Origin of the sequence: Chitinilyticum piscinae, assembly GCF_015223195.1 — a bacterium.
Lineage (GTDB): Bacteria > Pseudomonadota > Gammaproteobacteria > Burkholderiales > Chitinibacteraceae > Chitinilyticum > Chitinilyticum piscinae.
The window spans coordinates 743,899-830,622 of record NZ_JADFUA010000001.1; the positions used below are offsets into that span (position 1 = coordinate 743,899).

The window sequence follows — 86,724 nt, forward strand, 5'->3', positions numbered from 1 at the left end:
AAAGGTTGTACAGCGTCTTGCGTACGCGATAGCCGGGGTCGATGGCCCAGCTGGCGTGGTAGGCCGCCATGAAGCGCGGGCCGAAGCCGCCGAACAGCTCGGTCATTGCCAGATCACATTCGCGGTCGCCGAAATAGCAGGCCGGGTCAAAAATTACCGGCGTGCCGTCGGGCAGTCCGGCCGCATTGCCGCTCCAAAGATCGCCATGCAGCAGACTGGGCTGGGGCAAGTAGTCGTGGAAAAACACCGGCAATCGTTCCAGCAGCAGATCGGCATCCTTGCCGAAACGGCAGCCATTGCGGGCGGCCAGTGCGAACTGCGGCTCCAGCCGTTCCTCGCGCCAAAAGCTCACCCAGTCGTCGTGCCAGGTATTGGATTGCGGTGTGCTGCCGATGGTGTTGTCGATGTGCCAGCCGAATTGCGGTGTGGTGACGCGATGCACCCGAGCGAGAGCCTCGCCCATCGCCGCCGGCTCCGGGTTGTCGCCCATGTCCAGCCATTCCAGCACCAGCCAGGCCGTGTCACCGCTGACGCCGTCGGCAATTACTTCCGGTACGCGCATGCCGGCCGCCAGCGCACGAAGGCCTTCGGCTTCGGCAACAAACATATGATGCAATCGCGCGCGGTTGGTTTTCACGAAAAAGCGCTGCTCGCCATCGCCCAGCACAAAGGCCTCGTTGATGCAGCCGCCACCGACGCTGTGTTGTTGCCGGCTATGGAAGGGCTGGCCGGTGAGATGCGAAATTGCGTTTTCAAGATCGCGGATCAGGGTGCTCATGGCTACGGCTCGTTCGGCAATGGGTGGATGTCGCAGTGTAGGGTTTCGCCGTGACGTCCGGTTTGCGCTGCTGCAAGCCTGCTTACTGCGCAGGTTTCCCCGTGCACGGGGTGCCGTAGTCGATGCTCAGCTTCTGGCGTGTCTTGTCATAGGTCGCCTGGACCTGCACATAAGGCACGCCAGCCACGATGCTGGGGTGCGCACAGGTTTCGGCACTGGACGGATCGATCAGGGTCGAGGCATAGACCGACCAGCCGTCCGCGCTTGATTCCACCAGCGTGCCGGGTGGCCAGATGCTGTCGGCAATGGTCTGCCCGGACAGAGAGCAGTAGTCGAGCGTGATGACGCCATTGTTGTTGCTGACGTCGACATGCTGCTGCTCACTGCAGTTCCAGCCGTCAATCGTTTGTGGCGCAGGCAGGCTGAGTCGCAGATGGCGTTCATCCGGCGGGTCGGTCAGGCGGATGCCGGTGACTTGCAGCGTGCCAAATGCCAGCGGCTTGCGGGCTGTTGCGCCAACCAGTACGCGCCCAAACTGGCCATCCTGCTCGTATTCCAGCTTGCTGCCTGCCGGGAAAACGACGCCAGCCAGGGTGGCCGACGTGGGGGCGTCAGCCTTGGTTTCCGTGCGGCCCGGATATCCTTTCACCCAGTCCCAGCCGATGCTCCCGGCCAGCAGTATGGGCGGCAGCAGGAAAAACAGCAGCGTGATGCCGATACGCTTGCCGCGTTCCTGCGTGTGTAGCGAGCGGTAGACCAGCCAGCAGATGAAGCTCCAGATGACGATGCCAGCGCTGAGTGCCGCGCCGATCAGGTAGAGAATCCCCTCGCCCCAGCCGCCCGGGCCACCATAACCACGGCTGCTGGGTGCGAACACCATGGCAAACAGGAAAACGGTCAGTGCCGTGCCGGCCAGAAACAGCTTCTTCAGCAAGGGCGGCATGGCTGGCAGGGGCGGCGCTGGTGTTGTTGCCGCGGGGATGTCGGGAGGAATGAGTTTCACTGGCTGCTGGTCTCGCTGGCGGGAATAGGTTCAGAAAAGGGGGTAGAGGCAGTTTGCTGTGTGGCAGCGCAAGGCTCGGAAACGGACGAAACCTCCAGCAGTCGGCGCTGCGTGTCATAGCGGACTTCCAGCCGGCAATACGCGACACCCGCCATGATCGCCGGTCCGGATTCGCTGGTGGTGGAGACGGTAATCACGGGATTGTCTGGATTGTTGTCGCTCATCATGGCCATGCTGCCGGCAGGCCAGCGTATTCCGCCATTGTCAGCGATCAGGGTGCAGTGGCTGAGCCGGGGGCCGGCCGGCGTGAGGTCGAGCAGGGTTTCATCACGGCTGTTGCAAGTCCAGCCATCGATTTCCTGCGGCTTGGCCAGCAATACCCGGATGCGGTCCGGCTTGTCCGGATAACCCTCAAGGCTGATGGTCTCGGTAATGGCGATGATTGCCAGCGAGCCCAGTGTCAGCGGTCGTGGCGAACGCGCGGCGATCAGGCGTTTGCTGAACAAGCCCGTTTTCTCATAGGTCAATGTGCTGCCGGGTGGAAAGATCACGCCGGCAAGACTTGCACTCTTGCTGCTGGACGAGTCGACGGGCTTGCTTTCCATGATCGTCCGGTACATGGCTGGCAGGCTGATGAGAATGACTGGTAGCAGCAGGAAGACAAAGGTGCGCTGCCGTGCCTGTGGATGGTCTTTCAAGGCCAGGCTGCGGAAGACCTGCCAGCCAAGCCAGCTCCAGCCCAGCGTTGGCAGCAGGATGATCAGGCCGAACAGATAGGGGAGGGGCGACAGCAGCAGCTCGGTGCCGCTGGCGTCAGCGAAAAGGCGCTGCAGGCTGCCCCAGTCGCCCAACATCAGATACAGCAGGCTGAGTGCCGTCATGAGCAGACCGACCAGAAACCCGTCGATACCTTGAATGAAACTGAGCGCGAACAGCAGTAGCAGCAGCACTGCGCCGCACTGAAAGCTGGTGCGCAGCCAGGCGGGCATCGGGAGTGAGTCTGCAGGAGTGGCTGACATGGTAATGGACTGCGTATTTGCTGACGAATAATTGCAATGTTATCAGGTGCAATTTGTAAGCAATAGTGAGGCTGGCCACGCCGATGTGTTGCGGGGGGGAGCCCGGTCATCTGGGCTGGCTTTCTGGATACTAGGCTGCGTATGCTTTCCTGGCCCTCTATTAACAAGGCTGGCAAGAATATACATTTGGTATATGCCGGTGCCGTGCTAGCTGCCAGGGCGGAAGAAATCAATGAACGCCCGCAAAGGCCCGGACACATGCCGTGCGCGCGGGTAGTAGAGCTGGAAGTGCTCGCGTGGCGGGGTGCAATCCGGCAACACCCAGGCCAGCTCGCCGCTGGCGACCTTGGGTGCGAGCCAGTCGCGGTAGTGAAAGCAGATGCCGGCGCCGGCGCAAGCCGCGTCGAGCAGCAGGTCGAAGTCATCGAAGACCAGTTTGCCGCGCGTCTGCAGCAGCAGCTTCTGCCCGCCGTCGCGCAGCTCCCACGGGCAATGGCTGCCGCTGGGAAAGCGGAATTGCAGGCACTCATGCGCCAGCAGCTCGTCCGGTCGCTGCGGTGCGCCGTGCGCGGCGAGGTAGGCGGGTGCGGCGGCCAGCGCGAATTCGACCGGTGCGCCGACCGGCACGGCGACCATGTCGAGCGCCAGGCTTTCGCCAAAGCGCACGCCGGCATCGAAGCCCTCGGCCACGATGTCGACCAGTGCATCGCTGCAGACGATTTCCAGTGCAATGTCCGGATACGCCGCCAGCCATGCTGGCAGACGCGGGGCAATCAGCAGGCGACTGGCCGCACGCGGGATATTCAGGCGCAGCCGGCCCACCGGCTTGTCGCGCTGCGCGTTCAGGAGGTCGAAGGTCGCGGCGATTTGTGCCAGCGCCGGCTCCAGCCCGGCCAGCAGCTGTTCACCGGCTTCGGTGGCGCTGACGCTGCGGGTACTGCGCTGCAGCAGGCGGATGCCGAGCTGTTCTTCCAGCCGTGACAGCGTATGGCTGAGCGCCGACGGCGTGACGTGCAGCTGCTGCGCGGCCTTGCGAAAGCTGCGCAGCCGCGCCACACAGGCAAAGGCGTAGAGGTCGTTGAGATTCTGCTGCATTGGTGAATTTCATTCATCTGGCTTTGCATGATTATGCGGATTGTTTCAGCAAAATCCCAGCGGGATACTGAGCATCCCTTGAATCGCAGCAGGAAATCCCTCATGAACAACACGACCCAGCCGGCCCTGGCCGGCAAAACTGCCCTCGTTACCGGCGCTTCGTCCGGCATCGGCCTGGCCACAGCCCGCGCGCTGCTCACCGCCGGTGCCGCACGCGTTTACATCACCGGCCGCGATGCGGCACGACTGGCGGCGGCCGCCGCCGAGCTTGGCGAGCGTGCCGTGGCGCTGCGCACGGATTCAAGCCTGCCAGGCGATCTGGACGCGCTGCGCGGGGCGATTGCCGCCGCCGGTGACCGGCTCGATGTGCTGTTCGTCAACGCCGGGGTGGCGCATTACAACCAGCTGGGCGCGACCAGCGAAGCCGAGTACGCGCGCATTTTCGATACCAATGTGAAGGGCGTGTTCTTTACCGTGCAGGCGCTGCTGGGCGTGCTCGGCGATGGCGCGAGCATCGTGCTGAACGCTTCGGTGGCGTCGAGCAAGGGCATGGCCGGGCTGGCGCTGTACAACGCCTCGAAGGCCGCCGTGCGCTCGTTCGCCCGCACCTGGGCCAATGAGCTGAAAGATCGCCAGATCCGCGTCAACGCAATCAGCCCGGGCGTGACGCTCACCGGCATCCAGGCGGGTGGGCTGGGGCTGGATGAGGCGCAGATGGCCGGGCTGGAGGGCTTCGTGCGCGAGACTGTTCCCGCCGGCCGTATCGCCGCCGCCGCCGAAATCGCGCAGGCCGTGCTGTTCCTGGCTTCACCGGCTGCAAGTTACGTCAATGGCAGCGAGCTGGCCGTGGACGGCGGGCTGGCGCAGATCTGATTGCTGCGCTGCGCCGGGGCGGGCGAGTGGCTTCCGGCGAGACGATCAGTGTGTTGAAAAGTCGGGCTTCCGGTTGACATCAAGCACCGGGCAACGCCAGGCGCAAACCGCCAGCTGTAAAATCGACGACCAATTTTTCGGCTGGCATGCATTTTTCTCGGCTTCGCCGTGAAAACGAACCGCAGGCTGTTGAAAAACAGCCTGCTATGGCGCCGCGTGCGCGTCTTGCCCTGCCGAGCTGCCGCACTTGCGGAAAGGCTCTTCGGGACGGGCTTTCTCCACGCAGCCGGATTCGTACTTCGCCCCTTCCGGCAGCGTCTGCCCCGAGATCGCGCTGCTGCCGCTGCTGTAGGCGTGGAAATTTGCACCGGTTTTGAAGGTGTACGGCCCGGCTGCGACGGGATCACACAAGGTACCGCTGTAATCGCCCTTGTCGCTGTTTTGATCCGGCTGATAGTCCAGGGCACTGAAACGGTAACCCAGGGCGGAAATCGCTTGCTGGCAGCCCTCGGCTTGCTCGTCCCCGGCGGCGGGCCAGTTCAGGCGCATTCCCAATTCGCTGCTGCTATAGCGGGTGCCGGCTGGCCAGTCGATCTGCCCGGCATGACGCTTGCTGGCTAGCGTGCATTCGCGCAGTTGCCATTTTCCGTCTCGTAACAGCACGACGGGGAAGGCCGAGTCGCAATGCCAGCCGTCGATGGTTTGGGGCCGGGTCAGCGTGACGATGATTTCCTCATCGTAGTTGGGGTACGCCAGTTCGAGCGCGCTCAGTTGCAGATCGCCCAACTGGCCCGGCGCGCTGGCATGAATCGCAATGGCCTTTTTGCTGAATAAACCGCCCTGCACGTAGTGCACGGTTCCACCCTTGGGGAAAATCGCGCCGGCCAGTTTGAACTCGGTGCTGTGCTGTTCGTCAGGCAAGGGCTCTCCGATGCGGGAGCGCTGCTGGGTATAGGCGATGGCCAGTACGGTGAGGAGGGGGCAGGCGACGGCGAGGCTGATCAGCGTGCACTTGCGCTGGCGGGTGGGCAGGCCACGAATGATCGCGACATGGACGACCAGTAGTAGGCCCGCAACGCCACCGGCAGCGATGGCGCCGATCAGGTAGGCCAGCCCATCCCAGCCACGAGCGCCACCCATGGTGGCCAGCAGCAGGATCGCCAGCAGCACGAACAGTCCGATCAGCCAGCGCAGGACGATATCGAGGCGCGGTGTGCGGGGCTTTGCCACAGGCGGGGTGTGGGCTGATTCGTCAACGGGCATGGCAGGGGCAGCAAAGTGGGCTGGCTAGCGATTGTACGCAGCCTTTTCCGCCAGCGCCTCCTGGCGCCTGCGCGGGGTGAGCTAGATCACCAGCCGGCTGCGCAAGCCCTGCGGCAGGTGCTGCAGCAGCGGCTCGAAATCGGTCGCGTCCATCAGGTTTTTCAGCTGCAGCCCCAGTTCGGTGTCGCCGGCGATGGTTAGCCGGCGCTGGAAGAACAGCGTGTCCGGGTCCTCCTGGCGACGGGCGATGATCCAGTAATCGGCCAGGCTGGCACTGAACACCACATCGGCCGGCTGGCTGGCGAGCACGAAATGCCGGCCGTCGAAGGAAAAGGTGACACCACGACCGAGGTCGCTGATTTCCATGCGCACACGGCGACCGGTCAGCCAGGCAAAATCGTCTTCCGGCCACAGGCGGCGGCGCAGCAGATTCAATGCGGTGACTAGCAGCAGGGTCGGCGGTGCTTCGGGTAGTCGCGAGAGAACGGTGGCAAGCGGGCGGGGTAAGCTCATGGGTATATCCTTGTGTGCTTTATATTAGCTGACCTGCGTGGCAATACCTGCTTTGCCATGCCAGTAGCCATTCACCAGGCCCTGCGGATGCAGCGCAGCCAGATCGGTACTGGCGCTGGCATTGGCCAGCCGGGCGGCAAAGGCGTCGACTACCGCGCGGCAGTGCGTCGCCTGCGGACTGATGCGCAGGTAGCCAATGCCCGCAGCAGCCAACTGTGGCAGGTCGTCATACAGGCTGTGGCAGGCGGCGCTTTGGGTCTGGATGCCGTTGATGCGCAGGAAGTGCTGGCCTTCGCGCGTGTCGACCAGCATGCCGTCCGGGTGCTCGAGGCACTTGAACTGGCAGTCATCCTTTTTCAGGTTGTAATGCCGTGCGGCAAAGCAGCGCGCCGAGAAGGCCAGTGGCAGGTGGCCGTGGGCGAAAACCTCGGTATCGATCGTGCAGGTTTTCTCCGCCAGAATCGCCGCCACGGTTTCGCGGCTGGCTTCCAGTGGCGGTACCCAGCGGGTCGCGCCTTGTGCGGCAAACCAGTCCAGTGCCGGGCCGTTGTAGATGTTGAGCGTCGCGCCGGCGACAAAGCGCACGCCGGCCTTGCGGGCGATTTCGACCGCGCCGAGATCGTTGACTTCGATGAGCCCGCCGGCTTCGACCAGCCGTTTCAGCCCCATCAGGTCGCTGGCCGATTCCAGCAGCGCCTGGGTGCTGTAAATGACCCGCTTGCCGGCCTGTGCCAGATCCGTTCCCAGCGCCAGCCAGTCGGCGGTTTTGACTTCATGGCGGCGTGAACAGACGACTTCGCCGAGATAGACGTCGGCCACCGGCCAGCTGGCGACATCTGCATAAAAATCGAGCACCTGCTGGCGCGGCCAGAAATACAGGTTGGGTCCTAGGGTGAGTTGCATGGCTGCTTTCCTTCTTAGCGCCAGGGGCGCGAGTAGGCGCCCAGTGTCTGCTGGTGACCTTCGGATACCTTGGTCAGCGCGTCCTGCCAGGCCGGCTTGACCGAATAGTGGGCATCGCCGGCGGCATCAATGGCGGCGCGCAGGGTGGCGGTGACTTCGGCGGTGTAGGCGGGGCTGCGCTGGCGGCCTTCGACCTTGATGGCACTGACGCCGATCTTTATCAGCTCCGGCAGGATGGAGAGGGTATTGAGGCTGGTTGGTTCTTCCAGGGCGTAGTAGGTATCGCCTTCTACCTCAAAGCGACCCTTGCATAGCGTCGGATACCCTGCGGGTTCGCCGGCTTCGAACTGGTCGATCAGGATATCGTTCAACCGGGTTCGCATGCGCTGGCCCTCGGGCTCCCAGCGCACGAAGCCGGCCGGCGAGCACACGCCGTGGGTGTTCGGCGACTGGCCGGTGGCGTAGCTCGACAGGATGCAGCGCCCCTCGGCCATCACGCACAGGCTACCAAAGCCGAACACTTCGATTTCCACCGGGGTATTCTTGATGACGTACTCGACCTGCGGCAGCGTCAGCACGCGCGGCAGCACGGCACGGGAAACCCCGAAACACTCGTGGGCCATGTTGATCGCAGCGAAGTTGGTGGCCGAGCCCTGTACCGACAGATGGCGGCGCAATTGCGGATGGGTTTGATACGCGTAGCTCAGCAAGCCAAAATCGGCGAGAATAACGGCATCCGCACCGATTTCCGCGGCACGGTCGACCGATTTGCGCCATTCGGCCACGCGGCCGGCCTGTGCGTAGGTATTGATGGCGATGAGGATTTCGCGACCATGCCGGTGTGCGTAGGCGATGCCCTCCGCAAGCTGCTGGTCGGTGAAGTTCAGTCCGGCGAAGTTGCGGGCATTGGTGGCGTTCTTGAAGCCGACATACACGGCGTCGGCGCCGCGATCGACGGCGGCTTTCAGGGCCGGCAGGCTGCCTGCCGGACAGATCAGCTGGGGTTTGCGGGGCATGGGAATCCGGTACGGGTCGTGCGCAATGGGCAGAGCTTAGAGTGCACCCAATGCGGCGACTTTAATGCAGGTCAAACTGCGCCCAGTCGCCGCTGCTGCCGTTGGCACTAGTCCGCCTAGCCATGCAGGGTATTGACAGGGCACAATGCGGTCTGGGAAAGGAAAAGCGTGCCTCGCATGGCGAAGCACGCCAGATGCGGCCGGGCCCCTTGTTGCCTGCCGCGCAGCCGGGCTGGTGAAATCCGCCCCGTTTTTATGCAACCTGCTGCGTGATTGTTGACAAGCGTAAGCGCTCCGGCCGGATCGTGTTTTAATCCAGGTCAAGCAGGCGGCAGGGAATACTGCGGATAGACTGGATGGCCAGTCGGGACGCAAACGGGCATGCTGTTCAGCATGCCGCATGACGGTTATTTTTGAATGACGGGCACAACCCGCAAGTACGGAGATGAGTACACGATGAATATCGCAATGATCGGCCTGGGCAAGATGGGGGGCAATATGGCGCGCCGCCTGGCGCGTGGTGGTGCTACCGTGTTTGGCTTTGATGTGAGCGCGGCAACCCGCGACCAGCTCAGCGGCGAATTTGCCAACATCCGTACTTTTGCCTCGGTTGCTGAAACCATTGCCGCCATGCCCGCCCCGCGCGTGGTGTGGATGATGCTGCCGCATGGTCAAATCAGCGAAAATACCCTGACCGAACTGAAGGGCCTGCTGGGTGCCGGTGATGTGGTGGTGGACGGTGCCAACGCCTTGTACAAGGAAAGCCAGCGCCATGGCGCCGAACTGGCCGAGGCCGGTCTGGAATTTGTCGATGCCGGTGTTTCCGGTGGCGTATGGGGGCTGGCCAACGGCTACACCATCATGCTCGGCGGCAGCAAGGAGGCGATTGCCAAGGTGCAGCCCTTTGTCGAACTGCTGGCTCCGGCTGCCGATCGCGGCTGGCTGCATTGCGGCCCGGTGGGTGCTGGTCACTACACCAAGATGGTTCACAACGGTATCGAATACGGCATGATGCAGGCGTTCGCCGAAGGCTTTGCGCTGCTGAAAGCCAAGGAAGAGCTGGAGCTGGACGTAGCCGAAATCGCCGAAGTCTGGCGTCACGGTTCGGTGGTGCGCTCCTGGCTGCTGGATCTGACCGCTGATTCGCTGGCCAAGGACAAGGAACTGGGCGAGTTGCAGCCTTTCGTTCCGGATTCCGGGGAAGGCCGCTGGACCGTTCTGGAATCGGTCGAGCTGGGCGTTCCGACTCCGGTGATCGCTGGCGCGCTGTATGCGCGTTTCGCCAGCCGCGGCAATGACGATTACGGCATGAAGCTGCTGCAGATGATGCGCAATGCCTTCGGTGGCCACGCGCTGACCAAGAAGTAAGCTGCGTTCTCTGCCAAAACAAACCCCGCTACGGCGGGGTTTGTTTTTTACTTGAAGGTATGTTTCCAGGTGTCGCGAAAATAAACGTTATTCCTTGGATAGGCGGTTGGGTATTAGGCGCTTGCACTGGCGGGGGCTGGGTTAAGGCGTTCACCCAGGCTGGCCAGTGATTGCATGACTTCGTCCAGTGCCGCTTCGAATTCATCCAGATGGGTGTCCAGCTCTGCACTCTGGCTGGCGGCGGCGCGTTCCAGTGCTTCGGCGTGGCTGGCGAGCCGCGGAGCCCCCAGGTAGCGGCCGACCGATTTGAGCGAATGCGCCAGCCGCTCGACTTCCGAATATTGCCCCTGCTCGCGTGCCGCACGGATGTCGCGTGCGGTTTCGGCGTGATTGCTCAGGAAGTTGCGCAGCAGTACGACAAAACGCTCGGGCTTCAGCCCGACCTGGCGGTAGCCATACTCCAGATCCAGCCCTGGTAACGAGGGCCAGTCACCGGCGGGGGGGATTTCGCTGGACGGTAGTTCTTTCTGGGCGCGGGTTGGATCCAGCCAGCGGCATAGCACGGCATACAATTGTTCGGGCCGGAATGGTTTGGGTATGTGGTCATTCATTCCGGCTGCCAGGCAGCGTTCACGATCTCCCAGCATGGTATGCGCGGTCATTGCAATGATTGGCAGATCCAGCAGCCGCCGGTGCGAGCGGATATGGCGGGTGGCGACGAAGCCGTCCATTTCCGGCATCTGCAGATCCATCAGCACGGCGTGATAGCGCGCCTGCAGCACCATGGCGACTGCGGCCCGGCCGTTTTCCGCGTGATCGACGTAGATGCCACATGCTTGCAGCAGCTCTTCGGCAATCTGCTTGTTGATCGGGTTGTCTTCCACCAGCAGGATGCGTTTGCCTTCGAGCGGGTTGTCATCGGCAAGACGGCTCTGCTTCGCCGCCGGGGAGGCTGGCAGGGCGGTTGGCGCCGCCTGCGAATCGGCCAGCTCGAAATCAAGGCTGAAGTAGAACACGCTGCCCTTGCCCGGTTCGCTGTTCAGGCCGATCTGGCCGCCCAGCATCTGTACCAGCTCGCGACAGATGGCCAGCCCGAGTCCACTGCCGCCGTAACGCCGTGCAATCGATTCGTCTCCCTGGGTGAAGGCCTGGAAAAGCTGCGGCTGCTGTTCAGCAGCGATGCCGATGCCGGTGTCACTGACGGTAAATTTGAGTCTGGCTTGCTGGGGTGTCTGCTGTTCGCAGCAGATGGTCAACGTAATACTGCCCTGCTCGGTGAATTTGATGGCATTGTTGCCCAGATTGAGCAGGATCTGCCGCAGCCGCAGCGGGTCTCCGTATAAGTGCAAGGGCACAGACTCGTCGCGGTGTGCACTGAGCTGTAGCCCTTTGGCGGACGCCTTCAGCGACAGGATCCCCAGGAGGCTGTCGAGCAGCTCATCCAGGCGGAAGTGCACCCGCTCCACACCGAGCTTGCCGGCCTCGATCTTGGAATAATCGAGTACGTCATCAATGACGCCCAGCAGGGCATCCGAGGCATGCTGGATCTTGCCGACATAATCCTGCTGTTTGGGGGTAAGCGGCGTCTGTACCAGCAGATTGGCCAGTCCGATGATGGCGTTCATCGGCGTGCGGATTTCATGGCTCATCCGGGCCAGGAATTCCGATTTCACCTGGCTGGCTTCTTCGGCCTGACGGGCAATTTCTTTCAGGCTGGCCATCCATTTGACCACCATGTGATAGCCCAGGAACGCCATGGCCACCAACAAGGTCCCCATGACCCAGTACACAATCATCGCCGAGCTGTCGGTAATGCGGGCAACGGCTTGCCAGTCCACCCGGTTGCCGGTTTGCGAGACCCCGGCAATGGCCTTGGCACTCAGGTAGAACGACAGGCTCAGAAACAGGAAAACCCCGCCCATCATGATGGCCGTGACGGTCAGGAGCGCGGTCTTGTTCAGCTCCGGGGTGTTGCAGCTCGTATCGGAATGGCGCAGCCGTTCGCGCCAGCGGCAGACGGGGCCACTGGCGAGCACGATGAAGGGCGCGACGGTCAGCATCATCTGCAGAAACCCGCCGACCCACCAACCCTGCCAGATGGCAAAGGCATCCTTGATGCCGAGCTTGTTGGTGTAGACCCAGATCAGCGCGCCCAGCGAGCTGAAGATGGCACAAAAGAAAGTCAGCAGGGTGAACAGCAGCAGGTTGCTCAGACCTTTGGGGTTGTAGATCTGGATGACCTGGTAGGTGACGGCGAAGACTGCCAGTCCCAGGGGATCGGCAAAGGAAAACACGATGCCCCAGCCGAGTTGCATGCCGGAATAAATGGCACTGGCGAGGGTGGCAATGAACGCGGGAACCGCGCCCCACCAGTAGCCGAACCAGACGCTCCACAGCAGGCACAGCGTCAGGGGCGGATACCAGGTCGCAAAAATCCGGTAACCGGCGACATCAATGGGTACGCCAAACCATTTCAGCTTGGTGCAGATGATGGAGAAGGCAATGCCGACCAGCAGCGAAAGCAGCCATAAGCCGCCGACCTGGCAGCGCTGCATCAGGGAGCCATGGCGGAACACATCGGCAAGGGGAAGGGGGCGGTACAGGCCGTGCGGCGGCGCGAGGGAGACAGAAATCGGGGTCGACATGGCAGCTCGCACGCAGGCTGATTACACCTGCTTCTATGGTTTCATTCTTCGCTAGTAAGCGTTGAGCAGCACTATGTCATCAAATGGGGCGTCTGTCGAACTTCGCCCTTGTTTTTGCAACAAAAAAGCCCGGTATCCCGGGCTGTTGCTGCAGTGGCGGTGGGCAGGCTCAAAGTGCGTCTTGCGGATTATTGGTTTGCAGGCGCGCTTCCAGTTCGGCGATACGCGCCTCCAGTTCCGTGAGTTTTTCACGGCTGCGCACCAGAACTTCCTGCTGCACCTCGAATTCCTCGCGGGTGACCAGATCCATTTTGGTGAATGCACTGGCCATCATGGCGCGCACGTTCTTTTCGACATCCTTCGCCGGGCTGGCGGCAATCACGTCGGAGATTTTGCCGGCGATTTCGTCAAACAGTTTTTCCTTCAGCATGGCGTGACTCCTGAATCGATGTGGTGAACCGGCTATCAGTGTAGCAGAGCCAGCCCGGATTTCCGGCAGGCACCAAGCTGGTGCAGCATGTCGCAGCAGGGGCAAATGTCTGCGTTGTTGCAGTGCATCGGATGCTGGATTTGTTCATATACTATTGAAGTAAAAAGAAATAATTAGCTGGCACACTTCATGCTAAATGCTGCTCATCCGAATCCAGAAGAGGGAGCACCAGCATGAAATTCGTTTCCGCCATCATCAAACCCTTCAAGCTCGATGAAGTGCGCGAAGGGCTGTCAGCCATTGGCGTCAATGGCCTGACCGTGACTGAAGTAAAGGGTTTTGGCCGCCAGAAGGGGCATACCGAGCTGTATCGCGGTGCCGAGTACGTTGTGGATTTCCTGCCCAAGGTCAAGGTGGAAATCGCCGTCTCCGACGAGCTGCTCGAGCAGGCCATCGAGGCAATCGAGAAAGCCGCCAATACCGGCAAGATCGGTGACGGCAAGATTTTTGTATTTGATTTGCAGCACGTCGTGCGCATCCGCACCGGCGAAACCGGCGAAACCGCACTGTAACGCGCCACCATCACAGGAGAGAGGAAGATGATCAAGAAACTGATTGCCGCCTGCACGCTTGCAGCGGCCATGTTCGGCGTGGCGCCGGCCTGGGCGGATGACTCGGCCAGTGCAACGGCGGCCAGCGAGGTGGTAGTTGCTTCCACGGCTGCTGCTGCATCGGCACCGGCAGCGGCGGTGGCCAGCGAAGTTGTCGTGGCTTCAGCCGCCGCTGCGGCTGCTGCGCCGGTTGTGACCATCAACAAGGGTGACAACACCTGGCTGATGGTCTGCGCCGCACTGGTGATTCTGATGTCGATCCCGGGGCTGGCGCTGTTCTATGGCGGCTTGGTGCGCAGCAAAAACATGCTCTCCGTGCTGATGCAGGTGTTTACCGTGTTCGCACTGATCAGCGTGCTGTGGGTGATCTATGGCTATTCGCTGGCGTTTACCGAGGGCAATGCCTTTTTCGGCAGCTTCTCCAAGCTACTGCTCAAGGGCGTGACGCCGGATTCGATCGCAGCGACCTTCAACAAGGGCATCGGCATCTCCGAATTCATCTACATCGCCTTCCAGGGCGCGTTTGCCGCCATTACCTGCGGCCTGATCGTCGGCTCCTTTGCCGAGCGGATCAAGTTTTCCGCCGTGCTGGTGTTCTGCGTGATCTGGTTTACCTTCTCCTACATCCCGGTGGCCCATATGGTGTGGTACTGGGCCGGTCCGGATGCCTATACCAGCGCTGACGCGGCTGCGGTCGCCACGAAGACAGCCGGTTTCCTGTTCCAGGATGGAGCGCTGGACTTCGCGGGTGGTACCGTGGTGCACATCAATGCGGCGATTGCCGGTCTGGTCGGTGCCTTTATGGTTGGCAAGCGGGTTGGTTACGGCCGTGATGCCATGACCCCGCACAGCCTGACCATGACCATGATCGGTGCTTCGCTGCTGTGGTTCGGCTGGTTCGGTTTCAACGCCGGCTCGGCGCTGGAGGCTAACGGCACAGCCGCTCTGGCCTTCGTGAATACCTGGGCTGCTCCGGCTGCGGCTGCGTTGTCCTGGACAATTGCCGAGTGGTTCCTGAAGGGCAAGCCCTCGCTGCTGGGGGCTGCGTCCGGCGCGGTGGCAGGTCTGGTCGTGATCACCCCGGCTGCCGGTTTTGTCGGCGTCGGTGGCGGCCTGATCATGGGCCTGATCGCCGGTGTGGCCGGTCTGTGGGGGGTGCATGGCCTCAAGCGCCTGCTGGGGGCGGATGACAGCCTGGATGTATTTGGGGTCCACGGCGTGTGCGGTATTCTCGGCGCACTTTTGACCGGCGTATTTGCCAGCCCGGAGCTTGGCGGCACCGGCATCTGGGATTACGTGGCCAACAAGGCATCGGTTGACTATTCGATCTGGGGCCAGCTGAAGATTCAGGCCATAGGTGTGGGTGTAACTGTGCTGTGGTCAGCTGTCGTCGCCGTGATTGCCTACAAGCTGATCGACATGACCATCGGCCTGCGTGTGAAGGAAGACGAAGAACGCGAAGGCTTGGATGTGACCAGCCACGGCGAAAAAGCCTACAACATGTAATTGGCGCAATCCGGCCAGCAAAAACCCGCCATTGGCGGGTTTTTGCTTATACAGGCCAATGTATATGGCTGGTTGGCTCGAATGAAAAGGCTTTCTGGGTAATACCCTTAGTCTGGTCGGGTGGCGTCTTCCAGCCTGGTCAACCAGAGCAAGGCATCGGCGCGCGAGTCGCCGCACATTTCCAGCGAGGGTTGCAGTCCGGCGCAACAAGCGGGGCGCTCAGGCCGCCCGAAGATGCGGCAGCGCAGGGCTTCATCCAGTTGGGCGCACGGCAAGCCTGCCGGCTTGCCGGCCGGATGGCCGGGAATGGCACTGGAGATGGAGGGCGCGGTGCAGCAGGCGCCGCAGTGCGGACGGCATTCCACGGGCGGGTTTCCTTGGCAGACAAAGGCAGGATGCTAGCGGTCTGTGGGTGCTGCTACTGTTACGGTTCGCCTCAGTGCCAGTTTCCCGGTGCCGGGGCGGGGGTGATTCCGCCTGCGGGAGTCTGCAGGGCTTGCAGTTCCTGCTCGCGTCGCCAGCAGGCTTCATCGAGCAGGGTGAGCAGGCGGACGTTTTCTTCCGGAACCAGATTGAGTGCCAGCTTGCCATCTGCCGTGGGTTGCAAGGGGTCTGCACCATAATTGAGCAGCCGCACCACGGTGCTGGTTTGCCCGTTGGCGGCGGCCTTGTGCAGCGCACACCAGCCTTCGCTACTGAGTGCCTCAACGCTGGCTCCGGATTGCATCAGCAGCATGATGGCGTTTTCCTGGCCGCGGCTGGCAGCCAGCATCAAGGGGGTGACGCCCTTGTTGCTGCGGGCATTGGGGTTCGCGCCATAATCCAGCAGCAGCAACAGCACCGCAGTCTGTCCCTGCAGGGCCGCCCAGTGAACCGGCTGGTAGCCGTCGCGATCGCCGGCATGGATGTTGGCACCGCGTTCGAGCAGCGTCCCGGCGGCATCAAGCCGCCCGCTGAAGGCAGCCTGCACTAATGGCGTCCAGCCATGCTCGTCACGGAATTCCAGGTGCTGGCTGTTCTGCTCCAGGCTGAGAATGAGGCTGCCCAGATTGCCTTCGCGGATCGCATCATGGGCGGCTTGTCCGCCACCGCGCGGGCTGAAGTCGATCCGGTGCTCGCCGTTCTCTTCCGGTTCGGCATCCCAGGCGCCTTCCTCGCGCATCTTGCCCAGATAGGTTTCGTGCGCATGCGAGAGCTTCATCAATTCGGCGGCCACTTCCGGGGGGAAGCCCTCCCGGTCATGCTTGTCCATGATCAGCAGGTCGGCCAGGTAGTCATCCAGCACCGGTCTGCCCCAGCCTTGCACGATCTGTTCGGCAATGCGCGGGAAGCGCTCGACCAGCGTGCGCGGATATACTTCAGCGAAACCGGTCTGCAGCAGAATCTGTTCCAGAGGTGTCATGGCATGGCCTTTGTGCCGGAAGCGATATGCCAGCAGTCTAAGTTTTGCCTGTGGCGACGGTCTATCAACTATTACCGCAATATCGGCAGAATCCGTGACAAATTCACCATCTGCCGTGCAGGAGCTACCATGACCCCCCATATCAGTCTGCTTACGCTGGGTGTTGCCGATCTCGCGATGTCGCGTCAATTCTACGCCGCACTGGGCTTCAGCGAGATTCCTGAAAGCCAGGAGAGTATCGCGTTCTTTGCAACGAGCAGCGGCATGCTGCTTGGCCTATATGACCGTCAGGCGCTGGCTGAAGATACCGGCGTGCAGCTGGCGGAGCCGGGAGGCACGGCATTCACGCTTGCCCACAACGTCACCTCGCCTGCCGCCGTCGATAGTGTCCTGGCTGAAGCCGTGACGGTTGGCGCGACGCTGGTCAAGGCGGGGCAGCCGGTATTCTGGGGGGGCTACAGCGGCTACTTTGCCGATCCGGATGGCTTCCTCTGGGAGGTGGCCTACAACCCCTTCATGGATCTGACCGGGGGTGCGGCATGAGCATGCTGCGCCGGATGACGGAGGGTGACCTGCCGCAGCTTGCCCGGCTATTTCGGCAAACCTTCAACGCGCCACCCTGGAATGATCGCTGGCGTGATGATGCCCACGCCCAGCGCTATCTGGCCGGCCTGTTTGCCAATCCCCAGTCGCGTTGCTGGGTACTGCAGGAAGGGAGAGCCCTGTGCGGGGCATTGCTGGGACATCGCCGTGACTGGTGGAGTGGTGACGAGTTTTTCATCGACGAGTGCTTTGTCTGCCCTGACCATCAGGGCAATGGACTGGGGCGCCTGCTGGTTGATGGTGCGCAGGACGAACTGGCGCAGGAAGGTGTCACGCTGTTTTCGCTACTGACCATCCGGCAATTGCCTGCCGCCGCCTTCTATCGTCATCTGGGTTTTCAGGCGCAACCTGACTGCCATCTGTTCTGGCGTCGCCGCGGCGAGGAATAAAAAACCGTGCCGGCAGGCACGGTTTTTTGAGCATGCAGCAGCTTAAGCGGTGGCTAGCTTGTGGCCGCATTCGCCACAGAAGGTGGCTTCCGTTTCGTGCGGGGTAGCGCACTGCGGGCAGTGAGCCTCTGCTGTTGCCGCGGCCGGTTGGGGTGCCGTTTCTGCAGGTGTTGTGGCGGCTGCCTCGACGTGTGTGCTGGCTGCTACCGGCGCAACGCTGGTGGGTTCGACGGCTTTGCTAGAAACCGGTTTGGTTTTGGTTGCCGCCGGTGCGGGTTCTTCCGGGGCGCCTTCCAGTGCAAAGCGTACGGCACGGGTATTGCGCTCGATCTGCACAAGTACCGGAATCAGCAGAGCCACAATGAAGGCGATCAGAGCGCCCAGCCCGACCGAGATGCCGGAAATCCGCTCGGCCTGGGCCATCACCTTGGCATCCTCGGCTTTCGCAATGGCGCGGCTGAAATTGCCCGCATAGAAGTTGGACAGCCGGGTGGCCGTCTCCGGGGTCGCCGTGCCGCTCTTCTTGAAGTGTTCCATGCCGTCTTCCAGAAACGCGGCCCAGCCTTTGACCCATTGCGAGCGACGGTTTTCCGGGACATTGCTCAGTGTGCGGATGATGTCATCGGTGGTGAACTGGGTGATGCCGTTGGTCTTGATCACTTCATAAATGTCTTCACGGAACTGCTTGTTCAGCTGTTCGATTTCTTCCTGGGCCGCCGCCTGGCTTTCTTCACGACTGAAGCGCAGCAGTTCGCCTTCTTCCTGCATCTTGCTGAAGCTTGGGGTCTTGAAGGAATCGCCACTGCGCGAGCCAACGTAAAGCATGGCGCCGACAAAAGTCAGCAAGGCCAGAATGGCAAAACCGATTGCCGCCATATGCCCTGCGCGCATCAGTAGCAGGGTAAAGCCCGAAGCCTGGGGAACTGCTTGCTTGCTCATGATCCATCCTTGGTTGTTTGGTTATGGGTTTGACTGGGGTGATTAGCGCTGGCTGCCGGGTTCGGGGCGGGATTCCGCTTCCTTCTTGCATTGCGGCTCGCGGGGATTCTGCAGACACAACTCCATCTTGCAGGCTTCAGCCTTGAGAAGGTTGCTCTTGCGGCTGCACTCGGCATAGCGAGCGGCGAAGCCGCTTGGAGCGGGCGTGGCCGCCGTGGTTGCGACCGGTGTAGGGGCTGGAGTGGGCAGAGGGGTCGGCGTCGGAGTAGCCTTTGGCGCCTTGGTCGGACGTGGAGTCGGCTTGCCTGTCGGGGTAGCGGTCGGTGCGCTGGTGGGGGGCGTGGACGGTTGTGCCGTAGGAGCGGTGGTGCTGACCGGACTTGCCATCGTGGCGGTGCTGGCGCTAGCTGCTGCGCTGGCGATACTGGCTACCGAGGCTTCTGCCCCTTTGGGGTGCAGTACTTCGACATTGCTGGCGCTGGACGCGGTCGCTGCAGCCGAGGCTGCAGGCTTGCTCAACGCGCGGTAGGCAAAGAAACCGCTGATGCCCAGCACGATCAGGGCCAGCAGGACGGCACCGAGCATCAGTACCAGGCCGTTATTGCTCTGGGCAGGCTTTTTCTTGGCCGCCGGCTGGGCAGGCGGAATGACGGGAATCGGTTTGGGTGCCGTTGCGGCTGGCACGGGTGCGGGAGCAACGGGGGCCGGATCTGATGCTTCGGCTGGTGCCGGTTCCGTGGCAAACCCCAGCTTGGCCCACGGATCAGATGTGTCGGTATCGCTTGCTGCCGGGATGGTAACCGACGCAGACTCTGCTGGAGCTGGAGCTGGAGCTGGAGCTGGAGCTGGAGCTGGAGCTGGAGCTGGAGCTGGAGCTGGAGCTGGAGCTGGAGCTGGAGCTGGAGCTGGAGCTGGAGCTGGAGCTGGAGCTGGAGCTGGAGCTGCACTGGTCAGGCTGGTACCACATGCCTTGCAGAACTTGCTGCCGATCGGGTTGGCGGTGTCGCATTGCGGGCATTTGCAGCTCAGCGAGGTACCGCACTTGGCACAGAATTTGGCAGATTCGGGATTATCGTGTTCGCATTGCGGGCACTGCATGATCAGTCTCGTTCAGGTCTTGAATTGCTGCATTACAAAACCTTTCATTACGCTGATCAATGAGCGCCGTCACAATGGCATCCATTCTGTCTGTATTTTGCGACGCAACACAGCAGATCCGCTGTGGAAAGTCGCTCAGCGCGGTTTGAGCTGCTGGCTGCGCGTCCAGAGTTCGGCCATGCGTTCCAGTTTCTTGATCAGGGTGTACATGATGGTGCTCCTTGGTTTGGATGATTCCATTTTCATCCTCGCCGGCCTGTCATCACAGTGGAAAAGTACCCGAATGTCATGTGAATAGTGGCGCAGCCTCACCGGAGGCTTGCTGCGGCAAGGCGGCGATTTCGGGCAGAATGACGGATTGTCTCGAAAGGAAGACGCAAATGACTCTGGAACTGGCACTGCAAATCGAAAGCACGGCAGGCGGCTTGCCCGACGAGGCGCAGCTGACCCGCTGGGCGCTGGCTGCCCTCCAGCCCGGGACCGTGGCTGCGGAGGTGACTTTTCGCATCGTCGATGCCGAGGAGGGCCAGCAGCTCAATCGCGATTATCGGGGCAAGGATTACGCTACCAATGTGCTCACTTTCACGTTTGACGATGAGCTGCCGGCTGTTGCCGGCCTGCCGCTGCTGGGTGATGTCGTGTTCTGCGCACCGGTCGTGGCCCGCGAGGCCGCAGAGCAGAACATCGCTCTGGAAGCCCACTACGCGCATCTCACGGTTCACGGCATGCTGCACCTGCAGGGTTTTGATCACCTGAACGACGAGGAAGCCGAGGAAATGGAAGGGCTGGAAACCCGGATTCTGGCAGGGCTTGGATACGCCGATCCCTATGCTTCGGAAAAGCAGGCTTGATGAGGGTTCTGGCTGCATACCTTTTATTGATTGCCGCGCCCTTGCTGGCAGCCAGCCCGGATGAGCCCGCTGCGGCGGTGGCGCCTGCATCCGATCGCGCCTTTGTGATGGCGCTGGCCATGGTGCTGCCCAGCCAGCTGCTGGCCTGTTCGGTATATCCGGAGTTCAAGAGCGAAGTGGCCCGCCACTGGCAGATCGAGCCGAAAGTCGCGCCACCCCAGGACGAGCGTGGTGACTGGCTGACCCGTTGTTACACTCGCCAGCCACCTCTGACGCAGTCGCAGTGCCGCGATCTGCTCGAGATGCTGCCTGCGGATGCAATGCACACGCTCACTGCGGAGCAGCGGTCGGGGTATCTGCTGTTTACCAAGGCAACCCTCTCGCAAATCAAGGCGGCCCCCCGCAACTGCCAGCAGCTTGAGCCGGCTCCCTGAGCGCCATCCCGGCCGTAACGGTACTGTCAGCCACCCTACAGCCGTTTGCGGGATGCCGGGTGGGGAGATTCACGTGCTATTGCCATGTCTTGCTCAGCCGAGCGCAATACTGGCGCGGTTGCGTCCGTTTGCCTTGGCCTGATACAGCTGCCGGTCTGCGCTCTCGTAAAGCTGACTTTCATTGCCGTTCATGCTGCTGGCGACCCCCAGACTAACCGTGACCTGCAGTTGCAAGGGCTTGTCGGGATGGCGAATGATCCGGCTGGCGACATTGCCGCGGATGCGCTCGGCGATGACGGAGGCGCCATCAAGATCGGTTTCCGGCAACAGGATGGCAAACTCTTCACCGCCAATCCGTGCGGCCAGATCTGCAGTCCGGTACGGGGAGGCGGCGATGACACTGGCGACTTCCTGCAGACAGACATCGCCCACGGCATGGCCATGCTCGTCATTGATGCTCTTGAAATGGTCGATATCGAGCAGAATCAGCGACAGCGGATGGCGGGTGCGCTGCTGACGCAGGCATTCCTGGGTAAAGGCTTCACTGAAATGGCGGCGATTGGCCAGCTGGGTCAGCGGGTCGGTCAGCGACAGGCGTTGCAACAGCTCCCGTGACCGCTTCATTTCCAGCTGGTTACGTACCCGCACCCTTACCGTGGTCGGGCTGAATGGCTTGGAGATGTAATCGACTCCGCCAGCGAGAAACCCTTTTTCCTCGGCTTCGGGATGACCCAGTGCGGTCACGAAAATGACCGGGATATCCCTGGTGGCCTGGATGCTCTTGATTTTCCGGCAAATGCCGTATCCATCGAGTGTTCCCGGCAGCATGACGTCCAGCAGGATCAGATCCGGCAGCGGATGGGTATGCACCTGTTCCAGAGCTTCTTCGGCACTCATGGCAAAGCGGAGTTCGTAGTGTTCTTCAAGGGCAAGGGCGAGCGCCTGGATGTTGTTGCTGTCGTCGTCGACGATCAGAAGAACCGGTACATGAGGTACTGAGAAAGTGGGCACAGCGACTTACTCCAGGGCTTGCAGTTCGGCAACAATGGCCAGTGCGTTGCGGAAATCGAGTTGTTCGACAGCGTCTGACAGCAGGCTGGTCTGCAATGGAAAGCGTGTTTGCAACTGGGGGCGCAAGGTCTCGAACACCCGCCTGGCCCGCAGATTACGCTGTTGCAGCAACTCGAACAGGCAGGAAAGACTGCTCTGATCGGTGTTTTCCGCAGCGGATGGCGCAGGCGGAGGCTCTTCTGTGCCCAGCCGGTGTTCGAATATGGCAATGCTGTCCACAGCCAGCGTCATTTCTTTTGCCAGGGCTTGCACATCATCCGCAGCAACGGTGTCGCCCTGCTGCAAACGGCTCTCGATCAGGCTGCTGCGCTGGTACACCCCGCTGGCACCCAGCGTACCGGCGACGCCCTTCAGGGAATGAACCAGCAACAAGGCATCGTCATGCTGTCCGCTGCGCAGCAATCCATCCAGTGTGATTGCAACCTGGCCATACTGCTCACGCAGCCGTGGCAGCATCTTGCGGAGAATATCGATTCGTCCGCCAAAGTGCAGCAGTGCCCGCGGAAGATCCAGCCCCGGCAGTGCCTGCAGGGCCGGCTTCGGGCTCGTCTGGCTTGGCACCGGACTCTGGCTCACCCGGGTTGACGGTGACCATTGCCGTAATTTGCCGACCAGGGTGGCGGCATCGATCGGTTTGAGCAGATGGTCATTCATCCCGGCGGCACGGCTGGCAACAATGTGTTCTTCGCTGGCATGGGCGGTCATGGCCAGAATCGGTAAGCTCTCGGCGCTGAAGTAGGCCCGGATACGGCGGCAGGCCGTGATGCCATCCATGACTGGCATCTGGATATCCATGAGGACGATATCAATCGCCTGCTGCTGATCCAGAATCACGGCAAGTGCCTCGCTGCCGTTGCTCGCCTGCGACACCCGGGCACCGTGCTCGCTGAGGATCGAGGCAGCCAGATCGCGCAGGGTCTCGGTGTCTTCCACCAGCAGGATGTGCATGCCCAGCAAGGGGGCACCGGATTGCACTGGCGGGTGCCGCGCCAGCGGATAGTGCGGGGCTGCCCGCTGCGATTGCCAGAGCCCCAGAAAATCCCAGACTGTCCAGGGCTGATGCATGATGGCGATGCCGTGATGCTGCAGGCTCTGCGCATGCTGTTCCGCTTGCCCTGCATGACTTAATGCCATGATTTGCGCATGGGGTAGCTCTCGGCCGAGTTGCGCCATCAGCTCTTCCAGCGGTACATCCAGCGCGGGCAGATCAAACAGCAGCAGGTCGAAGCGGGGCCACGCTGCATGTTGCAGCACGGTGCTCACGCGTTGGCACTCCTCTACGTCCCAACCCTGATCTCCCAGCATCTGCCGGATGGCGGCGCGGGTGGTCTCGTGCTTGATGGCGAGCATGATGCGGCCCCCTGCCGGCGGGAGCTGATCGCCTGGCTGCGGTGGCCGGAGTGCTGGGCGCCAGGGCAGCGAGAAATGGAAGGTTGTTCCCTTGCCGGGGGTAGAGTGAACTTCGATCTTCCCCCCCATCAGTTGCACCAGTTGCTGGCTGATGGCCAGCCCCAGCCCCGTTCCCCCGAAACGCCGGGTCATCGAAGGGTCGGCCTGGCTGAAGGATTGAAACAGGCGTTTCTGCTCGTCGGGATTCATCCCGATGCCCGTGTCCCGGATACTGAAGGCCAGACGAGGTTCACCCTGTGCCTCTACCCGGCAGACAGTCAGCATGACTTCGCCCTGTTCGGTGAACTTGATGGCATTGCTGAGCAGGTTCAGCAGGATCTGTCCCAGCCGCAAGGGGTCACCATGAAACAGCCGTGGCAATTTGCCATCAAGCAGGAAAATCAGTTGCAGCTGTTTTCTGCCGGCCTGCAGCGACACGACCTTGCCCAGCTGGTCCAGCACGCCCTGCAGGTCGAATTCGGCATCTTCCATGAGATGCTGGCCGGCTTCGATCTTGGAAAAATCGAGAATGTTGTTGATGACGTTGAGCAGGGCACTGGCCGAGACCTGAACGCGCTGCAGGTGGTCGCGCTGCTGTTCCGCCAGCGCGGAGGAGCTCAGCAGCTCGGTATACCCGAGAATGGCGGTGAGGGGGGTTCTGATTTCGTGGCTCATGTTGGCCAGGAAGAGCGATTTCGTGCGGGTTGCTTCCTCGGCGGCCTCTTTGGCCTGTGCCAGAGCCTGTTCGGCTTCTTTGCGCACCGTGATGTCCTGCATGGCGACGACGATGCCTTTTTCCGGGTCATTCGGGTCGATCTGCTTGGCCTGGATCATGCACCACAGCAGGTGACCATCCCGATGCACAATCGGGCGGTCCAGAACGATCTTTTCCCCGCTGGCCAGAAATGGGTAAAGCTCATTGCCGATCAGTTCGAAATCCCGATCATCCTGATAGAAGATCCGGACACTTTGTCCGCGCAGCTCCTCCGGCTGATAGCCAAGCATGGCTGCGCAACTTTCATTGCAGCGCTGGATCACTCGGTTGCGCAGAAAAACAATCCCGGTCAGGGTGTTCTGCAAGATTGCTTCCTGCTCCAGCAGCGCTTGTTGCAGCGCTGCCGTGCGCTCGGCGACACGGAATTCGAGATTGGCATTCAGGTCCCGGATGGCCTCCTTTTCCTGCTGCAAGGTGGTGTAGAGGCTGGCGTTCTCCAGCGCGATGGCTGTCTGGCTGGCCAGCAGGCCGAGAACTGCAACGCGATCAGGGGTGAAGGCGCCACAGATACTGCGGTTCTCCAGATACAGCAGATAGTCCAGCTGGGTATGGCAGGTCAGTGGCATGCACATGACCGAGCGCAGCTGCTGGCGGATGGTCCATGGGTCGCGCACAAAATCACCCTGCTCCAGCGCATTGCCCAGAATGACGGGTTCGCCTGTGCGGGCGACGTAGTCGATGACTGCACGGTTCAATTCGATGCCTTCCGGGGCGAGTTCGATCGGGCTGCCCGGTTGCGAATGATCCAGGCGCGCCCGGACTTGCCAGTGCCCATCGCTGCGTTGCAGTAGCAGGCCCAGCTGCGCGCCCGCGTTTTCAACCGTGATCTGCATGATTCGGGCGACCAGACGATCCAGCACAATCTCGCTGGAAATCGCCAGGGCGGATTTCATCATGGCCTTCAGGTCGAGCTGCTGCGTGATCGAACTGCTGCTCCGGGCGGCGGGGGCGGCGTAGCCGGCTGTCTCGCCGGGCAGACGGGCCAGCAGGGCCCGCGCACCGCAGGCGGTGAAGGCCATTCTGGCTTCACTGATGCTGCTGGCGGCCAGGGTGGCATGACGTTCTGCCAGAGCTTCGCCAAGCAAGGCACTGGAAAGCCCAAGCAGCAGGGTCTGGCCTGCCGAGCGGGCTGCATCACAGGCTTCGAGGTAGGCAGAAATGGCCTGGCCGGGTTGCTGCCCGGCTTTCAGTGCTTCGGCTCTGGCCAGCGCATCCCAGGCGGCAAAGCCGGACGGGTTGATGGCGGCCCAGCCGGCCAGGGCGTGCAGATGCGGCGTGGTTTCTGCCAGCTGGTTTGTGCCATGTACTGATTCGCGCGCAAGGCAGATCACCGATGCCAGGTGGAACTGAGCCAGGATCAGCAGATTGCCAGCGGCGCCTTGAGCAAGCAGCGGCGCGGCGCGGCGGGCGTAAGCCAGTCCGGCGGCATAGCTGCCATGCAGGCAGGCTGTCCAGGCCAAGTCCGTCAATGATTCGCTGACATCGGTCCAGTTCTGTTCGGCCGCATAGTCGGCCAGAATCTGCTCGATATCGACAGGCAGCGGTGTTTCTCCCAGCAGATTTTGCAACAAATGCAGGCGGATCCGGGCCTGGCCAAGTTCGAGCGGGACATGGCGTGCGCAGTACTCCAGCCAGCGCCGGCACTGCTTTTTAACCCGGTGCAGATCGTCACCTTGCAACCAGCTGGCGATATAGGCCGAAAGAATCGCATAGCTCGCATATTGCTGGTCGCCATGCCGGTGGCAATGCTCGAATGCTGCGGATAGCGCAGCTTCGTTGGCTGCGAAGGTGTTCTGCCAGTTCAGGCTCTGCGCATGTGCCAGCAGCTCGGTTTTGCCGCTGAAATAGGGGTCGGCAAAGCGCTGTGTCAGTTGCAGGGCGGCTTCGCCGTAGCTGAAGGATTCCCGGTGTTGGCCGTGCATGCCCAGCAGCATGGCAAACCAGGCTAGAGCTACACTCGAGGCCGCAGCACAGCCATGCTCCAGCACATGCTGGACATTGTGACTGATCACGAGGCCCAGGCGTTGGGGCTCCGTGAAGTAGGTGGTGATGATATAGCGGTCAAAGAGTCGCCCGATCTGGATGTCCCTGGGGCCGGCATCGGGCAATTGTCCTAGCCTTTGCAGCACATTCCCGGCCTGTAGACTGGCGAAAAGCGTGCGGGTGGCCGCTTCTGCCGCATCCGTTTGCCGCGGCAGGACTACGCCCAGAACGGCGAGGCCACGCTCGACTAGTTGCAGTGCGCCTGCGGAATCACCGAAATTTTGCAGTGCCACGCTGTAGTGTTCGCAGGCCTCGGCATGCAGCAGTGAATCGACAGGCACCTGCAGCAATTCCTCGAAGCAGTGTGCCGCAGCTTCGGGGAGGCCAAGCGCTGACAAGGCCTGAGCCTCATGCAAGCCCAGGGCGAAAGCCAGCTCAGCTGGCGCATCGCTTCCTGCCAGCAGCGCGCGGCCGGCTTGCAGATAGTTGCAGGCTTGCTCATAGGCAATGGCGGCCATGGCTTTCTTGCCGGCGGCCAGGTTGGTTTCCGCCAGCCGCAGGCGTGCTGACGGCGTGGTGATGATGTCGCAGGCCTGATTGAGGTGGCTGGCGATGTCGAAGATCAGGCTGTCGTGGCTGCTTGGGGCCGCATAGGCCTGCAAGCGCTCTCCGATGCGCAGATGTGTCCGGGTACGGGTCTCGGCATCCAGGGATGCATAAGCGGCTTGCTGGAGGCGCGGGTGCAGGAAATGGTATTCGATCCGCTGCTCGTTTGAGTCGCCCGCGCCCGAGGCCTCGCGGGCAATCAGCCCCTGGTCGATGAGCTGCTGCAGGGCGTGATCCAGCTGCGGCACAACGATCGCGGGCAGGCATGCGGCAAGCAGGCTATGTGCAAAGCGCTGGCCGATGCACGATGCCGCCTGCAGAACATGCTGGGCACTCGCCGGAAGCAGACCGATCCTGCGTTCCATCAGCTCGAGCATGTCGTCATTGAGCGGAATGCGCCGGATACTTTCGAGATCCCACTGCCAGCCGCCCTGTACGGCGTTGAAGATGAGCAGACCGTCTGCCTGCAGCTTTTCCAGCAATTGCACGACAAAAAACGGCTGTCCACCGGTTTTGCCGTGAATGATCCGCGCGAGCGCATCCACGGCTTCCGGCGGTTGATGCAGGCAGTTTGCCAGCCAGTGCCGGATATCCGTGTCGGCAAGTCCCTTCAGGCTGATGTCGCTGACCGGAACGCTTGATTCACGCAGGTCGGCAAGCCAGTGGTGGGCTTGCCCGGAGGGAGTCGTGAGCTGCTCGCTGAGGCTGGTGATGAGCAGAATGTGCCGGCAGTCAGGATCCTTCAGCACACTGGCAAGCAGTTGCAGGCTGGCGGCATCGGCCCAGTGCAGATCATCCAGCAGCATCAGCAGTGGTGTCTCTTCGGTGGCAAATACCGCAATGAAACGGCTGAAGAGTGCCATGAAGCGATGCCGGGTCTCGCTGGGACCAAGGGCGGCGACGGCCGGCTGTTCACCGATCAGCCAGCGCAGCTCCGGAACCAGATCAACAATGATTCCGGCCTGATCACCCAGCGCCTGTTGCAGTCTCAACCGGTAATGCTCGAGCTGATCGCTGCCGCGGGTCAGAATATGGCGGACCAGCATGCCAAATGCCTGGCTGAGCGGGTCATACGGGATGTCCCGCCGCAGCTGGTCACAGCGCGCTGTCAGTAGCCAGGTCGTCTCGCCACTGTACCGGCGGGCGTCCTCCAGCAGGGCCGATTTGCCAGCGCCGGGTACGCCGCGTATCACGATCAGGCTGTTCTGGCCGCTGTGCCGGGCCAGGCTCATGGCCTTTTGCAGCTTGCCCTGCTCTTCATCCCGGCAATACAGGGTGGCGGCGGCGCGCAGTATGCTGTCGCTGTCATGCCGTCCCGGGGTGAATGCGGGCTGCAAAGTGTCGAGGCCAAGGCGGCAGATCTGCAGATCCGCTTTCAGCCCGTCAGCACTCTGGTAGCGCTCGGCCGGATTCTTGGCGAGCAGCCTCGCCAGAATGCACTGCAGGACATGCCGTGCAGACCCCTTTTCGAACACCGGCCAGACCGGGTGCATGGCCAGATGCCCATGAATGATCTCCAGGGTATCTGCCCCAAGAAAAGGGTTTCTGCCGGTTAGCAGGCGATACCCCAGGCATCCCAGCGAGTAGAAATCACTGCGATAGTCGGGGTTGCCCGGCATCCGTCCGGTTTGTTCCGGGGCAATGAACGCCTGCATGCCCAGCGGCAGCTTCAGCAGGTCCAGCGGCTCGGTGGCCGACTTCGCTTGCCGGGCCAGCCCGAGGTCCACCAATGACACGGTCAGTGTTGCGGGCTCGACCAGCAAGGCCTGCGGGTGCAGGCTGCCCAGCAGAAAGCCATGCTGATGCAGATCGGTCAGCAGCATGAGCAACTGGTCAAGCAGGTGCAGGGTCCGGGACATGTCCAGCGTGTTCTCTGCCAGATAGCGTTCCAGGCTGATGCCAGCAACGTCCGACAGAATCAGCGCCACCGCGCCCGGGGTGCGCTGAAGGCTGAGCAGCTGTGGCAGGGCTGGCAGCGGCAAGGCCTGCCAGCGTGCGCCTTCTTCCTGCAGTCGTTGCTGGGACTGCGGCTGAGTGCTGGCAGCGACCTTGATCAGCACGGGCTGGCCGGTCTGGCGGTGTTGTCCGCGGTAAAGCATCGCGTCGGCATGGCTGCAGAGCAGGGTATCTAGGCTGTAGGTACGGGCTGGCATTGCAAACTCGCAGGGGAAGACGGTGGATCCGGCCGGGCTTTGGCCATCTATTGTTATTTACTGACTGAATTCTGTCATTGAATTGATTTTTTAATGCTCTAGTATTTGCACCTGACTTTAGATGAGTGAGGTTGAAATGTCAGTTATTGCCCGCCTGCGTCATGATGCCAATCCGAGCCACCCCTATCTGGATACCCCCGATTTTGCTTACGACCAGTGGCTGGGCCTGCTGGGCAAGTACGAGCTGCCGATCGGCTCGGTCAGTGGTCGCCCGCGGGTGGCCGTAATCGGTGCGGGGGCATCGGGTTTGTGTGCCGCCTATGAATTGCAGCGGGCGGGATGTGCTGTGAGTGTGTTCGAAGCGGACATGCAGGCCGGTGGACGCTGCGCATCAACCCCATTCCAGCCGGGGGAGCCGGATCTGGCTGAACTGGGCGCCATGCGCTTCCCGCCTTCCGAATTCACGCTGGATTATTACTTCCGGCATTTCCGGCTCACCGACGAGAACGGCATTGCCGGTTTGCCGGATTTTCCGGATCCCGGCGTGGTTCCGACCTGGGTCAGCTACGGTGGCGACAATCAGGTCTGGCAGCCCGGACAGCCCTGCCCGGCGGGCTTCGAAGTCGTCGCCAACGGCTGGGATGCTTTCAATAAGGAAGGTTTGTCCAGTCAGGGGGGGACGCAGCTGCAAAGCCCCGCCAGCATCACCCGGGCCTTGCAGGCCGGCGATGTCGCGCTGGCTACGCGCTACTGGCAGGACTATCTGGACGAATTTGGCCAGATCAGCTTTTATAGCTTCCTGTATGCGGTATTCACCGGGCACAGCCGCTTCGATATTCCCGGCGGTAAAGCCTGGAGCTTTGCCGACTTCGACCGCTTCGGCGCGCTGGGGCTGGGCAGTGGTGGCTTCGGGCCGCTGTATCCGATCGGTTTCAACGACATCTTCCGCTTGCTGCCCAACGGGCTGGAATCGGCGCAGAAACTCTTCCAGCCGGGGATCAGACAGCTGCCGCTGGCGTTTGCCGCGGCACTGGGCGAGCAATGCGACTGGCACTACGCAACCCCGATTGACCGCATCGAACGAGCAGGAGCGACCTTCACCCTGCATAGCGGTTCTGCACGATTTACTGCCTATGACCGGGTGATTGTTGCCACGACCACGCGAGCCATGGAGATGGGCTGCAATCTGAGCGACGAGCGCAGCCTGCTTTCCGACGAGGCTCGTCAGGCCATCCGGCGCACTCACATCGTTTCCTCGGTGAAAGTGGCTGCGCGCATCCGCAAATTCTGGCGAGACGATCCGCAGGCGGTGCGCTGCCTGATCACCGATGATGCGCTGCATCAGGTGTATACCCTTGATTATGGCGCTGCAGACACGGCGGTGTGTTTCCTCAGCTACACCTGGGATGACGATGCGGTGAAGCAGCAGGCACTCGGCGTGGCGCAGCCCGGAGGCGCCATCGACAAGGTGGCGCTGTACGAGAGCCTGCGCGCCATGCTGATGGCATCCGGCAGCGAGCCGCTCCGGCAGTGGGCCGAGCACTTGCGCCCGTATGGCAACCCGCAACAGGCGGTACTGTTTGTCGAATGGCAGTCGAGCCCCTATTTCAACGGCGGCTTCAAGCTGGCCCAGCCCGGGCAGGACCCCTACGTGCAGGCGATGTTCTATGACTTCCAGAAAGCCGGATCGCCGGACGACACCGGGGTGTATCTGGCGGGCGACTGCATCAGCTGGACATCCGGCTGGGTCGAGGGGGCCTTGCAGGCCGGGCTGAATGCGGCGGCGGGGGTGCTGTATTCGCTGGGAGGGCAGCTCAACCCGGATCAGAGGGGCATGACACCGCTCCAGATCAACGCCGAGCGTTTCTGCTATTTCGGCAGCGGCGTCAGGGTAGGGCAGGCTGGCTCACGCACGGATTGTGCCGTGACCGGCTAGCCAAGTAGAGCGTGCAAATCCCTGCAGGATTTGCACGCTCTACCGGGTTACTTGGCGATTGCGCCACTGGTCATTTCAAACCATCGCATTTCCCCGCGTGCCGGAGAGAGCGGGTATGTGACTGTGGTCTCCTGGCCGTCAGGAAACGCATTGCCGCTGCGCACTGGTCTGGTGTTCAGTCGTCCAGCAACTGCTGGTACAGGTACACCAGCACCCGCGCGAGTTCTTCCGCGGTCTGTTCCTGCGCGGTGTTGCCGCCGTGGCCGCCGCCGCCGGTCTCAAAAAACAGCGCCGGCTGGCCGAGCGCGTGCAGTTTGGCGACCATCTTGCGGGCGTGCGCGGGATGGACGCGGTCGTCCTGCGTGCTGGTGGTGAACAGCGTACGCGGGTAGCGGCGCTCGGTGGCCGGGGCGATGTGGTGGTAGGGCGAGTAGGCGGCGAGCGCGGCGCCCTCGGCCTCATCGTCCGGATCACCGTATTCGTCGAGCCAGCTGGCGCCGGCGTGCAGCTCCGCGTAGCGCAGCATGTCGAGCAGCGGCACCTCGCAGACGACGGCGTTGAACAGCTCCGGGCGCTGCACGAGGCAGGCGCCGACCAGGAGGCCGCCGTTGCTGCCGCCTTCAATCCCCAGCCGTCGCGCGCTGGTGACGCCACGCGCGACTAGGTCCTCGGCGACCGCGATGAAGTCGTCGAAGCTGGTCTGGCGTTTTTCCTTCAGCGCGGCCTCGTGCCAGGCCGGGCCGAATTCGCCGCCGCCGCGGATGTTGGCGAGTACGAAGGCGCCGCCCTGTTCCAGCCATTGCTTGCCGAAGTGGTCGAGGTAGTAGGGCATCATCGGCAGCGCAAAGCCGCCGTAACCATAGAGCAATGTCGGGGTATTGCCATCCAGCTCAATACCTGATTTGGCTACCAGGAAATACGGTATGGGTGTGCCGTCGCGGCTGCTCGCGTGGTGCTGCAAGACGGCAAAAGGCGTGGCATCGAAGGCCGGCGGCTGCGCGCGCAGCAATTCGGGTGCGGCGTTGCTGGACAGGTCGTAGCGGTACAGCCCGGCCGGGGTGAGGAAATCGCTGAAGTTGTAGACCAGCACGTCCGATTGCCAGGGCTGGTCGACGAATTCGATCACGCCGCTGTGCGGCAGCGGGTTGGCGAAGGCTTCCCACGCCTCGCCCGCGCGGCGGAAGGTCAGGAGCCGGCTTTGCACGTTCTCGGTGATGATCACGGCCAGCCCGTTCAGTGTGGCTTCCAGCATCACATAGCTTTGCTCGGGCGCCGGTGCAAACAGCAGCGTGGCGGCGCCCAGTTCGCCGGTTTGGGCGTTGGCGCGAATGGCAAGCAGGCTGCCGGCCGGATAGCGGGTGCCATGGTATTTCCAGTCCATGTCGAGCTTGAGCAGCAGCTCGCCGTGGCTGAAGGCTTCCAGCTCGCCGCGCGGCGGCAATTTCAATTGGCTAATGTCTCCAGCGGCGTCGATGTGGAAATAGGCCTTCTGATAAAAGCTCAGCGACGCTTCGATGACGTCGAACGGGGTCTGGTCGGCATCGAGAAAGCGCCAGGCCGATACCATCATCGCGTCGGGCTCCAGCGCCAGCAGCGACAGCGCGTCGCCCCAGTCCTGGCCGCGCTGCAAGAGCACCGCCTCGCGCGAATAGCCGGATTCGGTCAGCTGGTCGTCGTCCCAGGCGGGGCAGACGAACACCGAATCGGGGTCGCGCCAGGCGATGTCACTTTTGCCCAGCGGGAAGTGGAAGCCTCCGGCGACGAAGGTGCGCGTGGCCACGTCGTATTCACGGCAGACGGTGGCATCGCTGCCGCCCGGCGACAGCGTGATCAGGCAGCGCTCCGGGGCGAGCGTGCAGTGATCGACACCGTCGAGATACCAGTCGACCTGCTCGGCGGCCGCCAGGGCATCAATGTCCAGCACGATGTCCCACGCGGTCTGCGCGGCGCGATAACTGTCCCATGTCGTGCGGCGGTACACGCCGCGCGGGTTCTCGGCGCTCTGGTGAAAGTGATACAGCCAGCCGCCGTGTTCAGAACAATACGGAATCTGCCGCGTGTCGCGCAGTGTGGCGAGTATGTCGGCGGTGAGTGGCGCCGTGCGCGGGTCCGCGTCGAGTGCGGAGCGGGTCTGCGCATTCTGTGCGTCAACCCAGGCCAGCGAGGCGGGCGAGTCGAGGTCTTCGAGGTACTGGAAAGGATCGGTCACGGCGGGCGGGGGTGTTCATCGCAAAGCGGATATTATCGGGCAAAAGCCGGGGTGCGTCGCTGATATGCGAAGGAGGGGGTATAGCCTTGATTACTAATAATCCTGGCTGCTATCACGAAATACCGGGCATTGTATTTCCGGACAAGAGTCGGTGCGGAGTGAATCCGCAGCGGGTTCCGGCTTGCGCCATAGCCAGATCACTACGCCAGCCAGTGTGAGCCCGACCAGCGTGACCACCGGCAGCTTCCAGTGCGTGAGCAATCCGCACAGCAGCCAGCCCAGCGCCATGCCGAAGCTGGCCCACGCCTTGCCCTTGCGGCTGATTTCGCCGCGCAGCAGCCAGGCCTGCAGGTGGGGGCCGGCGCCGGGCAGTGCAAACAGCCGGGCTTGCAGCGCGGGTGAGGCGTGCCCGAAGGCCCAGGCTGCGATGATCCAGAACACGGTAGTCGGCATGACGGGCAGAAAGGCGCCGATCACGCCCAGCGCGAAACAGGCGTGCCCCAGTGCGAGTAGCGCATAGCGCAGCGGGCGGGAGAGCTGGCGGGCGGCTGGCAGTGGCATGCGTGCTTCCTCCGGTGTGGTCTTTGCAGTATCGACCAGCTTTCCGCGAGCGCAAGCCGGGCAGTAAAAACCGTATGCCGCTTTTCGGCGGACGGCTGCGCGCACTGCAATACAAGCGCCATGGTCTTCGGGTATGATGAAAAGTCCCTCATTACCGGATGTATTCCCGCCTCATGGACGATTCCTCTACGCCGCAGCAGAAGGTTAGCTGGCTTGAACGCCTGACCCACTTTCTGCTGCGCGAACCGGAAAACCGTGGCGAACTGATTGAAGTTCTCCACTCTGCCTTTGAACGCCATCTGCTCGACAGCGATGCCCTTGCCATGATCGAAGGGGTTCTCAATGTCGGCGACATGCAGGTACGCGATGTGATGGTGCCGCGCGCCCAGATGGACGTGATCGACATCGACACCCCGCCTTCCGAATTCATACCCTTTGTCATCGAAACCGCGCACTCGCGTTTTCCCGTCGTGGACGGCGACAAGGACAATGTGATCGGCATCCTGCTGGCCAAAGATCTGCTGCGTTACTACGCGGTCGATGTGGATTTCAACATGCGCGACATGCTGCGCCCGGTGGTGTTCATTCCCGAGGCCAAGCGCCTGAACGTGCTGCTGAAGGATTTCCGCAACAACCGCAATCACATGGCGATTGTGGTGGATGAATACGGTGGCGTGTCCGGCCTGGTGACCATCGAGGACGTCATGGAGCAGATCGTCGGCGACATCGAGGATGAATACGATGATGATGAGGAAGACAACATCATCGCTGACCGGCGTGGCCGCTGGCGTGTGAAGGGTGAAACCGAAATCGCCGATCTGAACGAGGCGCTGGAAGCCCGCTTTGCCGATGACGAATTCGACACGGTGGCCGGGCTGGTGATCGGCCAGTTTGGCCGAGTGCCCAAGCGCGGCGAAACCGTCGCGTTCGACGGCTATCAGTTCCAGGTGTTGCGCGCCGACAGCCGGCGCGTGCACAGCCTGCAGGTAGAGCGCCTGCCCGAGCGATCCGCGCGCGAGCCGGACGAGGTGGCGGATTGAAGGCTGTCGCCGGCGGGCTGATGGCCCGCCCGCTGCTCCAGGCTGTATTGCTGTTTCTGGTCGGGGCGCTGGGCGTGTTTGCCCTGGCGCCCTTGCAGCTCTTTCCGCTGGCCTGGCTGGCGCTGGCTGCGCTGTTTGCCGCCTGGCGGCAGCACCCCGGGTGCTGGCGCGCCGCACTGCAGGGTTTTGCCTGGGGCCTGGGGTATTTCCTTGCAAGCATTCACTGGGTTTATATCAGTCTACATACATATGGTGGTATGCCGGCGTGGCTGGCGTTGCTGTGCACAGGACTGTTTGCGGCCTATCTGGCGCTGTTTCCCGCACTGGCAGGCTGGCTGAGCACCAGCCTGCTGGCGCGCCGTCCCGGTGCGGCATCGCTGCTGCTGGGAATGCCGGCCTTGTTTGTGCTGGCCGACGTTCTGCGCGGCTGGCTGTTTACCGGCTTTCCCTGGGCGGCCATCGGCTATAGCCAGCTGCCGGTCTTGGGGGGCTGGCTGCCCATTCTCGGGAGTCATGGCCTGACGCTGCTGCTGGCGCTGGCGGTCGCTGTGACGCTGTGGCGTTGGCGAGCCGGGGCGCTGCTGGCCGGGGCGCTGCTGCTGGCTGGTCTGGGTTTGCAGCAGCTGCGCTTCACGCAGCCAGTCGGCGGGCCGGTTTCGGTGAGTCTGCTGCAGGGTAATATTCCCCAGGATATCAAGTGGGTGCGCGAGAACTATGTACAGAGCCTGCGCGTCTATCACGAGCAACTCGGGCGTGCACAGGGGCAGCTGATCGTGCTGCCGGAAACGGCGTTTCCGGCCTTTCTCGAACAGACCCCGCCAGAGTATCTGGATGAACTGCGCCGCATGGCCCGCAGCAAGCAGACGCAGGTGCTGTTTGGCATCGCGATATCCGGCAGCCAGCCTGGCGAGTATTACAACGGTGTGGTGCGCCTGGATCAGCCGCAGCTGACACCGTACCGCAAATCGCATCTGGTGCCGTTTGGCGAGTATGTACCGATGCCGGCGCTGTTCGGCTGGATGTATCGTTTCATGTCGATTCCGCTGGATGGCTTCACGGCGGGGCTCGACCCGCAAGCGCCTTTTGCGCTGGCCGGCGGATCTGTGGCGGCGAATGTCTGTTACGAGGACATATTTGGCCACGAATTCCGGGTGAATGCCGCCAATGCGACGCTGCTGGCGAATGTCTCCAATCTGGCGTGGTTCGATGGCTCATGGGCAGCCGAGCAGCAGTTGCAGATGGCGCAGGCGCGGGTGCTGGAAAATGGTCGGGAGCTGGTGCGGGCGACCAATACTGGCGCGACGGCGGTGATCGGCATTGATGGACGTATCCGTGACCGCCTGCCGCTGCAGACGCGCGGCGTACTCGAGAGCCGTGTTTGGCATTACACTGGCGCCACGCCTTACCAGCGCTGGGGCGATGCGGCGATCTGGGGGTTGTTAGCAGTGTTTATTGGGGTATCTTGTTTTGGATTCCGAAAAACAAAGCATGAAGACTAATACATTTAAGGGTATTGGATTGGCGCTGTTGCTGGCATTGGGTCTGTCCGTGCCGGTGCAGGCTGTCGAGCAGCATGCCCAGGCCCGCAAGACGTCGGCCGAAACCAAAACCGCGGCGCCACCAGCCGCGGCGCAGCAGGTGGCCAGCGAGGAGCGTCAGCAGGTGCTGGCTGTCGGCGATTCGCTGATGGGGGGGGTGGCGCAGATGCTGGCGTGGCGGATCAAGAAGGATGGCCGCCCGTTGCAACTGACCGACCGGCACAAGCTCAGCACCGGTCTGGTGAATACCCGCTTTTACGACTGGCCGGTGCAGCTGGCCGGTTTGGTCAAGACTGCGCAGCCGGATGTCGTGCTGATCATGCTGGGGGCCAATGATGCCTCAATGGGCATCCGTGACAACGGTAAAACCTATGCCTATGGTTCGGCAGGCTGGACCGAGGTGTATCGCCAGCGCGCCCAGACCATGATCGAACTGGCCCGCTCCGGCGGCGCACGCGTGATCTGGATCGGCCTGCCGCAGATGGCCAAGGCTGACTACAACGCGCAGATCCAGATGCAGAACCGTATCTACGCCCAGGTCGCGCGCGAAGCCGGCATTCCTTTTGTCGATAGCGCCAGCCTGCTGGTCAATGACAAGGGCGAATACGCCGCCAGCATTTCCGAGCAGGGCAAGGCGGTGTCGCTGCGCGCCAAGGATGGCGTGCATCTGGCTCCGCGCGGGGGCGATATTCTGGCGCGTGCTGCGCTGGCCAAGCTGGGAACAGGCGGCCAGGTTGCTGCATTGCAGTAAATCGGAAACAGTTTTGCTGTAGAAAGGCCGCATTGATTGCGGCCTTTATTGTTTCTGACGTAAACTGGCTGGGATTGAAAGAAAATGGGTGTGCGTAGCCGACGACCCGGCAAGCGGGCGTCAGGATCAGCTGGCACAGACCGGCAGCACCCGGCATGAGGATACTGATGATGCAACGCAGCAACAGCCCCAGCAGCTTTCTGGCCGTCGAACAGGAAAAGGCAGCTTCCGCCAACGACAAGGCCGTACTGATCGCCAACAAGGATCGCCTCAACGCGCTGCGCGAACGCCGCCGCGACTTCACCGAGCGCGAGGAAATCGAGCGGCAGAGCCGCGAAGTCTGGCAGATCTAGCTCCCGCTTCCCTCTATCACTGGCCAGTCTGATCAGGCTGGCTGTTTCTGCTTTTGCGGCAGCTGCACGATGCGCGTGCCGGCCAGCGTGTCATGCAGCAGCTGGCGGTCACGCCGTACCCATGCCCAGATCCAGGGCAATGCCGCAAGTCCGCACGCCAGCCAGGCCAGTGGTTGCAGTGAGGCATCATGCCGCGCCATGAACCACAGCGGCAGCGGCGGCAGGTAGAAGAGACTCGCCAGTCCGAAGCGCAGCAGGCATTGCAGAATGCTTGCCGTGCCGTCATTGCGGCCGACAATCCGGCAGCGCCAGGTGCGCAGAGCCAGGGTCTGGCCACTGCGTGACCAGCAAAATACAAAGTACGCAGCGGTGAAGGCGCTGACCCAGATGAATTGCAGCTGCAGAGCCACGGCGGATTTGCCGATAGCCGCTGCATCCATCCCGGTGAACAGCTTGTAGTTCAGGTGAAAAGCAAATCCGAGCACCATCACCAGTGCGCTGGTGAGCAGGGTGTCATAAATCAGGGCCAGCAGGCGCTTGCCCCAGCTGGCTGCGGGTAGTGCGGCATTGGCAGTCGTGTTCGTGGTCATTGTTCGGTGTTTTGATTGCGATAACGGTGGCGCGGGCCGGCGCTTTCTGCGCCGCTGCCCATCCGGTGTTCCTGGCGGATTTCGCGCAGGATGCGCTCGCGCTCTTCCGGTGGCAAGGCCATCAGGCGTTCGTAGTTGCGCCGTGCCCGGTCGCGCTGTTCCGGAGTTAGCGCAGCCCAGCTGCGGATGCGCTCGCGAAAGCGGGCCTGTTTTTCCGGGGGCATTTGCGGAAAACGCTGCGCGGCGTCGGCCAGGCGATCCTGGCGAGGTTCGGGTAGCGTCTGCCACTGGCTGGCCAGTGGTGCCAGCAGCTCTTTCTGTTGCGGTGTCAGGCTGTCCCAGCTGGTGGCGGCGCTGGCGCTGCTGCCAAGCACAAGCAGGGCGATGCTGATGACAATACGTTTCATCGCTTGGCCTGCCGCAGGCGCTGCTCCAGCGCATCCGAGAGCAGCAGGTCGGGCCCGGCATCGCCCAGCAGCAGCTCGACATCCAGATTGTTCTGCTGGCGTTGCGCCTGCTGCTGTTGCCATTGCCAGCCGCCCAGAATCACGACGGCCAGCGCCACGGCCGCAGCCCAGCGCCAGGGGTGGTCGTGCCACTGGCGCAGCAACACATTCCCCTGGCGCTGTGTCTGCGCGGGAATGGCGGCGATGGCTTGCTGGCGCGCCTGGGCGAGGCGGTTGCGTACATCCGGCGGCAATGGCTGCGCGGCCAGCTGTTGCGCGGCCTCGGCCAGTGCCTGCGGGCTTGCGGAGTGGTGCGGTGTCGGTGTTTTCATAAGGTGACTCCATGACGCGCCAGCCAGGCCGACAGCGCGCTGCAGGCCCGGGAGCAGTGTGTTTTCACGCTGCCTTCGGAGCAGCCCATTACGGCAGCGGTTTCTGCCGTATCGAGCTCCTCCCAGTAACGCAGGATGAATGCTTCGCGTTGACGCGGTGGCAATTGTGCCAGCCCGGCTTCGATCAGCGCCATGGTGCGCGCCTGTTCGGTTTCGGTGTCCGGTGACGGTGATAGTTCGCCGCTGTACGGCAGCCATTCCAGCGGGTCACTGTCTTCGTCTTCATCATCCTGCTTGCGGAAGGCGGAAAACAGCGTAAGCCATAGTGAGCGGGTTTTCTGCCGGCGGTAATGGTCGCGGATGGCATTTTGCAGGATGCGCTGGAACAGCAGCGGCCATTCTGCGGCAGGGCGGCTGGCGTAATGTTCGGTCAGACGCAGCATGGCGTCCTGGACCAGATCGAGTGCGGCGTCGTTATCCTGCGTGGCAAAACGCGCCTGCCGGAACGCGCGCTGTTCGACTTCGGCCAGGAATGTGGCCAGCGCAGCGGGGGTGCTTGCCGGCATAGCCGATAATCCTGCTGTTTCAATGGGCTGGATACTAGCAAACCCCTATTGCCGGGGCGAGTAAAAACTTGCCAAGCGCGCCCGCATCCGTTAACTTCCGAGGTTCAACATCCATTCCAGATGAGCGTAGCGCATCCGATCAGGACGCGTCACGCACCGGAAGGCACCGCCCGCGCATTACACCGCAGTCGTCCTTTATCAGGCCACAAGCCTGGGCCAAGGCGGCCAGCCCGGTAAATTATTCGGATTTGCGGCTCTGCCGATTGCCATAGACCACTCAGTGGCTGCGTTACCGCGCAGTGCACCGGTCAGCCCGAACGCCATCGGGATGATCACCGGTCGACCGGCTACGCAGGCTCGTCAAGTTCAAAGCTCTGGATGGCAGGAGCTCGGTTTTCTTTTGTCATGGGAAACCGCAGAACCACTGCCCTCAATGACCTGATCTGCCGCAGGCAGATCGGCATGCGCACGGTTCGGCGGACCCGAAACCTTCTGGTGAGGTGACCTCGATGGAAATATCAGGTGCAGAAATCGTCACGCGCTGTCTGCAGGAAGAAGGCGTTGAATTCGTCTTCGGTTATCCTGGCGGTGCGGTACTCGAAATTTACGACGCGATTTTCAAGCAGGACAAATTCAAGCATGTGCTGGTGCGCCACGAACAGGCCGCGGTGCATGCCGCTGACGCATATTCGCGTTCCAGCAACAAGGTCGGCGTCGCACTCTTGACCTCCGGTCCCGGTGCGACCAATGGCCTGACCGGCATTGCCACCGCCTACATGGATTCGATCCCGATGATCGTGATCTCGGGCCAGGTTGGCACGCCGATGATCGGCTCGGATGCGTTCCAGGAAGTCGACATGGTCGGCTGTTCGCGCCCGATCGTGAAGCACAACTTCCTGGTGAAGGATGTGCGCGACATCGCCGCGACCTTCAAGAAAGCCTTCCACATCGCCACGACCGGCCGCCCGGGTCCTGTGGTGATTGACATCCCGAAGGATGTCACCATCCACAAGACCAAGTTCGAGTACCCGCAGTCGGTATCGATCCGCAGCTACAACCCGCCGGTCAAGGGCCATCCGGGCCAGATCAAGAAGGCGGCCCAGTTGCTGGCCGATGCCAAGCGCCCCTTCGTCTATGTCGGCGGCGGTGCGGTGCTGGGCAATGCCGGCCCGGAAGTGACCGAGCTGGTCAAGATGCTGAACCTGCCCTGCACCAACACCCTGATGGGGCTGGGCGCGCTGGACGGCACCGATCCGAATTTTGTCGGCATGCTCGGCATGCACGGCACCTATGAAGCCAACCTGTCGATGCAGTACTGCGATCTGCTGATCGCGATCGGTGCGCGCTTTGACGACCGCGTGATCTCGGTACCGAACCAGTTTCTGTCGCAGGCCAAGAAGATCGTTCACATCGACATCGACCCATCCTCGATCGCCAAGCGCGTGAAGGTGGACGTGCCCATCGTCGGCGACGTGAAGAGCGTTGTTGGCGACCTGGTCGCGCTGCTGAAGGAAACCGGCCAGCGCCCGAACGACAAGGCCCTGGCTGGCTGGTGGGAGCAGATCAACGAATGGCGCAAGCCCAATTCGCTGCTGTACACGCAGGATACCGAGATCATCAAGCCGCAGTTTGTCGTGCAGAAGCTGTGGGAAGTCACCGACGGCCAGGCCATCGTGACCTCCGACGTGGGTCAGCACCAGATGTTCACCGCGCAGTACTACAAGTTCCGCCGTCCGCGCCAGTGGATCAACTCTGGCGGTCTGGGCACCATGGGCTTTGGTCTGCCAGCCGCGATGGGCGCGCAGATGGCCAATCCGTATGCGCAGGTTGCCTGCGTCACCGGTGAAGCGTCCATCCAGATGAACATCCAGGAATTGTCGACCTGCAAGCAGTATCACATTCCGGTGAAGATCATTAACCTCAACAACCGCTACCTCGGCATGGTTCGCCAGTGGCAGGAATTCTTCTACGGTAACCGATACTCCGAATCCTATATGGACGCTTTGCCTGATTTCGTAAAGCTTGCGGAGGCATACGGTCATGTCGGTATGCGCATCGAGAAACCGGCCGACGTCGAGCCCGCGCTGCGCGAAGCCTTCAGCGAGAAGCTGAAAGACCGCCTGGTGTTCCTCGACTTCATCACCGACCAGAAGGCCAATGTCTTCCCGATGGTGCAGAATGGCAAGGGCCTGAACCAGATGGATCTGCCGGACCACATGCGCGGCATGCAGCAAGTGCCGTTCGAAAACAATCGCGACTACGGCAACCTGTGCTGAGGGGGAAACGAACATGCGACACATTCTTTCCATCCTGATCGAAAACGAAGCCGGCGCGCTGTCGCGCGTTACCGGCCTGTTTTCGGCGCGCGGTTACAATATTGATTCGCTGACCGTGCAAACCACCGAAGACGTCACCATGAGCCGCATGACCATTGTCACGCACGGCTCGGATGACATCATCGAGCAGATCACCAAGCAGCTGAACAAGCTGGTGGAAGTGGTGAAGGTGATCGACCTCAACGAGGCCGACCACATCGAGCGCGAACTCATGCTGATCAAGGTGCGCGCTACCGGCAAGGAACGCGATGAAATGAAGCGCATGGCGGATATCTTCCGCGGGCGCATCATCGATGTCACCGAAAAGAGCTACACCATCGAGCTGACCGGCCCGGGCGAAAAACTGGATGCCTTCATCAAGGCACTGGATCCGGCCGTCATTCTCGAAACTGTCCGTACCGGCGCATCGGGCATCGGTCGCGGCGAACGCATTCTGAAAATCTAAGTGAGGTGTGAGGGAATCCCCCTCGCCTCACGCCTCACACCAACAGGAGTTAAGTACCATGGCACTGAACGTTTACTACGACAAAGATTGTGATCTCTCCATCATCAAGGGCAAGAAAGTCGCCATCATCGGCTACGGCTCGCAAGGCCACGCCCACGCCTGCAACCTGAAGGATTCCGGTGTTGATGTGACCGTTGGCCTGCGCCTCGGCTCCGCCACCGTGAAGAAGGCTGAAGCTCACGGCCTGAAGGTGACCGACGTGAAGACCGCCGTTGCCGGCGCCGACGTGGTGATGATCCTGACCCCGGACGAATTCCAGTCCAAGCTGTACAAGGACGAAATCGAGCCGAACATCAAGCAGGGCGCCACGCTGGCCTTCGCACACGGCTTCGCCATCCATTACAACCAGGTTGTTCCGCGCAAGGATCTGGACGTGATCATGGTTGCCCCGAAGGCGCCGGGCCACACCGTTCGTTCCGAATTCGTTCGCGGTGGTGGCGTTCCGGATCTGATCGCGGTATTCCAGGATGCTTCCGGCACTGCCAAGCAGACCGCACTGTCCTATGCCTCCGGCGTGGGTGGCGGCCGCACCGGCATCATCGAAACCACCTTCAAGGACGAGACCGAAACCGATCTGTTCGGCGAGCAGGCCGTACTGTGTGGTGGCGCCGTTGAACTGGTGAAGATGGGCTTCGAAACCCTGGTTGAAGCTGGCTACGCACCTGAAATGGCCTACTTCGAATGCCTGCACGAACTGAAGCTGATCGTTGACCTGATGTTCGAAGGCGGTATCGCCAACATGAACTACTCGATCTCCAACAACGCCGAATACGGTGAATACGTGACCGGCCCGAAGGTGATCAACGAAGAATCCCGCAAGGCCATGCGCCAGGCGCTGAAGGACATCCAGGATGGCGAATACGCCAAGAAGTTCATCCTGGAAGGCGCGACCAACTACCCGTCCATGACCGCTTACCGTCGCAATAACGCTGCGCACGGTATCGAAGTCACTGGCGCCAAGCTGCGTGCCATGATGCCCTGGATTCAGGCCAACAAGATCGTTGACCAGTCCAAGAACTAAGCATCAATGTGCTGCCGTACCCTTGGTGCGGCGACAAACAAAACCGGCCCCCAGGGGCCGGTTTTGTTTTTTGCACAGCCCGGAGTGCAGGGTCACTTTCTTTAGGTGACAGTCTGTGATCGGCTTCCTTGCTGCAGTTGATTGCATCCTGTAAATTCAGTCTGCCGTCATGCGACGGCTTTGTTTTTTCTGGCGATGCGGCTTCTGACACAACACTGGCGCTGGTTTTTGCTGGTTCCGGCAGCGATTTTTCTCGCGCTGGCAACCTACCACGTCTATCACCACGACCCGGAAATCTACGGCGGACCTTTCCTGCCGTGCATTTTCTACGAGTTGACCGGCTTCTATTGCCCCGGCTGCGGAGCCACGCGCGCGGTGTATGCCTTGCTGCATCTGGATCCGGCGCGCGCACTGCGCAAGAACGCGTTTCTGGTGCTGATCGGCTTTCCACTGCTGGCAGTGGCACTGGTCAATCATTTCGGTCCGCGCCGGTTCCTGACTTTGCGCATGGAAGGGCAGATCTACGCCGTGTTTTTTAGTCTGGCCATTCTGTTTACGGTACTGCGCAATCTGCCGCTGGCACCCTTCAATCTGCTCGCCCCGCACTAAGACGGGGTATGCAGCTGTAGTGCATGACTTGATTATGATCTGATTGGATAGGGAGAGATGTATGCCGTTCTGTACCAAGTGTGGTGCCAATAATCCGGATGAAGCGCAGTTCTGTTCGACCTGTGGCGCGACGCTGACACCGGCCCCGACAGCGCCTGCTGCGGTGAGCCGTGCCGCACCGGCTGCGGCGCGCCCGTCCGCCGGTCAACCGGAGGTGCCCAGCTATCTGGTGCAGTCGATTCTGGTGACCTTGTGCTGCTGCCTGCCTTTTGGTATTGCCTCCATCGTGTTTGCCAGTCAGGTGAACAGCAAGCTCGCCGCCGGCGATCTCGACGGTGCGCTGGAATCATCGCGCAAGGCAAAAATGTGGGCCTGGTGGGGCTTTGGTGTCGGTATTGCGGTGAATATTCTTGCCGTGATCGCCCAGTTCGGGGCAATTGCCGCCTCCGGCCTGTAATTGTTCGTGCCGGCCGTGTGAGGCCGGCTGACATGCCTTTGTCCAGGATTTCCTATGACGTATTGTCCGCGATGCGGGGCGGCCAACGCACCCGAAGCGCTGTTCTGTGCCAGTTGTGGCAGCAAGCTGCATGATGTGGCTGCCGAGGCCAACCCGTATGCCGTATCGCACGCAACGCAGCATGTGCGCAGCGGGCAACTGCAGGGCGCACGCAATTCGACGCTGGCCATCATCAGCCTGGTTGCGGGGATTCTGCAGCTGTTCTGCTGCTGTCTTGGCAGCATCGTTGCGGTGGTCTGCGGGCATCTGGCCCGCAGCGAAATCCGCAAGGGCGACGGGCAGGTGCTGGGTGATGGCATGGCCATGGCGGGGCTGATTCTCGGCTATATCGGACTCGTGTGCTCCCTGTTGTATTTTGCCCTGATTCTGGTCGGTGTCATGGTTGCGCCGCTCGCGAGCTAACAGGGTATCGCCATCGTTTATGGCGCATCCGTGATGCCATGCATTGCACTGGTTTTTCGGCAGCGTGTGCCGGAGCGCGGCGCGGGCAGGCTTGCAGCTGCCGTGAGGCTGCGCGGCGGCACACGGCTACGGTAAACTGTGCGGCATGAATGATGCCTCACGCTACCGCCTGACCCGCCTGTTCCGGGTACTCACGCACATTGATGGCCGGCTGGGCGAGTCCATGTCGCTGGACGAGCTGGCCGGCGTGGCCTGCTATTCGCCTTATCATTTCGACCGGATTTTTCTGCGCTACCGTGGCATTTCCCCGGCTGAGCACGTGCGCCGGCGCCGGCTGATGCGGGCCGCTCACCGCCTGCGGCATGAGCCGGAGTGCCCGATCGGCGAGATTGCCCATGATTGCGGCTACAGCAATCAGGCCAATTTCTCGCGCGCTTTCCAGCAGCATTTCGGCATGAGCCCGCGGACGTGGCGCAAGGGCGGCTGGCATGATTACATGCTGCGCCAGGTGGCCAGCTACACCCCGGATATCCGCGAGCAGCATGCCGATTTCGAGGCGCAGCTGGAGCGTCAGCCGGGCTTGCGTGCCACGCTGGCCAGCCGGATCACGGTGCGCCAGTTGCCGATGATGCGAACGCTGTCGCGGCAGATGGTGGGGCGGCTGGGCTATGAGCTGGTGCAGGCCTGTGAAGAATATACCGCCGAGTGCCAGCAGGCAGGTGGGCTGGATGACGGGGCCTTGTTTGTCGGCAGTTTTCTCGACGACCCCGGTTTTACCGGGCGCGCCGATTTCATCTATGAATTCGGGCTGGTGGAGCCGCAGCCAGTGGCAGCCCCGGCCATGACCCACGAATACCTGCTGCCGGGCGGACGCTACGCCTGTCTGGACTGGGAGGGTGAGATGCCGTGGATGCGCTGGATGTATGAGGACTGGCTGGATCGCCACCCGGACTGGACCATGGATAGCCGTCGCCCGCATCTGGAGTTCCATCGCTTCAGTGCGCAGGGTTCGGCGGGTGGAACACTGGCCATCCCGATTATGCGCAAGCATGTATAGCCTCGTAATCATTGATAGGAAAAGGTTTGCAGCGCATACCCCGCTAGTCTGCGCTTGCGTAAGTTTTCCTGCATAGAAATGACAGTGGTCCGATATTTGCTGGCAAAATAGCTGCATTATTTGTCAGCAAATTCGAGGTTTCTTCATGTTCTGTCCGCAGTGTGGTCAGCAAAACGATAATCAGGCGCGCTTCTGTTCCCGCTGTGGCGGGAAGCTGCCCGAGGCGTCCGTAGCGCCGGGGGTGAACGAGCACAATCCCTATGGGGTTTCGCCAGCGACAGCGATCGCGCAAGATCTACCTCCAGCGCAGGAAACTGAGCACTTTGGTTATGCCGGTTTCTGGGAACGCTTTGCAGCGCATTTCATCGATAATCTGATCACGACGGTTGTTGCCATGGCCATCTCACTGGTAATGGGCTTTGCCGTCGGGGTTGCCATGGGGCTCGGCGGGGCTGGCGAGGCGGCATCGATGGTGGGGGGCGTGCTGGGCTTTGTCATCGGGCTGATCGTGCCCTGGCTCTACTATGCCAAGCTGGAGTCCGGCCCGCAGCAGGCGACGCTGGGCAAGCGCTGGCTTGGACTGGCCGTGCAGCGTCCGGATGGCGAATCGTTGAGTTTTGCCCGGGCCTCTGGCCGCTATTTTGGCAAGCTGCTATCGGCAGCTTTGCTCTTGGTGGGTTTTTTGATGCAGCCATTCACGCAACGCAAACAGGCGCTGCATGATCTGATGGCCGACGCGATCGTCGTGCGCAGACGGGAGGGCAGCAACGGTGCCGTGATTGCCATCGCCGTGGTGGTGATCGGCTTCGTGCTGGTTGCAGTGGTGGGTATTCTCGCGGCTATCGCGATTCCCGCCTATTCCGAGTACCGCAACAAGGCGGTGACGCATGCGGCGCTGAACGAGATGCGCAGTGCTGCGCAGGCGATCGAAGCGTACTACCAGCAGCATCAAAGCGTGCCGCAAACGCTGGCCGAAGCCGGTTTTGTTTCCGCGCATGGCAAGGACTTTCAGATCACGGTCAATCCGGAGAATGGCATTCTGGAGGTGATTTTTACGCAGCGGGCCTTGCAGGACAAGAAGCTCGAATATGTGCCGTCACAGAGTGACAAGGGGGTGGTGACCTGGCAGTGCGAGGCCTCGGGTTACGAGGACGGCAAATTGCCGCAGGGGTGTATTTCGCTGGCCGAGGCGGACGCCCGCCGTGATGCAGCTGCGGAAAAAGCCGCTCAGGAAGAGGAGGCTGCGCAGCGCGCTGCGGAAGCCGCACAGGCGGCGGAAGAGGCTTCTGCCGTGGCGGCCGAATAAGACGAATTCAGCTGGCGATGGCCGGCAGGGGCACTCTGGAGTTGGGGTGTCTTTGCCGGATGGGCAGCCTGAAAAGCAAAAAAGCCAAGGATCAGTGATCCTTGGCTTTTGAATCTGGTCGGAGTGAGAGGATTCGAACCTCCGGCCTCTACGTCCCGAACGTAGCGCTCTACCAGGCTAAGCTACACTCCGTTTCTCTCGTCTTGCGACTTGAGGGCTGCATTATGGTAAGGACTGCCCATGGTGTCAAGCATCTTTTTTGAAGATTTATGACGGCCGGTGCTTTCCCCTGAAAAATCAATGCTGACGATCGACGGCGATTTTGGCCAGGGCGTGCAGCGCGCGGGTGAAATCGTTGTCCGGCAGGCCGGCAAGCGCTGCGGTGGCGCGTGCCGATTCGGCCGTGGCGACGTCGCGGGCATAGTCCAGCGCGCCGCTGCGCTGAACGGCTGCCAGCACGGCATCGAAATGGTCGCGACTGGCTTCGCGCAGGGCCGTGCGTACGGTTTCGGCGGCCGCCACTTCCCCGTGGCGCATCACGTGAATCAGCGGGAGAGTTGGTTTGCCCTCCGAAAGGTCGTCCCCCAGGTTTTTGCCGATCTCCGCGGCATCCCCGCTGTAATCCAGTACATCGTCAATGATCTGGAACGCGGTCCCCAGATGCATGCCGTAGGCTGCCAGAGCGGCTTCGGTGGTTTCGTCGGCGCCACTGATGATGGCGCCCAGCCGGGCGGCGGCCTCGAACAGCTTGGCGGTCTTGTAGCGGATGACCTGCAGGTAGCCATCTTCATCGATGTCGGTATTGCCGATATTCATCAGTTGCAGGACTTCGCCTTCAGCGATGATGTTGGTGGCGTCGGCCACAACCGACAGGATGCGCATCGAGTCGCATCCGACCATCATCTGGAAGGCGCGGCTGTAGAGAAAATCACCGACCAGTACGCTGGCCGCATTGCCGAACAGTGCATTTGCAGTATCGCGGCCGCGGCGCAGGCTGGATTCGTCGACCACGTCATCGTGCAGCAGGGTGGCGGTGTGGATGAATTCGATGACGGCGGCCAGTTCGCGATGCTGCTCACCCTGGTAGCCCAGTGCCCGCGCGGCCAGCAGCACCAGTACCGGGCGCAGGCGCTTGCCGCCGGAACTGACGATGTATTCGGCAACCTGGCGCACCAGCACGACATCGGAATGCAGGCGCGTGCGGATCAGCTGGTCAACCTCCGGCATTTCACTCGCCAGAACGGATTTTACGAACTCCATCGTCACAGGGTGTTTCCTCGCAGGCGGCAAACAGGGGCAGCCTGAAATGCGGTTGCTAAAGCGCGCGATTCTACCAGAAAGGGGCGTTTGCCGCCCGCGGCGCGCACGTCTTGCCGACGGTGATGCAACATAAGTGCTTGACGTGATTGGAGGAGAGGCGTAAATTTGCGGGCTTCCCGCTTTCTGGGAGACCGCTATCCGCTTGCCGGATGGCGTTTAAAGGTGACTCTTAACGGAGCTTGTTATGTATGCAGTCGTAAAAACCGGTGGCAAGCAGTACAAAGTTGCTGTCGGCGAAAAACTTAAAGTAGAACAGATTGCTGCAGACATCGACAGCCAGATCGAACTGAATGAAGTTTTGATGGTGGCAGACGGTGACGCAGTAGTGATTGGTACCCCGGTAGTAGCCGGCGCCGCCATCAAGGCAACTGTGGTTTCCCACGGTCGTGGTGAAAAGGTTCGCATCTTCAAGATGCGTCGCCGCAAGCACTACATGAAGCGTCAGGGCCATCGCCAGAACTACACCGAAATCCGCATCGACGCGATCGTAAAGTAATCTTCAGGAGCTAAAACATGGCACACAAGAAAGCTGGCGGTAGTTCCCGCAACGGCCGTGATTCGGAAGCCAAACGCCTGGGTATCAAGGTATACGGCGGCGAGCTGATTCCGGCAGGTTCCATCATCGTGCGTCAGCGCGGTACCGAATTCCACGCTGGCGACAACGTCGGCATGGGCAAGGACCACACCCTGTTTGCACTGGTTGATGGTTATGTGAGCTACGCCGTCAAGGGCGCGCAAAAGCGTCGCACCGTGACCGTAACTCCGTACACCGGCGAAGAAGCGTAAATCGCGCTTTTCCCGATGTCGAAAAGCCCTGTCTTTCGAGATGGGGCTTTTTTAGTTTCTGATCTGGCAATCCTTATCAGGCAAATGACCAGGCAAACGCATAGCCGTGTTACCCGATGCCGTTCTGCGCGGCAGCATGGGGTAAACCGGCTGGGCAAGTGAGGCGACAGCATGAAATTCATCGACGAAGCACGCATCGAAGTGATCGCCGGCAAGGGCGGCAATGGTTCGGCCAGCATGCGCCGTGAAAAATACATTCCCCGCGGCGGCCCCGATGGCGGAGACGGCGGCAAGGGGGGCTCGGTCTGGGCCGTGGCTGACGAGGGCATCAATACGCTGGTTGAATACCGCTTCGTCAAGAAGTACAAGGCGGCCGACGGTGAATCGGGCAAGGGATCCGATCGTTACGGTGCGGGTGGTGAAGACATCGAGCTGCGCATGCCGGTGGGCACCGTCATCACTGATAACGAAACCGGCGAGCTGGTCGCTGATCTGACCAAGAATGGCGAACGCATTTGCATCGCCAAGGGCGGCAATGGCGGCTTTGGCAACCTGCACTTCAAGTCTTCGACCAACCGTGCACCGCGCCAGACCACGCCGGGGCTGGAGGGCGAACGCCGCGAGCTGAAGCTGGAGTTGAAGGTACTGGCCGATATCGGCCTGCTGGGCATGCCAAATGCGGGCAAGTCCACCTTCATTCGCGCTGTGTCGGCCGCCAAACCCAAGGTTGCCGATTATCCCTTCACCACGCTGCACCCCAATCTGGGCGTGGTGCGCATCGATGATTCGCGCAGCTTTGTGATCGCCGACATTCCGGGGCTGATCGAAGGCGCTTCCGAAGGCGCAGGCCTTGGCCACCGTTTCCTGAAGCACCTGCAGCGTACTGGCATTTTGTTGCATCTGGTAGATCTGGCCCCCTTTGATGAAGGCGTTGACCCGGTTGCCGAGGCGCGTGCAATTGTCGAAGAACTGCGCAAGTACGACGAAGAGCTCTACAACAAGCCGCGCTGGCTGGTGCTCAACAAGCTGGACATGATTCCGGACGACGAGCGCGCTGCGCGTGTGGCGGCTTTCCTGGAGAGCTATGGCTGGCAGGCGGGGGATGACAGCGAATTCGCTGAGTTTGATCCCAACCGCCCACGCCTGTTCACGATTTCCGGCATGACGGGCGAGGGCTGCCGCGAGCTGACCTACGCGATTGCCGATTATCTGGATGCCGCGCGCGCCAAACTGCGCGAACTGGAAGACGCCCGCAAGGCCGCTGAAGATGCCGAACTGGCTGCCCGCCGCAAGGTGGTGTTCGAGGACGAAGTCGAAGACGACGAAGAAGGCGAGATCGGCGAAGCCTGATAGCTTTGCCTGACAGCAAAAAGGCCTGCATTTGCAGGCCTTTTTGCTGTCAATGGCGCCTCAGAATTCGGCGTTCGCCAGTAGCGGGGCCTGCGCGTCTTTGGTGGCCAGAATCGGTTGCTCTGCCAAGGGCCAGGCGATGGCGAGTTCGGGGTCGTTCCAGCGCAGCGAACGTTCGAGTTCGGGGTGCCAGAAGTCGGTCGTCTTATAAAGAAACTCTGCCGTCTCGCTGACGACCTGAAAACCATGCGCAAATCCTTCCGGGATCCATAGCTGTCGTTTGTTTTCGGCGGACAGCAGGGTGCCAACCCATTTCCCGAAGGTGGATGAATTCCGACGCAAATCCACCGCCACATCAAAGACCTCTCCCTGCACGCAACGTACCAGCTTTCCCTGCGGGTGTGGCGGCAACTGATAATGCAGACCGCGCAAAACATTCCGGTTGGAGCGGGAATGGTTATCCTGCACGAAGTGGACTCTGCGGCTGATGGCTTCGTCAAAGCGCTGCTGATTGAAACTCTCGAAGAAAAACCCTCGATCATCACCAAAAACACGCGGTTCGATAATCAGGACGTCAGGAATGCTGGTGGGAGTAACGATCATGGTTTATATGCTAGCTCTCGCTAGCCAGTTGCAGTAGATAGCGGCCGTAGCTGGTCTTTTTCAGGGGCTGTGCAAGAGACTCCAACTGTGGGGAAGTAATCCATTGTTGGCGGTAGGCAACCTCTTCTGGGGAGGCAACCTTGAGCCCTTGGCGTTGTTCGATGGTCTGGATGAAAAGGCTGGCTTCCAGCATGGATTCATGGGTGCCGGTATCCAGCCAAGCGTAGCCACGCCCCATGGTCTGGACATCCAGTTGACCGCTCTGCAGATAGGCCACATTCACATCGGTAATTTCCAGTTCACCACGGCTTGATGGCTTGATGCTTCTGGCAACATCAATGACCGTGTTGTCGTAGAAATACAGCCCGGTTATGGCGTAGTTCGACTTCGGGATGGCGGGCTTCTCTTCGATGGACAGGGCCCGCCCCTGCCGGTCGAATTCGACAACACCGTAACGTTCCGGATCATTGACGTGGTAGGCGAAAACCGTGGCGCCTCTTGCCTTGCCGGCCGCATGCTGCAGCAATTGCGCGAAGTCGTGACCGTAGAAAATATTGTCCCCAAGTACCAGGGCGACATTGTCGTTGCCAATAAACGATTCGCCGATCAGGAAGGCCTGTGCCAGTCCATCCGGGCTGGGCTGGATGGCGTAACTCAGGGAAATGCCCCACTGGCTGCCGTCACCCAGCAACTGTTCAAAGCGGGGCGTATCCTGCGGGGTTGAGATGACCAGAATCTCGCGAATCCCCGCCAGCATCAGCGTGCAGAGCGGGTAGTAGATCATCGGCTTGTCATAAATCGGCAGCAGCTGTTTGCTGACTGCGATTGTAGCGGGGTACAGGCGGGTGCCTGAGCCCCCTGCCAGAATGATGCCTTTGCGCTGTGTCATCCGGTAGTCCTTGTTCTATCTGTTGGTGAGCAAAGCAATCACCTGGGTGACGCCCAGCTCCCAGTGGGGGAGTTGCAGGCCGAAGGTGGTGCGGAGCTTGCTTGTATCCAGCCGGGAGTTGCTTGGTCGGGGTGCGGGGAGTGGATAGGCACTGCTCGGTATGGGAATGATTGAATCCGGCATACATTGCAATATATAAGCGTGAATCTTGCATAAACGGTTGATTGTGTGCGCATACCCATGCCAACTGGTCTCGCCGCTGGCGGCCAGATGATACAGGCCATACGGGAAAAGCTCAGGACGGCCTTCGCGCAGATAGTGTCCGAGAATCTGTGCCGTGACGTCAGCCAGCAGTGCAGCAGATGTTGGCGCACCGAACTGGTCGGCGACAACGCGAAGCTCGTCGCGTTCGCGCATTAGTCGCAGCATGGTCTTGAGAAAATTGTTGCCATGAGCACCATACACCCAGCTGGTGCGGAAAATCAGCTGGCGGCAGCCGCTGGCGCTGATTGCTGCTTCTCCGCCCAGCTTGCTGCGGCCATACACCGACAGGGGGTTACAGGAATCATGCTCTACATAGCAGCCTGTTTTGCCGCCATCGAAGACATAATCGGTTGAGAAATGTACCAGTAGGGCGTCATGCTCTGCTGCCCATTCAGCCAGTACCGCTGGAGCTGTGGTGTTGACGGCAATTGCGGTTGCAATGTCGGTTTCCGCCTTGTCCACCGCAGTATACGCCGCCGGATTGACGATAATGTCTGGCCGGATCTGGTCCAGTATTGCCCGCAAGGAGTCGGGGCACCCAAGGTCGAAGGTCTTGCGGTCCGGTGCTTCAATTCGGCCAAGCACGGAGAGGCTGCGCTGCAGCTCGAAACCGACTTGTCCGCTGCTTCCGGTTAGCAGGATGGTCGCGTTCTGCATGCTCAGGCTCCGTACTGGGTGTTGATCCAGTCGCGATAGGCTCCGGAGGTAACGTTGGCGATCCAGTCGTGATTGTCCAGATACCATTGCACTGTCTTGCGGATACCGGACTCGAAGGTCTCGGCCGGTTTCCAGCCGAGCTCGCGTTGCAGCTTGCCGGCATCGATGGCATAGCGGCGATCGTGTCCGGGCCGGTCGGCCACAAACGAGATCTGTGCGGCATAGGCCCTGCCGTCCTGGCGCGGGCGCAATTCATCAAGCAGGGCACAGATGGTCTGTACCACTTCCAGATTGGTCTTTTCGTTCCAGCCGCCGACATTGTAGGTTTCGCCGCAGCAGCCTGCTTCCAGCACGCGCCGGATGGCAGAGCAATGATCCTTCACGAACAGCCAGTCGCGGATCTGCTGGCCATCGCCGTAGATGGGGAGTGTCTTGCCGGCCAGCGCATTCAGGATGATCAGCGGGATCAGTTTTTCCGGGAAATGATAGGGTCCGTAGTTGTTCGAGCAGTTGGTCGTGAGTACCGGCAGACCGTAGGTGTGATGCCATGCGCGCACCAGGTGGTCGCTTGCTGCTTTGGATGCCGAGTACGGGCTGTTCGGTTCGTAGCGGTTGGTTTCGGCAAACGCAGGATCACTTGCCCTCAGGGTGCCATAGACTTCATCCGTGGAAACATGCAGGAAGCGGAAGGCGGCCTGTTCGGTAGCGGATAAGTTACTCCAGTAGCCGCGTACGCTCTCAAGCAGGTTGAATATCCCGAGCACATTCGTCTGGATAAATTCGCCGGGGCCATGGATCGAGCGGTCTACATGGGATTCCGCCGCAAAGTTGATCACTGCACGCGGCCTGTGCTGGCTTAGCAATGCGTCGACCAGTGTGCGATCACCGATATCACCCTGGATAAAGTGATGGCGCGCGTCGCCCTGTACGGACTTGAGGGTGTCCAGATTGCCGGCGTAGGTCAGCTTGTCCAGATTGATGACGGGTTCATTGCTGCCGGCAAGCCAGTCCAGCACAAAATTCCCGCCAATAAAGCCGGCACCGCCGGTTACTAGAATCATATGAGCCTCTTCAATACGGTGTAGCAGAGGGTCGCGGCAAGGCCGTGGATGCGAATAACCCGATGATATCCGCTCGGGGTGTCACAGACATGCGTCTGTGTTTGGTCACTGGTTGCCTAGCTGCCCGGCGGACCAAGCTGGATCAGCTGACGTGCATTGCCATATTCGTCGTCATCGATTCTCACCCAGCATTCCGGCCCGTATTTCAGTTCGCCAGTATAGGTCATGGAGAGTCGTGCACCATCAACACGCTCGATGTGGAAACAGTTGGCCGCGTAGCTGATTTTGCCAGAAAGCGAATCCAGATCGATGGTCAGCTGGTCGCCGATGCCGGGCAGGCGTTGTGCACTTTGCCCTGGTGTTGCGCTGCCAAGCGTGGCAGCAACCCGCGCCAGTGTCTGGAACGACCAGTTGCGTGTGACTGGCTGGCCTGCCAGTGTTCCGCTGAAGCGGACATCGTAGCGCGTCCCGGGATGCAGCGGCTGATTGGGCATCAGCATGGCCCAGTTGTTTTCCTGGGTGGGTAGCTGGCGACTGCTGACCGGTTTGCCCTGTTGATCCAGCAGCAGCCATTCGCCGATTTCCAGTACGGCGTTAGCGTGCAGCGAGAGAATATAACCGCTTTTCGCGACGCCATCGGGCAACGGGCTCGGGTTTTCTTCGTGGCTGGCAAACTGCGGGCTGAAGGCCTGCAAGGGACCGGCCGCAAGTGGCCAGTGTGCCAGCAGTGCCTCTTTGCGTGGGAGGCTGGTCTTGCCGGTTGTGATCACAACGGTCCGCGAGCCATCTGCCAGTCGGGCAGAGCCCAGCCCGATGCGCTGCATGCCGGGGTCGAGCAGTACGTTGCGATGCAGCGGACCTTTCAGCAGGGCACGCAGCGCCGCAAGCGGGTTGGCACTGGCCGATTCATACAGCACCTCCCAGCAGCCCCCGCTGTCTCCCTGTGCCTTGCAGCGCGCCGTGGGCGTGGTGCCGGTAAAGCCGGTTTGTCCGGCACTTTCGCCATGCCCCGCACCGGGGAGGGCAGCCAGATAATCGGCATGAGCCTGAGCGGCCTTGGTGAGCGCGGGATCCGCTTGCAGAACGGGAATGCCGGTTTCGCGACGGATGATATTCAGCGTTTCGATTTCATCGGCACTGGCCAGCGTGGCCAGACAGCAGGAAAAAAAGGCGAGGCAGAAACGAAGCATGGCTTTACCGCACGGGAAAAGCATATATTACGCACTAAGTCAGCAATAGGCGATGCGGTTTTGCCTTTGGTGGCCGAAAGGCTGCAGAGGCCAGTGCCTCAGATCAGCGCACGCTCGGTGCCGCCATGGTTTCGATGATGGCCTCGCGCAGCGCCTGCAACAAGGCGTCGACATCGTCGGGCTGCGTGGCCCATGAGCTGACGAAGCGTGCGCCGCTCTCATTGATGAAGCCATAGAACACCCAGCCCCTGGCCTTCAGGCGTTCCTGTACGCGGCCGTCGATTCTGGCGAACACCGCGTTGGCCTCGACCGGGAACAGCAGTTCGATGCCGGGGATCTGGCGCAAGCCCTCGGCCAGTCGCGTCGCCATCGCGTTGGCATGTGCCGCATGCCTGAGCCACACTCCCTCTTGCAGCATGCCGACCCATGGGGCGGACAGGTAGCGCATTTTGGAGGCCAGTTGCCCGGCCTGTTTGCAGCGGTAGGCGAAATCCTCGGCCAGTGTCGGTTCGAAAAAGACAATCGCTTCGCCCACCGGCATGCCCTGTTTGGTGCCGCCCAGCGACATCACCTCGATGCCGGCTCGCCAGCTCAGCTCGGCTGGGCTGCAGCCCAGGCTGGCCAGAGCATTGGCAAAGCGAGCGCCATCCATGTGCGTGTGCAGCCCCAGCCGTTTGGCATGCGCGCAGACTTCGCGCAGCTCGGCTGGCGTGTAGACGGTGCCGCTTTCGGTGGATTGCGTCAGCGTCACCACCTTGGGTTTGGGGTAGTGGATATCGCTGCGCCGTGCGACCAGCCGGTCGATTTCATTGGCGTCGAGCTTGCCGTTGGCGCCGCGCCCCAGCAGCAGCTTGGTGCCGTTGGAGAAGAACTCCGGCCCGCCGCACTCGTCGGTCTCGACGTGCGCCTGCTCGTGGCAGATCACGCTGTGATAACTCTGGCACAGCGACGCCAGTGCCAGCGAATTGGCCGCCGTGCCGTTGAAGACAAAAAACACCTCGGCCTGCGGGCAGGCGAACGCCTGGCGGATTGCGTCGCTGGCCTGGGCGGTCCAGTCATCCATGCCATAGGAGGCCTGGCAACCGCGATCCGCGGCCAGCAGCGCCTCGAGCGCCTCGGGGCAGATGCCGGCGGTGTTGTCACTGGCAAAGTCGTAACGCATGCGCTGCTCCCGGGACCAAACTGTCCGAATGAATATCACTGCGCATTATAGGGAGAGCATGCTGCCGTGCAGATCGGGGGAAACCGCAGTTTCCAGTTGTTTCATGGGTATGATCGTAAGGGCTATATCGAACGGCTTATTTAAGCTGATAGGGTGTTGGGTATATCAGTTGTCACCCAGCCCTTCGACAATCACGATATCCAGCTCCCCTGCGCCGAGCCGCAATTCGCGTGCGGCCTGATACGCCGGAGAGGCCCAGCAGGCCTGCGCCTGCGCGTAGCTCGGAAACTCGATAATGGAATTGCGGCTGCGCGTACTGCCTTCGACGCATTCGAACTGCCCGGCGCGCGCCAGAAAGCGGCCGCCGAAGCTGGCGAGAATCTCCGGGGTTTGCGCAGCGTACTCGCGAAAACGCGCCATGTCGGTGACATCGGCACGGACGATCCAATAGCCCTTCATTAATCAATTTCCCATTCTTGAATACAGCGATTGCATCGGATGTTCCTTCGCGCTGGTGCCCCGCGCATTTCCAGGCTGGTCATGCCGCGTGGGTCACGCCTTCGCCGCATAATGCTGCTCGGCATAGTCGGTCAGCGCACGGATGCGCTTTCTGGTTTCGCGCTTGAACTGATAGCCGAGTACCGGCGTCAGCAGCCAGGACAACCATTTCGGTTTGGTGGTGAGATGGTAACTGAACCGAACCATGGTTCGATTCGGCGAAATCTCCCGGAATTGCCAGCCGCCGGCAAACTGGTCAAATACGTAAGGCCCCTTGACCAGCTTCACGGCTGCCACGGCGTTGGGTTTGTAGGATACATAAACCGTATCCATCGACAGTCCGTTGTGTGCCGTGCAGCGAACCAGTGCGCCTGCGCATGGTTCACTGGCATCGACCAGATAGGCCTCTTTGGTGAGCGGATCCCACCTGGCTCTTAACGCATAGTCCTGAGTGAGGGCAAACAGTGCTTCGGCAGAGGCGTTTACCTCGAAATCGTAGCGGATCTTCATCGGTGCAATCCCTCGGGTAGCGGTATTGCATCGTAGCAAGCGGATGGCGACTTGCCATGACTGACAAGCCGAAAAATCGCGGATTTCAGATGCGCTCGCTGGAGCCCACATACCGCCACTTGCCCGATTCCAGCGGGCCCAGTGCCAGGCGGCCGATGCGGATGCGTTTGACGGCAGTCAGCGTCAGCCCCGCTGCTTCGGCGAGTTCGCCCAGCCACAGCGCAGGCGGATTGCGCAGCACGATACGGATCTGCTGTTCGCTCTGGCGCGAGGCCTTGAAGCCCTTGAGCGGGACCTCACGAAAGCGGGCGGTCTTTTCCAGCTTGCTGATCTGCTCGGGGGTGACCGCTTCCTCGACCCAGAGCAGGTATTCCAGCTCGCAATCCTTGCGGATGCGATCCGCCAGATGCTTGTCCTGTGTGAGCACCACAAGCCCGGTGGCTGCTTCGGCCAGTGCGGCCGGCAGGTGCTGCTGGTCCAGGTGGCGACGCAGCGGGTAGATACCGCTCTGGTCCGAGGGTGACTGGCGCGATTTGCCCAGCAGCGGACGCGCTTCGTCCAGCCATTTTTCTCCGGCCATATCGATGCCGGCAGGCTTGTTCAGAATCAGTGTGACACTGTCGGGCTGATTCTGCCGCACTTCTTCCGAGAGGGTGACTTTCTGCCCGCGCTTGACGCGGCTGCCCAGCGTGTCGACGACCTTGCCGTCGACCATGACGCGGCCGGTCTCGATCAGGCGGTCGGCCTCGCTGCGGGAACACAGGCCCAGTTCGGCCATGTATTTGGAAAGACGGAGGGTTTCGTGGTCCATGCGGGCTGCCTTGCAAAGCGGAGGGAGAATGCAAAACAGGCTGGTGCACACCAGCCTGCCTTGGCGCAATTATAGCCCTTTAAGGCGAGCCGGTCAGGCCAGTGCCTTGTAGAGGTTGTAGCAGCTCAGGAGGCTGATCAGGCTGCCGACCAGCCACAGCAGCGTGCGGGTCGAGAGCTTTTTCACCAGGACGGCGGCGAAGGGGGCGGCAAACAGCCCGCCGAAAATCAGGCCCGCGATCAGAATCCAGTGGTCGACTTCGGCCCACAGCAGGAAGGCACCGCCGGTGGCCAGCGCGATGAAGAATTCAGCGGCGTTGACCGAGCCGATGGTGGTGCGCGGGTCATTGCCGCGGCCAACGAGCGTGGAGGTCACAACCGGCCCCCAGCCACCGCCGCCGACGGCATCGACAAAACCGCCGGTGAGCGCCAGCTTGCTGACATGCTTGAGCTCGCCCTGCGGGCGCGGGCGACTGCCCAGAAAGGCCTTGCGCAGGATGACCAGACCCAGGATCAGCAGGTAGGCGGCAATAAAGGGCTTGAGCAGCTTGCCGTCGATGCTGGTCAACAGATATGCGCCAGCCACCCCGCCGATCACACCGGGGATGACCAGGCGGCGGAACAGCTTTTTGTCGACGTTGCCGAGCTTGAAATGCGAGGCACCGGAAAAGCCGGTGGTGAAGACTTCGGCAATGTGCACGGCGGCCGAGGCGGCGGCCGGACTTGCGCCGGTGCCGATCAGGAAGGTGGTCGAGCTGATGCCGTAGGCCATGCCCAGTGCGCCGTCGATGGCCTGCGCGGCAAACCCGACGGCCACGGCGGCCCAGAATTCCGGCGAGGTCAGAACACGCTGCGCCACGCCGGCAAACTGCGACTGGCTCGCGGTATCCAGGTGCCCGATCGTGTAGACCAGCCCGGCCAGCAGTACCAGGGTCCCCAGTAGCAGCACCGGCATGCTGCGCCAGCGCGGCGTGGCAATGCGGTCGGCGTCGCTGGGCGGGATGCCGAGTGCGGCGTGTTCGCGGTTGACGGCGTTGTCGCTGTGCTGGATGGGGCGGATTTTCATGAGTGGCTGCGGTGCTATTGGAGTACAGCCGGAATGCTAACGCGCCACCTTATATGCAAATAAATACTTTAATCGAATTTGTATATTCAAATTAGAGATAAGTGAGCGGAAAGTAGGCAATCATCGCACCGGCCAGCAGCATCAGTGGCAAGGCCAGCCACAGCAAACGGGAAAACGGTGCGGCAGGGCTGGCCAGCCAGTCCGGACGGACAAAGGCGAAATGCAGGCCGCGACCGGCGTCATGGCACAGATTCCACAGTATTCCGGCCGAGCAATACAGCAGTGAGGACAGGTAGAGGTTGGATAGCCAGGTTTCCGGGTAGTCGCCATCACGCAGTACCAGATAGCCGTCATAGCTCCACGAGGCGCTGAACAGCCAGCACACCACTGCGAGAAAGACGTCCATTGCCACAGCCTGGCGCCGGCAGGCTCGCCAAAGTATGCCGACGGCCCATGGTGCGGAAAGGAAGGTAAGCACCGACATGAACAGTGCATCGGCGTAATCCCAGGTCGGATCGCCGGTGTAGGGGGCGATCAGTACGAAGCTGGTCGTGGCCAGTGCCGCGCTCAGCCACTTCCAGCGCTGCAGGATAAACCGCATGTAACCGGCATGGCGCCGGGCCAGCGCCCTCCGCTGGCTACATGCCAGAATCAGTGCCAGAGCACACACCAGCAGCCAGCCGTAGAGATAGATGCTCAGAATTGGGTGTGCCTGCATTTGTGTATGCTCCGGTAGGCTGGAATTTGTATGGCTTTGAGCTACATACGCTTGCCGGTATTAGTGGTGGCTGCCAGCTTCTTCTGGCCATACAGCCGCATCATGGCGTCATACAGCGCAACACCGCTCTGCTCGTAGCCTTCCGGCGAGAGGTGAACCAGATCCGGGCGCGCCAGTGGCGGATTGCGGCTGGCCCAGTTCTGGATGGCGCAATTGCCGCCCATGGCGTCAGCCCAGTCCCAGTACAGCAGGTGTTCCTGATTGGCGATTTCGCGCTGGATCTGTTGCACGCGCAAGAGATTGGGCGCCAGACCGTACTGCTCGCAGCCTGCGGCGACACCGCCCCCCTTCTTGGCCGAGCTGGGGGCACCGACCAGCAGGATGGCCGCTTCCGGAGCGCCGCGCTTGAGCATGCGCACCGCCGAGCGCAACTCGGCTCGGTAAGTGACATCGACGAATTTGGGGTCGAAGGCTTCGTTGGTGCCGTAGGCCAGCACGATCAGATCGGGTTTGCGCCAGCGCAGCTGTTCCTGCAGCAGCTCCGGATTCCAGTTTTGCAGCACGCGCACCTGCGCACCGACAATGCCCAGGCTGTCGTAGCTGACACCGGGGTTGAGCCGGTCGAGCACCAGTCCGCCCAACTCGCTGCCGTTGCCATCATTGCGCAGCCGGATCGGGGTAGCGGCCCACGGGCTGAACATCACATTGTATTCATCCCAGCCCGCCTTGCTGCGCGGAGGCAGATCCCGCGTTTCGCCATTGGGCAGTGTCACGGTCCAGCCACCTGCTGCCGGACTGCTGCGTGTCCAGACCGACAGGCGCCACAGGCCGTCTGCCAGCGGCGTCTTCGGGGCGATTTCGATTTCCGCACCGGGAGCCGGGCGGTTGATGATCCCGCCGACCGGAAAATCACCGGGGCTGTATGTGCTGCGGCTGATCTGCGTCTGCCAGTCGCCCTTCATGCGCTGGAAGACCAGCGCCGAGCGCTGGTTGGTCACATAACCCGGTGTCAGCCAGCCGTAGCCGGCATCGCCGAAGCGAGCCTGCAGGCGTTCGCGGATTGCATGGGTGAAGTATTCGCCGGCGGTGTGCGAATCCCCCAGTTGCAGAATGCGTACCGTGTCGCTGCCGTTGCCGGATTCCAGCGCGGCAAACTGGCGCCAGACGCGCTGGGCATTCAGGTCGCCATAATCGATGATTTCGGCCGCGTGCAGCGGCCCGGCGAGGAAGGTGGCTGCCAGCAGCCAGTGCCGGATCATTGCGCCTCCGCAGCGGCTGGCAGCTGGAACTGCGCGAGAATGGCGTCGGCGAGTTTTTGCTGGCCGGCGCGGGTGAAGTGCACGCCGTCGTCGGTACGCATGGCGACCTTGCGCTCACCTTCCATGCGGTATTTGTTGTAGGCCGGTCCGCTGCCGACGATGTCCTGGGTCGGTACGAAACGCGCGTGCCGCTCCAGTGTTTCCCGCTCGAAAAGCTGGTTCAGAGTCGGCACACCGGCATTGATCTTGTCCTTGCCCATGGCGGGGGCGCCCAGCCAGACCACCTCGACCTTGTTGTTCTGCGCGTACTGCAGGATGTCGGCAATGCGTGCTTCGTATTCACTTTGCCAGCGGGCCGTGCCGAAGCGCTCGTACTTGCCGTCCAGAATCATGTCCCAGGTATCGTTGGCGCCAAGGAAGACCACCAGGGTCGTAATGCCGTGCTGCGGCACCAGTGTTTTGACTGTCTTGGGCCAGTCGAAATAGCCGGGATAGGTCAGGCCGGTACTCTGCTTGCTGGCGTCAACGCTGGCGATGCCGTATTCGCGCTGCAAGGTGCGGATGGCCAGCGGCGCCACGCCCTGCATCATCGAATCGCCGATGAACAGGACCTTGTCTTTCTGTGTGAGAACGATCTTGCCGTCGTTGCTGCGACGTCCGCCGACCAGTGCAGGCGAGACGGGCTGGCCATGGGCGTACTGCGCCATATTGATGGCCAGCGCGCTGCGGCCGACGGATGAGACGCTCGCGGGCAGAGCCGAGCTCATGGCAAGAGATGGCAGGGTCGATGGGGTACTGACCGGACCATGCAGCAGGATATTCGCGGCGGTGACCATGCGGGTGCTGGCGGAATCCAGCCAGCCGGCAAGGCTGAGGAAGGGCTCTTCCATTTCCTGATTGATTTCGCTGCCCATCTGGCCGAGCGGGCTTTGCGAGAAGGGGGCCAGCCCGCTTTCGCGGTGGCGGGTCTGCTGCCAGTAGGTATCCAGCGCCGTATGCCGCAGCCACACGATCAGCAGCAGCGTGCCGATCAGGGTGAGCACGATCTGGAAGGGGGGCACGTTGGAGGGGGCGGTAGTGGCTTGCATCGCGAGAAACCGGTTCGATCAATACTGATAGTAGATAAAGGCGGGCACCCCGCTGGGGGCGAGCATGATGATGCCCTGCACCAGCCCGGCCAGCGGCAGTGGCTTGATGTACCAGGGCAGGCGGCGAAGGCCGGCCAGCAGCCGGTCGCGCAAGCGGCTGCTGTAGCGCCAGAAGACGAAGCAGGCGGCAACAAAGGCAAATCCACCCAGGACGTTCAGTTGCAGGCGCGGCGAAAAATGGCCCAGACTCGCCAGATAGTGGGTCGCATCCCAGGCGCTGTCGGCGCGGAAATAGACCCAGGCGATGCAGACAAAATGAAAGGTGATGACCATGGCCAGCCACTCCGGCATGTGCCACGGCGTTGCGCGGCGGCGCTGCAGTTCGTCCCAGGCATTCTGCACCACCATGCCGCCACCGTGCAGGGCGCCCCAGAACAGATACTTGATGCTTGCGCCATGCCAGAGACCGCTGATCACCATGGCACTGAACAGATTGAGCTGCGTGCGCCCCCAGCCGGCCCGGCTGCCACCCAGCGGGATATAGACGAAATCACGGATCCAGCTCGACAGCGTGATATGCCAGCGCCGCCAGAAATCGCGCAGGCTGGTCGCCAGATAGGGCTGGTTGAAATTCTGCGGCAGCTGGTAACCCAGCAGCAGTGCCAGTGCGATCACCAGTTCGGTGTAGCCGCTGAAATCAAAATAGATCTGCAGCGCGTAGGCATACATGCCCAGCAGCAGTTCCAGCCCGTGATAGGCATCCGGATTGGCGAACAGCGGGGTAACCCAGGCATCGGCCAGCCAGCTGGCCAGCCAGATTTTCTTGGTCAGCGCGGAAATGAGCAGCACCAGCGCCAGATCGGCTTCGCGGACGTGACGGGTTTCGGTGCTTTGCAATTGCTTGAGCAGGCCTTCCGGACGGCAGATCGGACCGGCCAGCAAGGAAGGAAAGAATGACAGATACAGCAGGGTGTCCAGGGGCTTGGCCGGCACGTATTTGCCTTTGGCCACACTGACGAGATAGGCAATGGCCTGGAAGGTGTAAAAGGAAATGCCGACCGGCATCAGGATATCAAGCGGTGGCAGTACCCAGCCAAGATGCAAGCCATCCATCAGGGTCTGCATCTGATCGCGGAAAAAATCGTAGTACTTGAATACGGCCAGATTGACGACCGAGGCCGCGATGCCGCCGGCAGTCCAGTGCCGGCGATAAGTCTGTGACCTGGCCATGCCTTGTACGCACAGCATGACCACGCCGCTGTAGAGAAACAGGATCAGCGCGAAACGCCAGTCGAGCAAGCCATAAAAGAGATAACTGGCCGCCAGTAGCAGCCATTTCTGTGGCTGAACCCAGCGTTGCAATCCCCAGTAGAGCAAGAGAAAAGCGGTAAAGGCCAGTGCGAATTCGGGGGAAAGGTAACTCATGGGCGGGTGTGTAATGCAATTCGCCATCATTCTACCTTGCAGCGGGTGCAATGTGTGGCGTTACGGCTGAAAGGCGACGACTTTTCTTGGCGCCATGCGGATATTTCCGGCCTGCCTGGGGATGATCGGGGCGGGCTGCCGCTTGGCTGGCCCTGAGGCTGACACCTTGTCGGCGATAGTGTGAAATCGATCACGGCAAGGCTTGCAATTCGCTTTGAAATGCTTACTCAAAAATTGCGGGTGTGGTATTTTGCGTCCGCCAATAACATGTACAAAGGAAAAACCGTGCAATCCAAGCTTCAAGCAATGCTGCTGTCCGTGGTTCTCGTCGCCGGCTCTGCTTCGGCGCTCGACCTGAACAAGCTGGTCGGCTCCAAGGACACCGTTGATTCTGCAGTCAAGGCGGCCACGTTCAGTGATGCTGACGCCCGCGCCATGGCGGATGCGGCGTGCCAGGAAAGCGATCTGGGTAACCGGATCGCCAGCGACAAGAGCAAATATGGCAAGCGTCTGGCTGTTATCAGCAAGAAAATGGGCAATGAGATCAACGGTATTCCTGTGAATTACAAGGTGTACGAGACCAATGAAGTGAACGCCTGGGCAATGGCCAACGGCTGCATCCGGGTATACAGCGGCTTGATGGATATGATGACCGATGACGAAGTGATCGGTGTACTGGGGCATGAAATGGGCCACGTGGCGCTGGGCCACACCAAGAAGGCCTATCAGATGGCGTATGCCACTGCCGCCGCTCGCAGTGCTGCGGGTACTTTCGGCAACAAGAACATCCAGGAACTGAGCAAATCCGATCTGGGCTTGCTGACCGAGAATCTGATCAACGCACAGTTCTCCCAATCGCAGGAACTGGATGCCGACAACTTCAGCTTCGATCTGCTGACCAAGAAAAACCTCAATCGCGAAGCGCTGGCCAGTGCGTTTCGCAAGCTGGAAAAGCTCAGCGGCAACGATCACAGCCTGATGAGCTCGCATCCGGCCTCGGCAGATCGTGCCAAGAACGTCGAAACCCGCATCGCATCGGGCAAGTAAGCGCATAACTGAGCAGACCAGCGGCCGGGCTTGCCCGGCCGTTGTCATTTCGGCGCGCTGCTCTGCGGCCATAGTCGTTCAGCGCTGCGACAGGTTAGAATCGCGCTCCGTCTGTAGTACTGCCAGTCATGTCCGATTCCCACGACCTTGCCGATCTGCTCGCGCCCGGCCTCGCGCCCGCCGACATTCCCGCGCTCAGCGCCCTGCTGGGCGCGCGCGGCCTGTTGTCGGCCTTCATCACGCTGTTTCGTGGTGGCGAGGACGAGGTGCTGCTGCGCATTCTAGTGCTGCGCGAAATCGGTCTGCGCGCCGCTGCGCCGCGCTGGTCCAGCCAGGAGTTGCTCAACCATTTCGCCTATCTGAACGCGACCAAGCTCGAAACCGTGCTCAAGCGTTTCAGCAAGGACGGCCTCCTGGTGTGGGACAGTGACGACCAGCTTTACAGCCTGTCGACCACCGGCCGCGTCGTGCTGGCCGCCATTTCCAGCCTGACCCAGTTTGCCGAGGAGGATGCCGAGCTCGGTTACCTCACCGCGCAGGTGGCGGCCGGTCAGTCTGTCGGCGATGTGGCGCCCGACGCGCTGCAGCACCTGCTGGCGCGCCTCAACGAATTGCACTCCGATTTCGAGGCTGCGCTCGAATCGCAATCCGAATTCCAGATCAAGGCCGCGCGCAAGCAGCTTGATAGCGTCTGGCGCTGGGTCGAAAAGGGCACCGAAATCATCCGCAGCGTGCTCGAAGACGAACATACCGGCTACGCCGAGCATCAGGTGGCGCAGGCGATCGCGCTGGCGCAGGCGCGCATGCTGCGCCTCACCAGCGTGTTCCACCGGCGCCTGAACGAACTGGCTGCGCAGCGCGTGCATCTGGGCGAATCGGGGCTGACGTCTAGCAATATCGCCGACTGGCTGCGCAACCAGAGCCAGGACACGCTGGCCAATCTGGGGCGTGATCTGCTGAGCTTCCACCCCGAGCCCAGCTGCGTGGTGTCCGACGTACTGCTCGACATCACCGAATTCGAGCTGCTGGAACGCGAGCGCGACAGCCACGAGCTCATGGCACTGCCGGCCTCGCAGGCGGCCCTGGAGGTCGGCGAAGTCGAAGCCGAACAGCTGCTCGCCGCCGATGCCTTTTATACTGACTTGCAGGGTATTGCCTCAGAGGTAACTATTTCAAAGGCTGTACTGGCTGATACCTACGAAGAAACCGTTTACCGCCTCTCGCTGCTGTCGCTCTTAGGCGACGCCGAAGTGGCGCTGGAAAATTCGGTGGTCGCCGACATCGTGCGCCTGCCCTTCGCGCTGGAGCTCGATGCCAGCGTCGAAACCCTCGATCACCCCGCCGTCGCCGCGATGACCCGCGGGCGGCTGCGACCGTTTTGAGACCCCCATGGATCAGGCATTGAATATCCTGCTGGCCAAATTGCTGGCGCAACGCTTTATCCCGCGCAGCGACCCGCTGGCGCGGCGCGCGCTGGTCGACGAGACCTTCCGTGAAGGGCTTGAGCGCCGGCTGGACGACTGCGGCATGCAGTTGCTGGAGAACCCTTACGCGCAATACATCGCCATCGGCCTGAAGCCCGAAATGGAAGACTGGGTGTTCGGCGAGGGCGAGAACTGGCTGTCGAACAATATGGGCCTGCCGCGCGATGCGATTGCACTGCTGGTGGTGGTGTGGGCGCTGATTATCCTGCCCAAGCGCGAGCGCCAGATTGCGCGCGCGGCGCAGGTGGGCGATACGCAATCGGACCTGTTCGGCGCGGACAAGCCGATCACGCATGGGGAGGAAGTCTCCAGTGGTGTGCCGGAAGACGCGATCTACGCCGATTTCGGCAAGAAGCTCGGCGGCAAGGCGCGTTTTGCGATGAACCTTGGGCAACTGGCCAAGCTGGGCTTTGTGGTTCGCCGCAACAAGATGATTTACGAGGGGCCCTTGCTTGATTTGATGCTTGATTACTCGAAGCTCGCACCACGCATCATCAATGGTGCCTTGGCCGAGGTGCTGCAATTGTCCGGAACGCAACTGGCGCTTGATACCGAGGGGGAGGACTGAGATGTTCCAGATCCGCGAACTCGAAATGATCCACTGGGATTTCTGGCAGGCCATCAAGGTGCCGCTGGATTCGCAGATCGTCACCATCGTCGGCCCGAACGGCTCCGGCAAGACCACGCTGCTCGATGCCTTGCGCACGCTGTTGGCGCTGAAGTGCTCGGGGCGGCGCGATTACAAGCGCTATGTGCGCAACAACCGTGCGCAGTACGCCTGGCTGCGCGGCGTGGTGAACAATCCGCAGCGCGCCGGTGGCGGGCTGTTTCCCTATCTGTTTTTCCCGGCCACCAGCGACGTGGTCACGCTGTTCTGCCGCATCAAGAAGCAGGGCGGTGACTGGGTACGTCAGTACGCGATCGCCGAGGGCGACGTGCAGCTGGTCGACGGCGTGGAAAGCCAGCTCTCCTGGCTGGGCGTGAACGAATACCGCCGCCGCCTGGAAGCCGCCGGGCTCACGCCGGCGATTGCCGAGGTGCTGGCGCTGGAGCAGGGCGATACCGACAAGCTGTGCGAATACTCGCCGAAAGCCTTGCTCGATCTGGTGTTCCAGGTGTTCGGCGACAAGCAGGTGCTCGATTACTACCAGGAAGCCAAACTGCGCCTGAAGGAAGCCGAAGATGAGCTGGGCAAGATGGAGCAGCAGCTCACCACGCTGGGGCTGGAAGCCGAACGCCTGCGGCTGCGCGCCAACAGCTTTGTCGAATGGCAGAGCCTGCACGCCGACGTGATCCGGCTGGAGCAGGATGTGATTCCGGCGCTGCGCTACGTCGAGCAGTGGGACAGCCTGCGCGGCTACATCAACCAGTTCCGCGGCGCGCGCCGGTCCTTGCGCGAAAAGCAGAACGAGCTGGACGAGCTGGATCGGCAGTTCCACGCGCTGGATGCACTGCTCTCCAGCGCGCACGGTGGCGAGCAGGCCGCCAAGGCGCAATACGATGAGGCCTTCACGGCGTTCCAGGTTGCGCGCGATGTGGCGCGCGATACCGAAAAGCTGCTCAAGGAAGCGGAGCGCCTGCGCGCCCTGGCGGCCAGTGAACACGGCAGCGACGCCGTTGCACTCGCCGACCAGCTGGCGGCACTGAAGGAGCAGGAGTCCCAGCTCAAGCAGGCGCTGCGCGACATGAAGACCGAGCGCGAGCAATTGTCCGAAACCCAGTTCGCCCTGCAGCAGGGTCGTGCGCCGTCGCCGGATTTCGTGCGCAGTTTGCGCGCCGCGCTGGACGAGGCCGGCATCGGCCACCACATGCTGACCGAGCTGGTCGAGGTGCGCGATTCCAGCTGGCAGGAGGCCATCGAGGCGCTGCTGGCGCCGTACCGCCACATCGTGCTGCTCAGCCGTGACACGGACAAGCGCCGCGCGTGGGAAATCGGCCAGCAGCTGCGCTACCGCCACTTCATCGTCCCGGATGTCGAGCCTGCGCCGCGCGCCAATGCCGGCTCGGTGCTGGAAATCGTCGACTTCCGCGGCCCGGTGCCGGCCTGGCTGACCGGTCTGCTCAACCGCACGCAGCGCGTGCGCTCGGTCGAGGCTGGCGCGCATGTCGATGGCGACTGGATCACCCGCGAGGGATTCCACAAGGAGCGGCGCGGTGCGCGCGACATCAGCGTGCGCCCCGGCGACCATGCCTTCGGCGAAGCCGCACGCCTGTCGCGCCTGACCGCGACCAGCCGTCGTCTGAAAGAGCTGAACGAGGAAATCCTCGACGAAGAAACCCGCCTGCAGGGCATCGCCGGCGAAATCAGCACGCTGCAGAAGCAGCTGATGGGCATGCAGGCCGTGGTGCAGCTGGCCGCACGGCAGGAAGAATTCGCACTGGCCGCCGCGCGCTGGCCGGACGACGAGGCGCGAGCCCAGCAGGCCGGCGCGGCCTTCGCCGCCGCGCAGGCCGCGTGGGAAACCGCGCGCGCGCAGCAGGCCGACGAACGCGTGCAGCACGGCCGGCTGGCCGACCAGCGCGAACGGCTGGCGAAAGCGGTGGCGCAGCAGCTCGAACAACTGGCGCGCCAGCGTGACGAACAGAGCCGGCTGATGCGCAATCTGCGCGCCGCCAAGAAGGAGCTGCCCGAGTCGCTGGCGAGCGCCAGTGCGTTGCGCGAGCTGAAGGACAAGTTCAACAGCGTGCAGGCCGTGCGCTACCTGATCGAGCAGGAAAGGCAGCGGCTGGACGGCGGCGACTGGGAAACTGATCCCGCCATCCTCGCACGCCGTGACAAGCTGGCCAACGACTACGCGCTGCTGGAGCGCGACGCGCTGCAGCACCGGCAGGATGCCGAGCGCACCGGTCAGCTGACCGACGAAGCGCGCGGCGCCTACATCAACAAGCTGCGCGCGACCGTGCGCGCCTATGGAAAGAATCTCGCCAAGCTCGGCGAACTCTCCGGTATCCATGTCGAAACCGAACTGCCGCATCTGGACAACGACGACCTGACGCTGGCGCAGGCCGGCCTCACCGTGCGCTTCAACTTCGACCAGAAGGGCATGATGGGCCTGAACGACGGCGAGGCGTCCGGCGGCCAGCAGGTGATGAAGTCGTTGATCTTGTTGATTGGCCTGATGATGGACGAGAGCAATCCGTCCGGCTTCGTGTTCATCGACGAACCCTTTGCCCACCTCGACATCTTCAACATCGACCGCGTGGGCGGCTTCCTGAAAGCCACCGAGGCGCAATACCTGATCACTACGCCGCTGACGCACAACACCAATGTCTACGGGCCTTCCGAGCTGACGCTGACCACGCGCAAGAAACAGCCGGGCGAAACCTGGGCGCCGGTGATCATGCAGACACGCCGGCGCGTGGCGGCGTGACGGTTCCGCAGGATCTGGCCGACTGGCTGGAAGAGTACAGCGCCGCCTTCAACGCGCTCGATGGCGATGCTGTCGCCGAGCTGTACGTCGAGCCCTGCCAGATCGTGCAGGGTGGGCGTGTCGCGCACTGGCCGGATCGCGCCGCAGTGGCGGCGAATATGCGTGCCTTGTGTGCGCAGTACCGCGGCCAGGGGTATCAGCAAGCGCATGCAGAAATCCGGCATTGCCGAATGCTGGGCGAGATGAATGCACTACTTGATGTGTTCTGGCGGGTCAGCCGCAGTGGTGAGCGATCGCCGTGGAATTTCTGCACGGCCTATCATTTGCTGAGAACGGCACAGGGCTGGCAGGTGCTGTTGTGTGTGGCTTACGAGGAAATGCCGCTGGGCTGAGTGTTTCCCCCGGGGGTATAGGTCGCAAAGCGGCTTCTGCCGCCATTTTTGGCGCTATACATGGCTTCATCGGCGTGGCGGAGCAGCGTTGCGGCATCCCCGCCATCGCGCGGATAGAATGCCATGCCGATGCTGCCGGAGATGCGCACGGCAACGCCCTCCAGCTCACAGGGTTCGGCCAGTGCCGCCAGGATTTTCTCCCCGGTCAGTTGCGCTTCGCCGCCCGGGCCCAGTTCATCAAGCAGCATGACAAATTCGTCGCCGCCCAAGCGGCTGATGGTATCGCTGCCGCGCAAGGTGCGTTCCAGGCGGCGTGCCACTTCGATCAGCAGCAGATCGCCGATGCGGTGCCCCAACCCGTCATTGATGGCCTTGAAGTGATCCAGATCCAGAAAGGCAACGGCAAACTGCCCGCCATTCCGCTCGCCTTGCTGGCAGGCATGCGTGATGCGGTCGGTGAACAGCAGTCGGTTGGGCAGCTGGGTCAGCGGATCGTGGTAGGCCAGATATTCGGCGCGCAGTTTCTCGCTCACATCCAGCAGTACCACCAGTATCCGCCCCGACGGATTGAACTCGTCGTGTTCGCAGGTGGCGGTCAGCAGTGCAGACACTTGCCCGCCCTGCTTGCGCTGCAGTCCCAGTACCAGCCCCTGGCTGCGCCCCTCCTGGGCGAGCTGAGGCAGCACCTGATTGCGAAAACGGCTGGCAGAGTCCTGATCCATGAACTCCGTTGCCACCGTGCCGAGTACCTCGTGCTGTGCGTAACCCATGGTTTGCAGCCAGAGTTGGTTGACACTGCTGATGACGCCGGCCGCATCACAGGAAAACAGCAGGGCAGGGGTCTGCTGATAGAGCGCACGGTAGCGCCGCTCGCTCAGTTGCAGTGCCAGACTCGCCGAGCGATTCATCTCCAGTGCGACGGCCAGCAACAGTGGCGGCAGCAAGGTGGCCAGAATCGGCAGATAGAACAGCGCAGTCCCCCAGGAATACAGGGTCGGCGGGGGCGCCAGGGTTCCGAGGCTGATCAGCAGACAGATGGTAAAGGACACAAGCGCGTTGGCGATCAGTACGCCGGACAAGCCCAGCCGGTAGGCGATGTAAAAGAGTGGCAGGCTGGCATAGATGAAGGGAAACGGCAGCAGCTGCATCGCCAGTACCGTAACGGCGATGGCCAGCAGCAGGTGTGCCAGCAGTTCAAGCCGGGCAACGCTGCGCAGGTAGTTGGATAAACCCTGATTCGTGATCCAGACCGCTAGAGGGAGTAGCGAAACGCCGCCGATCATGCTGCCTTCGAGCCAGTGCAGCAGTAGGTGCAACGATAGCGGAATACCGCCTGAGCCCAGCAGGATGGCGGTGAGGGCCGTGCCCAGGAGCACAGGCAGGCAGACGCCCAGCCAGATCAGGCGGATGGTGTTGCGCAGGCTGAAGAAAAAACCCGAACTTAGCCCGGTGCGTCGCAGCAGCCACGCGCCAGCCAGCATCTCGCCGAGATTGCCGGGAATAAAGCGCATGGCCTGTATGACATCCGTACCACCCAGCAGATTCGCCAGCAGGATTGCTCCGGCCAGCCAGGCCACCGGCCAGCCCCAGAACCGGTAGGGCAGCCGGCTCAGTGTGGCAATCCCGACCGCATTGGCAAACCAGATGATGGCAATTCCGCCTGCCCGGAATAGCCAGATGGAGAGCATGGCCAGCAACAGATACGCCAGTGCCATGGTGATATTGGCGTATAGGGACAGCCGTGCCGTGTGGTGAGCGCGCTCGTTCATGAACGCCCCCGGCGGCGGAAATGCTGGCGTAGTAGCAGCACGATCGCGCCCGCGAGCAAGCCGAGCCCTGCCCCCGTCAGGATCTGGCGCTGCATGTTTTGCGCAGGTGCACCGGAGCGGCTCAGCCAGCGTGCCAGAATGGCTTGCCGGCGGGTATCGTCAAATTGCCGCAGCGCCCGGTCAAGGCGTTCGCCGATATCCGGGCGGGAGAGCGGATAGGCAAAGCTGAGCTGGTAGTCAAAGCCAATCTGCTGAGCTACCCGCCAGTCACGATAGGCAATGGTGTCGCCGGTAAAGATGGCGCTGGCCAGATCAATGACTACACCACGGACTTTTCCTTCTTGCAGTAGCCGCATGCCTGCACGGTCATCGCTGACAGCTTGCCACTGCACGGCCGGATAGCGTTCCCGGACAAATGCTTCCACGGCGTAGCCTCTGCCGACTGCGACGGGTTGCCGGGCCAGTTTGTCCAGGGTACTGCTGGTCTGCTCCGGCATGAGCAGCACGGCGGGGATGCTTACATACGGACGGGTAAAACCGAGAAAGCGGGCGCGCTCCGGTGTCGGGCGCAGCGACGAGATCAGGTCGACCTGCCCGGCTTCGGCGCGCTGCAGAATGGTATCCAGTGGCGCTGGGGGCTGCAGCTCCAGTTCCAGTTCGGCATCGGGCAAGAGGGCGAGCAGCAATTCATAGGAAAGCCCCTGAACTTGCCCGCTTTCGCTGGCATAAATGAAGGGGCCGTAGTTCTGTTCCGGAGCGAAGCGCACCCGCAAGCGTTCCGCGGCCGTGGCAGAGGCCGCCAGTGCAACAAGCAGCAGGCCGCACAGCCATAAGCCGGCGCCAGGATACGGGACGGGTTTCATCCCCCTACTCTAGGTGCTCAGCGGCGGATTGAAAGTGGTGGATGGCTGGTGCTGGCAGGATTCCGACTGACGGTTGTGGAAAGGTCTGTATGGTCGGTGTAAGCACTGCCGCCAGGGTCTGGATGTGTTAGGGTGCGCAGCATCAGTGCTCATTCTGGGGTTAGCCATGCTGGATCTTGCCGATGCTACTTTGTTGCAGACGTCTTGCCGTATCGGTTCCAGGCGAATCATGGCGAGCGATGCACTGGGCATCCCGGTTCGTAATCCGGCTACTGGCGCCTGCATTGCCAGTGTTCCCCGGCTTGGGGCTGCAGCGACCAGGGATGCCGTCGTGGCTGCCGAGGTGGCTCTGCCGGATTGGCGCGCCCGTTCGGCCAAGCAGCGTTCCGTGCTATTGCACCGCTGGTATGAGCTGGTGATCGCCACGCAGGAAGATCTGGCGCGCATACTCACCGCCGAACAGGGCAAGCCACTGGCGGAGGCGCGTGGCGAGATTGCCTACGCGGCCAGTTTCATCGAATGGTTTGCCGAAGAGGGCAAACGGCTCGATGGACAGGTGCTGCAGCATCCACAGCCGGACCAGCGCATTCTGGTATTGCGCCAGCCGGTCGGGGTCACGGCAGCCATCACGCCCTGGAATTTTCCGGCGGCGATGATCACCCGCAAGGTCGCGCCCGCACTGGCTGCTGGGTGCACCATGGTGCTCAAGCCCGCCAGCCAGACACCGCTGACCGCGCTGGCGCTGGCCGAGCTGGCTAGCCGTGCCGGTATCCCCGACGGAGTGCTGAATGTGGTAACCGGCAGTGCCGCCGAAATCGGTGACGAACTGGCGAATAACCCGGTTGTGCGCAAGCTCAGCTTCACGGGCAGCACCGCAGTAGGCCGGACACTGATGGCGAAGTGCGCTGGAACCATCAAGAAGCTGTCGCTGGAGTTGGGCGGCAATGCTCCTTTTATCGTTTTCGACGACGCCGATCTGGATGCCGCGGTCGCCGGGCTCATGCAAGCCAAGTTCCGCAATGCCGGGCAGACCTGCGTCTGCGCCAACCGCATCTATGTGCAGGATGCCGTCTACGAGCGCTTTGCGGAAGAGCTGGCTCGTGCCATGCAGGCGCTGCAGCTGGGTAACGGGATGGACGCTGGTATAACGCAGGGACCGCTGATCGATGAGGCTGCGGTGCGAAAGGTGGAAGAGCACATCGCCGATGCACTGGCTCAGGGCGCGCAGTTGCGGGTAGGGGGGCAGCGGCACGCGCTGGGAGGTACGTTTTTCCAGCCGACACTGCTGACCGGGGTGAATGCGGGCATGCTGATTGCCCGCGAGGAGACCTTCGGCCCGGTTGCGCCCTTGTTCCGCTTCCAGGATGAAACGGAAGTCATCCGGCAGGCCAATGCCAGCGAATTCGGCCTTGCCGCGTATTTTTACAGCCGCGATTTCGCGCGCATATTCCGGGTGGCGGAAGCGCTGGAAAGTGGCATGGTCGGCGTCAATACCGGGCTGATTTCCAATGAGGTCGGACCGTTTGGCGGCATCAAGCAGTCAGGTCTCGGGCGGGAGGGATCGCGTTTCGGCATCGATGAGTACGTCGAGTTGAAATACCTCTGTCTGGGTGGTTTGTAATGCAGCTTCCGAATTCCGGGGTAGTAATTCGATTTTAGGGTATATGCGTAGGGGCGTCTCTTTGCAAGGTCTATGGTTAAATACATTCCAGTGTATGTGGGTGGCGTTGGGGATGCTCATGGCTCAGGGCGTGGGCGCTGCCTGCAAACTGAGTGATCTGCCGTCCGATGATACGGTGTCGACGCAAGCCGGTCCGCTTGGCCTAGAGGGGCGCGATGGGGATGCGCAGAATCCGTCCTGGCTGGGGCCGGTTCGTGCAGGCCGATGCGAGTTGAGCCCGCCGCTGTTCAGCGGGCCGCTGGCGCTGGGGAACGGACGTTATCTGTTTCTGGTGTCCTATTCCGGCAGCCAGCAGCGCGTGGAGGTGTATGACCTGCTCCATTGCCGGCTGCATGATCGCAGCGCGGTGCTCTACGGCAAGGCGCAACGGCTTGGTGCGCGGTATGTCTTCAGCGGCACAGCCGAAGGACGCCAGAGCTTGCGCATCGACGCGCACTGCCGTTTGCTGCGCGAGCAATGAAAACGGGCCACCCGAAGGTGGCCCGCAGTCTGGAAGGGCTGGCACTCTAGCGCCGGTGGATCTGCACGGCCCGGGCTCTCTGCCCGCGGTAGTATTTATCGAAACGATAAAACGCATAGAGTAAGGAGATGGCTCCGGCTAGTTCGAGTACCAGGTTGAACGTCGACAAATAAAGCCTCCTTGGTGTTACGGTTCGGTGATGCGCAGCGCTCCGGCCGCGCGGCATGCTCAGGCCGGCTCGGCCTCAGTCAGCAGCAGTTCGGGTTTCTGGCGCCGATGCGCGCGGGTTTCGCGCTTGAACATTCGGTCCAGACTGTGCGCGGCAATGTGTGCGGCGCGGTCGATGGCGGCGAGCAGGTCAATGCCATGTTCGGTGACGACGATGGGCTTGTGGCCGGGTACCTGCAGATGGATCTGGCAGGCCTTGTCGATGCCGCCCTTGCGGCCATTGAGGTCATTCAGGCGCACGGTCACGCTGCCAACACGCTGTTGCAGGCGATCCAGCGCATAGCGGAGCCGGTTCATCACATAGTTGAGGGTGTTCTGGTCAAGCTTGAGATTGCGAACAATGATTTTCGGCTTCATGGTGTTTGCTCCTTCTGCAAGAGACGGTTTCATCCTACCTAGGTGCTGTAGTCGAATAAATCGAATAAAGTTGGAGTTATCCTCCATTTTTATTGGATTGATTTTGTGAACTTCCGCCTCAACTTCCACCACCTCCGTTACTTCTGGCATGTGGCCCGCGAGGGCAGCATTACCGGTGCAGCGGGCAAACTCGGCCTGCGGGCGCAGACCCTCAGCCATCAGATCAGCCAGCTGGAGCAGCAACTCGGCCGGGCGCTTTTTGCGCCGCAGGGGCGCGGCCTGACGCTGACCGATACCGGGCGCGAGGTATTGCGCTATGCCGACCAGATTTTCCTGCTGGGTGAGGAGCTGCTCGACAGTCTGGAGGGGGACAGTGCCCATCCGGGCTTGCGCCTCAGTGTCGGAGTCACCGACGTGGTGCCGAAGAATATCGCCTGCCAGCTGCTCGGGCCCGCGCTGGCGCTGCCCCAGCCTTTGCGCCTGACGTGTCACGAGGGCAGCTCGGACGAATTGCTGGCCGAGCTGGCACTGCACCAGCTCGATCTGGTGCTCAGTGATCGCCCGCTGGGCTCTGCCAGCGCCCAGCAATTTCACTGTGTCGAACTGGCCCGCTGCCCGGTCTGGGTCTTCGCCGCGCCGCTGCTGGCGGAGCGCTGGGCGGATAATGGCCTGGATGGCGCCCCCTTTCTGCTGCCCTCGCGCGGCAACATGTTGCGCAGCCGGCTGGATCAGTGGTTTGCCACCGAAGGCTTGCGCGTAAACGTGGCCGGCGAATTCGACGATATTGCGCTGCTGCAGGCCTTCGGACGCCGCGGTCTGGGGCTGTTTGCCGCACCAGCATTTGCGCCGGACGATCTGGCTGGGGATGGCAGTCTGCTTGGAGTGGGCTTGCTGGAAGGGGTCGAGGAAAATCTGTACGCCATCACCACTCCGCGCAAACGCGATCATCCGGCCGTGCGCGCGATCCTGCGCGAGCAGTAATCAGAATCCCTACATCAGGCAGGGTCATGCTTGCGCGCCGGGCAAGACAGGCCTAGGCTCGTTCTGCATAACAAGACATGCCAGTTATTGGCAATTCCACAACAAGGACGAGGATAGATCGATGAAATTGCTGCTCCTGCCAGCTTTGCTGGCTGCGGCCTTTGCCCAGGCGGGCGAGCCGGTATTTACCGAAGATTTCGAAAGTGGTGACCTGAATGCCAAGTGGGTCGGCCAGAATGGCGATGGCTCGGTACCGATGCATGTGAGCATCGTTGATGATCCACTGCGCCCAGGCAACAAGGTGGCCCGTTTCGACAAGCCGGTATTCGGTGGCGATATTTTCAGCAAGGTGACGCTGCCGGAAGGCAAGTACATCATCAAATTCGATTATCTGGGCATGTGCGGCAATGATTGCGGCGGCACGGTGGGGACCACCACGGATTTTCCCGGTCGTGACAAGTGGATTGCCGGTACGGCCAAGTCGGGCTTCCCGAATCGCATCAAGGATTCCAAGAAATGGGAAAGCTACGAGTTTGATTTCAAGTTGCGCGAACCGATGCACCTGGCTATCGAGCAGTGGGTGCAATCGAATGGCGAAGGCAAGGATATCTACTTCGACAATATCCAGATCCTGACCGATGACGGCAAGCCGGCTGCTGAAGCCAAGCCGGCGGCTGCGGCTGTGGTGGCCAATGCCGTGGCGGCACCCGCCAAGCCGCAATGGGTGGGGTATTTCACCGCCTGGGGGCATGGCGATGGTTTCTACGTGAAAAACATCGAAACCAGCGGGCAGGCCAAGAAGCTCACCGTGATCAATTACGCGTTTGCCAATGTGGTGAACAACAAGTGCGTGATCGGCCAACCGGATGACGACTACCTCAAGCCGATCCCCTCCGAATATACGCTGGATGGCAAGGAAGACAAGGGTGACAACGGGTTGTTTGGTCACTGGAACCAGCTCAAGCAGCTCAAGAAAGCCAATCCCAATCTGAAGGTGGTCATCAGTCTGGGCGGCTGGACCTGGTCGAAGTATTTCTCGGATGCGGCATTGCCGGCCAATCGGGAAGCCTTCGTCAAATCCTGCGTCGACCAGTTTGTGAAGGGTGATGTCGAGAAGGGCGGCAAGATCGTGCCGGGGCTGGCCAAGGGGGTGTTTGACGGTATCGACATTGACTGGGAGTACCCGGGCAGCTCGGGTAATGCCGGCAATATAGTGCGCGCCGAGGATACCGAGAACTACACGGCACTGCTGCAGGAGTTCCGCAAGCAGCTCAATGCGGTCGACAAGAACTTGCTGCTGACCATTGCCGCTCCGGCGCCGTCGAGCAAGACTGCCACCATCGAACTGAACAAGATCCACGCCCCGCTGAACTGGATCAACATCATGACCTATGACTTCTCGGGCGGCTGGTCGAGTGTCACCGGGCATAATGCAAATCTGCTGGGCACCAAGAAGGACTCGGGTTCGGTGGATGGATCCGTGAAGGACTATCTCGAGGCGGGGGTGCCGGCCAACAAGATCGTCGTGGGGGTGCCGTTCTATGGCTACGGCTGGAAGGTGAGCAAGACGGACAACAACGGCATGTATCAGGCCGTGTCCGCCAAGGCCAAGGGCAGGCTCGAAGAAGGCCAGGACAAGTATGACGTGGTCAAGACCAAGCCGGGCAAGCTGTTCCGTGACGAAGCAACCCAGTCGGCCTGGAAGTTTGATGGCAAGGAAGTCTGGACGTTTGATGATGCCGACACCATGAAAGCCAAGGTTGATTTCGTTAAGAAGAACAAGCTGGCTGGCGTGATGGTGTGGGAGTTGTCCGGTGACAAGACCGGTGAACTTACCACCCTGATCGGTAACGAACTGGCCAAGTAAGGGTGTCAGGCCACAACAAAAACGGGAGCCTCGGCTCCCGTTTTTGTTTGGCTTCCCGAAGCAATTACTTGCCGGTCGGGCGCAGCGACTGGTTGATCTGCTTGAGCAGCGTTTCCTTGCGGTCGCCGGACAGTTCCCAGATCATCGCGCCACCGAGTTTCTTTTCCTTCAGGTAGTCCAGCTTGATCGCGAGCGACTGGCTGTCTTCATAGGTGACGAACTCGCCGGTTTTCGGGTTGAACAGATAGGGGACCTTACTCTTGTCATTCCAGTAGCGGGTAAAGCCATCCTTGTCGACCATCTTCTTCTCGATCTGGCTGTAATCCAGGTTGCCGTCTTCCCAGCTGCCCCGTCCCTTGCCGGCACAATCCTGATACTCGCCGTTGTTGTCGGGCTTGCAGCCTTTCCAGCTGTAGCCGTAGAACGGAACGCCAAGGACAATTTTCTGCGATGGCACGCCTTCGGCGATCAGCATGTCGACCACCTTGCTGATGTTGTTGTTGGGGTTGTTGGCTTCGCGGGTGTAGGCCGGATCGTGATAGAGCGGCGCGACATGCCCGGAATGCTTGTTCCAGCCGCCGTTATAGTCGTAGGCCATCAGGTTCATGAAATCGACGACCTTGGCCACCTTGCCCATTTCGGTGTTTTTGATCCAGCGCTCGCCCGGGCCGATGGCGGTGGTGAGCAGGTAGGATTTCTGGTCTGCCTTGCCGGCCACATCCAGAGCTTCGCGCAGTGCCGTCATCAGCAGGGTGTAGTTCTGCTTGTCCTCCGGACGTTCGATATTGCCGGCATTGCCACCGGTTACCGGGAATTCCCAGTCGATATCGACGCCGTCAAACTTGTGCTCACGGATAAACTCAACTGCGCTGTCGGCAAAGGCCTTGCGGCTTTGCGGGGTCAGCGCCACATCCGAGAAATTCTTCGACCAGGTCCAGCCACCGACCGAGATCAGTGTTTTCAGGTTCGGATTGTCCTTTTTCAGGCTGCGCAGCTGACGGAAATTGTTGCGCCCGCTGGTGTCGACATTGGCATCGCCCACCACGACCCGGCCGCCTTCGATATTGGCAAAGGCGAAGTTGATGTGGGTGAGCTTGTTCGCATCGATGTCGTTCGGGGTGTAGCCGCGTCCGTAGGCGCCCCAGGAAATCGCGTAACCCACGATCTTGTAGTCGGGATCGGCGGCCTGGGCCGAAGGCATCAGCGGTGCCAGCATGCCGCCAGCGATGAGTGCGCACACGAGGATTTTCTTCATGGGTATATCCTTTAAGTGTTTGTTGGTGAATGCGTTGGTGACTATACGGTCTTGTGTATATTACTGGGCCAGTGCGGCGTTCAGCGGCTTCAGCAGTTCGGCATCCATGTCATGGGCGTATTCCCAGATCATGATGCCGCCCAGCTTGTGCTCCTTGGCATACGCGGCCTTGGCGGCCAGGCTTTCGGCGTCTTCATAGGTGATCATTTCGTCGCCGTTGTACAGCCAGGGCGCTTTGGCGACATCATCCCAGTAACGAGTGTAGCCGGCTTCCATCAGTTTTTTGATATCTGGCCAGCTGATGCCGTCCTCATACGCGCCGCTGGCAAATTTCTGGAACAGGCCATTGTCCTTGTTTTCCACGCCCTTCCAGGCACGGCCGTAGAACGCGGTGCCCAGCAGCAGCTTCTCGGGCTTGATGCCGTAGTTCAGGTAAATCTTCATGCCCTGGTCGGCGCTCCAGCCGCCCCAGGCCGGATCGTCCGGGCGCTGGTAGAGGTTGGCGTGGTGACCGGTCTGCTTGCTCCAGGTGCCGGCCAGGTCGTAGGCCATCACTTTGAGGAAATCGACCGCCTTCACGATGCGGATGATGTCGTTCTTCTGGCCGAACCACGGTGTGGCCGGCACGGCAACCGATAGTTCGTAGCGTTTCTTGGTTTTCTTGCCCAGCTTGTCCAGTGCCGCACGGGTTTCTTCCAGCAGCGCCGGGTAGTTGGCACGGTCGCGCGGATGGGTGCGGATCGGCAGTTCCCAGTCCGGGCCGACCGGGTATTCCCAGTCGATATCGACGCCGTCCAGCTTCTGTTTCTCCACGATGGCCAGCACGCTCTTGATGAACTTGGCGCGGGTGGACTTTTCCATGGCCAGCTGCGAGAAGCCATCGGCACCCCAACCGCCAACGGACAGATTGATCTTCATCTTCGGGCAATTCTGCTGCAGCTTGGCCACTTCGCCCCACAGCGTCTTGAAGGCCGGAATCGTGCCGGTTTTGGTCGAGTTCGGGCGGTCTTCCAGGTCGGGGATATAGACATCGGTGCCGTTGCGGATCAGCCCGAAGCTCAGATTGAGTTTGGTCAGCTGGTCGCAGCGGATCTGTTCGGCGGTCCAGCGTTTGCCCGCGTCCATGTCGGCCGGGGTGGAGCCGATCGGCCAGGTGCGGATATAGGCGACAACCTGCTTGTCGTGCGATGCCACAGTGGCTTCGTCAGCGGCCAGGGCGTTGCTGCCAACCGTGCCCAGTGCGCTGATGCCCAGCAGACTGATCAACAGGGACTTCATCATGTGTACCTCGATCTTGGCAAAAGCCTCAGTGTAGTGAGCTTGTGCCGACTACGCGGTACGGGATGGCGGCAATGTTGGCAATTTGCCACGCCTTCCGTCCGGCAGCTCGATACACCCGGCAACAAGAGGCCGTTGCGGCTTCGGCTACACTAGCGTTTTGCCGTGGCCGGCTCTGGTCGCGGGCGTGTTTTCCGGAGTATGACCTTGCTGCAGACCTTCCAGTTTTTTGCCCCCTGTCCCCGTGGTCTTGAAGCGCTGCTGGCGCAGGAACTCAGCCAGCTTGGCGCGCGGGATGTGCGGCCCAGTGATGGCGGGGTTGCCTTTGCCGGCGCGCCGATGCTGATGTACAAGGTGAATCTGCAGTCGCGGCTGGCCAGCCGGGTGTTGTGGAAGCTGGCGGAGCGCCCCTACCGCACGGAAGAGGACATCTATCAGCTCGCTCGCGGTGTTGAATGGCCGGCGCTGTTTGCCTTGGAAAACACCATCAAGGTCAGTGTCACCGCGGTGAAATCGCCGCTGCGCAGCCCGGAGTTTGCCGGCCTGAAGGTCAAGGACGCCGTCTGCGATGCGTTCCGGGCCAAGACCGGTGCGCGCCCCAGTGTGGATACGCAAGAACCGGACATGCGCATCCAGCTGTTTCTGACTGACCGCATGGCCGTGGTGTATCTGGATACCTCGGGTGAGCCACTGTTCAAGCGCGGCTATCGCCGTGAAACTGGTGCCGCCCCGCTGCGGGAAAATCTGGCGGCCGGCATCGTGCAGCTGAGCGGGTGGAATCCGGATGAGCCCTTGCTCGATCCGATGTGCGGCTCGGGAACGATCCTGATCGAGGCCGCCATGCTTGCTCGCAAGATCGCGCCGGGTCTGAAGCGTTCGTTTGCCTTCCAGCAATTCCGCGATTTTGCGCCGGCCATCTGGCAGCGCATCAAGGATGAAGCGATTGCGGCACAAACCGGCCAGCCGCTGGCGCTATTCGGGCGTGACATCGATGCCCGCGCCTTGCGCCATGCCGAAGCGAATATGCAGGCTGCCGGCGTGGCGGATGCCATTACCCTGCAGCAGGGCGATTATCTGGATGCGGCAGCACCTGCTGACCATGGCGTGCTGGTAACCAACCCGCCATATGGTGTGCGGCTGGAAGAGCAGCAGCACCTGATGTCGCTGTATCCGCAATGGGGCAATGTGCTGAAGCAGTACTTTGCCGGCTGGCGCGCCTACTTTTTCACTGGCGATATGCAACTGGCCAAGGTGATCCGGCTGAAAGCCAGCAAGCGCACCCCCTTGTTCAACGGTGCGCTGGATTGCCGTCTGTTCGAGTTCGTAATGGTCAAGGGCGGAAATCGCGATTGATCAGGGTATTGCCACGGATCTCAATGATTTGAATATGTCTGGCGGCATGGCTGCTTAGGTATCAGCCTGTTCGCCATACAGCATCACCAGATTGTCGCCTTTCTTGTGTGCGTGTTCGAGGGTGGCTTCGGCCGCCAGCAGCAAATCTTCCAGGGTCATGGTTTCTTCGGTGATTTCGCAGGCAGCAATACTTACCGACACCGGTGCCGGGTGGGTACCGACCATGCAGCCGGATTCGGCAACCCGTTTGCGGATCCGCTCGGCGACGATGGCTGCGCCCCCCAGGCTGGTATCGGGCAGCAGCAGCGCAAGCTCTTCGCCGGCGTAGCGCCCGGCCAGATCGAAGTCGCGGATTGACAGGCGGATCTGGCTGGCAACATATTGCAGCGCCAGGTCGCCCCCGCTCTGCCCGAACTGGCGATTGATGTCCCGCAGCCGGTCGATGTCCATCAGCAGCATCGAGATCGGCCGCTGGGCGCGTTGCGAACGGTTGACTTCGCGCTGGGCCAGTTCCAGGAACTCCTGACGATTGAGCAAGGCGGTCAGCGGGTCGCGAACCCGCTCTTTGGCCAGTTCGTGGCGTGCATCGCGCAACTTGAGCCAGAGAAAAATGATCGCCAGCACCAGCAGGGCGAGCAGGATGGAAAACAGTGGCATGGGGAAACTCCCGAGTGGCTGTTTTGAGCATAGCAGCCGCAGCGGCGCGTGCAGGCTGAACCCTTCCCGACGGCAAGAATCTGAAGGTTTGGCGATGCGCAGACCGTATTCCCCTTGCCTGCTAGAATGCGCCCATGACTGCTTCTGCACCTGCTTCCATCTGTCTGGTTCGCTTGTCGGCACTGGGCGACCTTTTTCTGCTGCTGCCGGCGGTTCAGGCTCTTTGTGATGCCTTGCCGGAGGCGCGGATTACCTGGCTGATCGAGCGACGTTTTCTGCCCGTGGTGCAGCATCTGGCCGGGCGCATCGAGCTCTATCCGGTCGATGGCCCGCGTACGCTGGCAGAATACCGGCGTATTCGTCGGGATTTTGCCGGGCGGCATTTCGATGTACTGCTGGCCATGCAGGCCAAGTTGCGCAGTAATCTGATCTATCCTCTGATTCCGGCAAGTCGCAAGATCGGCTTTGACGATCGTCGAGCCCGCGATGGCCACGGCTGGTTTGTTGACGAGCGCATTGCCCGCGCCGATGAGCATCTGGCTGATGGTTTTCTGGCCTTTATGCGCCAGATCGGCGTCATGGCCGTCCCCCGGAACTGGGCTCCGCCTTTGACCTCCGAGGCGCTGGTGTGGCGCGCCCGGCTGCTGGGTGATGAGCCATATCTAGTTATCAACCCATCCGCCAGCAAGGCCGAGCGGGACTGGCCGTTGCCGCAGCAGGAGGAGTTCCTGCGCCGTCTGCCGGAAACTGGCTGGCAGGGGCGGGTGGTGATTACCGGGAGCAATCCTGAGCAGTCGGCAAGACTGGCGGCCTGTGTTCCCAATGGGAACGGGCTTAGCGTCGCCGGCCAGACCACGCTACCGCAACTGTTTGCCTTGCTGGCTGGCGCGGCACTGCTGGTGTCGCCCGATAGCGGGCCAATCCATATCGCCCGTGCATATGCGGTGCCGGTGGTTGGCCTCTATGCGGTCGCCCGATTGGGGCTATCCGGACCCTGGCAGGCTACGGAGTATTGTGTTGATGCTTATGCGCAAGCGCTACAGACCCTGCTGGGTAAGAACCCTGCGATCGCGGACTGGCATCAGCGTGTGCATGATCCTCGGGCAATGGCGCTGATTCCGGTCGACTCGGTGCTCGAACAGACCCGCAGGGCACTGGGTGTGCGTTCATGATGGCACGCCTCATCTATCGACTGCTGTTGTGGTGTGCCTTCCCGCTGATCTGGCTGTATCTGCTGAAACGGGCCCGCAAGCAGCCTGCTTATCGTGAGCATTGGGCGGAGCGCTTGGGTTTCTATCCAGTGGCCCCGCAGGCGAAACGCTACTGGATTCATGCGGTGTCGGTGGGTGAAACACGCGCTGCCGCGCCGGTGATCCGGGCTTTGCGCGAGCGTGACCCGGAAGCCGAAATTCTGCTGACGTGCATGACGCCGACCGGGCGCGAAGCGGCTTGCGAGGTATTGGGCGGGAATGGTCGAGTCGCCTACCTTCCCTATGATTACCCCGGGGCGGTATTGCGTTTCCTGCGACATTGGCAGCCCCGCTTTGGCTTGATCATGGAAACCGAGATCTGGCCCAATCTGATTCATGCCTGTGCCGATCGCGATATTCCGCTATTGCTGGGCAATGCCCGTCTTTCGGAGCGTTCTGCCCGAGGCTACCGACGGGTATCTGCCCTGGTTGCGCCTGCATTGGCGCGGCTCGCCGGGGTGTGGGCGCAAGATAGAGAGGACGCTCGCCGGCTGGCACAGATCGGCGCTCAGAACGTGCAGATCATGGGAAGCGTGAAATTTGACGTTACGCCACAGTCCGAGCAGCAGGCACTGGGGCGGCAGTGGCGTGAGCATTGTGGTGTGCGTCCGGTGCTGCTGCTGGCGTCAAGTCGTGAAGGGGAAGAGTCTCTTTTGTTGCAGCAGTGGCTGCCAGTTTGGCCGCAGGATTTGCTGCTGATTATCGTCCCCCGGCATCCGCAGCGTTTCGATGAGGTGGCGGAGCTGCTGCGAGCGCATGGCCTGCGAATCCAGCGCCGCAGTGAATGGGATGGCCTTACCGTACTGAGTCCGGCTGTACAGGTGCTGCTGGGTGACTCGATGGGCGAGATGGGGGCCTGGTATGCCGCCATGGGGGTGCATGCGGAGCCCGTGTTGATGGGGGGGTCGCTGCTGCCGTTTGGCAGTCAGAATCTGATCGAGCCTTGCGCACAGGGCGTGCCGGTCGTGCTGGGGCCTTCGACGTTCAATTTTGCCGCAGTCGCCGAGGCGGCATGTGCCGCCGGTGCCGCCCGGCAATATGGTGATGCCACAGGGGCCGTACAGGCGGCGCTGCAGTTGCTGGATGCCGCGGATGAGCGTCAGGCGATGGCTGCCGCCGGGATTGTATTTACCGCCTCGCATCGGGGGGCAACGGCGCGGCTTCTGGCGGGATTACCATTGGCGAAGTGAGCGTCGGGCGTGTTGCGCCAGCAGGTGCAGCAGTACACCACCCAGAATCAGGGCGCTGCCTTGTCCCAGACGCGGTGTGATGGTTTCGTTATTGGCAATGTGGCCCAGCCACAACGCGGTTGCCGGGGTGATTAGCGATATCAGCGCCACCGATAGCGGTCGGCACGACTGGATCAGTCGGTAATAGATACTGAATCCCAGTGCTGAACCAATCACTGCCAGATATAACACGGCGCCCAGTGTCGTGGCAGGTGGAGTTGCTGCCGGTAGCTGGGCGCCAGTTCCGAGCCAAGTCAGCAAAGTGATGGTCGAGCATACGACCAATGCGCCGCCGTTGATGGCGGCCGCCGGCAATCCGACACTGCTGCGCTTGAGCCAGACGGCGGCTCCCGATTGCAGTGCTACCGCCAGCAGAATAACCAGCACGGCCAGCCAGCCTCCCGGGCCTGGATGCAGGTGTTCCGCAAAGATCAGCCCCAGCCCGGTCATCCCGCAGATCATCGCCAGCAATTCACCTGCACTTAATGCTTCATCAAGCCAGAGTCGGGCAAACAGCGCTGTCATCAGCGGAATCAGACCGAAGAGGACAGCGATCAGCCCGGAAGAAACATGTTGCGCGGCCCAGTACGTGCAGAGCATCGAGCAGGCTGATGCGCCGCCGGCAATCAACTGGTTGCGCCGCAGCCCAGTACGTTGTGCGGCGGCGGTGCTACCCCAGCGCAACCATACGCCAACGACGAGCGCAGCCAAAGCAAAGCGCAGCGTCACAGCCAGCGTTGGGGGTAGTCCATTAACACTCCATTTGATTGCCAACGGGGTGGTAGTCCAGAGCAGGGTGAGGAATACGGCATAGATCGCGTTCATGAGCTGCAGGATACTGCATCGCTGCGACAGAGGGCGTGACGGCGCAGAGCGCGGAAGGAATTAATCCGAGTAAAATACTCGGATTAAGATCAGGAGGGCTGAGGCATGGTAATTACGATTGGGGCAACGGCAGGGCCGGGATTCGATGAGCCGATGGCATTGCTGGCAGCCTGTCACGACCGGGTGCGCCACTACGCGCTCCTCGCCGAGAAGCTTGCGCTGCATGTACAGCAAAATGGCAACGATGCCATGGCGCGGGAAGCGGCCAGTTCGATCCTGCGTTACTTCGATATAGCGGCGCCCTTGCATCATCAGGATGAGGAAGAGGATTTGTTTCCTGCGCTTTTGGCTGTCGCGGATGCTCAACTCAACCGGGTCATCCGAGATATCGAGGCGGAGCATGCAGCATTGGGTGAGCTCTGGCAGAGCTTGCGCTGCCAGTTGGTGAACGTGCGCGATGGGGGTGTGCAGCTGGATGTTTCGCTCGCCGGCGAGTTTGCGCGCCGCTATCCGGAGCATGCAGCACGAGAGGACATGGAGATCTATCCCCACGCAACGCGCTTGTTACCAGAAGCTGAACTGGTGCAAATTGGACTGCGTATGGCAAATCGACGAGGGGTATAGCCGGAAACCCCTTGCATGCAGCGCGGCTCCCGCGAATAGGTGGCGCCCTATTGGGTTTCGGTTGGATGGGTTACTCAGGGCGGGGCGATGTCTGTAGTTTGGGGGTCTTGCAAAACAACGACTTATCGACTTGGTGTGCAAAATTGTCGGGCGGGGTGTTGACGCTTCGAGGGTTGGGTCGTATAGTTCGGCCTCTCTGCTGCTGACGCAGCGAAACAAACGAAGCGAAACGACGAGTTTAGCGAGTTTGGCGGCGTCAGGGCAACGATCTTTAACAAATTACAGCCGATGAGTGTGAGTGCTTGG

Annotated in this window: 81 protein-coding genes, 1 tRNA gene and 1 pseudogene (1 of these 83 only partly in view); 37 read left to right on the forward strand and 46 right to left on the reverse strand. The window is 61.5% G+C overall.

Annotated features, from left to right (window positions below; genetic code table 11):
- From INR99_RS03410 to INR99_RS03425, 4 genes are all read right to left on the reverse strand, one after another.
- Window positions 1-778, reverse strand: partial view of a fructosamine kinase family protein gene (locus INR99_RS03410; protein ID WP_194114875.1) — the 5' portion only. It extends 95 nt beyond the left edge of the window; 778 of the gene's 873 nt are visible here — the first part of the coding sequence; the start codon lies at window positions 776-778; the stop codon falls past the left edge of the window.
- An 82-nt stretch (window positions 779-860) separates the two neighbouring features.
- A complete protein-coding gene (locus INR99_RS03415; RefSeq protein ID WP_228098044.1) occupies window positions 861-1,781 on the reverse strand; it encodes a hypothetical protein in 921 nt (306 codons plus the stop codon).
- Window positions 1,778-2,800 carry a hypothetical protein gene (locus INR99_RS03420; RefSeq protein WP_194114877.1) on the reverse strand — a complete coding sequence of 341 codons (1,023 nt, stop codon included), beginning with the start codon at window positions 2,798-2,800 and terminating at the stop codon, window positions 1,778-1,780. The genes INR99_RS03415 and INR99_RS03420 overlap by 4 nt, the downstream gene beginning before the upstream one ends.
- A 207-nt stretch (window positions 2,801-3,007) precedes the next feature.
- Complete coding sequence (locus INR99_RS03425; protein ID WP_194114878.1) at window positions 3,008-3,895, reverse strand: LysR family transcriptional regulator; 888 nt, start codon at window positions 3,893-3,895, stop codon at window positions 3,008-3,010.
- A 102-nt stretch (window positions 3,896-3,997) separates the two neighbouring features.
- Here INR99_RS03425 and INR99_RS03430 point away from each other — a divergent pair, with 102 nt between their 5' ends.
- The gene (locus tag INR99_RS03430; protein ID WP_194114879.1) at window positions 3,998-4,768 is read left to right on the forward strand and encodes an SDR family oxidoreductase; all 771 of its coding nucleotides are present in this window, start codon (window positions 3,998-4,000) and stop codon (window positions 4,766-4,768) included.
- A gap of 204 nt (window positions 4,769-4,972) precedes the next feature.
- On the opposite strand, the gene INR99_RS03435 is transcribed toward INR99_RS03430, so the two are convergent.
- The 4 genes from INR99_RS03435 to ubiU form a co-directional block, all read right to left on the reverse strand.
- Entirely contained in the window at window positions 4,973-6,031 is a 1,059-nt protein-coding gene (locus INR99_RS03435; protein WP_228098045.1) for a hypothetical protein, read from the reverse strand.
- An 81-nt stretch (window positions 6,032-6,112) separates the two neighbouring features.
- Complete coding sequence (ubiT, locus tag INR99_RS03440; RefSeq protein ID WP_194114881.1) at window positions 6,113-6,544, reverse strand: ubiquinone anaerobic biosynthesis accessory factor UbiT; 432 nt, start codon at window positions 6,542-6,544, stop codon at window positions 6,113-6,115.
- Window positions 6,545-6,568: 24 nt separating this feature from the next.
- Window positions 6,569-7,447 carry a U32 family peptidase gene (locus INR99_RS03445; protein WP_194114882.1) on the reverse strand — a complete coding sequence of 293 codons (879 nt, stop codon included), beginning with the start codon at window positions 7,445-7,447 and terminating at the stop codon, window positions 6,569-6,571.
- Window positions 7,448-7,461: 14 nt separating this feature from the next.
- Window positions 7,462-8,463, reverse strand: coding sequence for a ubiquinone anaerobic biosynthesis protein UbiU (gene ubiU, locus INR99_RS03450; protein ID WP_194114883.1), 1,002 nt, complete (start codon window positions 8,461-8,463; stop codon window positions 7,462-7,464).
- Between the two features lie 456 nt (window positions 8,464-8,919).
- Here ubiU and gnd point away from each other — a divergent pair, with 456 nt between their 5' ends.
- On the forward strand, window positions 8,920-9,831 hold the full coding sequence (gnd, locus tag INR99_RS03455) for a phosphogluconate dehydrogenase (NAD(+)-dependent, decarboxylating) (RefSeq protein WP_194114884.1): 912 nt from the start codon (window positions 8,920-8,922) through the stop codon (window positions 9,829-9,831).
- 113 nt (window positions 9,832-9,944) lie between these two features.
- Here gnd and INR99_RS03460 read toward each other — a convergent pair whose 3' ends face one another.
- Together INR99_RS03460 and INR99_RS03465 are read right to left on the reverse strand one after the other, a co-directional pair.
- The gene (locus INR99_RS03460) at window positions 9,945-12,476 is read right to left on the reverse strand and encodes an ATP-binding protein (RefSeq protein WP_194114885.1); all 2,532 of its coding nucleotides are present in this window, start codon (window positions 12,474-12,476) and stop codon (window positions 9,945-9,947) included.
- 169 nt (window positions 12,477-12,645) lie between these two features.
- On the reverse strand, window positions 12,646-12,906 hold the full coding sequence (locus tag INR99_RS03465; protein ID WP_194114886.1) for an accessory factor UbiK family protein: 261 nt from the start codon (window positions 12,904-12,906) through the stop codon (window positions 12,646-12,648).
- A gap of 233 nt (window positions 12,907-13,139) precedes the next feature.
- Here INR99_RS03465 and glnK point away from each other — a divergent pair, with 233 nt between their 5' ends.
- Together glnK and amt are read left to right on the forward strand one after the other, a co-directional pair.
- Entirely contained in the window at window positions 13,140-13,478 is a 339-nt protein-coding gene (gene glnK, locus INR99_RS03470; protein WP_194114887.1) for a P-II family nitrogen regulator, read from the forward strand.
- A gap of 27 nt (window positions 13,479-13,505) precedes the next feature.
- A complete protein-coding gene (gene amt / locus INR99_RS03475) occupies window positions 13,506-15,023 on the forward strand; it encodes an ammonium transporter (RefSeq protein WP_228098046.1) in 1,518 nt (505 codons plus the stop codon).
- 107 nt (window positions 15,024-15,130) lie between these two features.
- Here the strand turns inward: amt and INR99_RS03480 are convergent, their stop codons facing one another.
- Together INR99_RS03480 and INR99_RS03485 are read right to left on the reverse strand one after the other, a co-directional pair.
- Complete coding sequence (locus INR99_RS03480) at window positions 15,131-15,388, reverse strand: YkgJ family cysteine cluster protein (RefSeq protein ID WP_194114888.1); 258 nt, start codon at window positions 15,386-15,388, stop codon at window positions 15,131-15,133.
- Window positions 15,389-15,459: 71 nt separating this feature from the next.
- The gene (locus INR99_RS03485) at window positions 15,460-16,425 is read right to left on the reverse strand and encodes an ankyrin repeat domain-containing protein (protein WP_194114889.1); all 966 of its coding nucleotides are present in this window, start codon (window positions 16,423-16,425) and stop codon (window positions 15,460-15,462) included.
- A 129-nt stretch (window positions 16,426-16,554) separates the two neighbouring features.
- On the opposite strand from INR99_RS03485, the gene INR99_RS03490 reads away from it, so the two are divergent.
- Window positions 16,555-16,968, forward strand: coding sequence for a VOC family protein (locus INR99_RS03490; RefSeq protein WP_194114890.1), 414 nt, complete (start codon window positions 16,555-16,557; stop codon window positions 16,966-16,968).
- Window positions 16,965-17,417, forward strand: a complete 453-nt coding sequence (locus INR99_RS03495; protein ID WP_194114891.1) for a GNAT family N-acetyltransferase — start codon at window positions 16,965-16,967, stop codon at window positions 17,415-17,417. Before INR99_RS03490 ends, INR99_RS03495 begins: the two co-directional genes overlap by 4 nt.
- Window positions 17,418-17,459: 42 nt before the next feature.
- Here INR99_RS03495 and INR99_RS03500 read toward each other — a convergent pair whose 3' ends face one another.
- The 3 genes and pseudogenes from INR99_RS03500 to INR99_RS17880 form a co-directional block, all read right to left on the reverse strand.
- Window positions 17,460-18,356 (reverse strand): zinc ribbon domain-containing protein, encoded by an 897-nt coding sequence (locus tag INR99_RS03500; RefSeq protein ID WP_194114892.1) that lies wholly within the window; start codon window positions 18,354-18,356, stop codon window positions 17,460-17,462.
- 42 nt (window positions 18,357-18,398) lie between these two features.
- Window positions 18,399-19,040, reverse strand: coding sequence for a hypothetical protein (locus tag INR99_RS17300; RefSeq protein WP_228098047.1), 642 nt, complete (start codon window positions 19,038-19,040; stop codon window positions 18,399-18,401).
- 288 nt (window positions 19,041-19,328) lie between these two features.
- Window positions 19,329-19,454: pseudogene (locus INR99_RS17880) on the reverse strand (double zinc ribbon domain-containing protein); the annotation flags it as partial.
- A gap of 380 nt (window positions 19,455-19,834) precedes the next feature.
- On the opposite strand from INR99_RS17880, the gene ybeY reads away from it, so the two are divergent.
- Together ybeY and INR99_RS03515 are read left to right on the forward strand one after the other, a co-directional pair.
- Window positions 19,835-20,305, forward strand: coding sequence for an rRNA maturation RNase YbeY (ybeY, locus tag INR99_RS03510; protein WP_194114894.1), 471 nt, complete (start codon window positions 19,835-19,837; stop codon window positions 20,303-20,305).
- Window positions 20,305-20,739, forward strand: a complete 435-nt coding sequence (locus INR99_RS03515; RefSeq protein WP_194114895.1) for a hypothetical protein — start codon at window positions 20,305-20,307, stop codon at window positions 20,737-20,739. Before ybeY ends, INR99_RS03515 begins: the two co-directional genes overlap by 1 nt.
- A gap of 93 nt (window positions 20,740-20,832) precedes the next feature.
- On the opposite strand, the gene INR99_RS03520 is transcribed toward INR99_RS03515, so the two are convergent.
- Entirely contained in the window at window positions 20,833-21,750 is a 918-nt protein-coding gene (locus INR99_RS03520; RefSeq protein ID WP_308431432.1) for a GGDEF domain-containing response regulator, read from the reverse strand.
- A gap of 6 nt (window positions 21,751-21,756) precedes the next feature.
- The gene (locus tag INR99_RS03525; protein ID WP_194114896.1) at window positions 21,757-28,716 is read right to left on the reverse strand and encodes an AAA family ATPase; all 6,960 of its coding nucleotides are present in this window, start codon (window positions 28,714-28,716) and stop codon (window positions 21,757-21,759) included.
- 136 nt (window positions 28,717-28,852) lie between these two features.
- On the opposite strand from INR99_RS03525, the gene INR99_RS03530 reads away from it, so the two are divergent.
- Window positions 28,853-30,652, forward strand: a complete 1,800-nt coding sequence (locus INR99_RS03530; protein WP_194114897.1) for a flavin monoamine oxidase family protein — start codon at window positions 28,853-28,855, stop codon at window positions 30,650-30,652.
- Window positions 30,653-30,827: 175 nt separating this feature from the next.
- On the opposite strand, the gene INR99_RS17765 is transcribed toward INR99_RS03530, so the two are convergent.
- Both INR99_RS17765 and INR99_RS03540 read right to left on the reverse strand, forming a co-directional pair.
- Window positions 30,828-32,861: a prolyl oligopeptidase family serine peptidase gene (locus tag INR99_RS17765; protein ID WP_194114898.1), complete on the reverse strand. Its 2,034-nt coding sequence runs from the start codon at window positions 32,859-32,861 to the stop codon at window positions 30,828-30,830.
- Window positions 32,862-32,954: 93 nt separating this feature from the next.
- Window positions 32,955-33,422, reverse strand: coding sequence for a YbaN family protein (locus tag INR99_RS03540; RefSeq protein ID WP_194114899.1), 468 nt, complete (start codon window positions 33,420-33,422; stop codon window positions 32,955-32,957).
- A gap of 173 nt (window positions 33,423-33,595) precedes the next feature.
- Between INR99_RS03540 and INR99_RS03545 the strand changes: the two genes are divergently transcribed.
- The 4 genes from INR99_RS03545 (at window position 33,596) to INR99_RS03560 (ending at window position 37,104) form a co-directional block, all read left to right on the forward strand.
- On the forward strand, window positions 33,596-34,462 hold the full coding sequence (locus INR99_RS03545; protein WP_194114900.1) for a CorC family transporter: 867 nt from the start codon (window positions 33,596-33,598) through the stop codon (window positions 34,460-34,462).
- Window positions 34,463-34,482: 20 nt separating this feature from the next.
- Window positions 34,483-35,961 carry an apolipoprotein N-acyltransferase gene (lnt, locus tag INR99_RS03550; protein ID WP_194114901.1) on the forward strand — a complete coding sequence of 493 codons (1,479 nt, stop codon included), beginning with the start codon at window positions 34,483-34,485 and terminating at the stop codon, window positions 35,959-35,961.
- Complete coding sequence (locus INR99_RS03555; RefSeq protein WP_194114902.1) at window positions 35,951-36,751, forward strand: SGNH/GDSL hydrolase family protein; 801 nt, start codon at window positions 35,951-35,953, stop codon at window positions 36,749-36,751. The genes lnt and INR99_RS03555 overlap by 11 nt, the downstream gene beginning before the upstream one ends.
- A gap of 170 nt (window positions 36,752-36,921) precedes the next feature.
- Window positions 36,922-37,104 (forward strand): hypothetical protein, encoded by a 183-nt coding sequence (locus tag INR99_RS03560; protein ID WP_194114903.1) that lies wholly within the window; start codon window positions 36,922-36,924, stop codon window positions 37,102-37,104.
- 32 nt (window positions 37,105-37,136) lie between these two features.
- Here INR99_RS03560 and INR99_RS03565 read toward each other — a convergent pair whose 3' ends face one another.
- The 4 genes from INR99_RS03565 to INR99_RS03580 are packed head-to-tail and all read right to left on the reverse strand — an operon-like array spanning window position 37,137 to window position 39,038.
- Window positions 37,137-37,694, reverse strand: coding sequence for an RDD family protein (locus tag INR99_RS03565; RefSeq protein WP_194114904.1), 558 nt, complete (start codon window positions 37,692-37,694; stop codon window positions 37,137-37,139).
- Window positions 37,691-38,101 carry a DUF3106 domain-containing protein gene (locus INR99_RS03570; RefSeq protein ID WP_194114905.1) on the reverse strand — a complete coding sequence of 137 codons (411 nt, stop codon included), beginning with the start codon at window positions 38,099-38,101 and terminating at the stop codon, window positions 37,691-37,693. The genes INR99_RS03565 and INR99_RS03570 overlap by 4 nt, the downstream gene beginning before the upstream one ends.
- Window positions 38,098-38,472, reverse strand: coding sequence for a DUF3619 family protein (locus INR99_RS03575; protein WP_194114906.1), 375 nt, complete (start codon window positions 38,470-38,472; stop codon window positions 38,098-38,100). Before INR99_RS03575 ends, INR99_RS03570 begins: the two co-directional genes overlap by 4 nt.
- Entirely contained in the window at window positions 38,469-39,038 is a 570-nt protein-coding gene (locus INR99_RS03580) for an RNA polymerase sigma factor (RefSeq protein ID WP_194114907.1), read from the reverse strand. Before INR99_RS03580 ends, INR99_RS03575 begins: the two co-directional genes overlap by 4 nt.
- Before the next feature lie 509 nt (window positions 39,039-39,547).
- On the opposite strand from INR99_RS03580, the gene ilvB reads away from it, so the two are divergent.
- The 8 genes from ilvB (at window position 39,548) to INR99_RS03620 (ending at window position 46,791) form a co-directional block, all read left to right on the forward strand.
- Window positions 39,548-41,314: a biosynthetic-type acetolactate synthase large subunit gene (gene ilvB, locus INR99_RS03585; RefSeq protein ID WP_194114908.1), complete on the forward strand. Its 1,767-nt coding sequence runs from the start codon at window positions 39,548-39,550 to the stop codon at window positions 41,312-41,314.
- Window positions 41,315-41,327: 13 nt separating this feature from the next.
- Window positions 41,328-41,819, forward strand: coding sequence for an acetolactate synthase small subunit (gene ilvN / locus INR99_RS03590; RefSeq protein WP_028454116.1), 492 nt, complete (start codon window positions 41,328-41,330; stop codon window positions 41,817-41,819).
- Between the two features lie 64 nt (window positions 41,820-41,883).
- Window positions 41,884-42,900, forward strand: coding sequence for a ketol-acid reductoisomerase (gene ilvC / locus INR99_RS03595; protein ID WP_194114985.1), 1,017 nt, complete (start codon window positions 41,884-41,886; stop codon window positions 42,898-42,900).
- Between the two features lie 195 nt (window positions 42,901-43,095).
- Window positions 43,096-43,509: a DUF2752 domain-containing protein gene (locus INR99_RS03600; RefSeq protein WP_194114909.1), complete on the forward strand. Its 414-nt coding sequence runs from the start codon at window positions 43,096-43,098 to the stop codon at window positions 43,507-43,509.
- Between the two features lie 61 nt (window positions 43,510-43,570).
- Complete coding sequence (locus INR99_RS03605) at window positions 43,571-43,966, forward strand: CD225/dispanin family protein (protein ID WP_194114910.1); 396 nt, start codon at window positions 43,571-43,573, stop codon at window positions 43,964-43,966.
- A gap of 54 nt (window positions 43,967-44,020) precedes the next feature.
- On the forward strand, window positions 44,021-44,428 hold the full coding sequence (locus INR99_RS03610) for a DUF4190 domain-containing protein (protein WP_194114911.1): 408 nt from the start codon (window positions 44,021-44,023) through the stop codon (window positions 44,426-44,428).
- Between the two features lie 145 nt (window positions 44,429-44,573).
- Entirely contained in the window at window positions 44,574-45,485 is a 912-nt protein-coding gene (locus INR99_RS03615) for a helix-turn-helix domain-containing protein (protein WP_194114912.1), read from the forward strand.
- Window positions 45,486-45,630: 145 nt separating this feature from the next.
- On the forward strand, window positions 45,631-46,791 hold the full coding sequence (locus INR99_RS03620) for an RDD family protein (RefSeq protein WP_194114913.1): 1,161 nt from the start codon (window positions 45,631-45,633) through the stop codon (window positions 46,789-46,791).
- A gap of 115 nt (window positions 46,792-46,906) precedes the next feature.
- On the opposite strand, the gene INR99_RS03625 is transcribed toward INR99_RS03620, so the two are convergent.
- Window positions 46,907-46,983, reverse strand: a tRNA-Pro gene (locus INR99_RS03625).
- Window positions 46,984-47,088: 105 nt separating this feature from the next.
- Window positions 47,089-48,051 carry an octaprenyl diphosphate synthase gene (gene ispB, locus INR99_RS03630; RefSeq protein WP_194114914.1) on the reverse strand — a complete coding sequence of 321 codons (963 nt, stop codon included), beginning with the start codon at window positions 48,049-48,051 and terminating at the stop codon, window positions 47,089-47,091.
- Between the two features lie 244 nt (window positions 48,052-48,295).
- Between ispB and rplU the strand changes: the two genes are divergently transcribed.
- The 3 genes from rplU (at window position 48,296) to obgE (ending at window position 50,247) form a co-directional block, all read left to right on the forward strand.
- Window positions 48,296-48,607, forward strand: coding sequence for a 50S ribosomal protein L21 (gene rplU, locus INR99_RS03635; protein ID WP_194114915.1), 312 nt, complete (start codon window positions 48,296-48,298; stop codon window positions 48,605-48,607).
- Window positions 48,608-48,624: 17 nt separating this feature from the next.
- Window positions 48,625-48,897: a 50S ribosomal protein L27 gene (gene rpmA / locus INR99_RS03640; protein WP_194114916.1), complete on the forward strand. Its 273-nt coding sequence runs from the start codon at window positions 48,625-48,627 to the stop codon at window positions 48,895-48,897.
- Between the two features lie 171 nt (window positions 48,898-49,068).
- A complete protein-coding gene (gene obgE / locus INR99_RS03645; protein WP_194114917.1) occupies window positions 49,069-50,247 on the forward strand; it encodes a GTPase ObgE in 1,179 nt (392 codons plus the stop codon).
- A 60-nt stretch (window positions 50,248-50,307) separates the two neighbouring features.
- On the opposite strand, the gene rfbC is transcribed toward obgE, so the two are convergent.
- From rfbC to INR99_RS03715, 14 genes are all read right to left on the reverse strand, one after another.
- A complete protein-coding gene (gene rfbC / locus INR99_RS03650) occupies window positions 50,308-50,850 on the reverse strand; it encodes a dTDP-4-dehydrorhamnose 3,5-epimerase (RefSeq protein WP_194114918.1) in 543 nt (180 codons plus the stop codon).
- Window positions 50,851-50,860: 10 nt separating this feature from the next.
- Window positions 50,861-51,739: a glucose-1-phosphate thymidylyltransferase RfbA gene (gene rfbA, locus INR99_RS03655; protein WP_194114919.1), complete on the reverse strand. Its 879-nt coding sequence runs from the start codon at window positions 51,737-51,739 to the stop codon at window positions 50,861-50,863.
- A gap of 15 nt (window positions 51,740-51,754) precedes the next feature.
- Entirely contained in the window at window positions 51,755-52,660 is a 906-nt protein-coding gene (gene rfbD / locus INR99_RS03660) for a dTDP-4-dehydrorhamnose reductase (protein ID WP_228098048.1), read from the reverse strand.
- A gap of 2 nt (window positions 52,661-52,662) precedes the next feature.
- A complete protein-coding gene (gene rfbB / locus INR99_RS03665) occupies window positions 52,663-53,721 on the reverse strand; it encodes a dTDP-glucose 4,6-dehydratase (protein ID WP_194114921.1) in 1,059 nt (352 codons plus the stop codon).
- 116 nt (window positions 53,722-53,837) lie between these two features.
- A complete protein-coding gene (locus INR99_RS03670) occupies window positions 53,838-54,911 on the reverse strand; it encodes a CAP domain-containing protein (RefSeq protein WP_194114922.1) in 1,074 nt (357 codons plus the stop codon).
- Between the two features lie 103 nt (window positions 54,912-55,014).
- The gene (locus INR99_RS03675; RefSeq protein WP_194114923.1) at window positions 55,015-56,073 is read right to left on the reverse strand and encodes a threonine aldolase family protein; all 1,059 of its coding nucleotides are present in this window, start codon (window positions 56,071-56,073) and stop codon (window positions 55,015-55,017) included.
- Window positions 56,074-56,238: 165 nt separating this feature from the next.
- A complete protein-coding gene (locus tag INR99_RS03680; RefSeq protein ID WP_194114924.1) occupies window positions 56,239-56,532 on the reverse strand; it encodes a DUF1330 domain-containing protein in 294 nt (97 codons plus the stop codon).
- Window positions 56,533-56,625: 93 nt separating this feature from the next.
- Window positions 56,626-57,081: a type II toxin-antitoxin system RatA family toxin gene (locus tag INR99_RS03685; RefSeq protein ID WP_194114925.1), complete on the reverse strand. Its 456-nt coding sequence runs from the start codon at window positions 57,079-57,081 to the stop codon at window positions 56,626-56,628.
- An 85-nt stretch (window positions 57,082-57,166) separates the two neighbouring features.
- Window positions 57,167-57,892 carry a S4 domain-containing protein gene (locus tag INR99_RS03690; protein ID WP_194114926.1) on the reverse strand — a complete coding sequence of 242 codons (726 nt, stop codon included), beginning with the start codon at window positions 57,890-57,892 and terminating at the stop codon, window positions 57,167-57,169.
- Between the two features lie 93 nt (window positions 57,893-57,985).
- Window positions 57,986-58,957, reverse strand: coding sequence for a sulfite exporter TauE/SafE family protein (locus INR99_RS03695; protein ID WP_194114927.1), 972 nt, complete (start codon window positions 58,955-58,957; stop codon window positions 57,986-57,988).
- Between the two features lie 91 nt (window positions 58,958-59,048).
- Window positions 59,049-59,675 carry a hypothetical protein gene (locus INR99_RS03700; RefSeq protein WP_194114928.1) on the reverse strand — a complete coding sequence of 209 codons (627 nt, stop codon included), beginning with the start codon at window positions 59,673-59,675 and terminating at the stop codon, window positions 59,049-59,051.
- A 41-nt stretch (window positions 59,676-59,716) separates the two neighbouring features.
- On the reverse strand, window positions 59,717-60,934 hold the full coding sequence (locus INR99_RS03705) for a GDSL-type esterase/lipase family protein (RefSeq protein WP_194114929.1): 1,218 nt from the start codon (window positions 60,932-60,934) through the stop codon (window positions 59,717-59,719).
- The gene (locus INR99_RS03710; protein ID WP_194114930.1) at window positions 60,931-62,022 is read right to left on the reverse strand and encodes an SGNH/GDSL hydrolase family protein; all 1,092 of its coding nucleotides are present in this window, start codon (window positions 62,020-62,022) and stop codon (window positions 60,931-60,933) included. Before INR99_RS03710 ends, INR99_RS03705 begins: the two co-directional genes overlap by 4 nt.
- An 18-nt stretch (window positions 62,023-62,040) precedes the next feature.
- Window positions 62,041-63,447, reverse strand: coding sequence for an MBOAT family O-acyltransferase (locus INR99_RS03715; protein ID WP_194114931.1), 1,407 nt, complete (start codon window positions 63,445-63,447; stop codon window positions 62,041-62,043).
- Window positions 63,448-63,753: 306 nt separating this feature from the next.
- Between INR99_RS03715 and INR99_RS03720 the strand changes: the two genes are divergently transcribed.
- The 5 genes from INR99_RS03720 (at window position 63,754) to INR99_RS03740 (ending at window position 69,741) form a co-directional block, all read left to right on the forward strand.
- Window positions 63,754-64,494 carry a M48 family metalloprotease gene (locus INR99_RS03720; protein ID WP_194114932.1) on the forward strand — a complete coding sequence of 247 codons (741 nt, stop codon included), beginning with the start codon at window positions 63,754-63,756 and terminating at the stop codon, window positions 64,492-64,494.
- Window positions 64,495-64,622: 128 nt separating this feature from the next.
- Window positions 64,623-65,876 carry a hypothetical protein gene (locus INR99_RS03725; protein WP_194114933.1) on the forward strand — a complete coding sequence of 418 codons (1,254 nt, stop codon included), beginning with the start codon at window positions 64,623-64,625 and terminating at the stop codon, window positions 65,874-65,876.
- Window positions 65,877-65,883: 7 nt separating this feature from the next.
- Window positions 65,884-66,546: a hypothetical protein gene (locus tag INR99_RS03730; protein ID WP_194114934.1), complete on the forward strand. Its 663-nt coding sequence runs from the start codon at window positions 65,884-65,886 to the stop codon at window positions 66,544-66,546.
- Between the two features lies 1 nt (window position 66,547).
- The gene (locus INR99_RS03735; protein ID WP_194114935.1) at window positions 66,548-69,349 is read left to right on the forward strand and encodes an ATP-binding protein; all 2,802 of its coding nucleotides are present in this window, start codon (window positions 66,548-66,550) and stop codon (window positions 69,347-69,349) included.
- Window positions 69,346-69,741, forward strand: coding sequence for a DUF6841 family protein (locus INR99_RS03740; protein ID WP_194114936.1), 396 nt, complete (start codon window positions 69,346-69,348; stop codon window positions 69,739-69,741). The genes INR99_RS03735 and INR99_RS03740 overlap by 4 nt, the downstream gene beginning before the upstream one ends.
- Here INR99_RS03740 and INR99_RS03745 read toward each other — a convergent pair.
- Window positions 69,717-71,510, reverse strand: coding sequence for a diguanylate cyclase domain-containing protein (locus tag INR99_RS03745; RefSeq protein WP_194114937.1), 1,794 nt, complete (start codon window positions 71,508-71,510; stop codon window positions 69,717-69,719). The genes INR99_RS03740 and INR99_RS03745 overlap by 25 nt on opposite strands.
- Window positions 71,507-72,373, reverse strand: coding sequence for a transporter substrate-binding domain-containing protein (locus tag INR99_RS03750; RefSeq protein WP_194114938.1), 867 nt, complete (start codon window positions 72,371-72,373; stop codon window positions 71,507-71,509). The genes INR99_RS03745 and INR99_RS03750 overlap by 4 nt, the downstream gene beginning before the upstream one ends.
- Before the next feature lie 166 nt (window positions 72,374-72,539).
- Between INR99_RS03750 and INR99_RS03755 the strand changes: the two genes are divergently transcribed.
- Together INR99_RS03755 and INR99_RS03760 are read left to right on the forward strand one after the other, a co-directional pair.
- Window positions 72,540-73,994 (forward strand): NAD-dependent succinate-semialdehyde dehydrogenase, encoded by a 1,455-nt coding sequence (locus INR99_RS03755; RefSeq protein WP_194114939.1) that lies wholly within the window; start codon window positions 72,540-72,542, stop codon window positions 73,992-73,994.
- A 118-nt stretch (window positions 73,995-74,112) separates the two neighbouring features.
- Window positions 74,113-74,514: a hypothetical protein gene (locus INR99_RS03760; protein ID WP_194114940.1), complete on the forward strand. Its 402-nt coding sequence runs from the start codon at window positions 74,113-74,115 to the stop codon at window positions 74,512-74,514.
- Window positions 74,515-74,742: 228 nt separating this feature from the next.
- Here the strand turns inward: INR99_RS03760 and INR99_RS03765 are convergent, their stop codons facing one another.
- Window positions 74,743-75,099, reverse strand: a complete 357-nt coding sequence (locus tag INR99_RS03765) for an HPF/RaiA family ribosome-associated protein (protein ID WP_194114941.1) — start codon at window positions 75,097-75,099, stop codon at window positions 74,743-74,745.
- Between the two features lie 105 nt (window positions 75,100-75,204).
- Between INR99_RS03765 and INR99_RS03770 the strand changes: the two genes are divergently transcribed.
- Together INR99_RS03770 and INR99_RS03775 are read left to right on the forward strand one after the other, a co-directional pair.
- Window positions 75,205-76,080 (forward strand): LysR substrate-binding domain-containing protein, encoded by an 876-nt coding sequence (locus INR99_RS03770; RefSeq protein WP_194114942.1) that lies wholly within the window; start codon window positions 75,205-75,207, stop codon window positions 76,078-76,080.
- A 121-nt stretch (window positions 76,081-76,201) separates the two neighbouring features.
- Complete coding sequence (locus tag INR99_RS03775) at window positions 76,202-77,947, forward strand: glycoside hydrolase family 18 protein (RefSeq protein ID WP_194114943.1); 1,746 nt, start codon at window positions 76,202-76,204, stop codon at window positions 77,945-77,947.
- Window positions 77,948-78,011: 64 nt separating this feature from the next.
- On the opposite strand, the gene INR99_RS03780 is transcribed toward INR99_RS03775, so the two are convergent.
- Window positions 78,012-79,202: a glycoside hydrolase family 18 protein gene (locus INR99_RS03780; protein ID WP_194114944.1), complete on the reverse strand. Its 1,191-nt coding sequence runs from the start codon at window positions 79,200-79,202 to the stop codon at window positions 78,012-78,014.
- Window positions 79,203-79,262: 60 nt separating this feature from the next.
- Window positions 79,263-80,480 carry a glycoside hydrolase family 18 protein gene (locus INR99_RS03785; protein WP_194114945.1) on the reverse strand — a complete coding sequence of 406 codons (1,218 nt, stop codon included), beginning with the start codon at window positions 80,478-80,480 and terminating at the stop codon, window positions 79,263-79,265.
- 207 nt (window positions 80,481-80,687) lie between these two features.
- Between INR99_RS03785 and INR99_RS03790 the strand changes: the two genes are divergently transcribed.
- Entirely contained in the window at window positions 80,688-81,833 is a 1,146-nt protein-coding gene (locus tag INR99_RS03790) for a THUMP domain-containing class I SAM-dependent RNA methyltransferase (protein WP_308431433.1), read from the forward strand.
- 54 nt (window positions 81,834-81,887) lie between these two features.
- On the opposite strand, the gene INR99_RS03795 is transcribed toward INR99_RS03790, so the two are convergent.
- Window positions 81,888-82,490: a GGDEF domain-containing protein gene (locus INR99_RS03795; RefSeq protein WP_194114947.1), complete on the reverse strand. Its 603-nt coding sequence runs from the start codon at window positions 82,488-82,490 to the stop codon at window positions 81,888-81,890.
- 134 nt (window positions 82,491-82,624) lie between these two features.
- Between INR99_RS03795 and INR99_RS03800 the strand changes: the two genes are divergently transcribed.
- Together INR99_RS03800 and waaA are read left to right on the forward strand one after the other, a co-directional pair.
- The gene (locus tag INR99_RS03800) at window positions 82,625-83,662 is read left to right on the forward strand and encodes a glycosyltransferase family 9 protein (protein WP_194114948.1); all 1,038 of its coding nucleotides are present in this window, start codon (window positions 82,625-82,627) and stop codon (window positions 83,660-83,662) included.
- Window positions 83,659-84,930 carry a lipid IV(A) 3-deoxy-D-manno-octulosonic acid transferase gene (gene waaA / locus INR99_RS03805; protein ID WP_194114949.1) on the forward strand — a complete coding sequence of 424 codons (1,272 nt, stop codon included), beginning with the start codon at window positions 83,659-83,661 and terminating at the stop codon, window positions 84,928-84,930. The genes INR99_RS03800 and waaA overlap by 4 nt, the downstream gene beginning before the upstream one ends.
- Here waaA and INR99_RS03810 read toward each other — a convergent pair.
- Window positions 84,913-85,794, reverse strand: a complete 882-nt coding sequence (locus INR99_RS03810; protein WP_194114950.1) for a DMT family transporter — start codon at window positions 85,792-85,794, stop codon at window positions 84,913-84,915. The two genes, waaA and INR99_RS03810, sit on opposite strands and share 18 nt — an antisense overlap.
- A 105-nt stretch (window positions 85,795-85,899) precedes the next feature.
- Between INR99_RS03810 and INR99_RS03815 the strand changes: the two genes are divergently transcribed.
- Complete coding sequence (locus tag INR99_RS03815) at window positions 85,900-86,418, forward strand: hemerythrin domain-containing protein (protein ID WP_194114951.1); 519 nt, start codon at window positions 85,900-85,902, stop codon at window positions 86,416-86,418.
- Window positions 86,419-86,724 lie beyond the last annotated feature (306 nt).

What these genes read in the sequence shown, in the direction of transcription:
- INR99_RS03420 (WP_194114877.1), bottom strand. Translation starts at nt 2,800, where the DNA reads ATGTCAGCCACTCCTGCAGACTCACTCCCGATGCCCGCCTGGCTGCGC.
- INR99_RS03425 (WP_194114878.1), bottom strand. Translation starts at nt 3,895, where the DNA reads ATGCAGCAGAATCTCAACGACCTCTACGCCTTTGCCTGTGTGGCGCGG.
- INR99_RS03430 (WP_194114879.1), top strand. Translation starts at nt 3,998, where the DNA reads ATGAACAACACGACCCAGCCGGCCCTGGCCGGCAAAACTGCCCTCGTT.
- INR99_RS03435 (WP_228098045.1), bottom strand. Translation starts at nt 6,031, where the DNA reads ATGCCCGTTGACGAATCAGCCCACACCCCGCCTGTGGCAAAGCCCCGC.
- ubiT (WP_194114881.1), bottom strand. Translation starts at nt 6,544, where the DNA reads ATGAGCTTACCCCGCCCGCTTGCCACCGTTCTCTCGCGACTACCCGAA.
- INR99_RS03445 (WP_194114882.1), bottom strand. Translation starts at nt 7,447, where the DNA reads ATGCAACTCACCCTAGGACCCAACCTGTATTTCTGGCCGCGCCAGCAG.
- ubiU (WP_194114883.1), bottom strand. Translation starts at nt 8,463, where the DNA reads ATGCCCCGCAAACCCCAGCTGATCTGTCCGGCAGGCAGCCTGCCGGCC.
- gnd (WP_194114884.1), top strand. Translation starts at nt 8,920, where the DNA reads ATGAATATCGCAATGATCGGCCTGGGCAAGATGGGGGGCAATATGGCG.
- INR99_RS03460 (WP_194114885.1), bottom strand. Translation starts at nt 12,476, where the DNA reads ATGTCGACCCCGATTTCTGTCTCCCTCGCGCCGCCGCACGGCCTGTAC.
- INR99_RS03465 (WP_194114886.1), bottom strand. Translation starts at nt 12,906, where the DNA reads ATGCTGAAGGAAAAACTGTTTGACGAAATCGCCGGCAAAATCTCCGAC.
- glnK (WP_194114887.1), top strand. Translation starts at nt 13,140, where the DNA reads ATGAAATTCGTTTCCGCCATCATCAAACCCTTCAAGCTCGATGAAGTG.
- amt (WP_228098046.1), top strand. Translation starts at nt 13,506, where the DNA reads ATGATCAAGAAACTGATTGCCGCCTGCACGCTTGCAGCGGCCATGTTC.
- INR99_RS03485 (WP_194114889.1), bottom strand. Translation starts at nt 16,425, where the DNA reads ATGACACCTCTGGAACAGATTCTGCTGCAGACCGGTTTCGCTGAAGTA.
- INR99_RS03490 (WP_194114890.1), top strand. Translation starts at nt 16,555, where the DNA reads ATGACCCCCCATATCAGTCTGCTTACGCTGGGTGTTGCCGATCTCGCG.
- INR99_RS03495 (WP_194114891.1), top strand. Translation starts at nt 16,965, where the DNA reads ATGAGCATGCTGCGCCGGATGACGGAGGGTGACCTGCCGCAGCTTGCC.
- INR99_RS03500 (WP_194114892.1), bottom strand. Translation starts at nt 18,356, where the DNA reads ATGAGCAAGCAAGCAGTTCCCCAGGCTTCGGGCTTTACCCTGCTACTG.
- ybeY (WP_194114894.1), top strand. Translation starts at nt 19,835, where the DNA reads ATGACTCTGGAACTGGCACTGCAAATCGAAAGCACGGCAGGCGGCTTG.
- INR99_RS03515 (WP_194114895.1), top strand. Translation starts at nt 20,305, where the DNA reads ATGAGGGTTCTGGCTGCATACCTTTTATTGATTGCCGCGCCCTTGCTG.
- INR99_RS03525 (WP_194114896.1), bottom strand. Translation starts at nt 28,716, where the DNA reads ATGCCAGCCCGTACCTACAGCCTAGATACCCTGCTCTGCAGCCATGCC.
- INR99_RS03530 (WP_194114897.1), top strand. Translation starts at nt 28,853, where the DNA reads ATGTCAGTTATTGCCCGCCTGCGTCATGATGCCAATCCGAGCCACCCC.
- INR99_RS03540 (WP_194114899.1), bottom strand. Translation starts at nt 33,422, where the DNA reads ATGCCACTGCCAGCCGCCCGCCAGCTCTCCCGCCCGCTGCGCTATGCG.
- INR99_RS03545 (WP_194114900.1), top strand. Translation starts at nt 33,596, where the DNA reads ATGGACGATTCCTCTACGCCGCAGCAGAAGGTTAGCTGGCTTGAACGC.
- lnt (WP_194114901.1), top strand. Translation starts at nt 34,483, where the DNA reads ATGGCCCGCCCGCTGCTCCAGGCTGTATTGCTGTTTCTGGTCGGGGCG.
- INR99_RS03555 (WP_194114902.1), top strand. Translation starts at nt 35,951, where the DNA reads ATGAAGACTAATACATTTAAGGGTATTGGATTGGCGCTGTTGCTGGCA.
- INR99_RS03560 (WP_194114903.1), top strand. Translation starts at nt 36,922, where the DNA reads ATGCAACGCAGCAACAGCCCCAGCAGCTTTCTGGCCGTCGAACAGGAA.
- INR99_RS03565 (WP_194114904.1), bottom strand. Translation starts at nt 37,694, where the DNA reads ATGACCACGAACACGACTGCCAATGCCGCACTACCCGCAGCCAGCTGG.
- INR99_RS03570 (WP_194114905.1), bottom strand. Translation starts at nt 38,101, where the DNA reads ATGAAACGTATTGTCATCAGCATCGCCCTGCTTGTGCTTGGCAGCAGC.
- INR99_RS03575 (WP_194114906.1), bottom strand. Translation starts at nt 38,472, where the DNA reads ATGAAAACACCGACACCGCACCACTCCGCAAGCCCGCAGGCACTGGCC.
- INR99_RS03580 (WP_194114907.1), bottom strand. Translation starts at nt 39,038, where the DNA reads ATGCCGGCAAGCACCCCCGCTGCGCTGGCCACATTCCTGGCCGAAGTC.
- ilvB (WP_194114908.1), top strand. Translation starts at nt 39,548, where the DNA reads ATGGAAATATCAGGTGCAGAAATCGTCACGCGCTGTCTGCAGGAAGAA.
- ilvN (WP_028454116.1), top strand. Translation starts at nt 41,328, where the DNA reads ATGCGACACATTCTTTCCATCCTGATCGAAAACGAAGCCGGCGCGCTG.
- INR99_RS03600 (WP_194114909.1), top strand. Translation starts at nt 43,096, where the DNA reads ATGCGGCTTCTGACACAACACTGGCGCTGGTTTTTGCTGGTTCCGGCA.
- INR99_RS03605 (WP_194114910.1), top strand. Translation starts at nt 43,571, where the DNA reads ATGCCGTTCTGTACCAAGTGTGGTGCCAATAATCCGGATGAAGCGCAG.
- INR99_RS03610 (WP_194114911.1), top strand. Translation starts at nt 44,021, where the DNA reads ATGACGTATTGTCCGCGATGCGGGGCGGCCAACGCACCCGAAGCGCTG.
- INR99_RS03615 (WP_194114912.1), top strand. Translation starts at nt 44,574, where the DNA reads ATGAATGATGCCTCACGCTACCGCCTGACCCGCCTGTTCCGGGTACTC.
- INR99_RS03620 (WP_194114913.1), top strand. Translation starts at nt 45,631, where the DNA reads ATGTTCTGTCCGCAGTGTGGTCAGCAAAACGATAATCAGGCGCGCTTC.
- ispB (WP_194114914.1), bottom strand. Translation starts at nt 48,051, where the DNA reads ATGGAGTTCGTAAAATCCGTTCTGGCGAGTGAAATGCCGGAGGTTGAC.
- rplU (WP_194114915.1), top strand. Translation starts at nt 48,296, where the DNA reads ATGTATGCAGTCGTAAAAACCGGTGGCAAGCAGTACAAAGTTGCTGTC.
- rpmA (WP_194114916.1), top strand. Translation starts at nt 48,625, where the DNA reads ATGGCACACAAGAAAGCTGGCGGTAGTTCCCGCAACGGCCGTGATTCG.
- obgE (WP_194114917.1), top strand. Translation starts at nt 49,069, where the DNA reads ATGAAATTCATCGACGAAGCACGCATCGAAGTGATCGCCGGCAAGGGC.
- rfbC (WP_194114918.1), bottom strand. Translation starts at nt 50,850, where the DNA reads ATGATCGTTACTCCCACCAGCATTCCTGACGTCCTGATTATCGAACCG.
- rfbA (WP_194114919.1), bottom strand. Translation starts at nt 51,739, where the DNA reads ATGACACAGCGCAAAGGCATCATTCTGGCAGGGGGCTCAGGCACCCGC.
- rfbD (WP_228098048.1), bottom strand. Translation starts at nt 52,660, where the DNA reads ATGCAGAACGCGACCATCCTGCTAACCGGAAGCAGCGGACAAGTCGGT.
- rfbB (WP_194114921.1), bottom strand. Translation starts at nt 53,721, where the DNA reads ATGATTCTAGTAACCGGCGGTGCCGGCTTTATTGGCGGGAATTTTGTG.
- INR99_RS03670 (WP_194114922.1), bottom strand. Translation starts at nt 54,911, where the DNA reads ATGCTTCGTTTCTGCCTCGCCTTTTTTTCCTGCTGTCTGGCCACGCTG.
- INR99_RS03675 (WP_194114923.1), bottom strand. Translation starts at nt 56,073, where the DNA reads ATGCGTTACGACTTTGCCAGTGACAACACCGCCGGCATCTGCCCCGAG.
- INR99_RS03680 (WP_194114924.1), bottom strand. Translation starts at nt 56,532, where the DNA reads ATGAAGGGCTATTGGATCGTCCGTGCCGATGTCACCGACATGGCGCGT.
- INR99_RS03685 (WP_194114925.1), bottom strand. Translation starts at nt 57,081, where the DNA reads ATGAAGATCCGCTACGATTTCGAGGTAAACGCCTCTGCCGAAGCACTG.
- INR99_RS03690 (WP_194114926.1), bottom strand. Translation starts at nt 57,892, where the DNA reads ATGGACCACGAAACCCTCCGTCTTTCCAAATACATGGCCGAACTGGGC.
- INR99_RS03695 (WP_194114927.1), bottom strand. Translation starts at nt 58,957, where the DNA reads ATGAAAATCCGCCCCATCCAGCACAGCGACAACGCCGTCAACCGCGAA.
- INR99_RS03700 (WP_194114928.1), bottom strand. Translation starts at nt 59,675, where the DNA reads ATGCAGGCACACCCAATTCTGAGCATCTATCTCTACGGCTGGCTGCTG.
- INR99_RS03705 (WP_194114929.1), bottom strand. Translation starts at nt 60,934, where the DNA reads ATGATCCGGCACTGGCTGCTGGCAGCCACCTTCCTCGCCGGGCCGCTG.
- INR99_RS03710 (WP_194114930.1), bottom strand. Translation starts at nt 62,022, where the DNA reads ATGCAAGCCACTACCGCCCCCTCCAACGTGCCCCCCTTCCAGATCGTG.
- INR99_RS03715 (WP_194114931.1), bottom strand. Translation starts at nt 63,447, where the DNA reads ATGAGTTACCTTTCCCCCGAATTCGCACTGGCCTTTACCGCTTTTCTC.
- INR99_RS03720 (WP_194114932.1), top strand. Translation starts at nt 63,754, where the DNA reads ATGCTGCTGTCCGTGGTTCTCGTCGCCGGCTCTGCTTCGGCGCTCGAC.
- INR99_RS03725 (WP_194114933.1), top strand. Translation starts at nt 64,623, where the DNA reads ATGTCCGATTCCCACGACCTTGCCGATCTGCTCGCGCCCGGCCTCGCG.
- INR99_RS03730 (WP_194114934.1), top strand. Translation starts at nt 65,884, where the DNA reads ATGGATCAGGCATTGAATATCCTGCTGGCCAAATTGCTGGCGCAACGC.
- INR99_RS03735 (WP_194114935.1), top strand. Translation starts at nt 66,548, where the DNA reads ATGTTCCAGATCCGCGAACTCGAAATGATCCACTGGGATTTCTGGCAG.
- INR99_RS03745 (WP_194114937.1), bottom strand. Translation starts at nt 71,510, where the DNA reads ATGAACGAGCGCGCTCACCACACGGCACGGCTGTCCCTATACGCCAAT.
- INR99_RS03750 (WP_194114938.1), bottom strand. Translation starts at nt 72,373, where the DNA reads ATGAAACCCGTCCCGTATCCTGGCGCCGGCTTATGGCTGTGCGGCCTG.
- INR99_RS03755 (WP_194114939.1), top strand. Translation starts at nt 72,540, where the DNA reads ATGCTGGATCTTGCCGATGCTACTTTGTTGCAGACGTCTTGCCGTATC.
- INR99_RS03760 (WP_194114940.1), top strand. Translation starts at nt 74,113, where the DNA reads ATGGCTCAGGGCGTGGGCGCTGCCTGCAAACTGAGTGATCTGCCGTCC.
- INR99_RS03765 (WP_194114941.1), bottom strand. Translation starts at nt 75,099, where the DNA reads ATGAAGCCGAAAATCATTGTTCGCAATCTCAAGCTTGACCAGAACACC.
- INR99_RS03775 (WP_194114943.1), top strand. Translation starts at nt 76,202, where the DNA reads ATGAAATTGCTGCTCCTGCCAGCTTTGCTGGCTGCGGCCTTTGCCCAG.
- INR99_RS03780 (WP_194114944.1), bottom strand. Translation starts at nt 79,202, where the DNA reads ATGAAGAAAATCCTCGTGTGCGCACTCATCGCTGGCGGCATGCTGGCA.
- INR99_RS03785 (WP_194114945.1), bottom strand. Translation starts at nt 80,480, where the DNA reads ATGAAGTCCCTGTTGATCAGTCTGCTGGGCATCAGCGCACTGGGCACG.
- INR99_RS03795 (WP_194114947.1), bottom strand. Translation starts at nt 82,490, where the DNA reads ATGCCACTGTTTTCCATCCTGCTCGCCCTGCTGGTGCTGGCGATCATT.
- INR99_RS03800 (WP_194114948.1), top strand. Translation starts at nt 82,625, where the DNA reads ATGACTGCTTCTGCACCTGCTTCCATCTGTCTGGTTCGCTTGTCGGCA.
- waaA (WP_194114949.1), top strand. Translation starts at nt 83,659, where the DNA reads ATGATGGCACGCCTCATCTATCGACTGCTGTTGTGGTGTGCCTTCCCG.
- INR99_RS03810 (WP_194114950.1), bottom strand. Translation starts at nt 85,794, where the DNA reads ATGAACGCGATCTATGCCGTATTCCTCACCCTGCTCTGGACTACCACC.
- INR99_RS03815 (WP_194114951.1), top strand. Translation starts at nt 85,900, where the DNA reads ATGGTAATTACGATTGGGGCAACGGCAGGGCCGGGATTCGATGAGCCG.